The sequence below is a fragment of the Microbacterium abyssi genome (assembly GCF_015277895.1).
In the GTDB taxonomy this organism is placed as follows: Bacteria; Actinomycetota; Actinomycetes; order Actinomycetales; family Microbacteriaceae; genus Microbacterium; species Microbacterium abyssi.
On sequence record NZ_CP063815.1, the window covers coordinates 1862076 to 1975825 of the forward strand.

General features: G+C 67.9%; 109 protein-coding genes and 2 tRNA genes (2 of these 111 cut by a window edge). 37 read left to right on the forward strand and 74 right to left on the reverse strand.

The genetic code is table 11. The annotated features are described in order from the left end of the window. The 7 genes in view from IM776_RS09040 to sufB are tightly spaced (at most 9 nt apart) and all read right to left on the reverse strand, a layout consistent with a single transcriptional unit that may run on beyond the window. Positions 1 to 839, reverse strand: partial view of an MFS transporter gene (locus IM776_RS09040; protein ID WP_194419753.1) — the 5' portion only. The gene continues 523 nt to the left of window position 1, outside the view; 839 of the gene's 1362 nt are visible here — the first part of the coding sequence; its start codon is at positions 837 to 839; its stop codon lies beyond the left edge, outside the window. Next, positions 836 to 2008, reverse strand: coding sequence for a MalY/PatB family protein (locus IM776_RS09045; protein ID WP_194419754.1), 1173 nt, complete (start codon positions 2006 to 2008; stop codon positions 836 to 838). Before IM776_RS09045 ends, IM776_RS09040 begins: the two co-directional genes overlap by 4 nt. Before the next feature lie 7 nt (positions 2009 to 2015). Beyond that, positions 2016 to 2345, reverse strand: a complete 330-nt coding sequence (locus tag IM776_RS09050) for a metal-sulfur cluster assembly factor (protein ID WP_194419755.1) — start codon at positions 2343 to 2345, stop codon at positions 2016 to 2018. Positions 2346 to 2354: 9 nt separating this feature from the next. After that, positions 2355 to 3125 carry a Fe-S cluster assembly ATPase SufC gene (gene sufC, locus IM776_RS09055; RefSeq protein WP_194419756.1) on the reverse strand — a complete coding sequence of 257 codons (771 nt, stop codon included), beginning with the start codon at positions 3123 to 3125 and terminating at the stop codon, positions 2355 to 2357. 1 nt (position 3126) lies between these two features. Then, the gene (locus IM776_RS09060; protein WP_194419757.1) at positions 3127 to 3453 is read right to left on the reverse strand and encodes a non-heme iron oxygenase ferredoxin subunit; all 327 of its coding nucleotides are present in this window, start codon (positions 3451 to 3453) and stop codon (positions 3127 to 3129) included. Continuing rightward, positions 3450 to 4604 carry a Fe-S cluster assembly protein SufD gene (gene sufD / locus IM776_RS09065; protein ID WP_194419758.1) on the reverse strand — a complete coding sequence of 385 codons (1155 nt, stop codon included), beginning with the start codon at positions 4602 to 4604 and terminating at the stop codon, positions 3450 to 3452. The genes IM776_RS09060 and sufD overlap by 4 nt, the downstream gene beginning before the upstream one ends. Positions 4605 to 4606: 2 nt before the next feature. Continuing rightward, complete coding sequence (gene sufB, locus IM776_RS09070; RefSeq protein ID WP_194419759.1) at positions 4607 to 6025, reverse strand: Fe-S cluster assembly protein SufB; 1419 nt, start codon at positions 6023 to 6025, stop codon at positions 4607 to 4609. A 231-nt stretch (positions 6026 to 6256) separates the two neighbouring features. Between sufB and IM776_RS09075 the strand changes: the two genes are divergently transcribed. Both IM776_RS09075 and IM776_RS09080 read left to right on the forward strand, forming a co-directional pair. Beyond that, positions 6257 to 7393 carry a COX15/CtaA family protein gene (locus tag IM776_RS09075; protein ID WP_194419760.1) on the forward strand — a complete coding sequence of 379 codons (1137 nt, stop codon included), beginning with the start codon at positions 6257 to 6259 and terminating at the stop codon, positions 7391 to 7393. Positions 7394 to 7438: 45 nt separating this feature from the next. Then, the gene (locus IM776_RS09080) at positions 7439 to 7897 is read left to right on the forward strand and encodes a hypothetical protein (protein ID WP_194419761.1); all 459 of its coding nucleotides are present in this window, start codon (positions 7439 to 7441) and stop codon (positions 7895 to 7897) included. Here IM776_RS09080 and IM776_RS09085 read toward each other — a convergent pair. Next, positions 7843 to 8748 (reverse strand): heme o synthase, encoded by a 906-nt coding sequence (locus IM776_RS09085; RefSeq protein ID WP_194419762.1) that lies wholly within the window; start codon positions 8746 to 8748, stop codon positions 7843 to 7845. The two genes, IM776_RS09080 and IM776_RS09085, sit on opposite strands and share 55 nt — an antisense overlap. Before the next feature lie 224 nt (positions 8749 to 8972). On the opposite strand from IM776_RS09085, the gene tkt reads away from it, so the two are divergent. The 6 genes from tkt to pgl are packed head-to-tail and all read left to right on the forward strand — an operon-like array spanning position 8973 to position 17102. Then, positions 8973 to 11075, forward strand: coding sequence for a transketolase (tkt, locus tag IM776_RS09090; RefSeq protein ID WP_422730906.1), 2103 nt, complete (start codon positions 8973 to 8975; stop codon positions 11073 to 11075). Continuing rightward, the gene (gene tal / locus IM776_RS09095) at positions 11072 to 12184 is read left to right on the forward strand and encodes a transaldolase (protein WP_194419763.1); all 1113 of its coding nucleotides are present in this window, start codon (positions 11072 to 11074) and stop codon (positions 12182 to 12184) included. Before tkt ends, tal begins: the two co-directional genes overlap by 4 nt. Then, positions 12181 to 13788 carry a glucose-6-phosphate isomerase gene (locus IM776_RS09100; RefSeq protein ID WP_194419764.1) on the forward strand — a complete coding sequence of 536 codons (1608 nt, stop codon included), beginning with the start codon at positions 12181 to 12183 and terminating at the stop codon, positions 13786 to 13788. The genes tal and IM776_RS09100 overlap by 4 nt, the downstream gene beginning before the upstream one ends. Before the next feature lie 49 nt (positions 13789 to 13837). Continuing rightward, entirely contained in the window at positions 13838 to 15385 is a 1548-nt protein-coding gene (gene zwf, locus IM776_RS09105; RefSeq protein WP_194419765.1) for a glucose-6-phosphate dehydrogenase, read from the forward strand. After that, a complete protein-coding gene (locus IM776_RS09110) occupies positions 15382 to 16317 on the forward strand; it encodes a glucose-6-phosphate dehydrogenase assembly protein OpcA (RefSeq protein ID WP_194419766.1) in 936 nt (311 codons plus the stop codon). Before zwf ends, IM776_RS09110 begins: the two co-directional genes overlap by 4 nt. Positions 16318 to 16322: 5 nt before the next feature. Continuing rightward, positions 16323 to 17102, forward strand: coding sequence for a 6-phosphogluconolactonase (gene pgl / locus IM776_RS09115; RefSeq protein WP_194419767.1), 780 nt, complete (start codon positions 16323 to 16325; stop codon positions 17100 to 17102). Here the strand turns inward: pgl and IM776_RS09120 are convergent. Further along, the gene (locus IM776_RS09120) at positions 17096 to 18130 is read right to left on the reverse strand and encodes a DMT family transporter (RefSeq protein ID WP_194419768.1); all 1035 of its coding nucleotides are present in this window, start codon (positions 18128 to 18130) and stop codon (positions 17096 to 17098) included. The genes pgl and IM776_RS09120 overlap by 7 nt on opposite strands. Positions 18131 to 18191: 61 nt before the next feature. Between IM776_RS09120 and def the strand changes: the two genes are divergently transcribed. Together def and IM776_RS09130 are read left to right on the forward strand one after the other, a co-directional pair. Further along, on the forward strand, positions 18192 to 18758 hold the full coding sequence (def, locus tag IM776_RS09125; protein ID WP_194419769.1) for a peptide deformylase: 567 nt from the start codon (positions 18192 to 18194) through the stop codon (positions 18756 to 18758). A 66-nt stretch (positions 18759 to 18824) separates the two neighbouring features. Further along, on the forward strand, positions 18825 to 19355 hold the full coding sequence (locus IM776_RS09130) for a septum formation family protein (RefSeq protein ID WP_228479688.1): 531 nt from the start codon (positions 18825 to 18827) through the stop codon (positions 19353 to 19355). 118 nt (positions 19356 to 19473) lie between these two features. Here the strand turns inward: IM776_RS09130 and IM776_RS09135 are convergent. The 5 genes from IM776_RS09135 to dusB form a co-directional block, all read right to left on the reverse strand. Next, a tRNA-Asn gene (locus IM776_RS09135) sits at positions 19474 to 19549 on the reverse strand. A gap of 95 nt (positions 19550 to 19644) precedes the next feature. Beyond that, positions 19645 to 20421: an ATP-binding cassette domain-containing protein gene (locus IM776_RS09140; RefSeq protein ID WP_194419771.1), complete on the reverse strand. Its 777-nt coding sequence runs from the start codon at positions 20419 to 20421 to the stop codon at positions 19645 to 19647. Between the two features lie 37 nt (positions 20422 to 20458). Then, positions 20459 to 22318, reverse strand: a complete 1860-nt coding sequence (gene dnaG / locus IM776_RS09145; protein WP_194419772.1) for a DNA primase — start codon at positions 22316 to 22318, stop codon at positions 20459 to 20461. Then, the gene (locus tag IM776_RS09150; protein ID WP_194419773.1) at positions 22318 to 23694 is read right to left on the reverse strand and encodes a deoxyguanosinetriphosphate triphosphohydrolase; all 1377 of its coding nucleotides are present in this window, start codon (positions 23692 to 23694) and stop codon (positions 22318 to 22320) included. Before IM776_RS09150 ends, dnaG begins: the two co-directional genes overlap by 1 nt. After that, positions 23684 to 24838: a tRNA dihydrouridine synthase DusB gene (gene dusB / locus IM776_RS09155; protein ID WP_194419774.1), complete on the reverse strand. Its 1155-nt coding sequence runs from the start codon at positions 24836 to 24838 to the stop codon at positions 23684 to 23686. Before dusB ends, IM776_RS09150 begins: the two co-directional genes overlap by 11 nt. 62 nt (positions 24839 to 24900) lie before the next feature. On the opposite strand from dusB, the gene IM776_RS09160 reads away from it, so the two are divergent. Continuing rightward, entirely contained in the window at positions 24901 to 25410 is a 510-nt protein-coding gene (locus IM776_RS09160; protein WP_194419775.1) for a glutathione peroxidase, read from the forward strand. A gap of 171 nt (positions 25411 to 25581) precedes the next feature. Here the strand turns inward: IM776_RS09160 and IM776_RS09165 are convergent, their stop codons facing one another. Continuing rightward, positions 25582 to 26268, reverse strand: a complete 687-nt coding sequence (locus IM776_RS09165) for a DsbA family oxidoreductase (RefSeq protein WP_194419776.1) — start codon at positions 26266 to 26268, stop codon at positions 25582 to 25584. 53 nt (positions 26269 to 26321) lie between these two features. On the opposite strand from IM776_RS09165, the gene IM776_RS09170 reads away from it, so the two are divergent. After that, entirely contained in the window at positions 26322 to 26780 is a 459-nt protein-coding gene (locus tag IM776_RS09170; RefSeq protein ID WP_194419777.1) for an AAA family ATPase, read from the forward strand. A 127-nt stretch (positions 26781 to 26907) separates the two neighbouring features. Here the strand turns inward: IM776_RS09170 and IM776_RS09175 are convergent, their stop codons facing one another. Genes IM776_RS09175 through leuA form a run of 3 tightly spaced genes read right to left on the reverse strand, consistent with a single transcriptional unit; the run spans position 26908 to position 30236 of the window. Continuing rightward, positions 26908 to 27708 carry an isoprenyl transferase gene (locus tag IM776_RS09175; protein ID WP_194419778.1) on the reverse strand — a complete coding sequence of 267 codons (801 nt, stop codon included), beginning with the start codon at positions 27706 to 27708 and terminating at the stop codon, positions 26908 to 26910. Next, the gene (gene recO, locus IM776_RS09180; protein WP_194419779.1) at positions 27705 to 28445 is read right to left on the reverse strand and encodes a DNA repair protein RecO; all 741 of its coding nucleotides are present in this window, start codon (positions 28443 to 28445) and stop codon (positions 27705 to 27707) included. Before recO ends, IM776_RS09175 begins: the two co-directional genes overlap by 4 nt. A gap of 36 nt (positions 28446 to 28481) precedes the next feature. Further along, entirely contained in the window at positions 28482 to 30236 is a 1755-nt protein-coding gene (gene leuA, locus IM776_RS09185) for a 2-isopropylmalate synthase (RefSeq protein ID WP_194419780.1), read from the reverse strand. Between the two features lie 207 nt (positions 30237 to 30443). Between leuA and IM776_RS09190 the strand changes: the two genes are divergently transcribed. Next, positions 30444 to 31097, forward strand: a complete 654-nt coding sequence (locus IM776_RS09190) for a hypothetical protein (RefSeq protein WP_228479689.1) — start codon at positions 30444 to 30446, stop codon at positions 31095 to 31097. On the opposite strand, the gene IM776_RS09195 is transcribed toward IM776_RS09190, so the two are convergent. From IM776_RS09195 to IM776_RS09220, 6 genes are read right to left on the reverse strand one after another with little or no spacing between them, the layout of a single operon-like run. Beyond that, positions 31098 to 32033, reverse strand: coding sequence for an NADP-dependent oxidoreductase (locus tag IM776_RS09195; protein ID WP_194419781.1), 936 nt, complete (start codon positions 32031 to 32033; stop codon positions 31098 to 31100). A 17-nt stretch (positions 32034 to 32050) separates the two neighbouring features. Beyond that, entirely contained in the window at positions 32051 to 32947 is an 897-nt protein-coding gene (gene era, locus IM776_RS09200) for a GTPase Era (protein WP_194419782.1), read from the reverse strand. After that, positions 32940 to 34217, reverse strand: coding sequence for a hemolysin family protein (locus tag IM776_RS09205; RefSeq protein ID WP_194419783.1), 1278 nt, complete (start codon positions 34215 to 34217; stop codon positions 32940 to 32942). The genes era and IM776_RS09205 overlap by 8 nt, the downstream gene beginning before the upstream one ends. Then, on the reverse strand, positions 34214 to 34672 hold the full coding sequence (gene ybeY / locus IM776_RS09210) for an rRNA maturation RNase YbeY (protein WP_194419784.1): 459 nt from the start codon (positions 34670 to 34672) through the stop codon (positions 34214 to 34216). The genes IM776_RS09205 and ybeY overlap by 4 nt, the downstream gene beginning before the upstream one ends. Continuing rightward, positions 34669 to 35697 carry a PhoH family protein gene (locus IM776_RS09215; protein ID WP_228479978.1) on the reverse strand — a complete coding sequence of 343 codons (1029 nt, stop codon included), beginning with the start codon at positions 35695 to 35697 and terminating at the stop codon, positions 34669 to 34671. The genes ybeY and IM776_RS09215 overlap by 4 nt, the downstream gene beginning before the upstream one ends. 52 nt (positions 35698 to 35749) lie before the next feature. Then, positions 35750 to 36097, reverse strand: coding sequence for an HIT domain-containing protein (locus tag IM776_RS09220; protein ID WP_194419786.1), 348 nt, complete (start codon positions 36095 to 36097; stop codon positions 35750 to 35752). Between the two features lie 181 nt (positions 36098 to 36278). Between IM776_RS09220 and IM776_RS09225 the strand changes: the two genes are divergently transcribed. Continuing rightward, the gene (locus IM776_RS09225) at positions 36279 to 36575 is read left to right on the forward strand and encodes a GIY-YIG nuclease family protein (RefSeq protein WP_194419787.1); all 297 of its coding nucleotides are present in this window, start codon (positions 36279 to 36281) and stop codon (positions 36573 to 36575) included. A gap of 103 nt (positions 36576 to 36678) precedes the next feature. Here IM776_RS09225 and IM776_RS09230 read toward each other — a convergent pair whose 3' ends face one another. The 6 genes from IM776_RS09230 to lepA are packed head-to-tail and all read right to left on the reverse strand — an operon-like array spanning position 36679 to position 43435. After that, positions 36679 to 37416 (reverse strand): 16S rRNA (uracil(1498)-N(3))-methyltransferase, encoded by a 738-nt coding sequence (locus IM776_RS09230; protein WP_194419788.1) that lies wholly within the window; start codon positions 37414 to 37416, stop codon positions 36679 to 36681. Position 37417: 1 nt separating this feature from the next. After that, a complete protein-coding gene (gene dnaJ, locus IM776_RS09235; RefSeq protein WP_194419789.1) occupies positions 37418 to 38530 on the reverse strand; it encodes a molecular chaperone DnaJ in 1113 nt (370 codons plus the stop codon). Positions 38531 to 38570: 40 nt separating this feature from the next. Beyond that, the gene (gene hrcA, locus IM776_RS09240; RefSeq protein ID WP_194419790.1) at positions 38571 to 39605 is read right to left on the reverse strand and encodes a heat-inducible transcriptional repressor HrcA; all 1035 of its coding nucleotides are present in this window, start codon (positions 39603 to 39605) and stop codon (positions 38571 to 38573) included. 57 nt (positions 39606 to 39662) lie between these two features. Next, on the reverse strand, positions 39663 to 40880 hold the full coding sequence (gene hemW, locus IM776_RS09245) for a radical SAM family heme chaperone HemW (RefSeq protein WP_194419791.1): 1218 nt from the start codon (positions 40878 to 40880) through the stop codon (positions 39663 to 39665). Beyond that, positions 40880 to 41533 carry a DUF1990 family protein gene (locus IM776_RS09250; RefSeq protein WP_194419792.1) on the reverse strand — a complete coding sequence of 218 codons (654 nt, stop codon included), beginning with the start codon at positions 41531 to 41533 and terminating at the stop codon, positions 40880 to 40882. The genes hemW and IM776_RS09250 overlap by 1 nt, the downstream gene beginning before the upstream one ends. 51 nt (positions 41534 to 41584) lie before the next feature. Further along, positions 41585 to 43435, reverse strand: a complete 1851-nt coding sequence (lepA, locus tag IM776_RS09255) for a translation elongation factor 4 (RefSeq protein WP_194419793.1) — start codon at positions 43433 to 43435, stop codon at positions 41585 to 41587. Positions 43436 to 43667: 232 nt separating this feature from the next. Between lepA and IM776_RS09260 the strand changes: the two genes are divergently transcribed. The 5 genes from IM776_RS09260 (at position 43668) to IM776_RS09280 (ending at position 50174) form a co-directional block, all read left to right on the forward strand. Continuing rightward, positions 43668 to 44651, forward strand: coding sequence for an ABC transporter permease (locus IM776_RS09260; RefSeq protein WP_194419794.1), 984 nt, complete (start codon positions 43668 to 43670; stop codon positions 44649 to 44651). 11 nt (positions 44652 to 44662) lie between these two features. Beyond that, positions 44663 to 45583 (forward strand): ABC transporter permease, encoded by a 921-nt coding sequence (locus IM776_RS09265; protein WP_228479690.1) that lies wholly within the window; start codon positions 44663 to 44665, stop codon positions 45581 to 45583. Next, positions 45580 to 47508 carry an ABC transporter ATP-binding protein gene (locus IM776_RS09270; protein WP_194419796.1) on the forward strand — a complete coding sequence of 643 codons (1929 nt, stop codon included), beginning with the start codon at positions 45580 to 45582 and terminating at the stop codon, positions 47506 to 47508. The genes IM776_RS09265 and IM776_RS09270 overlap by 4 nt, the downstream gene beginning before the upstream one ends. 131 nt (positions 47509 to 47639) lie before the next feature. After that, a complete protein-coding gene (locus IM776_RS09275) occupies positions 47640 to 49343 on the forward strand; it encodes an ABC transporter family substrate-binding protein (protein ID WP_194419797.1) in 1704 nt (567 codons plus the stop codon). Positions 49344 to 49424: 81 nt separating this feature from the next. Beyond that, positions 49425 to 50174, forward strand: a complete 750-nt coding sequence (locus IM776_RS09280) for an alpha/beta fold hydrolase (protein WP_194419798.1) — start codon at positions 49425 to 49427, stop codon at positions 50172 to 50174. On the opposite strand, the gene IM776_RS09285 is transcribed toward IM776_RS09280, so the two are convergent. Both IM776_RS09285 and IM776_RS09290 read right to left on the reverse strand, forming a co-directional pair. After that, positions 50098 to 51390 carry an MFS transporter gene (locus IM776_RS09285; RefSeq protein ID WP_228479691.1) on the reverse strand — a complete coding sequence of 431 codons (1293 nt, stop codon included), beginning with the start codon at positions 51388 to 51390 and terminating at the stop codon, positions 50098 to 50100. The two genes, IM776_RS09280 and IM776_RS09285, sit on opposite strands and share 77 nt — an antisense overlap. After that, entirely contained in the window at positions 51387 to 52736 is a 1350-nt protein-coding gene (locus IM776_RS09290; protein ID WP_194419799.1) for a GH1 family beta-glucosidase, read from the reverse strand. Before IM776_RS09290 ends, IM776_RS09285 begins: the two co-directional genes overlap by 4 nt. A 199-nt stretch (positions 52737 to 52935) precedes the next feature. Here IM776_RS09290 and rpsT point away from each other — a divergent pair, with 199 nt between their 5' ends. After that, positions 52936 to 53196: a 30S ribosomal protein S20 gene (rpsT, locus tag IM776_RS09295; protein ID WP_194419800.1), complete on the forward strand. Its 261-nt coding sequence runs from the start codon at positions 52936 to 52938 to the stop codon at positions 53194 to 53196. Between the two features lie 256 nt (positions 53197 to 53452). Here the strand turns inward: rpsT and IM776_RS09300 are convergent, their stop codons facing one another. The 6 genes from IM776_RS09300 to IM776_RS09325 form a co-directional block, all read right to left on the reverse strand. After that, positions 53453 to 54142 (reverse strand): histidine phosphatase family protein, encoded by a 690-nt coding sequence (locus IM776_RS09300; protein ID WP_194419801.1) that lies wholly within the window; start codon positions 54140 to 54142, stop codon positions 53453 to 53455. 28 nt (positions 54143 to 54170) lie between these two features. Then, positions 54171 to 55208 carry a DNA polymerase III subunit delta gene (gene holA, locus IM776_RS09305; RefSeq protein WP_194419802.1) on the reverse strand — a complete coding sequence of 346 codons (1038 nt, stop codon included), beginning with the start codon at positions 55206 to 55208 and terminating at the stop codon, positions 54171 to 54173. Between the two features lie 10 nt (positions 55209 to 55218). Then, a complete protein-coding gene (locus IM776_RS09310; protein ID WP_194419803.1) occupies positions 55219 to 57564 on the reverse strand; it encodes a ComEC/Rec2 family competence protein in 2346 nt (781 codons plus the stop codon). Continuing rightward, positions 57561 to 58163 (reverse strand): ComEA family DNA-binding protein, encoded by a 603-nt coding sequence (locus IM776_RS09315; protein WP_228479692.1) that lies wholly within the window; start codon positions 58161 to 58163, stop codon positions 57561 to 57563. The genes IM776_RS09310 and IM776_RS09315 overlap by 4 nt, the downstream gene beginning before the upstream one ends. A 126-nt stretch (positions 58164 to 58289) precedes the next feature. Further along, entirely contained in the window at positions 58290 to 60869 is a 2580-nt protein-coding gene (gene leuS / locus IM776_RS09320; RefSeq protein WP_194419804.1) for a leucine--tRNA ligase, read from the reverse strand. A 96-nt stretch (positions 60870 to 60965) separates the two neighbouring features. After that, positions 60966 to 62255 (reverse strand): anthranilate synthase component I family protein, encoded by a 1290-nt coding sequence (locus IM776_RS09325; RefSeq protein ID WP_422730907.1) that lies wholly within the window; start codon positions 62253 to 62255, stop codon positions 60966 to 60968. 31 nt (positions 62256 to 62286) lie between these two features. Between IM776_RS09325 and IM776_RS09330 the strand changes: the two genes are divergently transcribed. The 3 genes from IM776_RS09330 to IM776_RS09340 are packed head-to-tail and all read left to right on the forward strand — an operon-like array spanning position 62287 to position 64885. Continuing rightward, positions 62287 to 62964 carry a DedA family protein gene (locus IM776_RS09330; RefSeq protein ID WP_194419806.1) on the forward strand — a complete coding sequence of 226 codons (678 nt, stop codon included), beginning with the start codon at positions 62287 to 62289 and terminating at the stop codon, positions 62962 to 62964. Positions 62965 to 62969: 5 nt separating this feature from the next. Continuing rightward, positions 62970 to 63995, forward strand: a complete 1026-nt coding sequence (locus IM776_RS09335; protein ID WP_194419807.1) for an App1 family protein — start codon at positions 62970 to 62972, stop codon at positions 63993 to 63995. Between the two features lie 11 nt (positions 63996 to 64006). Beyond that, entirely contained in the window at positions 64007 to 64885 is an 879-nt protein-coding gene (locus IM776_RS09340) for a 3-methyladenine DNA glycosylase (protein WP_228479693.1), read from the forward strand. 59 nt (positions 64886 to 64944) lie between these two features. Here IM776_RS09340 and IM776_RS09345 read toward each other — a convergent pair whose 3' ends face one another. After that, a complete protein-coding gene (locus IM776_RS09345; protein ID WP_228479694.1) occupies positions 64945 to 66129 on the reverse strand; it encodes a glycoside hydrolase family 3 N-terminal domain-containing protein in 1185 nt (394 codons plus the stop codon). Positions 66130 to 66133: 4 nt separating this feature from the next. After that, on the reverse strand, positions 66134 to 66790 hold the full coding sequence (locus IM776_RS09350) for an SDR family oxidoreductase (protein WP_194419808.1): 657 nt from the start codon (positions 66788 to 66790) through the stop codon (positions 66134 to 66136). A gap of 103 nt (positions 66791 to 66893) precedes the next feature. Here IM776_RS09350 and IM776_RS09355 point away from each other — a divergent pair, with 103 nt between their 5' ends. The 3 genes from IM776_RS09355 to IM776_RS09365 are packed head-to-tail and all read left to right on the forward strand — an operon-like array spanning position 66894 to position 71048. Further along, positions 66894 to 68249, forward strand: coding sequence for an MFS transporter (locus tag IM776_RS09355; protein ID WP_228479695.1), 1356 nt, complete (start codon positions 66894 to 66896; stop codon positions 68247 to 68249). Next, positions 68246 to 70051 carry a glycoside hydrolase family 2 protein gene (locus IM776_RS09360; protein ID WP_228479696.1) on the forward strand — a complete coding sequence of 602 codons (1806 nt, stop codon included), beginning with the start codon at positions 68246 to 68248 and terminating at the stop codon, positions 70049 to 70051. The genes IM776_RS09355 and IM776_RS09360 overlap by 4 nt, the downstream gene beginning before the upstream one ends. Next, on the forward strand, positions 70038 to 71048 hold the full coding sequence (locus tag IM776_RS09365; protein WP_194419810.1) for a DUF2804 domain-containing protein: 1011 nt from the start codon (positions 70038 to 70040) through the stop codon (positions 71046 to 71048). The genes IM776_RS09360 and IM776_RS09365 overlap by 14 nt, the downstream gene beginning before the upstream one ends. Here IM776_RS09365 and IM776_RS09370 read toward each other — a convergent pair. Continuing rightward, positions 71035 to 72096, reverse strand: coding sequence for an NAD(P)-binding domain-containing protein (locus IM776_RS09370; RefSeq protein WP_194419811.1), 1062 nt, complete (start codon positions 72094 to 72096; stop codon positions 71035 to 71037). The genes IM776_RS09365 and IM776_RS09370 overlap by 14 nt on opposite strands. A 126-nt stretch (positions 72097 to 72222) precedes the next feature. On the opposite strand from IM776_RS09370, the gene IM776_RS09375 reads away from it, so the two are divergent. Then, a tRNA-Ala gene (locus tag IM776_RS09375) sits at positions 72223 to 72298 on the forward strand. A 24-nt stretch (positions 72299 to 72322) separates the two neighbouring features. Here IM776_RS09375 and IM776_RS09380 read toward each other — a convergent pair. The 7 genes from IM776_RS09380 to IM776_RS09410 are packed head-to-tail and all read right to left on the reverse strand — an operon-like array spanning position 72323 to position 80180. Then, the gene (locus tag IM776_RS09380; RefSeq protein WP_194419812.1) at positions 72323 to 73339 is read right to left on the reverse strand and encodes an Lrp/AsnC family transcriptional regulator; all 1017 of its coding nucleotides are present in this window, start codon (positions 73337 to 73339) and stop codon (positions 72323 to 72325) included. Beyond that, a complete protein-coding gene (locus tag IM776_RS09385) occupies positions 73336 to 74241 on the reverse strand; it encodes an alpha/beta fold hydrolase (RefSeq protein ID WP_194419813.1) in 906 nt (301 codons plus the stop codon). The genes IM776_RS09380 and IM776_RS09385 overlap by 4 nt, the downstream gene beginning before the upstream one ends. 32 nt (positions 74242 to 74273) lie before the next feature. Further along, positions 74274 to 75455, reverse strand: a complete 1182-nt coding sequence (locus IM776_RS09390) for a M24 family metallopeptidase (RefSeq protein ID WP_194419814.1) — start codon at positions 75453 to 75455, stop codon at positions 74274 to 74276. Between the two features lie 12 nt (positions 75456 to 75467). Continuing rightward, the gene (locus IM776_RS09395) at positions 75468 to 76364 is read right to left on the reverse strand and encodes an ABC transporter permease (RefSeq protein ID WP_194419815.1); all 897 of its coding nucleotides are present in this window, start codon (positions 76362 to 76364) and stop codon (positions 75468 to 75470) included. Next, on the reverse strand, positions 76361 to 77323 hold the full coding sequence (locus IM776_RS09400; protein ID WP_194419816.1) for an ABC transporter permease: 963 nt from the start codon (positions 77321 to 77323) through the stop codon (positions 76361 to 76363). The genes IM776_RS09395 and IM776_RS09400 overlap by 4 nt, the downstream gene beginning before the upstream one ends. Positions 77324 to 77352: 29 nt before the next feature. Next, positions 77353 to 78972, reverse strand: a complete 1620-nt coding sequence (locus IM776_RS09405) for an ABC transporter substrate-binding protein (RefSeq protein WP_194419817.1) — start codon at positions 78970 to 78972, stop codon at positions 77353 to 77355. Then, complete coding sequence (locus IM776_RS09410; protein WP_194419818.1) at positions 78972 to 80180, reverse strand: dipeptidase; 1209 nt, start codon at positions 80178 to 80180, stop codon at positions 78972 to 78974. The genes IM776_RS09405 and IM776_RS09410 overlap by 1 nt, the downstream gene beginning before the upstream one ends. A gap of 171 nt (positions 80181 to 80351) precedes the next feature. Between IM776_RS09410 and IM776_RS09415 the strand changes: the two genes are divergently transcribed. The 5 genes from IM776_RS09415 to IM776_RS09430 all read left to right on the forward strand — a co-directional run bounded on the left by IM776_RS09415 (position 80352) and on the right by IM776_RS09430 (position 85927). Continuing rightward, positions 80352 to 82010 (forward strand): dipeptide ABC transporter ATP-binding protein, encoded by a 1659-nt coding sequence (locus IM776_RS09415; RefSeq protein WP_194419819.1) that lies wholly within the window; start codon positions 80352 to 80354, stop codon positions 82008 to 82010. A 73-nt stretch (positions 82011 to 82083) separates the two neighbouring features. Beyond that, positions 82084 to 83238, forward strand: coding sequence for a calcium:cation antiporter (locus tag IM776_RS09420; protein ID WP_194419820.1), 1155 nt, complete (start codon positions 82084 to 82086; stop codon positions 83236 to 83238). Between the two features lie 425 nt (positions 83239 to 83663). Further along, positions 83664 to 85340: a sodium:solute symporter family protein gene (locus IM776_RS09425; RefSeq protein WP_194422584.1), complete on the forward strand. Its 1677-nt coding sequence runs from the start codon at positions 83664 to 83666 to the stop codon at positions 85338 to 85340. Continuing rightward, positions 85340 to 85471, forward strand: a complete 132-nt coding sequence (locus IM776_RS15870; RefSeq protein WP_228479697.1) for a putative transporter small subunit — start codon at positions 85340 to 85342, stop codon at positions 85469 to 85471. The genes IM776_RS09425 and IM776_RS15870 overlap by 1 nt, the downstream gene beginning before the upstream one ends. Positions 85472 to 85579: 108 nt before the next feature. Next, a complete protein-coding gene (locus IM776_RS09430; protein WP_228479698.1) occupies positions 85580 to 85927 on the forward strand; it encodes a cupin domain-containing protein in 348 nt (115 codons plus the stop codon). Positions 85928 to 85931: 4 nt separating this feature from the next. Here the strand turns inward: IM776_RS09430 and IM776_RS09435 are convergent, their stop codons facing one another. The 3 genes from IM776_RS09435 to IM776_RS09445 are packed head-to-tail and all read right to left on the reverse strand — an operon-like array spanning position 85932 to position 89072. Continuing rightward, complete coding sequence (locus IM776_RS09435; RefSeq protein ID WP_194419821.1) at positions 85932 to 87509, reverse strand: tripartite tricarboxylate transporter permease; 1578 nt, start codon at positions 87507 to 87509, stop codon at positions 85932 to 85934. Further along, complete coding sequence (locus IM776_RS09440) at positions 87502 to 88047, reverse strand: tripartite tricarboxylate transporter TctB family protein (RefSeq protein ID WP_194419822.1); 546 nt, start codon at positions 88045 to 88047, stop codon at positions 87502 to 87504. The genes IM776_RS09435 and IM776_RS09440 overlap by 8 nt, the downstream gene beginning before the upstream one ends. Then, positions 88044 to 89072, reverse strand: a complete 1029-nt coding sequence (locus IM776_RS09445) for a Bug family tripartite tricarboxylate transporter substrate binding protein (RefSeq protein ID WP_194419823.1) — start codon at positions 89070 to 89072, stop codon at positions 88044 to 88046. The genes IM776_RS09440 and IM776_RS09445 overlap by 4 nt, the downstream gene beginning before the upstream one ends. Positions 89073 to 89228: 156 nt before the next feature. On the opposite strand from IM776_RS09445, the gene IM776_RS09450 reads away from it, so the two are divergent. Both IM776_RS09450 and IM776_RS09455 read left to right on the forward strand, forming a co-directional pair. Continuing rightward, positions 89229 to 90821: an ATP-binding protein gene (locus IM776_RS09450; RefSeq protein WP_228479700.1), complete on the forward strand. Its 1593-nt coding sequence runs from the start codon at positions 89229 to 89231 to the stop codon at positions 90819 to 90821. Then, positions 90818 to 91501, forward strand: a complete 684-nt coding sequence (locus tag IM776_RS09455; protein WP_194419824.1) for a response regulator — start codon at positions 90818 to 90820, stop codon at positions 91499 to 91501. Before IM776_RS09450 ends, IM776_RS09455 begins: the two co-directional genes overlap by 4 nt. Positions 91502 to 91535: 34 nt before the next feature. On the opposite strand, the gene IM776_RS09460 is transcribed toward IM776_RS09455, so the two are convergent. The 12 genes from IM776_RS09460 to rplU form a co-directional block, all read right to left on the reverse strand. After that, entirely contained in the window at positions 91536 to 91835 is a 300-nt protein-coding gene (locus tag IM776_RS09460) for a DUF2188 domain-containing protein (protein ID WP_194419825.1), read from the reverse strand. Next, on the reverse strand, positions 91828 to 92001 hold the full coding sequence (locus tag IM776_RS09465; protein WP_194422694.1) for a hypothetical protein: 174 nt from the start codon (positions 91999 to 92001) through the stop codon (positions 91828 to 91830). Before IM776_RS09465 ends, IM776_RS09460 begins: the two co-directional genes overlap by 8 nt. A gap of 97 nt (positions 92002 to 92098) precedes the next feature. Further along, a complete protein-coding gene (locus tag IM776_RS09470) occupies positions 92099 to 92788 on the reverse strand; it encodes an SDR family oxidoreductase (RefSeq protein ID WP_194419826.1) in 690 nt (229 codons plus the stop codon). A 1-nt stretch (position 92789) separates the two neighbouring features. After that, positions 92790 to 93173 carry a ribosome silencing factor gene (rsfS, locus tag IM776_RS09475; RefSeq protein ID WP_194419827.1) on the reverse strand — a complete coding sequence of 128 codons (384 nt, stop codon included), beginning with the start codon at positions 93171 to 93173 and terminating at the stop codon, positions 92790 to 92792. After that, on the reverse strand, positions 93173 to 94234 hold the full coding sequence (locus tag IM776_RS09480) for a prolipoprotein diacylglyceryl transferase (RefSeq protein WP_194419828.1): 1062 nt from the start codon (positions 94232 to 94234) through the stop codon (positions 93173 to 93175). Before IM776_RS09480 ends, rsfS begins: the two co-directional genes overlap by 1 nt. After that, positions 94231 to 94833, reverse strand: a complete 603-nt coding sequence (gene nadD / locus IM776_RS09485) for a nicotinate-nucleotide adenylyltransferase (protein ID WP_194419829.1) — start codon at positions 94831 to 94833, stop codon at positions 94231 to 94233. Before nadD ends, IM776_RS09480 begins: the two co-directional genes overlap by 4 nt. A gap of 5 nt (positions 94834 to 94838) precedes the next feature. Next, on the reverse strand, positions 94839 to 95063 hold the full coding sequence (locus IM776_RS09490; protein WP_144796506.1) for a hypothetical protein: 225 nt from the start codon (positions 95061 to 95063) through the stop codon (positions 94839 to 94841). Between the two features lie 52 nt (positions 95064 to 95115). Continuing rightward, on the reverse strand, positions 95116 to 96369 hold the full coding sequence (locus IM776_RS09495) for a glutamate-5-semialdehyde dehydrogenase (protein ID WP_194419830.1): 1254 nt from the start codon (positions 96367 to 96369) through the stop codon (positions 95116 to 95118). A 30-nt stretch (positions 96370 to 96399) separates the two neighbouring features. Beyond that, complete coding sequence (gene proB / locus IM776_RS09500; RefSeq protein WP_194419831.1) at positions 96400 to 97188, reverse strand: glutamate 5-kinase; 789 nt, start codon at positions 97186 to 97188, stop codon at positions 96400 to 96402. Continuing rightward, positions 97185 to 98696 (reverse strand): GTPase ObgE, encoded by a 1512-nt coding sequence (obgE, locus tag IM776_RS09505; RefSeq protein ID WP_194419832.1) that lies wholly within the window; start codon positions 98694 to 98696, stop codon positions 97185 to 97187. Before obgE ends, proB begins: the two co-directional genes overlap by 4 nt. Positions 98697 to 98765: 69 nt before the next feature. Continuing rightward, complete coding sequence (gene rpmA, locus IM776_RS09510; RefSeq protein ID WP_147039363.1) at positions 98766 to 99023, reverse strand: 50S ribosomal protein L27; 258 nt, start codon at positions 99021 to 99023, stop codon at positions 98766 to 98768. 18 nt (positions 99024 to 99041) lie between these two features. Next, on the reverse strand, positions 99042 to 99350 hold the full coding sequence (gene rplU, locus IM776_RS09515) for a 50S ribosomal protein L21 (protein WP_194419833.1): 309 nt from the start codon (positions 99348 to 99350) through the stop codon (positions 99042 to 99044). Between the two features lie 216 nt (positions 99351 to 99566). Between rplU and IM776_RS09520 the strand changes: the two genes are divergently transcribed. After that, positions 99567 to 99836, forward strand: a complete 270-nt coding sequence (locus tag IM776_RS09520; protein ID WP_194419834.1) for a DUF4031 domain-containing protein — start codon at positions 99567 to 99569, stop codon at positions 99834 to 99836. Here the strand turns inward: IM776_RS09520 and IM776_RS09525 are convergent. Beyond that, positions 99798 to 102242: an Rne/Rng family ribonuclease gene (locus tag IM776_RS09525; RefSeq protein ID WP_228479701.1), complete on the reverse strand. Its 2445-nt coding sequence runs from the start codon at positions 102240 to 102242 to the stop codon at positions 99798 to 99800. The genes IM776_RS09520 and IM776_RS09525 overlap by 39 nt on opposite strands. 280 nt (positions 102243 to 102522) lie before the next feature. On the opposite strand from IM776_RS09525, the gene IM776_RS09530 reads away from it, so the two are divergent. Then, positions 102523 to 103140 (forward strand): vitamin K epoxide reductase family protein, encoded by a 618-nt coding sequence (locus IM776_RS09530; protein ID WP_194419835.1) that lies wholly within the window; start codon positions 102523 to 102525, stop codon positions 103138 to 103140. Between the two features lie 169 nt (positions 103141 to 103309). On the opposite strand, the gene ndk is transcribed toward IM776_RS09530, so the two are convergent. From ndk to IM776_RS09565, 7 genes are all read right to left on the reverse strand, one after another. Beyond that, positions 103310 to 103726 carry a nucleoside-diphosphate kinase gene (gene ndk / locus IM776_RS09535; protein ID WP_194419836.1) on the reverse strand — a complete coding sequence of 139 codons (417 nt, stop codon included), beginning with the start codon at positions 103724 to 103726 and terminating at the stop codon, positions 103310 to 103312. 1 nt (position 103727) lies between these two features. After that, positions 103728 to 104126 (reverse strand): DUF4233 domain-containing protein, encoded by a 399-nt coding sequence (locus IM776_RS09540; protein ID WP_194419837.1) that lies wholly within the window; start codon positions 104124 to 104126, stop codon positions 103728 to 103730. Then, complete coding sequence (locus IM776_RS09545; protein ID WP_194419838.1) at positions 104123 to 105475, reverse strand: bifunctional folylpolyglutamate synthase/dihydrofolate synthase; 1353 nt, start codon at positions 105473 to 105475, stop codon at positions 104123 to 104125. The genes IM776_RS09540 and IM776_RS09545 overlap by 4 nt, the downstream gene beginning before the upstream one ends. After that, positions 105468 to 108881 (reverse strand): isoleucine--tRNA ligase, encoded by a 3414-nt coding sequence (gene ileS, locus IM776_RS09550; RefSeq protein WP_194419839.1) that lies wholly within the window; start codon positions 108879 to 108881, stop codon positions 105468 to 105470. Before ileS ends, IM776_RS09545 begins: the two co-directional genes overlap by 8 nt. Positions 108882 to 109232: 351 nt before the next feature. Further along, positions 109233 to 110087, reverse strand: a complete 855-nt coding sequence (locus tag IM776_RS09555) for an endonuclease domain-containing protein (protein WP_194419840.1) — start codon at positions 110085 to 110087, stop codon at positions 109233 to 109235. A gap of 196 nt (positions 110088 to 110283) precedes the next feature. Next, positions 110284 to 110976, reverse strand: a complete 693-nt coding sequence (locus IM776_RS09560) for a VOC family protein (protein WP_194419841.1) — start codon at positions 110974 to 110976, stop codon at positions 110284 to 110286. Then, the gene (locus tag IM776_RS09565; RefSeq protein ID WP_194419842.1) at positions 110973 to 111131 is read right to left on the reverse strand and encodes a ribbon-helix-helix domain-containing protein; all 159 of its coding nucleotides are present in this window, start codon (positions 111129 to 111131) and stop codon (positions 110973 to 110975) included. Before IM776_RS09565 ends, IM776_RS09560 begins: the two co-directional genes overlap by 4 nt. 39 nt (positions 111132 to 111170) lie before the next feature. Here IM776_RS09565 and IM776_RS09570 point away from each other — a divergent pair, with 39 nt between their 5' ends. Beyond that, positions 111171 to 111821 (forward strand): pentapeptide repeat-containing protein, encoded by a 651-nt coding sequence (locus tag IM776_RS09570; RefSeq protein ID WP_194419843.1) that lies wholly within the window; start codon positions 111171 to 111173, stop codon positions 111819 to 111821. On the opposite strand, the gene IM776_RS09575 is transcribed toward IM776_RS09570, so the two are convergent. The 3 genes in view from IM776_RS09575 to IM776_RS09585 are tightly spaced (at most 6 nt apart) and all read right to left on the reverse strand, a layout consistent with a single transcriptional unit that may run on beyond the window. After that, a complete protein-coding gene (locus IM776_RS09575; RefSeq protein WP_323740940.1) occupies positions 111812 to 112843 on the reverse strand; it encodes an ArsA family ATPase in 1032 nt (343 codons plus the stop codon). The genes IM776_RS09570 and IM776_RS09575 overlap by 10 nt on opposite strands. Next, the gene (locus IM776_RS09580; RefSeq protein WP_194422589.1) at positions 112786 to 113067 is read right to left on the reverse strand and encodes a cory-CC-star protein; all 282 of its coding nucleotides are present in this window, start codon (positions 113065 to 113067) and stop codon (positions 112786 to 112788) included. Before IM776_RS09580 ends, IM776_RS09575 begins: the two co-directional genes overlap by 58 nt. A 6-nt stretch (positions 113068 to 113073) precedes the next feature. Beyond that, positions 113074 to 113750, reverse strand: the end of a protein-coding gene (locus tag IM776_RS09585) for a carbon starvation CstA family protein (RefSeq protein WP_194419844.1). 1051 nt of this gene lie beyond the right edge of the window; the window shows 677 of its 1728 coding nt (coding positions 1052–1728); the start codon falls outside the window, past its right edge — the gene reads right to left on this strand; its stop codon occupies positions 113074 to 113076.

Genomic DNA, 113750 nt, shown 5'->3' on the forward strand with positions numbered 1-113750 from the left:
GCGAAGAACGCGCCGGCGACGAGCCCGCGCACGAGCACCACGCTCGGCAGGCCGCGCGCCGACCGGAGCGTTCCCTTCGGCAGGAGCGGCACGACCGAGAAGCCGATGATCACCAGCGCGATCAGGGCCAGTGGCCAGCCGAGCGCCGGCGGAGCGTCGGCGGACAGCCCGACCGCGACGGCTGCGACCGCGACAACGACGGCCAGCAGCAGGCGCCTGCCGAGTCCCGCGATGCCAGCGCTGTCGCCACCGCCGAGGTCGAGGGCACGCAGGCGCACGGCGATCATCAGGAAGGCGATGGCCGTGAGCACAGCGACGCCGAGGAAGGCCCAGCGCCAATCTAGGAATTCCGCGACGGCTCCGGCGAGAAACGGTCCGATCATGGCGGGCACGACCCAGGCCGCGGCGAAGGCCGCGAAGATCCGCCCGTGCAGGTGCGGCGGATAGAGCCGCGCGACGACCACGTACAGCGCCACGGTCTGCCCGCCTGCACCGAGGCCCTGCACGAGCCGGCCGATGAGGAACTGCTCCATCGTGAACGCGAAGCCCGAGATCAGCAGCCCTGCGATGAACAGCGACACCGCCGCGTACAGCGCACCGCGCGGACCGCGCGCATCCGACCACGCACCGCATGCGACCATGCCGATGACACTCGTGGCAAGCGTCCCCGCGAATGCGACCGCGTACAGCGCCTGTCCGTCGAGGGCCGCGCTCACGACCGGCATCACCGTGGTGACCGCGAGGGCTTCGATCGCGCCGAGGAAGATCAGGGCGATCGCGCCAGCCGTGACCCAGATGCGTTCTCGGTCCCAGATCGACGCAGCGGCCGGGACGCTCATGCGTCGTGCGGCTCGCGCGCCTGCAGTGCGCCGATGCGGGCGATGGCCTCGGCGATGATCTCCGGGCTCGTGCCGAAGTTCAGCCGCACGTGACCGGCTCCCTCGGCCCCGAAGGCGGGTCCGAAGTGCAGCGCGACCTTGGCCTCACGGAGGATCCGCTTGGAGGGATTCGCACCCCAGCCGAGGCCGGTGAGATCGATCCAGGCGAGATAGCCGGCGTCCGGCATCCGATAGCGGGCGTCGGGGAGATGCTCTGCGAGCAGGTCGGCGACGAGGCGACGGTTCTCGTCCAGCGTCGCGAGCAGGCCGTCCAGCCATTCGTCGCTCTCCTCCGAGAACGCCGCGACGGCCGCGAGCATGCCGAACTGCCCCGTGCGCCACTCGACCTCGATCGGCAGAGACTTCACGACACGCGTCGGGCCGTCGGATGCCGTGGCCATGAGCGCGCACTTGAGCCCCGCGAGATTGAACGCCTTGCTCGCGCTGACCACGGCGTAGCCGATCTCGCGCGCGGCATCCGACACCGCGAGGAATGGCGTGAACCCCGCGTCCGGCTGCGCCAGAGGCGCGTGGATCTCGTCGGAGACGACCGCCGCATCGTGAGCGGTGGCGAGTTCGGCGAGTGCCGCGAGGGAGGCTGCCGAATGCACGGTGCCGGTCGGATTGTGCGGGCTGCAGAGCAGGATGGCCCGTGCACCGTCTTCGAGGGCCGAGCGGATGCCGTCGAGATCGATCTCCCAGGCCGTCCCGGTGTCGCACAGCGGCACGCGCTCGACGACCGCGCCGGCTTCTTCGACGAGTTCGTAGAAAGGCGGGTAGACGGGCGGCATCACGATGACGCGTTCGCCCGGTGAGGTCACGCGGCGCAGGATCTCCACGATGCCCATGCTGACGTCGGCCGTCGAGCGCATTCGTGCGGGATCGGGCGCCCAGCCGAACCGGCGCTCTGCGAACTCCGCATAGGCTGCGGCGAGCGGCGTGCGGGAGGCGACGTAGCCGGTGTCGCCGGTGCGCACGGCGCGCTCGAGCGCACGCGTGATCGCCGGGGCGAGCGGGAAGTCGGTCTCGGCGACGAACAGCGGCAGGACGTCTGCGGGGTACTCCCGCCACTTCTCGCTGGTGCGCTCGCGGAGCTGCTCGAGCGCGAGCGCGCGAACCGGCGTGCTCACGGCACTGCTAGATGGCGAAGCCGAGGGCGCGCATCATGTCACGCCCGTCGTCGGTGATCCGCTCGGGGCCCCACGGCGGCATCCACACCCAGTTGATGCGGAACCGGTCGACGACGGCATCCAGCGCCTGCGCGGTCTGCTCTTCGAGCACGTCCGTGAGCGGGCAGCCGGCGCTGGTGAGCGTCATGTGGATCACCAGGGCGTCGTTCTCGTCGTCCCAGGCGAGGTCGTAGATGAGTCCGAGGTCGACGACGTTGATCCCGAGCTCGGGATCCATCACGTCCTTGAGAGCTTCGGTGACCTCGTCGAACTTCTCAGGGGCAAGAGTCGCGGTCATGCCATCAGCCTACGCCTCGATGGGGGCGCTGGGGTCGAGGAAGCGGTCGTAGCCCTCTTCCTCGAGACGGTCGGCCAGCTCGGGGCCGCCCTCTTCGACGATCTTGCCCGCGACGACGACGTGGACGTAGTCGGGGCGGATGTAGCGGAGGATGCGCGTGTAGTGCGTGATGAGCAGCACGCCGAGGCCGGTGGCCTCCTTGGCGCGGTTCACGCCCTCGGACACGATCTTCAGCGCGTCGACGTCGAGGCCGGAGTCGGTCTCGTCGAGGATGGCGAACTTCGGTGCGAGCACTTCGAGCTGCAGGATCTCGTGACGCTTCTTCTCACCGCCGGAGAAGCCCTCGTTGACGTTGCGCTGCGCGAACTTCGGGTCCATGCGCAGGTTCGTCATGGCCGACTTGACGTCCTTCGTCCAGGAGCGGATCGAGGGAGCCTCGCAGTCCAGGGCCGTCTTCGCGGTGCGCAGGAAGTTCGTCACCGTGACACCGGGGATCTCGACCGGGTACTGCATCGCGAGGAAGAGCCCTGCGCGGGCGCGCTCGTCGACGGACATCGCCAGGACGTCCTCACCGTCGAACGTGATAGAGCCGCCGGTGACGGTGTACTTCGGGTGGCCGGCGATCGTGTACGCGAGTGTGGACTTGCCGGAGCCGTTGGGGCCCATGATGGCGTGCGTCTCACCGGTCTTCATCGTGAGGTTGATTCCATTGAGGATCGGGTTCGCCCCGGCCTCGGTCTCGACCGAGACATGCAGGTCGCGGATCTCAAGAACAGACATTTCAGACTTCCTTCGTGACGGTCGGGTCGATGAGCACGTCGTCGCCGTCGATCTCGACGACATAGACCGGGACGGGCTCGAAAGCGGGGAGGTTGAGGGGCTTGCCGGTGCACAGCGAGAAGGCCGAGCCGTGCGCCCAGCATTCCAGCGTCTTGCCTTCGACGAAGCCCTCGGACAGCGAGATGTCGCCGTGGGTGCAGGTGTCTCCGATGGCGTGGATGTCACCCTCGGAGTCGAGGACGAGCGCGATCGGCACGCCGTCGAGCTCCACGCGCAGCGGTGTGTCCTGTTCGAGGTCGCTCACACCGCATGCGCGCTGTGCGCTCACGCGTTCACCGCCGCGAGCTCGATCTCGATGGCGGCGAGCAGTTCCTCCTCGATGGCGGGGATGCCCAGCCGCTGCACGATGTCGCTGAGGAATCCGAGCACGACCAGTCGTCGTGCCTCCTCCTCGTCGATGCCGCGTGCCTGCAGATAGAACAGCTGCTCGTCGTCGAAGCGACCGGTGGCGCTGGCGTGCCCTGCGCCCTGGATGTCGCCGGTTTGGATCTCGAGGTTCGGGATCGAGTCGGCGCGCGCGCCCTCGGTGAGGACCAGGTTGCGGTTGGCCTCATAGGAGTCGGTGCCGGTGGCGTCCGGTCCGATCAGCACGTCGCCGATCCAGACGCTGTGCGCGCTCTCGCCCTGCAGCGCGCCCTTGTACAGGACGTCGCCGGTGGTGTGCGCGCCCTTGTGGTGCAGGTAGACCTGGCTCTCCAGGTGCTGACCGGCATCCGCGTAGGACAGACCGTACAGGCGACCCTCGGAGCCGGTTCCGGAGAGTTCGACGGTGGGGTTCACACGCACGATGCCGCCGCCGAAGCTGATCACGAAGTGCTTCAGGACGGCATCCTTGTCGACTCGGGCCTGGTGGGATGCCGCGTGGACCGCGTCGTCCTCCCAGCGCTGCACCGTGATGACCGTGAGGCGGGAGCCCGGCCGTGCGATGATCTCGACGTTCTGCGCGTACTGCGCGGAACCGCGGTGACGGAGGACCACCGTCGCTGCGCTGTTCTCGAGCGCCTCGATCACGATGTGGGCATCGGCGCGCTTGTCGGCGCCCTGGCCGGTGATCGTCACGAGGATGGGCTCGGCGACCTCCTCATCGCGGGGGATGCGCACGTGCATGCCCTCATCCGTGCCCTGCCAGGCAGCGGCGGCCACGATGTCTTCCGGAACGAAGAACTCGCCGCGCGGAGTGCTGCCTGCCGCGAGCGGCGCAGAGACGAACTGCGCGCCCGTCTCGACCTCGTACACGACGCCGTCGCCTGCCACGGCGGGCGCGAACATGCCGGCGAGGCGTGCGATGGGAGTGTGCTTCCAGTTGACCTCGCGGCCGTTCGGCGTGCCGAAGTCCTCGGGGTCGAACGAGCGGGGGCGCTCTGATCGGGTCTGAACCGGTACGAAGGCAGGCTCGACCTCGGTGTATGCCGTCGTCATTCTCAGCCGACCGATCCTTCCATGCCCATCTCGATGAGCTTGTTGAGCTCCATCGCGTACTCCATCGGCAGCTCCCGGGCGATCGGCTCGATGAAGCCGCGCACGATCATCGACATCGCCTCGGTCTCTTCCATACCGCGGCTCATCAGGTAGAACAGCTGCTCTTCACTGACCTTCGACACCGTCGCCTCGTGACCGAGCTTCACGTCGTCGACGCGGATGTCGATCGACGGATAGGTGTCGGACCGCGACTGCGTGTCGACGAGCAGAGCGTCGCAGACCACGGAGTTGGCGGAGTGGTGAGCTGCGGGATCCACCCGCACCTCGCCGCGGTACCCGGCGCGTCCTCCGCCGCGGGCGATCGACTTTGAGACGATCGACGACTGCGTGTACGGCGCCATGTGGACCATCTTGGCGCCGGCATCCTGATGCTGGCCGGGCCCGGCGAAGGCGACGGAGAGGGTCTCGCCCTTGGCGTGCTCACCCATCAGATAGATCGACGGGTACTTCATCGTCACCTTGGAGCCGATGTTCCCGTCGACCCACTCCATGGTCGCGCCCTCGTGCGCCACGGCGCGCTTGGTGACCAGGTTGTAGACGTTGTTCGACCAGTTCTGGATCGTCGTGTAGCGCACACGGGCGTTCTTCTTCACGATGATCTCGACGACGGCCGAGTGCAGCGAGTCCGACTTGTAGATCGGGGCGGTGCAGCCCTCGATGTAGTGGACGTAGCTGTCCTCGTCGGCGATGATCAGGGTCCGCTCGAACTGGCCCATGTTCTCGGTGTTGATGCGGAAGTACGCCTGCAGCGGGATCTCCACGTGCACGCCCTTCGGGACGTACACGAAGGATCCGCCGGACCAGACGGCGGTGTTCAGCGCCGCGAACTTGTTGTCGCCGGCGGGGATGACGGTGCCGAAGTACTCCTCGAAGAACTCGGGGTGCTCGCGCAGCGCGGTGTCGGTGTCCATGAAGATGACGCCCTGCTCCTCCAGGTCCTCGCGGATCTGGTGGTAGACGACCTCGGACTCGTACTGCGCGGCGACGCCGGCGACCAGGCGCTGACGCTCGGCCTCGGGGATGCCGAGACGCTCGTAGGTCTCGCGGATCTCGGCGGGAAGGTCTTCCCACGACTGCGCCTGCTTCTCTGTGGAGCGGACGAAGTACTTGATGTTGTCGAAGTCGATCTCGCTGAGGTCGGCACCCCAGGTGGGCATCGGCTTGCGACCGAACAGCGACAGACCCTTCAGACGGGTCTTCAGCATCCATTCGGGTTCGTCCTTGAGCGCGGAGATCCCGCGGACGACGTCCTCTGAGAGACCGCGCTTGGCGATCGCACCGGCTGCGTCTTCATCGTGCCAGCCGAACTCGTACACCCCCAGACCATCGAGCTCTGGGCGGTCGATCAGCACATCCGACATCACACTCTCCTTGTTGGGCCTCAACGGTGTCATCCGCCCCGGCATGCCGAACCCCATCGGTTGCAATGGGAATCGGTGCCGCTGGTGGGCCTCATCACGGACGCATTCTTCGCGCCTAAACTGTTAGCGGTGCTCCTCGCATAATGCGCGTGCATCGTAACAATCCGATTCTACAGGTTCCCCCTGACAACCGGGCCGTGCCCGCGTGCTCAGGCGCGGGCCGGAGGACACATGCCCGACACCATCGCTCCCGCCGTCCCGTCGATGCGGAACGGCCGGCAGACCGGAACCATCGGCCAGCCGCTGCGCGTACTGGCCTGGCTGTCGTTCCTCGCGGAGGTCATCATCATCGGCACGGGCGGGGCCGTGCGCCTGACCGGTTCCGGCCTCGGATGCTCGGACTGGCCGCTGTGCACGCCGGAGTCGCTCGTGCCGATCTACGAGGTGCAGGGGATCCACGGCATCATCGAGTTCGGCAACCGCACCATGACCGGGGTCGTCGGCCTGCTGGCGATCGCCGTGCTCCTGCTCACCCTTCACGCGGTCGGCGGCCGGCGCTCACTGGTCGCCGCGCTGTGGTTCGCGCTGGGCGGCATCGTCACCGGCGTGATCTGCTTCGGCATCGCCGCACTGCTCGTCGACGAGCCGTTCGCCTTCTTCGCCGTGGGACTCATCCTCGCCACCGTGGTCGGCGCCGTGCACTCGCTGCGGATCACCTCGGAGCGGCGAGACCTCGCCGCCCTCGCCTGGCTCACGCTGATCGGCGTCGTGGCACAGGCCTTCGTCGGGGGCATCACGGTGCTCACGGGCCTCAATCCGTTCATCGTCGGCTTCCATTACGCCTCATCGCTCGTCCTGGTGTGCGTCACCGCGGCGTTCCTCGTCCGCATGAAGGAGCCGGCCGGCGTGCGCATGAGCGTCGTCCCGCGCTGGTTCGCGATCCTGTCGCACGTGACGGGGCTCGCCCTCGCCATGACGATCTTCTTCGGCGTGCTGACGACCGGCTCCGGCCCTCATTCGGGCGACGCGAACGTCGTGCGCGACGGCTTCGATGCCACCGTCCTCGCCCACGTGCACTCCTGGCCCGGCTACATCCTCGCCGCGCTCGTGGCCGCGCTCGCGATCTCCGCCTGGATTCTGCGCCTGGAGCCCCGTCGCTGGCTGCTCGTGCTCGTCGTCGCGATCCTCGTCCAGGTCGGCGTGGGCGTCTGGCAGGCACGCGAAGGCCTGCCGGAGCTCCTCGTCGGAATCCACATGGTGCTCGCGGCGCTGAGCGCCGCGGCCTACACCGTCTCCGTGCTGAAGATGAAGCGATCGGTCGCCGCCGCGGAGCCTGTTCCGGGCGCGACGCACTCAGCCCACGCATAGCGCGCTCATCGGGCCCGCATCAGGACGTTCTGGATGCTGGCCGACATGAACAAGACGACATCACTCACACGCAGCATCTCGTACTGGCTGCTCCTGGTCCTGTCCCTCGCATCGGTCGCCGTCGGCGGCTGGCTCGTCTACGACCAGACCACGACCATGGCCACGGCCCTGGTCACCGGCACGGCGACGGGCGTCGAGGTCTACGTCGGACAGCCCCTGATCGTCGTCGGGGCCGTCGTCCTCGGCGCGGGTGTCATCGGCATCCTGATCGCCCTCGGCCTCACGGCAGCGAAGGCACTCATGCCTGCGCAGGCACCTGTGGCCGTGGAGCCGATCGACTGGACGTCGGAACCCCAGCCGGCCCCCCAGGTTGCGGAGATCGACCAGCCCGAAACCGCGCAGACCGCCGGCACGGACGACGGCTCAGATGCCGATGAGGAGCGCGACGCTCAGAACGGCAGCAGCGGGTCGACCGCGACGGCGACGAAGATCAGCGTCAAGTAGGTGATCGATGCGTGGAACACACGCATCGGCCGCGGATTCGAGCCTCGCACCGCCTGGTCATACAGGCGGTGCGACTCGTATACGAACCATCCGCCGAAGACGAGAGCGGATGCCGTGTACACCAGGCCCATTCCCGCGACGGGGATCAACAGCAGGGAGCAGGCCACCGTGGCCCATGCGTAAAGGATCACCTGCAGCCCGACCTGCGAGGCATTGCGCGTGACGCCGAGCATGGGTACGTCCGCACCCTCGTAGTCGTCGCGGTACTTCATCGACAGCGGCCAGTAGTGCGCCGGCGTCCACAGGAAGACCAGGGCGAACAGCACGATCGCCGGCCATGCCACGTCGCCGGTGACGGCCGACCAGCCGATGACGACGGGGAAGCAGCCCGCGATGCCGCCCCAGATGATGTTCTGCTCGGTGCGGCGCTTGAGGATCATCGTGTAGATCACGACGTAGAAGAAGATGGCGGACACCGACAGGACGGCGGTCAGCCAGTTGGTCGTCGCCAGCAGCCAGATCGTGGAGGCCACGGCCAGCGTCCACGAGAAGATCAGCGCGGAGCGCGGCGCGATCTGGCCGGTCACGATCGGACGGTTCTCGGTGCGGTGCATGTGCGCGTCCATGTCCCTGTCCAGGTACATGTTGAACGACGCCGCGGATCCTGCGCTCATCGACCCGCCGATGACCGTGGCCAGCACCAGCCAGAGGTTCGGCATGCCGCCCTCGGCCAGGAACATGACCGGCACCGTGGAGACGAGGAGGAGTTCCAGGACACGAGGCTTGGTCAACGCGACATAGCCCTTGATCGTCTGACCGATCGGCCGCTTCACCGCCGTCGCCTGCGACATGGTCGAGATATCGATCGCCTCCTCCGCGCACACTCCGACAACCCCATCCAGTCTAGTCCAGCCGCCGCCGTCTCCCTCCCGTGGCAACGGAGCGAAATGTCACTTCTCCGGTACCGGCTCGACGCTAAGCTGAAACTCACTCGCGCGCCCGGCGCTGTGCACCTGTCCGTGACGATGCGGATGCGCCAGGGAATCGGGCGCCCTCGTAAGTTGTTGGAAAGGGCATGACCGTGACCGAACTGCAGTGGGCTGAGATCGATCGACGCGCGGTGGACACCGCGCGGATTCTCGCGGCGGATGCCGTGGAGAAGGTCGGCAACGGTCACCCCGGAACCGCGATGAGCCTGGCTCCCGCCGCGTACCTCCTGTACCAGCGCGTGCTGCGCCACGACCCGAACGATGTCGACTGGCTTGGCCGCGACCGCTTCATCCTCTCCGCGGGCCACTCCTCGCTCACCCAGTACGTGCAGTTGTACCTCGGCGGGTTCGGTCTCGAACTCGACGACCTCAAGTCGTTGCGCACGTGGGGCTCGAAGACCCCAGGCCACCCGGAGTACGGCCACACCAAGGGCGTGGAGATCACTACGGGCCCGCTGGGCCAGGGACTGGCATCCGCCGTGGGGTTCGCCTACGCCGCCCGCTACGAGCGCGGTCTGTTCGACCCGGACGCCGCCGCCGGCACGAGCCCGTTCGACCACTTCGTGTATGTGATCGCCGGAGACGGCGACCTGCAGGAGGGCGTCACCAGTGAAGCCGGCTCGCTCGCCGGACACCAGCAGCTTGGCAACCTGATCGCGTTCTACGACTCGAACCAGATCTCCATCGAGGACGACACGAACGTCGCCTTCACCGAGGACGTCGCGAAGCGCTACGAGGCGTACGGCTGGCACGTGCAGACGGTGGACTGGAAGAAGACCGGCGAGTACGTCGAGGACGTCGCCGAGCTGTTCGCGGCCGTCGAGGCTGCGAAGGGCGAGACGGACAAGCCCTCGCTGATCATCCTCAAGACGATCATCGGCTGGCCCTCCCCCGGCAAGCAGAACACCGGAAAGATCCACGGCTCGGCGCTCGGGGCCGATGAGCTCGCCGCCACCAAGCAGGTCCTCGGGTTCGACCCGGAGCAGACCTTCGTCGTCGCGGACGACATCATCGCCCACACCCGTCAGCTCGCCGATCGCGCCGCGGACGAGCGTGCCGAGTGGCAGAAGTCGTTCGACGCGTGGGCTCAGGCGAACCCGGAGCGCAAGGCGCTGCTCGACCGCGTCGAGGCGAAGGAGCTGCCCGAGGACATCGCCTCGGCGCTCCCCGTCTTCGAGTCGGGCAAGGACGTCTCGACCCGCGCCGCGTCCGGCCAGGTCATCAACGCCCTCGCCGCCGAGCTCCCCGAGCTCTGGGGCGGGTCGGCCGACCTCGCCGAGTCGAACCTGACCACCATCAAGGATGCCGCGTCGTTCATCCCCTCCGAGTGGTCGACGCACGAGTGGTCGGGCAACCCGTATGGCCGGGTGCTGCACTTCGGCATCCGCGAGCACGCCATGGGCGCGATCGTCAACGGCATCGTCCTGCACGGTCCGACCCGCGCGTTCGGCGGCACGTTCCTCATCTTCAGCGACTACATGCGCCCCGCGGTGCGCCTGGCAGCCCTGATGGGCATCCCGAGCATCTACGTCTGGACGCACGACTCCGTCGCGCTGGGCGAGGACGGTCCGACCCACCAGCCTGTGGAGCAACTCGCCACGCTCCGCGCAATCCCGAACTTCACGGTCGTGCGCCCCGCCGACGCGAACGAGACCTCGGTCGTCTGGCTCGAGCTGCTGCGCCGCCACGCCGGGCCCGCAGGCCTCGCCCTGACGCGCCAGAACATCTCGGTGTTCGAGCGCGGTGAGGGCGCGGCATCCGGCGATTCCTTCGCGTCCGCGCAGAACGCCTCCAAGGGCGCCTACGTGCTCGCCGAAGCGCCGAACGGCACCCCGGACGTCATCCTCATCGCCACCGGCTCCGAGGTGCAGCTCGCGGTCGCCGCCCGCGAGACGCTCGCGGGCGAGGGCGTGAACGCCCGCGTCGTGTCCGCCCCGTCGCTGGAGTGGTTCGACGAGCAGGACGCCGCGTACCGCGAATCCGTGCTGCCGGCGGCCGTGACCGCCCGTGTCTCGGTCGAGGCGGGCTCCGCCCTCACCTGGCGCGGCATCGTCGGCGACAAGGGCCGCTCGGTCGCGATCGACCACTTCGGCGCCTCCGCCGATTACAAGACCCTGTTCCAGAAGTTCGGCATCACCGCCGAGGCCGTCGTCGAGGCGGCTCGCGAGACCATCAAGGAGAACGCATGAGCACCCCCACCTCCGCCCTTCACGACGCCGGCGTCAGCATCTGGCTGGACGACCTCTCCCGCACACGCATCGACTCCGGCAACCTCGCCGAGCTGATCGAGTCCCGCAACATCACGGGCGTCACGACCAACCCGACGATCTTCGCGAACGCGATCACCGACAAGAACAACACCTCCTACGACGCGCAGGTCGCAGAGCTCGCGGCATCCGGCGCCTCGGCCGAAGAGGCGGTCTTCGCGGCCACCACGCAGGACGTCACCTCGGCCCTCGACATCTTCCGCCCGGTGTGGGAGGCGTCCGGCCGCGTCGACGGCCGCGTCTCGATCGAGGTCTCCCCCGACCTCGCGCACGACACCGACGGCACTGTGGCGCAGGCAAAGCAGCTGTGGGCGAAGATCGATCGTCCGAACCTGCTGGTGAAGATCCCCGCGACCAAGGCGGGCCTGCCGGCCATCGCACAGGCGATCGGCGCGGGGATCAGCGTCAACGTCACCCTGATCTTCAGCCTGGAGCGCTACGCCGACGTCATCGACGCGTACCTGACCGGTCTCGAGACCGCCAAGGCCGCCGGCATCGACCTGTCGACGATCCAGTCCGTCGCGTCGTTCTTCGTCTCGCGTGTCGACACGGAGACCGACAAGCGCCTGACGGCCATCGGCACCGACGAGGCCCTGGCGCTCAAGAGCAAGGCCGGCCTGGCCAACGCCCGTCTCGCCTACGAGCTGTTCGAGAAGACGTTCGCGGGCGACCGCGCCAAGGCCTTGCTGGACGCCGGCGCCAACCTGCAGCGTCCGCTCTGGGCATCGACAGGCGTCAAGGACCCGGCTCTCCCCGACACGCTGTACGTGACCGAGTTGGTCGCGCAGGGCGTCGTCAACACCATGCCCGAGAAGACGCTCGAGGCCACCTTCGACCACGGTGTCATCTCCGGTGACACGATCACCGGCGGCTACGACGAGGCCCGCGAGGTCTTCGCCGGACTCGAGGAGGTCGGTGTCGACTTCGACGACGTGACCCAGGTGCTCGAGGACGAGGGCGTGGCGAAGTTCATCGACTCCTGGCACGATCTGCTCACCCAGGTCGCCGAGGGGCTCGAGGCCCAGCGATGACGTTCTCGATCCACGCCACGGGTGCGGCGAAGGCCGCGATCGACGAGGTCGTGCCGCGGCTGGTCGGCGACCTGGTCGCCTCGCGCATCACGGCGTTCGACTCGACCCTGTGGGGTGACGCCGCCGAAGAGGAGGCCTCCAAGCGCCTGGGCTGGGTCGAGGCCGTCTCGGTCTCGCGTCCGCTCGTGTCCGAGATCGTCGCCCTGCGCGACGAGCTGCGCGCCCAGGGCGTGCACCGGGTCGTACTCGCAGGAATGGGCGGGTCCTCGCTCGCGCCTGAGGTCATCGCGCAGACCGCCGGCGTGCCACTGACGATCCTCGACTCCACGGCACCCGGTCAGGTGCTCGCAGCGCTCGACGACGACCTGGCGGCATCCGTGCTCGTCGTGTCGTCGAAGTCCGGCTCCACGGTCGAGACCGACTCGCAGCGCCGCACCTTCGAGGCCGCGTTCCGCGACATCGGGATCGACCCGACCTCCCGCATCGTCGTCGTCACCGACCCGGGATCGCCGCTGGACTCCTCGGCCCGCGAGGCCGGCTACCGGGTCTTCAACGCCGACCCGAACGTCGGGGGCCGCTATTCGGCGCTCACGGCATTCGGCCTGGTGCCGTCGGGACTCGCCGGTGTCGACATCGCCGAGCTGCTGGATGAGGCGGAGGCGACCTTGCTGCAGGTCGCCGTCGATCAGGCGGACAATCCGGCGCTGCGCCTCGGCGCGGCGATCGCCGCCACCAGCCCCCGCCGCGACAAACTCGGCCTCGTCACCGACGGCACGCACATCGTCGGGTTGCCGGACTGGATCGAGCAGCTGATCGCCGAGTCCACCGGCAAGGAGGGCACCGGCATCCTGCCCGTCGTCCTGCTGCCCGTCTCCCCCGAGCTCGAGTCCCTGCCCGCGGATCTGCAGATCACGCGCCTGGTCGACGATGCGAACGAGTTCCACCTGCACGAGCGCCACCAGGGCGAGATCCTGGTCAGCGGCTCGCTGGGCGCGAACTTCATCGTGTGGGAGTACGCCACAGCGATCGCCGGCCACCTGCTCGGCATCAACCCGTTCGACCAGCCCGACGTCGAATCCGCGAAGATCGCCGCACGCGGCCTGCTCGACGCCCGTCCTGAGCCCACCGCCCCGGCGTTCGTCCAGCGCGGCATCGAGGTACGGGTCTCCGACCCGACGCTGGCCGAGTCCGGCGACATCGAAGCGGTGATGGATGCTCTGTGGGCACGCCTGCCCGAGGACGGCTACGTGTCGATACAGGCATACGTGAACCGTCTCGAGCTGTCTCAGCTGCAGGGGCTCCGCGAGCTCGTCGCCGCCGACTCCGGCCGACCGACCACGTTCGGCTGGGGACCGCGATTCCTGCATTCGACCGGTCAGTACCACAAGGGCGGTCCCGCGCAGGGCGTCTACCTGCAGATCCTGGAGCGCACGGACGTGGATCTCGAGATCCCCGACCGCCCGTTCACCTTCGGACAGCTCATCCAGGCCCAGGCCGCCGGTGACGCCGGGGTGCTCGCCGAGCACGGCCGCCCGGTCGTCTCGCTCACGATCACCGACGACTCGGCTGACGTGCTCGCGCTGTTCGAAGCCGCTCAGAAGTAGTCCGAAGCCGTCTGAACGCAAGCCACCCCAACTGGAGTACATCTCACCGATGACCGTTCCCGTATCACGCGGCCACAACCCGCTGCGCGACCCCGATGACCGTCGCCTCAACCGAATCGCAGGTCCCAGCGCTCTGGTGATCTTCGGCGTGACCGGCGACCTCTCGCGCAAGAAGCTCATGCCGGCGGTGTACGACCTCGCGAATCGGGGGCTCCTGCCCCCGGGCTTCGCGCTGGTCGGCTTCGCGCGTCGTGACTGGGAGGACCAGGACTTCGCGCAGGTCGTGTACGAGGCGGTCAAGGAGCACGCCCGCACGGAGTTCCGCGAGGAAACCTGGAAGCAGCTGCTGCAGGGCATCCGCTTCGTCTCCGGCGAGTTCGACAACCCGGAGTCGTTCGCGAAGCTCCGCGAGACCGTCGAGAAGCTCGACGTCGAGCGCGGCACGATGGGCAATCATGCCTACTACCTGTCGATTCCGCCGAAGGCGTTCCCGCTCGTCGCCAAGCAGCTCAAGGAATCCGGACTCGTCGGCGAGGATCGCGGCGACGATCAGTGGCGTCGTGTCGTGATCGAGAAGCCGTTCGGCCATGATCTCGATTCGGCACGTGCCCTGAACAAAGCGCTCGAGGTGGCGTTCCCGGCGGACTCGATCTTCCGGATCGACCACTATCTCGGCAAGGAGACCGTCCAGAACATCCTGGCGCTGCGGTTCGCGAATGCCCTGTACGAGCCCATCTGGAACCGCAACTACGTCGACCACGTGCAGATCACGATGGCCGAGGACATCGGCGTCGGCGGTCGCGCCGGCTACTACGACGGCATCGGAGCTGCGCGCGACGTCATCCAGAACCACCTGCTCCAGCTGCTGGCTCTCACCGCGATGGAGGAGCCCATCAGCCTCTCCGCCGAGAACCTGCGCGCCGAGAAGGAGAAGGTGCTGGCGGCGGTCACACTGCCCGACGACCTCTCCCTCGCTACGGCTCGTGGGCAGTACGCCGGCGGGTGGCAGGGCGGCAAAGAGGTCTGCGGCTTCCTCGAGGAGGACGGGATGAACCCCGACTCCAGCACCGAGACGTACGCTGCGATCAAGCTCGAGATCGCCAACCGGCGCTGGGCCGGCGTACCGTTCTACCTGCGCAGCGGCAAGCGTCTCGGCCGCCGCGTGACCGAGATCGCCGTGGTGTTCAACCGTGCGCCCGAGCACCTGTTCGGCCGCGGCAACGCCTCCGAGCTCGGTCAGAACGCGCTGGTCATCCGCGTCCAGCCCGACGAGGGCGTCACCATCCGCTTCGGATCGAAGGTGCCCGGCACCGGCACGAACGTGCGCGACGTGACGATGGACTTCGGCTACGGCCACGCCTTCACCGAGGCGAGCCCCGAGGCGTATGAGCGGCTCATCCTCGACGTCCTGCTCGGCGACCCGCCGCTGTTCCCCCGTCACGAGGAGGTGGAGCTGAGCTGGAAGATCCTCGACCCGGTCGAGAAGTACTGGGCCGCGCAGGGCGCTCCGCTCGAGCAGTACGCCCCCGGCTCCTGGGGTCCGGCATCCGCCGATGCACTCCTTGCCCGCGACGGACGAGTCTGGAGACGACCGTGATCATCGACCTTCCCGATACGACCGTCAGCCAGGTCGCCAAGCAGCTGGTGAAGGAACGCGAAGAGGGCGGTGCCGTCGCCCTCGGACGCGTACTGACGCTGGTCATCTCGGCGCGCAACGGCGTCGCCGAGGCCGCCATCGATGCCGCCAACGACGCCTCCCGCGAGCACCCGATGCGCGTCATCGTGCTGACCACAGGCGAGGGCGAGGCGCACCTCGACGCACAGATCCGCATCGGCGGGGATGCCGGGGCGAGCGAAGTCATCGTGCTTCAGGCCTACGGCGCCGCCGCGAGCAACGAGGAAAGCCTCATCACGGGTCTGCTGCTTCCGGATGCCCCCGTGGTCGCCTGGTGGCCCGGTGAGGCGCCTTCGGATCCGGCTTCCTCCCCACTCGGCCGCATCGCACAGCGCCGGATCACGGATGCCGCGACCACGCCCGATGTGCGCGACCGCCTCTCGCTCCGCGGCAGGACGCACGCGCCAGGCGACACCGATCTCGCCTGGACCCGGCTGACGCACTGGCGCGAGCAGCTCGCCGCCGTCCTCGACCAGCCGCCGTTCGAGCCCGTCGACGCCGTCGAGGTGCGGGGTGCCGCCGGGTCTCCGTCCACAGCCCTGCTTGCCGCATGGCTGCAGCTCGCTCTGCAGGTTCCTGTGCGCTGGTCGTACGAAGACCCGGCGCACTGGTCGGACGGCATCAAATCGGTGCGTCTGACTCGCGTCAGCGGCGACATCCTGCTGGAGCGCCCGGAGCCCGGCGTGGCGGTGCTCACGCAGCCCGATCAGCCCGACCACGATCTCGTGCTTCCGCGGCGCACGTTGCGCGAATGCCTGGCGGAGGAGCTGCGGCGCCTGGACCCTGATGTTCTCTACGGTCGTGTCATCACCGATGGTTGGGAGCAGCTCGGGCCGCCTGAGGCGGTAGCGTAAGGCGCATGGAACCAGCTCCCGCCGACAAGGTCGTCGTCATCGATCCGAGCCCGGCGGCCGTCGCGGAACGCGTGGCCGACCGATTCCTCGCCCGTGTCAGGGCCAGGACCCGCAACGGCAGGATCGCGCACATCGCCCTGACCGGCGGCTCCACCGGAGGTGTCGTGCTGCAGGCGGTGGCTCAGCACCCCAGGGCCTCGCAGATCGACTGGTCGCTGGTGCACTTCTGGTGGGGCGACGAGCGCTTCGTCGCGCACGACGACGCCGATCGCAACGCCGCGCAGTCACGCAACGCCCTGCTGGACCACATCTCCGTGCCTGCCGAAAATGTGCACGAGGTCGCCGCCGCCGACAGCGGGCTCTCCCTCGATGAGGCCGTCGCCGCCTACGCCGCCGAGCTCGCCCGCTTCGGGGCGGATGGCGAGGCGTGGCCGTCGTTCGCCGTCTGCTTCCTCGGCGTGGGGGCGGACGGGCACGTCGCCTCGCTGTTCCCCGATCGCCCCGAGGTCACGGTGACGGATGCCGCGGCCGTCGCCGTGCGCGACTCCCCCAAGCCGCCGCCGGAGCGCGTGACTCTGACACGGCCGGTCATCAACTCTTCCAAGCGCGTGTGGCTGGTGCTCACCGGGGCCGACAAGGCCTCAGCGCTCGGGCTCGCCCTAGCCGGTGCGAGCTATACGAATGTGCCAGCAGCGGGCGCCAAGGGCCGCAAGCGCACCGTGTTCTTCGTCGACGAGGCCGCAGCCTCGGAGGTGCCTGAGGACCTCATCGATCAGAACTACTGATCGATCGCCGAGCCGTCACCCGTTCCCCGGCCGTTCCCGGTCTCTGAGCCGTTCGACGGGCTCTGTCGTGGGGCATCGCTGCCGCGGGTGATCCTGAGCTCCTGGCTCTCGCTCAGTACCTGCGGGTGATGCCTGGCCAGACCCACGACGCCCCACACTGCGACGGCGCCGATGACGACGAACGCGACGAGCGCCCAGACGGGAGCCGCCGAGGCCTCCTCCAGAACGACGATGCCGATGACGACCGCGACGATGGGATCGACCACAGTGAGCCCGGCGATCACGAGGTCCGGCGGCCCGGAGCTGTACGCGGTCTGCACGAAGTACGCGCCCACGGCGGCCGCCGCGATCAGGGCGATGACGCAGACCAGCGTGAGCCAGTCGAAGTTCTCCGCCTTGAGGCGCTCGATGATCACCTTGGCGAGCGTCGCGACGAACCCGTACAGGATGCCGGCGCCGATGACGTAGAACAGCGCGCGCATGCGGTGCCGCAGGATGAGCCAGCATGCCCCGAGGATGATGATCACGACGAGCAGGCAGGTCAGGATGATGAACAGCTTCTCGGTGGTGACCTCTTCCTCAGTGGCGAAGATGGCGGCGAGGAACACGAACAGGAAGATGCCGCCGACGCAGGCGATGATCGACGTGATCGACCTCCTCGTGGGCGCATGGCCCGACACGTGGGCGTTCAGCAGCGTCGTGATCACCAGCGCGATCGCGCCGAGCGGCTGGACGACGATGAGCGGGGCGATGGCGAGAGCAGCGAGCTGGCAGACGATCGCGAGCCCGAGCATGAGCGTTCCGAGCAGCCACGAAGGACGCGTCAGCAGGGCCTTGACCTGGTGCATGCTCAGGCCTGTGGCACCCTTGGCGCCGCTGAGGCGTTCGACCTTGGTCACGCCGCGATGCTGGTACTGCGCTCCGAAGGACATGAACACGGCGCCGGCGAGGGCGAGGGGGATGCCCAGCAGCAGGGCCGGGTTCTGGAATGCCCCGACCAGCTGATCACTGACCTCGTCAACAGACATCCATACCCCGGAGTTCACAGTAGAACCTTACCCGCCGATGTGCGGCCAGTATGGTTGTGGCGTGGCTGTTCTTCCGATTCGCATCATGGGCGATCCCGTCCTGCACTCCCCCGCCTCCCCGGTCGACGAGATCACGGATGAGGTCCGCGAACTCGTCGCCGACATGTTCGAGACGATGGATGCCGCGCCCGGAGTGGGTCTCGCCGCACCCCAGGTCGGGGAGCCGCTGCGCATCTACACCTACTCGTATGTCGACGACGACGAGAATCCTTGGCGCGGCGTGATCATCAACCCCGTGCTGTGGATGTCACCTCCTGAGCCCGGCTCCCCCGACCCGGACGAGGAGTCGGAGGGGTGCCTGTCGTTCCCCGGCGAGCGGTTCGCGCTGCGGCGCGCTGACCGCGTGCTCGTCACCGGCCTCGGCCTGGACGGCACGGATGTCCGCATAGAGGTGGACGGCTGGCGCGCGCGCATCATGCAGCATGAGTTCGATCACCTCGACGGCATCCTGTACATCGACCGTCTCTCCGACAGCGACTGGAAGACGGTTCAGAAGATCGCCAAGAAGCGCGGATGGGGGCGCCCTGGGGCGAGTTGGACGCCGGGCGTGGACGACCTCGAAGGATAGGATTTCCATAGCAGGATCATTGGTCCCGCTATCACCATTCCTGAGGAGAGACACACGATGATGAAGATGCGCACGAAGCGCGCGCTGGCGGTGGCCGGCTCAGCACTGGCTCTGAGTATCGCGCTCAGCGGATGTGGCGCACTGAGCGGCATCCTGGGCGGCGGCGACGCGCAGCGCGATGAGGACGGCAACGTCACGGAGGGCTCGAACATCGACATCTTCTCGCTGAAGGTGGGCGATTGCATGCCGGCATCCGACACCAGCGGAGAGATCACGGATGCGGATGTCGTCCCCTGCTCCGAGCCGCACGCCGACGAGGTCTTCTACGAGTTCGAGCTCGAGGGCGACGAACTGCCCAGCGACGACGAGATCATGAGCCAGGTCGAAGCGCAGTGCGTGCCGGCGTTCACCGAATTCGTCGGCCTCGATTACTACGAGTCGACTCTCGACTTCTGGTGGATCACCCCCACCGAACAGACCTGGACTCAGGCTAACGACCGCGTGGTGCAGTGCGTGATCTACAAACCGGACCCGAAGGACTCCACGGGACAGACACAGCTCGAGGTGACCGGCTCGCTCGAAGGCGCGGGCGTCTGATCCGAAGCGGCTGACGAAGAAGAGGCTCCGCCGTATTCGGCGGAGCCTCTTCTTCGTCGCACCGTCTTACGCGGAAAAGGAGAACCCCCGGGGGCTTCGGAGAAGCTCCCGGGGGCATTGGCTCCCCGGCTTGGACTCGAACCAAGAACCTGCCGGTTAACAGCCGGCTGCTCTGCCAATTGAGCTACCGAGGAATGCGCCCCGCTGTGCGAGGCAACCCGACAAGCTTAGCAAACTCCCGAGGGTGAACGTGACATCGGGCCGTGCTCTCGGGCGTGTCCCCGAATACTCACCATCCCGGCGAATCGGCCTCTGCATTCGGCACCCACAGCAGGTCTCGGCCGACACCTCTAGCGACGACGTGACCGCTCTTCAGCATCAGAGTCTCGGCGTTGAGCTCGCGGATGAAGGCAGCATCGTTGGTGACGAGCAGCGCCCCCATCGCCTGCTCCTTCCGGCGGCGTGTGATCGCCTCGAACACGACGTGCCGCACCTCCAGGTCGAGGTTCGCGAGCGGCTCGTCGGCGATGAGCACCTTCGGCTCCAGCACGAACGCGCGGGCGACCGCGACACGCTGCCGCATGCCGGCACTGAGCTCGTACGGGAACTTCGCGGCCGTCCCCAGCGGCAGGTGCATCTCGTCGAGCAGCGTGGCGACGCGAATGGACAGCGCCCTGCTGTTGACCCGCTTGTCACGGATCAGGATCGGCTCGGCGATCACATCCCCGACCGTGAGGGTCGGCGGCAGATCCGCCCCTGCCCCCTGCGGCAGATAGCCGGCGCGATAGGTCAGCTCACGATGACGTCGCCCTGGCCTTCGGACGTTCACACCGCACACCTCGGCGCGTCCTCCGACGATCCGCACCGACGGATCTGTGGACCCCGCCAGCGCCGCGACCAACGTGGATTTGCCGGATCCGGTGGGGCCGGCGACACAGATCAGCTCACCAGGCGGAAGCGCGAACGTCACGCCGTCGACGGCGCGCGTCGGCGCGCTGTGCCCGATCCGGTCGATGACGAGATCCGAGCAGTCGATGACGTCCGTGGAGGGCGATCTTCGTGGCATGTCTTCCATCCTCCCCCGGCGCGGGAGGCTGGAGGCGTTACGACTCGGCGAAGCGCTGACGCTCGGCGTCGATGTCGCGCAGGCGCATCCGCAGTGCGCGTCCGCCGTCGGAATCCGCGGGAACCCGCTGGATCGCTCCCAGCAGCTCCTGCTTCTCCCGTTCAAGACCGCGCACGATCATGCGCCGGGCGAGGTCGGCTGTCGAGGCGACAGCCCCCGCCTCGTCCTTCGCGGGGAACGGGCTCATCAGCAGTTCCCCCGCCAGCGTTCGGTACGGCTCGCGCACCGCGCCCACGGCATCCATCGCCCAACCCGCTCGCGTGCGATCGGGCACTGCGGCGATGGTCGCGCGGATCGCCTCGAGCGCAGGATGCCGGAACGGAGCGTTCAGCGCACGGGACAGCATCGCCTGATCGACCTGGTGTCCGTACTGGAGGGCGCCCATGATCATGCCGCGCTCGGCTGCGACATCCGCCGTCCGCGGCAGGCTCGCCAGGGTCACCGCGGGAACGGCAGCAGGTCCCTGGGCCGCCTGTGCCTGCGGAGCCTGCTCCTGCTTCGGCTTGGCGGCCGCTGCGCCGCGCGCGGCGCGCTCGACCTCGGCGTGCACCTCCGTCGGGTCCATGCCCAGGCGCCGGGCCAGCACCCTCTCGTATCCAGGGCGCAGCAGCCGGTCACGGATCTCGGCCACGATCGGAGCTGCGGCGCGCAGCGCGCCGACCTGCCCCTCGACCGTGGCGAGGTCGTAGCCGGCGAGCTTGCGATCGATCGCGAACTCGAACATCGGCACCTTGGCGTCCATGAGGCCGCGCACGGCGGCATCTCCGCGCTGCAGCCGCAGATCGCACGGGTCGAGGCCGTTAGGGGCGACTGCGACGAAGGTCTGAGCGTTGAAACGATCGTCTTCGCTGAACGCGCGCAGCGCCGCCTTCTGCCCCGCCTCGTCGCCGTCGAACGTGAAGACGACCTCGCCCGAGCTGGAGTCGTCGCCCATGACCCGGCGCAGGACCTTGATGTGCTCGGCGCCGAACGCCGTTCCGCAGGTGGCGATCGCGGTGGTGACACCGGCGAGGTGGCAGGCCATGACGTCGGTGTAGCCTTCCACGACCACGACCCGGCGCGGTTCACCGCGGGAGATGTCGCGCTTGGCGAGGTCGAGTCCGTAGAGCACCTGGTTCTTCTTGTAGATGATCGTCTCAGGAGTGTTGAGGTACTTGGGGCCCTGGTCGTCGTCGTAGAGCTTGCGCGCGCCGAATCCGATGGTCTGTCCCGTCACATCGCGGATCGGCCACACCAGCCGTCCGCGGAACCGGTCGTAGACGCCTCGCTGTCCCTGTGAGACCAGTCCCGCCGCGAGCAGTTCGTCACGGGTGAATCCCTGCGCACTGAGCGCCTTCAGCATCCCGTCCCAGCCGCGCGGTGCATACCCGACGCCGAAATGGGCCGCCGCGCCGGCATCGAAGCCGCGCTCGCCGAGGAACCGCCTGCCGGTCTCAGCCTCGGCGGTCAGCAGCTGTCCGCGGAAGAACTCCCCCGCAGCGGCGTTCGCGGCGTACAGCCGGCTGCGGCCGCTGGTCTCCGGCGCCGCTCCGCCGTCCTCATAGTGCAGCGTGTAACCGAGACGACCGGCGAGGCGCTCGACGGCCTCGGTGAAACTGACATGGTCGATCGCGCGCAGGAACGAGTAGACGTCGCCGGATTCGCCGCAGCCGAAGCAGTGGTAGAAGCCCACCTGCGGCCGCACGTGGAAGCTGGGGCTCTTCTCGTCGTGGAACGGACACAGACCCTTGAGCGATCCCACGCCGGCGGACTTCAGCGCGACGCGCTCCCCGACGATGTCGGCGATGTTCGTGCGGGATTTGACCTCGTCGACGTCCGCCTGCCGGATTCGGGGCATCAGACCGCCCCTTCGGGCATCCGCACCGTTGCGTGCGCGTGCGGCCTGGCGCCCGCACGTGCCGTGCGCGGCGTCCAGATTCCCACTTCGGCAGGATCGATGTCGCCGACCAGGCGACTGTGCCAGTCCAGCGCCGTCTGATCCGTGAGGCTTGCGATCTGATCGACGACGACCCTGGCGCGCTCGGCATCCGATTCGGCTGCCTGGAAGTCGGCGGCGAAGGCGGGCTCGAGCACGTCGGCGCCTGCGTTCCACAGCGCGTCCGTCGACCACAGCGCGTCCGCCAGACGCCGCAGCACCCGCCGCTGCTCCTTGTACACGCCCTTGCGTGCGTCGATCGTGACGATCGCCTGACCCATGATGCCCTTCAGCACGGCGATCTCGGCCTCGACGACGCGAGGCACGACGACATGCGCGTTGTACCGCACCAGCGAGGGGCCGGCGTAGGCCTCGCGGGTCGCGGTGACCGCGGCTCGTGCGAAGCGCCCGATGAGGTCGCTGGTGAGGTTCTTCAGCCGAGCGAGATCCTTCCGCGAACGGTCGAAGGATTTCAGCCACATCGGCTGACGCGTGAGGCGGTACAGCCCGTCGGCGAGCTCCTCGCGGGTGAAGTCGTAGCCGACCCACTGCTGCACACGACTGACGAGCGCGTGATGCTCGGCAGGGTCCGACAGGTGCGCGACATCGAGATAGCCGTTGACGATCGCGTCCTCGAAGTCGTGCACCGAGTAGCCGATGTCGTCGGAGAGATCCATGATCTCCGCCTCGATGCAGCGCAGGCGTCCGGGCGCTCCCTCGCGCATCCAACGGAACACCGCTTCGTCTTCGGGGTAGACGCCGAACTTCAGCCGCCCGCCCGGGTCCGGCACCGGGCTGTCGACCGTCCACGGGTACTTGCAGGTCGCGTCCAGGCTCGCGCGAGTGAGGTTGAGTCCGACCGAATGTCCGTCGGCATCGAGGACCTTCGCCTCGAGGCGGGTGAGGATGCGCAGCGACTGCGCGTTCCCCTCGAACCCGCCGATGGGTTCCGCCCACTCGTTCAGCGCGCGCTCGCCGTTGTGGCCGAACGGCGGGTGACCGAGGTCGTGGCTCAGGCATGCGGTGTCGACGACATCGGCGGAAACGCCGAGAGCCACGGCGAGCTCACGACCGACCTGCGCGACCTCGAGCGAATGCGTGAGGCGGTTGCGGGCGAAGTCGGCGGTGCTGGCGGGGCTCAGCACCTGCGTCTTCGCGGCGAGGCGGCGCAGCGCCGCGGAGTGCAGCACGCGCGCACGGTCGCGCGCGAAATCATCTCGTTCGGAGCGGTGGGCCTGGGTGAAGAAGCGCTCGGCATCGCGCGGCTCGTAGCCGTCGGCGCGCACCTCAGCCGCCACTGTTCTCGATCTCCGCGCCACGCAGCATCTCACCGGTCTCCGCGGCCACTTCGCGCGATTCCAGCCACTTGTCCGGCAGGGCTGGGCGCTTCGGGCGCCCGGCGCGACCGCGCTGCCCCTCGGCGTCCGCGCCCGGGTACGGGGCGTCGTGGTCGAGCTGGCCGAGCAGCTCGTCGATGTGGGCGAGGCTCTGCGCGGTGGCGAGTCCGGTGCGGATGTCGCTTCCGACCGGGTAGCCCTTGAAGTACCAGGCGACGTGCTTGCGGATGTCGCGGCATCCGTGGTCCTCGTCGTCGAAGAAGTCGACGAGCAGCTCCGCGTGCCGGCGGAAAGCGTTCGCGACGAACCCGAGCGTGGCGTCGACGGGTCGCGACTCGGCGCCGAAGGCCGCGGCGAGGTCGCCGAACAGCCAGGGCCGGCCGAGGCATCCGCGGCCGACGACGACGCCGTCGCAGTCGGTCTCGGCCATCATGCGCACAGCGTCATCAGCCGACCAGATGTCACCGTTCCCGAGCACCGGGATGCTCGTGACGGCCTGCTTCAACTCGCCGATCGCGCTCCAGTCGGCATGGCCGGAGTAGAACTCGCTGGCTGTGCGGGCATGAAGGGCGACAGCTGCGGCCCCGGCATCCTCGGCCGCGCGGCCGGCGTCGAGGAAGGTGAGGTGATCGGGGTCGATTCCCTTGCGCATCTTCACCGTCAGCGGAAGGGCTCCAGCGGCCTTCACGGCCTGATCGACGATGTCGGCGAACAGGGACGTCTTCCACGGCAGCGCCGCTCCCCCTCCCTTGCGGGTGACCTTGGGCACGGGGCATCCGAAGTTCAGGTCGATGTGGTCGGCGTGGTCCTCGGCGACGATGATGCGCACCGCCTCGGCGATGGTCTTCGGGTCGACGCCGTAGAGCTGGATCGAACGGGGTGTCTCCGATTCGTGATGGCGGATCAGCCGCATCGTCGTGTCGTTGTGCTCGACGAGGGCGCGCGAGGTGATCATCTCACTGACGTAGAGCCCTGCGCCGTATTCACGGCACAGGCGGCGGAAGGCCGTGTTCGTGATGCCGGCCATGGGCGCGAGGACCACGGGCACGTCGAGGTCGATCGGGCCGATGCGCAGAGCGCGGGCGGGAGCGGGGGCGATAGTCATTTCCGTACCATTCTCCCATCCCGGGCGCGCCTGGCGCCTCATCGCCGTCGTAGGGTGTGGATATGACCGAATCCCCTGTTTCTGATGGCAACGTGCGCCAGATCCCGTTCACGGACGCGGACGGAACTCAGAAGACCCTCGATGACCTCGGCGCGGATGTCGTGCTCGTGGTCAATGTCGCCTCGAAGTGCGGTCTGACGCCGCAGTACGAGCAGCTCGAGCAGCTGCAGCGCACGTACGGCGAACGAGGGTTCAGCGTGGTCGGGTTCCCGTGCAACCAGTTCATGGGCCAGGAGCCCGGTTCGCTGGAGCAGATCCAGGAGTTCTGCTCGACCACCTACGGGGTCACGTTCCCCGTGAACGAGAAGGTCAAGGTCAACGGCCGGAACGCGGACGAACTGTACAAATCGCTCAAGCAGACACCGGATGCCGGCGGCAAGGCAGGTCGCGTGGAGTGGAACTTCGAGAAGTTCCTCGTGCTGCCGGGCGGTGAGGTCAAGCGCTTCCGTCCGAAGCAGAAGCCGGATGCCCCGGAGATCGTCGCCGCGATCGAGGGCGCCCTGGTCCGCTAGATCGGGGCCGCGCGGTCCCGCCCCGGCTCCGCGCTCCGTGTCGCAGAAGTGGTGAGCCGTGCCTGCTCGACCTCACCGCTTCTGTGACCAGCCGGGCCGCCCTGTCACGCGTCAGGCGGCTGGATGCCGGTCCCACCCGCCGCACGTGTGACACGCACCCTCGGATCGGCCTCAGACCGCGGCGGGGCTTTCTTCGGACTCGCCGCGCTTGGCCCAGAGGTCGCGCAGGACGTTCGTGAACGCCTCCGGCGGCTGCGCACCCGAAATGCCGTACTGACCGTCGACGACGAAGAACGGCACGCCCTGGATGCCGTAGGCACGCGCCTGTGCCTGATCCTGGCGGACGGCCGGCAGGTACCTGTCGTTGTTCAGTGCGTCACGGGTGGCGTCGGCATCCATCCCCACCTCGGCGGCGAGCTCGACTAGGTCGTCGATGCGGCCGACGTGCTTGCCCTCGGTGAAGTACGCGGACATCAGCCGCTCCTCCATCTCGTGCTGCAGACCCTGCGCCTTGGCATGGTGCAGGAGCTCGTGCGCCTTGACCGTGTTGGTGTGCTTGAGCAGATCGAAGCGGTACTCCAGGCCGGCGTTCCTGGCGACGTTCGTGACGTTGTCGAGCATCTGCGCGACCTGCTCGCGCGGCATGCCCTTATGCCCCGCGAGGAAGTCGATCTCGTCGCCGTCGAAGTCGACCGGAGTGTCGGGCGAGAGCTCGAATGAGTGGAAAGTGATGTCGACTTTCGGGGCGTCCTCATCGGATGCCACGGCTGCCAGGCCCGCTTCGAGGTTGCGCTTGCCGATGTAGCACCACGGGCAGGCGATGTCGGACCAGATGTCGATGGTTATGGGTTCGCTCACGTCATGTGCAACGCTCGCCAGGGTCCGGTGTATTCCGTTGGTAGCATCTTCGGGTGCTCTCCGCCGATGATCCGCTGCCGTTCCGGCCGGAGCACCACGGCCCGAACTGGACGCCGCGACCGGAGTTCCTCGACGACGTCCGCGCCTTCGCCGAAACCTCCCGCTGGGTCACCGAATGGCAGTACACCAGCAAGGGCACTGATGAGATTCTGCCCGTGCGCGCCGACCTGGCCGTGTGGCTGGACTATCCGTACCCCCTGGTTCGCCGGCGGCTCCTTCGCCGCACCATGATGCGCAGGGTCTTTCGCACTCGTCTGTGGAACGGCAATGTGGAGCCACCGCTGTGGAGTCGCGACGCCTGGGCCGGTGAGAACGACATCCTGCGCTGGCAGAAGCACACCCGCTGCAAGTGGAACGAGCGGATGCCGGAGAAACAGGCGGAGTTCCCCGATCTGATGATCGTGCGGCTCAGCCACCCTCATGAAACGGAGCGGTGGCTGCGGGCGAACTGAGATTTCGACTCCTCGCTGCGCTCGTCGCTCAATCCGTTTCGTCTCCGGCGCTTCGCGCCTGCGCTCAACGACCCGCGCCAGCCGCCACACAGGTCGTTGAGCGAGCGAAGCGAGTCGAAACCGATTGTCAGTCGGAATCAGGGGCGTCGACCGCACCGCCGAAGCGGCGATCGCGCGACAGGTAGATCTCGATGGCGCGCCACAGCTCCTCACGCGAGAAGTCGGGCCAGAGCGTGTCGAGGAACACCATCTCGGCGTACGCCGACTGCCAGAGCAGGAAGTTCGAAGTGCGCTGCTCTCCAGAGCTGCGCAGGAACAGGTCGACGTCGGGCATGTCCGGCACGTAGAGATTCCGGCGGATCATCTTCTCGCTGATCGCGTTCGGCTTCAGTCGCCCGGCGGCGACCTCGCGGGCGAGGGAGCGCACGGCATCCACGAGTTCGACGCGTCCGCCGTAGTTCACGCACATCGTCAGCGTGAGGGTGTCGTTGCCCTCGGTGAGCTTCTCGGCGTACTGGAGCTCCTTGATGACCGAACCCCACAGGCGCGGCTTCCGGCCGGCCCACCGCACCCGCACGCCCCACTCGTTGAGCTGATCGCGACGGCGGTGCAACACGTCGCGGTTGTAGCCCATGAGAAACCGGACCTCCTCGGGCGAGCGCGCCCAGTTCTCGGTCGAGAACGCGTACACCGACAGGTGCTTTACACCGGCTTGAATGGCACCGGCGACGACGTCGAGCAGCACCTCCTCGCCGGCCTTGTGCCCTTGAATGCGCGTGAGACCCCGGCGGTTCGCCCAGCGCCCGTTGCCGTCCATGACGATCGCGACGTGCTCCGGCACCTTCGGGAAGACCGGCGGGTGGACGCCGGTCCAGTCGAGCGGACGGTATGCCACGGCATCCTTGTGCGTGTACGGCTTCGGGCTCAACGGGGTCCTTCCCGATCGGGGCCGACCTGGGCGAGCGAGCGGATGCCGCGCTCGAGGTGGAACTGGGTATACGCCGACACGAGCCCGGACGCCGCGGCCGAATCCGAGCCGGGTGCGGCGTCGACGGCATCCCACTCACCGCGGATCAGCGAGCGCAGCAGCTCGAGCGTCGACTCGGCCACGCGCGGGCTGCCGGCTGGAGCGCAGTTCACGCACACGAGCCCGCCGAGCTGCACGACGAAGTTCCGGTGCGGTCCCGGCGCGCCGCACCGGGCGCAGTCGCTCAGCGACGGCGCCCAGCCCGACAGCGCCATGGCCCGCAGCAAGTAGGAGTCGAGGATGCTGCGCGGAGCGTGCTCGCCGCGGGACAGCGCGCGCAGGCCGCCGACGAGGAGCAGGTACTGCTCGGGCGTCGCCTCCGAGTCGTTCAGACGGTCCGCCGTCTCCACCATGGCGCTCGCGGAGGTGAACCGCTCGTAGTGCGCGGCGATCTCACTGCCGTACGCACCGAGCGACTCCGCCTGCTGCACGATGTCGAGAGAGCGCCCCTGGTACAGCTGTACGTCGGCGACCATGAACGGCTCGAGCCGCGACCCGAACTTCGACGAAGTGCGCCGCACACCCTTCGCGACCGCACGGATCTTGCCGTTGCGGCGCGAGAGCATGGTGACAATGCGATCCGCCTCACCGAGCTTGTGGGTGCGCAGGATCACCGCTTCATCTCGATAGGTGGGCACCCTACGATTATCCTCCGCTCGGGGGCGAACCGGCGATCACACGGCCGCGAGCTGCGGCTCCCGCGTGCGAATGGCGCGGTTCACGCCAGACACGATCGCCTTCAGGCTCGCGGTCGAGATGTCCCCGTCGATGCCGACACCCCACAGGCGCTGGTCGTCGACCTGCAGCTCGACGTACGCCGCTGCCTGCGCGTCGCCGCCGGCGCTGAGAGCGTGCTCGACGTAGTCGTAGACGGTGATGTCGAAGCCCTGACCGCGCAGCACCTCCACGAATGCGGCGACGGGCCCGTTGCCCTGGCCGGTGACGGCGTGCTGGGTCTCGCCGTCGCGCACCGTGACGTCGAGCACGACCTCGCCGGACATGTCGCTGCGGGTCTGCGTGGCGAGCAGCTCGAACCGGCCCCACTTCGCGTCGGAGTCGTCGGCGGGCAGGTACTCGTCGTGGAAGATCGACCAGATCTGGTCGCTGGTGACCTCGCCGCCCTCGCTGTCGGTCTTGGACTGCACGACGCCGGAGAACTCGATCTGGAGCTTCCGCGGCAGGTCGATCGAGTGGTCCGTCTTCAGCAGATACGCGACGCCGCCCTTGCCGGACTGCGAATTGACGCGGATGACGGCCTCGTAAGAGCGGCCGAGGTCCTTCGGGTCGATGGGCAGGTACGGCACGGCCCACTCGATCTCGTCCACGGTGCTGCCCTCGGCAGCCGCGCGGGTCTCCATCGCCTCGAAGCCCTTCTTGATGGCGTCCTGATGCGATCCGCTGAACGCGGTGAAGACCAGGTCGCCCGCCCACGGGCTGCGCTCCGGGACGGGCAGCTGGTTGCAGTACTCGACCGTGCGCTTGACCTGGTCGATGTCGCTGAAGTCGATCTGCGGGTCGATGCCCTGCGTGAACATGTTGATGCCCAGCGCCACCAGGTCGACGTTGCCGGTGCGCTCACCGTTGCCGAACAGGCATCCCTCGATGCGGTCGGCGCCGGCCATGTAGCCGAGCTCCGCTGCGGCTACGGCGGTGCCGCGGTCGTTGTGGGGGTGCAGCGACAGGATGATGTTCTCGCGGTGATTCAGGTGGCGGCTCATCCACTCGATCGAGTCGGCGTACACATTCGGCGACGCCATCTCGACCGTGGCGGGCAGGTTGATGATGACCTTGCGGTCCGGCGCCGGCTCGAAGATCTCGATCACCTGGTTGCAGATGTCGAGCGCGAACTCCAGCTCGGTGCCCGTGTAGCTCTCCGGCGAGTACTCGTAGTACACAGTCGTTCCGGGCACGGTCTTCTCGTACTCGCGGCACAGCCGCGCGCCCTCGAGCGCGATGTCGATGATGCCTTGCTTGTCGGTGCGGAAAACGACGTCGCGCTGCAGGATGCTGGTCGAGTTGTACAGGTGCACGATGGCCTGCTTGGCACCGGCTATCGACTCGTAGGTGCGCTCGATCAGGTGCTCGCGCGCCTGCGTCAGCACCTGGATCGTGACATCGTCGGGGATGAGGTCCTCTTCGATCAGCTGGCGCACGAAGTCGAAGTCGGTCTGGCTCGCTGAGGGGAAGCCGACCTCGATCTCCTTGTATCCCATGCTGACGAGCAGCTCGAACATGACGCGTTTGCGCTCGGGGGACATCGGATCGATGAGGGCCTGGTTGCCGTCGCGCAAGTCGACCGCGCACCAGCGGGGCGCCTCGGTGATGCGCTGCGACGGCCAGGTGCGGTCGGGGAGGTCGACCTTGATCTGCTCGTGGAACGGCCGGTACTTGTGGATCGGCATTGCGGACGGGCGCTGGGAGTTCTGCATGATGGGCTTCTTCTCTTCGTCTACTGATCGGGTCAGAATGATCGGGCCAACACGAGCGCCGCGACGAGAGGGCCCCTGCTTATCAGGACTCGTCGCGGCAGCTAAGAAGAAGCAGACCGCCGAAAGGCATGCACTGATCGTAACAGGATCGGATGCCGGCGCGCACACGGTTCTGAGACACTCGTCCCGTGCCGGACACTGTTCAGTATGAGCACAATGCGCCTTCTCGCCGCCGGCGCCGCGGCATCCCTTGCCGGATTGCTCGCCCTGAGTTCGTGCGCGGCCATGCCCGACGCTCCCCCGCCTGCCAGTTCCGACGCTCCGTCGGGCGAGAGCCTCGGGTCAATGGCGCCGGCACCGCCTGAGGGCGAGGTGGTCGGTACCGGCACCGTCATGGACGTCGACGGTGCACCGGAGCTGTGCATGGGGGCGGTCGCCGAGTCGTTCCCGCCGCAGTGCTCGGGCATTCCGCTCGAGGGCTGGTCGTGGGACGGAGTCGACGGCTCGGAGACCAGCGGCACCACGCGCTGGGGTGCATATGCGGTCACCGGCACCTACGACGGCGCCGTCTTCGCCGTGTCCGGCGCACCGCTGCCGCTGGCGCTGTACGACCCGATGGCGCCGGACGATCCGACCGGGGGCGAGCCGGGCACCGCCACAGAGGCCGAACTGATCGCTGTCCAGGACGAACTGACCGATCGATTCCGCGACACCGCCACCTATCTCGGCTCGTACCCTGACAGCGGGTATCTCTGGGTGGACGTCGTGTGGGACGACGGGACTCTGCAGCAGGCGGCCGACGACGACTTCGGCGAGGGCGTCGTGCTCATCCGCTCCGCCCTGCGCGCCGTCGAAGGCTGATCACGGTACGAGCGCGATCTTGCCGCCGGGATGACCGGTGGCGAGGAAGCGCAGCGCTTCCTGCGCCTGCGCGAGCGGATACGTGCGCGCCACGGGCACGACGAGCAGACCGCGTGCGGCGAGGTCGATGAGGCCTGCGCGCACCTCATCGCGGAATCGCGTGCTCTCCGGCTGCGAGCCGACGACCCATTGGAAGCCCTCCGCCTGAGCGCGCGCGGCTGCGACGATCGTGACGATGCGGGACCGGTCGGCGACGAGCTCGAGCGAGACGTCGACGGCCTCGTCGGTGCCGACGGCATCCAGGGCTGCGGCGATCGGTCCGTCGGCGACCTCGCGGACCCGCTCGGCGAGTCCGTCGCCGTACTCGATCGGCTCGCCGCCGAAGCGCCGCACCTCGTCGAAGCGGGCCCGGCTCGCGGTGCCGATCACGCGGATGCCGCGCAGCGCGGCCTGCTGCAGAACGCTGACGCCGACGGCCCCTGACGCGCCGTGCAGCAGTACCGTCTCGTGAGTCTCAGCGCCCGTGACCGCCAGCATCTGCGTCGCGGTCGTACCGGCCAGCAGCAGGTTCGCCGCCTCAGGATGCGACAGCGCGCCGGGCTTGTGGAACGTCTTCTCGGCGGGGATGGTCACTTCTTCGGCGTACCCGCCGCGGATGCGGAAAGCCAGTACCTCGTCCCCGACCTCCACCGGCCCCGAGCCGATCACGGTGTCGGGCCCGACGGCGGTGATGACACCGGAGATCTCGTACCCGATCGGGACCGGGAGCTGGACTCCGTCGCGTGGACCGGCGACGTGTTTGGCATCGGCGGGATTCACTCCGACGGCCCGGACGCGGACGGTCACCTCGCCGGGACCGGGCGACGGCGGCTCATGATCGACGAACTCCCAGCCGTCGGGACTCCCCCACGATGTCGCGATCCAGTGCTTCGCCATGCCAGACCTCCTGCGTCTCAGAACCCGAGGCGCCCGAGCTGCTTCGGGTCGCGCTGCCATTCCTTGGCGACCTTGACGTGCAGGCCGAGGAACACCCGGGTGCCCAGCAGCTCCTCGATCCCGACCCTGGCGCGCTTGCCGACGTCGGCGAGACGCGAGCCCTTGCGGCCGATGATGATCGCCTTCTGGCTGTCGCGCTCGACGACGATCGACGCGTGCACGTCGGTGAGATCGCTGTTCTCGCGCGGCGCGATGTCGTCGACGACCACGGCGATCGAGTGCGGCAGTTCGTCCCGCACACCGTCGAGAGCAGCCTCGCGGATCATCTCGGCGATGCGGTCCGAGGTCGACTCATCGGTGATGACGCCCTCCGGGTACAACGCCGGCCCCTCGGGCATCAGCGCCAGCATCTCGTCGGTGAGCACGTCGAGCTGCTCTCGTGTCAGCGCGGACAGCGGGATCACGGCGGCCCAGTCCTCGCGAAGCGCGTCGACCTCGATGAGGCGCTCGGTGATCTGGTCGCGCTCGGCGGCATCGGTCTTGGTGACGATCGCGATCTTCTTCGCGCGCGGGTAGCCGTCCAGCGACGCGGCGATGCGCCGGTCGCCGGGGCCGATCTTCTCGGTCGCGGGAACGCAGAATCCGATCACGTCGACGTCGCCGAGCACCTGCTCCACGAGGTCGTTGAGCCGCTCGCCGAGGAGCGTGCGGGGCTTGTGAATGCCCGGCGTATCGACGATCACGAGCTGTCCGCTGGGCCGGTTCAGAATGCCGCGGATCGCACGCCTGGTCGTCTGCGGCTTCTCGCTCGTGATGGCGATCTTCTCTCCGACGAGCGCGTTGGTCAGGGTCGACTTTCCGACGTTCGGGCGCCCCACGAAGGTCACGAATCCGCTGTGCGTGATGTCAGTCATCCTCTGTCTCCTCTGCCGCTCCGGCGGCTCGTTCGACGAACACCGTGGCGATGCCGCGTCCTCGACCGCGCGACGCGCCGCCGGTCAGCACCAGCCCGTCGATCGTCGCCGTAACGCCGGGCTGCGGGATCTGGTCGACCGCCTTGCCGAGCAGTCCGCCGATCGAATCGACGTCCTCGTCCTCCAGTTCGATGCCGAACAGGTCGCCGACATCGTCCAGGGAGAGGCGCGCGCTGACGCGATACCGTCCGTCGCCGAGCTCCACGACCTCGGCCGCGGCATGGTCGTACTCGTCCGAGATCTCTCCGACGAGCTCTTCGATGAGGTCTTCGAGCGTCACGAGCCCGGAGATGCCGCCGTGCTCGTCGATGACGAGGCAGACGTGCACGGCATCCCGCTTCATCTGCTGCAGAAGGGTCTCGGCCCGCATCGATTCCGGCACGAACGTCGCCGGGCGTGCGATCGGGCGGATGGACGCCGTACGCCACGACAGCTCGTCGCGGTACGCGAACTGCACCAGATCCTTGAGGTACAGCACTCCGACCACGTCGTCCGCCTCGCCGTCGACGACCGGCACGCGGGAGACTCCGCGGTTCAGGAACAGTGACATCGCCTGATCGGTCGTGGCGTCAGCATCCACCGTCACCATCTCGGTGCGCGGCACCATGACCGCCCGGACGAACTGGTCGGTGAAGTCGAACACGGAGTGGATGAGGTCGCGGTCGTCCTCCTCGATGAGGTCGTGTGACGCCGCCTCGTCGACCATGCTGAGCAACTGGTCCTCGGTCGCGAAAGAACTGCGTCCGGTGCCCGGCGTCACCCTGTTGCCGATCACGACCAGACCCTGTGCGACAGGGCCGAGGATGACGCGCAGGCCGCGCACGATCGACGCGGTGCTGCGGATCATGCTCTCGGAGCGCTGCCGCCCGAAGGTGCGTGGGCTCGCACCCACGAGCACGAAGGTGATGCCGGTCATCAGGACCGCCGCCGCCAGCATCGCCCACCAGATGTTCTCGAACATGATGGTGAACGCCGCTGTGACGAGCACGGCGGCCGTGACCTCGACGAGGACGCGGATGAACGCGATGGCGTTGACGTGGGCATCCAAGTCGTCGGCGATGCGCCCGAGCGCGGTGGCTCTGCGCCCCTCGAGCGCCATGTCTGCGAGGTCGGCGCGTGAGGTGACCCCGTAGGCGGCGTCGATCGCCGCCGTGAGACCACCGAATGCGACCAGGAGGACCGCGAGTATCAGCAGGAGAATCTCGGTCATCGGCTGCGTTCAGCGCGCGCGAAGGCGGTGATCAACTCCTTCTGCAGCCCGAACATCTCACGCTCCTCTTCGGGTTCGGCGTGGTCGAAGCCGAGCAGGTGCAGCAGTCCGTGGGTGGTGAGCAGGATGAGCTCGTCCATGAGAGTGTGGCCGGCGGCCTGGGCCTGAGTCTCTGCGACCTGGGGGCACAGCACGATGTCGCCGAGGAGTCCTGGCGGGGTGGGCCGATCCTCGGTGCCGGGGCGCAGCTCGTCCATGGGGAAGCTGAGCACGTCGGTGGGTCCGGGCTCGTCCATCCACTGGACGTGGAGAGCCTCCATGGCACCTTCATCGACGAGGACGATCGCGACCTCGGCATCCGCGCTGACGTGCAGCTGGGCGAGGTTGAAGTCGGTGAGTCGCTGCAGCACAGTCTCGTCGACGGCGATGGTGGACTCGTTGTTGATCTCGATCATGAAGAGTGTCCTCGTCTGGGCATTCGATCGCGGGGGCCGGGACGCTGATTTCCGCGGCGTTCGGCACGATTGGCGAACTCAGCGGCTTGCTCGCGCTCGTGACGTGCTGCTGTGCGCTGCTCGTCGTATTCGCTGTAGGCGTCGACGATGCGGCCGACCAGCGAGTGTCGCACGACGTCGTCGCTGGTGAGACGCGTGAAGTGGATGTCGTCTATGTCATCGAGCACGCGAGTCACGAGCCGAAGCCCGGATGCGCCTTGCGGCAGGTCGACCTGGGTGATATCGCCGGTGACGACCATCTTCGTACCGAAGCCGAGGCGGGTGAGGAACATCTTCATCTGCTCGGGCGTGGTGTTCTGCGCCTCGTCGAGCACGACGAACGAGTCGTTGAGGGTGCGTCCGCGCATGTACGCGAGGGGCGCGACCTCGATGGTTCCCGTAGCCATCAGCCGCGGGACGATCTCCGGATCCATCATCTCGTTGAGCGCGTCGTACAGAGGGCGAAGGTACGGGTCGATCTTGTCGTTCAGCGTGCCGGGCAGGAACCCCAGGCGCTCACCTGCCTCGACGGCAGGGCGCGTGAGGATGATGCGGTTGACCTCCTTGCGCTGCAGCGCCTGCACGGCCTTCGCCATCGCGAGGTAGGTCTTGCCTGTGCCTGCCGGGCCGATGCCGAACACGATCGTGTTCTCCTCGATCGCGTCGACGTACTCCTTCTGACCCGGCGTCTTGGGCCGGATGACCCTGCCGCGCGTGGAAAGGATCGCCTCGCCGAGCACCTCACTCGGTCGCGGTCCGCCCTCGTGGCGCAGCATCCGTGCCGAGGTGGCGACGTCGGCGGGCGCGAGATCGGCGCCTTCGCGCGTGATCGTGATCAGCTCCTCCACCAGTGCCTTCGCCTCGGCGACCAGGGTCGCCTCGCCGCTGAGCGTGATCTCGTTGCCGCGGACGAGCACCTCGACGTCGGGATGCTGTTTCTCGAGCATGCGCAGCAGGCGGTCCTGCGGACCGAGCAGCTGCACCATGGCGACACCGTCCGCGTAGATGCGCTCCGTCACGGACGGGGTATTGGAATGGTCAGAAGCCAACGAGCTTGTTCTCCTCGAGGTTGCCGAGCACGTGTGCGTGCACGTGGAAGACGGACTGCGCGACGCTCGGTCCGGTGTTGAAGATCAGACGATACTCTCCGTTGGCGTGCTCATCGGCGATCTGCTTGGCAACTGCGACGATCTCGGCGAGCAGCGCGGGGTCGCCCGCGGCGAGTTCGGTGACGTCACGGTACTGCTCGGTCTTGGGGATGACGAGCATGTGCAGCGGTGCCTGTGGATTGATGTCGCGGATCGCGAAGACCGTTCCTGTGTCGACCACGATCTCGCCGGGGATGTCTCCGCTGAGGATGCGGGTGAAGATCGACGGTTCGGTCATGTGCCCATTCTATGTGCGGGGACGCCGTCGGTCACTGGCGGGTCGTTGAGCGAGCGGAACACCAATCGCGGGTCGTTGAGCGAGCGGAGCGAGACGAAACGGGCTGAGCGAGGAGCGCAGCGACGAGTCGAAGCCGCCTGCCGAGAGCCGGAACGTCGGATGCCACGACTACCGTCCAGGCATGGCACGCGTGTACATGCTTCGCTGCTCCGACGGCACGCTGTACGTCGGCAGCACCATCAATCTCGACGACCGCCTGGCCGCGCACAAGGCTGGAATGGGTGCCGAGTACACCAAGCGCCGGCTGCCCGTCGAGCTGCTCTGGTGCGGAGCGTTCGACAGCATCGACGAGTCCTTCGCGTGGGAAAAGCGCCTGCAGGGCTGGAGCCACGCCAAGAGAGTGGCCTTCGCGGAAGGCGGGTTGGACGCCGTCATCGGATGGCAGAGTCGACAGCGCAAGGCGAAGACTCGTCGGTGAAGGGTCAGGCTTCGACTCGCTTCGCTCGCTCAGCCCGTTTCGTCTTCGGGGCTGCGCCCCTCCGCTCAACGACCCGCGGAGACACTGATCGCGGGCGCCGCGGCTACCAGCGGCCGAGGGCGACGGAGAGCACCGCGATCGCGGCGGGACCCGCCGTCGAGGTGCGCAGCACCGTGTCGCCGAGGCGCACGCGCTCGGCCCCTGCAGCGTCGAACTTCTCGAGCTCCTCGGGGGTGATCCCGCCCTCCGGCCCGACGACGAGCATGAGATCGGCGGCAGCTCCGGGCTCCACAGTGATCTCCGAGAGCCTCACCGACGCGGTCGGATCGAGCACCAGCATCCGCGCACCCTCGGCACGGGAGACCAGCTGCGCGGTCGTCACCGGCTCCGAGACCTCGGGAACCCACGAGCGATGCGCCTGCTTCGCAGCCTCCCGCACGATCGTCGCCCACCGTTCACGACCCTTGACAGCCTTAGGACCTTCCCAGCGCGACACGCTCCGTGACGCCTGCCAGGGCACCACCTCGTCGACGCCGAGTTCGCACGCGGCCTGCACCGCGAGCTCGTCGCGATCGCCCTTGGCGAGAGCCTGGACCAGCGTGAGGCGAGCCGAGGGCGCATCCACCGCTGAGCGCGCGGTGATCGTCACCTCCACACGCGACGCCGACACGTCCGACACCGAGCCCTCGAGCCAGACGCCGCGTCCGTCGCCGACGGTCACCGTCTCTCCCACGCGCACCCGGCGCACCACCGCCGCATGTTTCGCCTCGGCGCCCGTGAGAGAGACGATGTCGCCGACAGCGACGCCGGAGCATCCTTCGACGAGGAAGTGCAGAGCCACGTCAGTGCCGGAACCGGTCGCGCAGCTTCGAGAACAGTCCCTGCTGGAACTGCGCGAGCTGCGGACCCGGCGCCTTCTGCTTCTTCGCGAAGTCCTCGATCAGCGCACGCTGGGCGGAATCGAGCTTGGTGGGAGTCACCACCTGCACACCTACCCTCAGATCACCGCGCTGATTGCCACGCAGCGGCGTGATTCCCCGGCCCTTGATCGTCAGCACGTCGCCCGATTGCACACCCGGCCGGATCTCCAGATCCACAGTCCCGTCCAGACCGTCGATCGACGTCTCCGTGCCCAGGATCGCGTCTGCCATCGACACCTCGAGCGTGGCCAGCAGATCGTCGCCTTCACGGCTGAACGCGGCATGCGGCGAGACCGTGACCTCGACGTACAGGTCGCCGTTCGGGCCCCCGGCCTGGCCGACCTCGCCGGAGCCGGGCAGCTGCAGACGCAGACCCGTCTCCACGCCTGCCGGAATGTCGAGCGACACGGTGCGGCGCGAGCGCACGCGCCCCTGACCGTTGCACGTGCCGCACGGGTGCGGGATCACGGTGCCGTATCCCTGGCAGGTACCGCACGGCTGCGACGTGACGACGTTGCCGAGCAGGCTGCGCACCTGGCGCTGCACATGGCCCGTGCCACCGCAGATGTCGCAGGTCACCGGCTGCGTGCCGGGCTGTGTGCACGATCCGTGACAGGTCTCGCACAGAACGGCCGTGTCGACCTCGATGTCGCGATGCGCGCCGAAGACGACATCGCCGAGGTCGAGTGTGACGCGCACCAGCGCGTCCTGCCCTCGCTCCTTGCGCGACCGCGGGCGTCCACCGCGGCCGCCGCCCTGCGCGGCGCCGAAGAACGTCTCAAAGATGTCGCCGAAACCGCCGAAGCCCCCGAAGTCGCCTGCGGCGCCGTCTCCGCCGCCCATGTCGTAGCGGCGGCGTGAGTCCTCGTCACTCAGCACGTCATAGGCGTGCGTGACGAGCTTGAACCGCTCGGCAGCGTCCTCCCCCGGGTTCACATCCGGGTGCAGCTGACGCGCAAGCTTGCGATACGCCTTCTTGATCTCGTCCGTCGATGCGTCTCGCGACACCCCGAGGACCTCGTAGTGGTCCGCCACAATCACCTTCCTGCGTGTGCGTGCTGCTGCCGGGAACCGGTCAGCGGCTCGCGTCGTCTTCGTCGAGCAGCCGCGACAGGTAGCGGGCCACAGCCCGTGCCGCCGCAAGATTGCTCGGATAGTCCATTCGGGTCGGCCCCATCACTCCGACGCGTGCGGTGCCGCCCGGTGCGATGTAGTTGCTCGCGACGATGGATGCCTCGGGCAGCCCGAACGCCTCGTTCTCGGCGCCGATGCTCGCCGCCAGTCCGTGCTCGTCCGTCACCATCTCGCTCATCAGCCGCAGCAGTGTCACCTGCTCCTCGATCGCCTCGAGCAGAGGATGGATGCTGCCGCGGAAGTCCTGCTCACGGCGAGCGAGCGTCGCCGCTCCCGCCATCACGAGCCGCTCCTGCCGGAACTCGGCGAGCTCCTCGCCGATGATGCCGGCAAGCAGACGGATGGCCTTGTCGACGCCCGTGCCGTCCGGTCCCTCGATGAGCACCTGCACCCGGTCGGTCGCCTCGCGCACCGTCTGCCCGGTGAGCAGCGCCGACAGCCGCGCACGCAGCACAGCCACGTCGGCGTCATCGATGTCGACCGGCAGCACGGCGATGCGCTGCGACACTCCGCCGGCGTCCGTGACGAGCACGACGAGCAGGCGGTTCGGCGCGAGCGACACCAGCTCGATGTGGGTGAGGTGAGCGCGAGCGAACGAGGGATACTGCGCGAGCGCGACCTGACCGGTCAGCTGCGTCAGCACCCGTACGGTGCGGACCATGAGGTCGTCGAGATCCGCCGGAGCGGTGAGGAACGACTCGATCGCGCTGCGCTGCGCGCCCGAGAGCGGGCGCAGCTGCGCGAGGTGGTTGACGAAGACGCGGTAGCCCTTGTCCGTCGGCACACGGCCGGACGATGTGTGCGGCGCGGCGATGAGCTCTTCGTCCTCGAGCAGCGCCATGTCGTTGCGGATGGTCGCGGCGGAGACGCCGAATGAATGCCGGTCAACGATCGACTTGCTGCCGACGGGCTCATGCGTCTCGACGTAATCCTGCACGATCGCTCGGAGCACCTGCAGCCCGCGTTCGGTGACCATCATGCGCTCCTCTCTGCTGGCACTCTTACGCCTAGAGTGCCAATTCTACCCACTGCGCTAATCGGTCAGCTCGCGCACCACGGCATCCGCCAGAAGACGCCCCCTGAGCGTCAACCGGATCCGACCCTGCAGCGCAGTGGCCGCATCCACCAAGCCGTCCGCGATGAGGCCAGCCACGCGCGTGCGGTTGGCCTCGGGCAGGTCGGCGATCGCCATGCCGTCTGACAGGCGCGTCTCCAGGAGCACGCGCTCCAGCAGATGCGACTCCCGGTCCGGGCGCTCGGTTCCCGCCGCAGGCGATTCGGATGCCGCGAGCCGCTGCGCGTATGCCGCAGGGTGCTTCACGTTCCACCAGCGCAGTCCCGCGACGTGACTGTGCGCGCCGGGACCGAAGCCCCACCAGTCGCTCCCGCGCCAGTACGCCAGGTTGTGGCGCGAGCGCTGCCCGACGCTTCGCGCCCAGTTGCTGACCTCGTACCAGTCGAAACCGGCCTGCGCCAGACACGCGTCGGCGAGCTCGTACATGTCGGCCTGCAGGTCGTCGTCGGGTGCAGGCACCTCGCCGCGGCGGATCTGCCTGGCGAGCTTCGTGCCGTCCTCGATGATCAGCGCGTACGCCGAGACGTGGTCGGAGTCGAGCGCGATCGCGGCATCCAGCGACGCCTCCCAGTCGGCGAGCGACTCGCCGGGAGCGCCGTAGATGAGGTCGACGCTGACGGCGAGTCCCGCGTCCTTCGCGGCGTCCACCGCCGTGCGCACATTGTCCGGGTGGTGCGTGCGGTCGAGCGCCGCCAGAACGTGCGGCACGGCGGACTGCATGCCGACCGACAGCCGCGTCACGCCGGCATCCGCGAGAGTACGCGCCACGTCGGGTGTCACGGTGTCGGGGTTCGCCTCGACCGTAACCTCGGCGCCGTCGGCGATGCCGAACGCGGAGACAGCAGCCTCCAGCATCCGCGCCAGGTCGCCGGGCGGCAGGAGCGTCGGGGTCCCGCCGCCGAAGAAGACCGTCTCCATCGGGCGCAGCGCGCCCGCCTCGCCCAGCACCTGTCGAGCAAGGGCGATCTCGGCACCGAGGGTGTCGGCGTACTCGTCCTGCCGCGCTCCGCGCAGCTCGCCGGAGGTGTACGTATTGAAGTCGCAGTAGCCGCAGCGGACGCGGCAGAACGGCACGTGCAGGTATGCCGAGAACGGCCTCGACGCATCGACGGGCAGATCCGAGGGCAGTCTGCCATCAGCAGGAGCCGGATCCCCGATCGGCAGGGGCCCCGCCATCAGAGCGGCGTCGCGTAGAGCGGTGAGATCGCACGCAGGTATCGGGCGAACAGCTCCTTGCGGCGCCGCTTCACCAACCACGGCAGGGACCGGTACAGAACCGAATTGGGAGCGTCGAAAGCCCGCACCGTGAACCACACCTCGTCGCTGTCCTCACGCCAATCGATCTCGAACAGCTCCTCGCCGCTGACGACCGAACCGCCGACGGTGCCGAGCACCAGGCCCATCCGGCGCGCCTGCTCGGTCACCGAGATCACGCGCAGCTCGGCGTCGGCACGCATCCCGCCTACCCGGCCGCGCAGGCGAAGGGTCATGCCGGGCCCGGCGAACGGTGTCCCCTCGGCGTCGAAGCGCTGCTCCACCTCGCGCGTGCTCGGCGCGATCGGATTGCCCTCGGCGTCGAAGCTGACACCCGCGTATGCCGGGCCGGATGCCGGACGCACATCCTGGACGGCCAGACCGGCCGCGCGCTGCGCGGTCCACGACAGCAGCGCCTCGCCCGCGCTGCGGAACCGCTCCTCGCCGCTGCCCAGCCGCCAGGACTCCTCGGCCGGGATACTGCGCTCCGGCGGGTACTGCATCAGGTCGGGGGCGTGCGTCGCCCCGACCGCCGCATAATCGACCGTGTCGTCTCGGAAAGTCCCGCGCCGCATGAAATCCAGACTACTTCCGTTACCTGAGTGAACACCCCCGCGGGGCAGCCGCTACTTCTTGTCCTTGCCTTCGACGTCGCCGGACAGCGCCGCGATGAACGCCTCCTGGGGGACCTCGACGCGACCGACCATCTTCATGCGCTTCTTGCCCTCCTTCTGCTTCTCGAGCAGCTTGCGCTTGCGGCTGATGTCACCGCCGTAGCACTTGGCGAGCACGTCCTTGCGGAGGGCGCGGATCGTCTCACGGGCGATGATCCGGGCGCCGATGGCCGCCTGGATCGGAACCTCGAAGTTCTGTCGGGGAATGAGCTTGCGCAGCCGCTCCGTCATGAGCGTGCCGTAGGCGTACGCCTTGTCGCGATGCACGATCGCGCTGAACGCATCGACCTTGTCGCCCTGCAGCAGGACGTCGACCTTCACCAGATCCGCCTCCTGCTGGCCGTCCGGCTCGTAGTCGAGGCTGGCGTAACCCTGCGTCTTGGATTTGAGGTGGTCGAAGAAATCGAACACGATCTCGCCGAGCGGCATCCGGTACCGCAGCTCCACGCGCTCCTCGGAGAAGTACTCCATCCCCAGCAGCGACCCGCGGCGGGACTGGCACAGCTCCATGACCGTGCCGACGTAGTCCTTCGGCAGCAGGATCGCGGTCTTCACCATCGGCTCCGCCACAGAGGCGACCCGCCCGTCCGGGTACTCGCTCGGATTGGTCACCGACACGGTGTCCCCCGTGTCGGTGGTGACTTCATAGATCACGCTCGGCGCGGTCGTGATCAGGTCGAGACCGAACTCTCGGCTGAGCCGCTCGGTGATGATCTCGAGGTGCAGCAGGCCGAGGAAGCCGCAGCGGAAGCCGAAGCCGAGGGCCACAGAGGTCTCGGGCTCGTACTGCAGCGAGGCATCGGACAGCTTCAGCTTGTCGAGGGCCTCCCGCAGCTCCGCGTAATCGCTGCCGTCGATCGGGTAGATGCCGGAGAACACCATGGGCTTGGGATCGGTGTATCCGGCCAGAGCCTCGGTCGCCCCGTCTCGGCTCGTCGTGACGGTGTCGCCGACCTTGGACTGGCGCACGTCCTTCACACCCGTGATGAGGTAACCCACCTCGCCGACGCCGAGCCCCTTGGACGGAATCGGCTCAGGACTGGAGACGCCGATCTCGAGCAGCTCGTGGTTCGCGTGCGTCGACATCATCTGGATGCGCTCGCGCGGCGACAGGTCGCCGTCGATCATTCGCACGTAGGTCACGACACCGCGGTAGGCGTCGTAGACGGAGTCGAAGATCATGGCACGGGCCGGAGCATCCGGATCGCCGACGGGCGCTGGGATGTCCTGCACGATGCGGTCGAGCAGCTCCTCCACCCCGACGCCGGTCTTGCCCGACACCCGCAGCACGTCCTCCGGCTTGCCGCCGATGAGGTCGGCGAGCTCCTTGGCGAAGCGGTCGGGGTCGGCTGCCGGCAGGTCGATCTTGTTCAGCACGGGGATGATGTGCAGGTCGTTCTCGAGCGCCAGGTACAGGTTCGCCAGGGTCTGGGCCTCGATGCCCTGCGCGGCGTCGACCAGCAGGATCGCACCTTCGCACGCGGCGAGCGAGCGCGACACTTCATACGTGAAGTCGACGTGCCCCGGCGTATCGATCATGTTCAGCGCGAACGTGTCGCCGTCGGCGGACCACGGCATCCGCACCGCCTGGCTCTTGATGGTGATGCCGCGTTCGCGCTCGATGTCCATGCGGTCGAGGTACTGCGCGCGCATGTCCCGATCCGACACCACGCCGGTGATCTGCAGCATGCGGTCGGCCAGCGTCGACTTGCCGTGATCGATGTGGGCGATGATGCAGAAGTTGCGGATCTGCGAAGGCGGCGTCGCGGCAGGCGAAAGCGGAGTGAGAGCGCGTGGTGACATGTCTCCAGCAGTCTACGGTCAGGCGGCCCTAATGCTCGATTCGCGAAAACCGGTGATAGTCTCGCGAGGTTGCCCTGTACAGATCGATGACCCCGAGTGTCAGTTGCAACCCGACTCCGTACCAGCCGCTGGGCGGATCGGTCGCACAAAAGAGTCTGAGGTGTTTGAATACTTCGGACTCGGCGTTGCGTCGGCCGATCCCGGGCGCGCCTGCAAAGAGAAAGACATCACCTTGATCAAGTATCTCCTGCGCCGGTTCCTCGGCTGGCTGCTGATGATCGTGGTCGCGACCAACATCACGTTCTTCCTGGCTTGGGGATTCCTCAACCCGCGGAACAACTACGTCGGTCGACGCCCGCCGCTCAGCGAAGATCAGATCGTCAACCTGCTCGAGCCGCGCAACCTCAGCGACACCGTCCCGATCTGGGAGCGCTGGTGGAACTGGTTCAGTTCGATCCTGTTCCGCTGGGATTGGGGCGTGAGCCCCACCGGAGGTTCGATCAACGAGCAGATCAGCTACCGCATGTGGGTCAGCGCGGAGCTGGTGCTCGGTGCCACGATCATCATGACGGTGCTCGGCGTCGCTCTCGGCGTCTACACGGCGTCACGCCAGTACAAGCTCGCCGACCGCATCGGTCAGGGCACCTCGATCGTCACGATGAACATCAACGTCATCGTCGCAGCCCTCGGCCTCGTACTGCTGGCCATCGCATTCAACGATCTCGTCGGTATCCGCATCTTCTACGTGACCGGTGCCGCCAGCCAGGGCGTGGAGGGCTTCTTCCCCGTACTGATAGACAAGTTGCAGCACATCACGCTGCCGACGATCGCGCTGGTGATCACGGGCTACGCGGGCACTCACTTCCTGCAGCGGTCTCTGCTGCTGGACAACATCAACGCCGACTACGTCCGAACCGCACGCGCCAAGGGCCTCACCAAGCAGCAGGCGATCCGCAAGCACGCGCTGCGGACATCGCTCATCCCCGTCGCCACGCAGGTCGCCTTCAGCATCCCCGGCATCTTCACCGGCGCGATCCTGACCGAGACCATCTTCGCGTGGAACGGGATGGGCAAGTACTTCATCGAGACCATCACGAAGAGCGACATCAACGGCGTCGTGGCCGTCGCCGCATTCAGTGCCGTCATGGTCGCGATCGGCGCGATCCTGTCCGACATCATCGTCGTGGTACTCGACCCGCGAGTGAGGGTGAGCTGAGCATGAGTGAAATGATCGACCCCACCGTCGCCGTTGCCGAGGACGACAGCTCGCAGGCGGCGTCCGGCGGCAAGCCGCTGTCGAAGTGGACCCTGTACACCCGCCGCTTCATGCGCAACAAGCCGGCCGTGGCCGGCATCATCATCTTCCTGGCGCTCGTGCTGTTCGCGATCATCGGGCCGCTGGTCGCGAAGTACGACCACATCGAGCTGGACTTCCTCAACCTCGGCACTCCGCCTTCGCCGGAGCACTGGTTCGGGACGACCGCATCGGGGAACGACACGTTCGCCCAGGTCGCGATCGGCCTGCAGCGTTCGCTCATGATCGCCGTGTCGGTGTCGCTCGGCACGACCATCCTCTCCGCCATCATCGGCACCGCCGCCGCCTACTTCGGCGGACGCACCGAGAAGGTCACGCTCCTGGTGATCCACTTCATGATGGTGGTCCCCAGCTTCCTCATCCTGTCGCTCCTGTCGAACCGGTCCGGTGGCGACTGGCGAGTGATCGCGCTGATCATGATCTTCGTGACGGGCTGGTACTTCCCCGCCCGCGTGGTGTGGACCACCGCTCTCTCGCTGCGTGAGCGCGAGTACGTGCACGCCGCACGCTACATGGGCGTCGGCGGATTCCGGATCGTCCTGCGTCACCTCATCCCCAACATCGGATCGCTGCTGGTGATCAACTTCACCCTCGGCATCGTCAACGCCGTGATGGCGGAGACCGGCCTGTCGTTCATCGGCTTCGGCGTGAAGATCCCCGACGTGTCGCTCGGCTCGCTCATCGGGTCCGGCGCGAACACGATCACCAGCGCACCATGGCTGTTCTATTTCCCGGCCGCGGCGCTGACGCTGCTCACCGTCTCGATGGCTCTGGTCTCTGACGGTCTACGCGATGCCCTCGATCCGACTTCGGCGGCAGGAGGCCGCGCATGAGCGCCATCATCTCGGTTCGCGACCTCAAGGTCAGCTTCGCCTCGGAGGCGGGGCGCGTGGATGCCGTGCGCGGCGTCTCGTTCGACCTCGAGGAGGGGAAGACCCTCGGCATCGTCGGCGAGTCCGGCTCGGGGAAGTCGGTCACGTCGCTGGCGATCATGGGACTGCTCGACGAGAACGCCAAGGTCACCGGGTCGATCGTCTACGACGGGCAGGAACTGCTCGGCAAGACCGACAAGCAGATGTCGGTGATCCGCGGCAACGGGCTCGCGATGATCTTCCAAGACCCGCTGACCTCGCTCACCCCGGTGTTCACGATCGGCGACCAGCTGATCGAGGCGCTCACGGTGCACCGCGGGCTCACCAAGAAGGACGCCTGGGACCGCGCGATCGAGCTGCTGCGCCTGGTCGGCATCCCGCAGCCCGAGAAGCGTATGAAGGGCTTCCCGCACGAGTTCTCCGGTGGCATGCGCCAGCGCGTCGTGATCGCGATCGCTATGGCGAACAACCCGAAGCTCATCATCGCCGACGAACCGACGACTGCCCTGGACGTTACGATCCAGGCGCAGATCCTCGACCTGATCGAGAAGGCGCAGCAGGAGACCGGAGCTGCGACCATCATGATCACGCACGACATGGGCGTGGTGGCCCGCATGGCGGACGACGTCATGGTCATGTATGCGGGCAAGCCGATCGAGCATGCCCCGGTCGGCGAGCTCTTCCACCACACTCGGATGCCGTACTCGATCGGTCTGCTCGGCGCCATCCCCCGAGTCGACAAGGCCGAGAAGGAGCCGCTGGTTCCCATCAAGGGCAACCCTCCGCTGCTCATCGACCTCCCTGACGCCTGCCCGTTCGCTGACCGGTGCCCCATCGCGATCGCCGCCTGCCGCGACGGAGAGCCTGCCCTCCTCCCGGTCCAGACCGGCACCGGCGCATCGCACGACGTGGCCTGCATCCGCGCCCACGAGATCGAGGACGGCGGCCTGATCGGCGGGCTTCCGGTCTACCCGGTCCACGAGGTTCCCGAGAGCGCACTCACGCTCACGCCGCGCGAGCAGCGCCCGATCACCCTCGACGTGCGCAACCTGAACAAGTCTTTCCCGCTCATGAAGGGCGCTTTCCTCAAGCGCAAGGTCGGCGAGGTGCACGCCGTCAAGAACGTCACCTTCGACGTCCGCGAGGGCGAGACTATGGCGATCGTCGGCGAGTCGGGGTCGGGCAAGACCACGACACTGCTCCAGATCATGGACCTCGTCAAGCAACACGACGGTGACATCGTCATCAACGGCACCAGTGTCAACGACATCACCCGCCGCAAGGTCGAGCGTCAGGTCCGCCGCGACATCCAGATCGTCTTCCAGGACCCGATGGGGGCCCTGGATCCGCGCATGACCGTCGCCGATGTCATCGCCGAGCCGCTGCGTGCGATCGGCACGCCGAAGGACGAGGTGCACCGCCGCGTTCAAGAGCTCATGGATCTGGTCGGACTCAACCCTGCCCACATCGACCGATTCCCCGGCGCGTTCTCGGGGGGCCAGCGCCAGCGCATCGGCATCGCCCGCGCCCTTTCGACGAACCCGAAGATCATCGTGCTCGACGAGCCGGTCTCGGCGCTGGACGTGTCGATCCAGGCTGGCGTCATCAACCTGCTCGACGAGCTGAAGGTGAAGCTCGGGTTGTCCTACCTGTTCGTGGCGCACGATCTGTCGGTGATCCGGCACATCGCTGATCGCGTGGCAGTGATGTATCTCGGCGACTTCGTCGAGCACGGCGACGTGGAGGAGATCTTCGAGAATCCGAAGCATCCGTACACGAAGGCTCTGCTCTCGGCCATCCCGGTGCCCGATCCTGACATCGAACGCAGTCGCGAACGCCTGATCTTCAACCCCGACACGATGCAGGCCGAGCCCATCGTCCGCTGAGCCTGCGGACGGAGTGCAACGCTCGGTTACCGTCCGATAACAGTTAGGCGCCATTCACTCTGCCCGGGAGAATTCCGCCACCGTGCGAACTATTCTCGCCTTATGACACGCCGAAAGGCGAAAGGAGCACCATGAAGCAGCACAAGCTGATGGGGGCGCTCGCGTTCAGCGGAGCCCTCGCACTCGCCCTCGCGGGCTGTGCGGCCGACACCGGCGACAACGGTGACGGTGGCAACGAGCCCGTCGAGACCAAGGCATCGGACTACAACCCGCAGCCGCGCGAGAACCTGGCAGTGGGCGGCGAAGCCCGCTTCCCGATCAACGAGATTCCGGAGCAGCTGAACTCGTTCAACGGAGACGGTTCCGCGGACACCGCGCGCATAGCTGCGTGGTACATGCCCCAGATCCTCCTGCAGAAGGACGACGGCACGCCGTACAAGCACGACGCCTACCTCGACGAGTGGAACATCGAAACCGTCGACGGCAACACCCAGATCACCTTCACCTTCACGGATGAGGCGCACTGGAACGACGGAACCGACATGGACTGGACCGCCATCGAGGCCACCTGGAAGGCGAACAGCGGCGAGAACGAAGAGTTCAACCCGAACGCGACCGACGGTTACAAGCAGATCGCCTCGGTCGAGCAGGGCGACACCCCGAAGACCGCGATCGTCACGTTCGACGGCGAGTTCGCATGGCCGGAGATGCCGTTCCTGACGGGCATCATCCACCCCGCGCTGGCTGACCCGGCGACCTTCAACGAGGCCATGATCGGAGACCCGCACGCCGAGTGGGGTGCAGGTCCCTACACGATCGACGAGTTCGACTCGAACGCCGGCTACGTGTCCTTCGTGCCGAACCCCGAGTGGTGGGGCGACGAGCCCCTTCTCGAGCAGGTCTCCTTCCAGGCCATGGACGCCGCAGCATCGATCAACGCCTTCAAGGCAGACGAGATCGACACTGTCGAGGTCACGAGCAAGGACCGCCTCGAGCAGGTCAAGGACATGGACGACATCTCGATCTACCGTGCCACGCAGACCGCGAGCACGCTGATCCAGGTCGACGCCGACAAGCCGCAGTTCGAGGACGTCAAGGTCCGCGAGGCGTTCTTCAAGGCGATCAACATCGACCAGCAGAAGGAGATCGCCTGGAACGGTCTGGACTACGAGGAGGAGCCGGCCGGCTCGCTCACGCTGTTCCCGTTCCAGCCGGGCTACTCCAACGCGCTGGCCGAGGCCGGCTGGGAGTACAACCCTGACGACTCGAAGGCACTCCTGGACGAGGCCGGCTGGACCGAGGGCGAAGACGGCATCCGCGAGAAGGACGGCGAGAAGCTGTCGGTCGTCTACCCCGTCTGGAGCGACAGCCCGACGAACGAGGCTCTCGCCAAGGCGCTGCAGCAGCAGATGAAGGAGGTCGGCATCGACCTTCAGGTCGACATCCGCCCGTCTACCGACTTCTCGAACGACTACACGTCGAAGAACTGGGACGTCTCGTCGCTGCGCTTCACCTCGTCCGACCCGTTCGGTGCTGCCTGGTTCTGCCAGCTGTACTGCATGGACATGGGCCTGAACCTCTCGGGTGTTCAGAACGAGGAGACCGACCAGCGCATCCACGAAGAGGTCGAGTCGCTTCCGACCGCTGAGGAGCAGACGGCCGCGGCCATGAAGCTCGAGGCAGAGATCTTCCAGGAGTGGGGCCTCATCCCGCTCTACAACGGTCCGATCATCTCGGCAACGAAGACCGGTCTCGCGAACCTCACCCCTGAGCCCTACGTGGGCCTGGACGGCTTCGGCGTCCAGCCGGTGGAGAACGTGGGCTGGGAGAAGTAAGCACTTCTGACAGTCGAGGCGGGGTCGGTGGTTCATCCACCGGCCCCGCTTCTTCGTCGTCCGCGCTTCTATGCTGGAACCGTGAACGTCCAGGTGGTCCTCGTGCACGGCATCCGCACGTCCCGCACGATGTGGCGTTCCCAGCTCGCGCACCTCGCCGAGCGCGATGTACAGACCGTCGCGGTCGACCTTCCCGGACACGGATCGCGCATGGCCGAGACATTCACTCTGGGTGCCGCGTTCGCGGCGATCGACGATGCTGTACAGGATGCCGCGACAAGAGGTCCCGTGCTCCTCGTCGGCCATTCGATGGGCGGTCTGCTCTCGATCGCCTACGCAGGAGCATCCTCCGCTCCCCCGGTCTCCGCGTTCATCGGCGCCTCCTGCACGGCGTTCCCGCGCGGAGTCGGCCTCGCGACATATCGTGCGCTGGCCCGTACCTTCAACTCGCTTCCGGACCGGGGCATGTGGCTCACGAACCGAATGCTCGCCGCCACGATCCCCGAGGAGACCCGTTCGGATTTCGCCGCCGGCGGCTATGCACTCGACATGCAGGACGTCGCGTTGGCGACCCTGGGCCGGTTGGATCTCGCCGCCGACCTGCGCCGGCTGCGCATGCCGGTGTGGTGGATCAACGGTCAGTTCGACCAGCTGCGCATGCAGGAGCGACTCTTCCAGCGGATCACCCCGCACTCCGAGCTCATCGTCGTGCCCCGCACGTCGCATCTCGTCACGGCGATGCGGCCGCGGGTGTTCAATGCGCTGCTGGATGTGGCGATCGCGACGACGAATCGGGGCGCACTGGAACATGATGCACCGCGATCGTCATGATCCCTCCGAGGACGGACAGGATGCCGGCGGCGAGGAACAGCAGCCAGAATCCGCCGACGAGCGCGACGAGCCCCGCACCGAGCAGCGGTCCCAGCAGTTGACCGAGGCTCGCTGAGACGTTCACCACGCCGAGATCCCGGGCGTGATGCTCGGGGCGCGGCAGCAGGTCTGTGGCGAGGGCGAGGCTGACCGCCATGTACGCACCGTACCCGGCGCCCATCACACCTGCGGCGATCGCGGTGCCGATGAATGTGGGTGAGATGAGGATCATCACAGCGGACGCCGCCTGCACGAGCGCGGCGATGATGACGATCGGCTTCCGCGTGCCGGTGCGGTCCGAGATGGAGCCTGCGATCAGGGATGCCGCGACCACGAAGATCGTGTAGATGACGATGAGCACCAGCAGGTCGTCCTCGGCGGTGGCTGCGGGCGACCCGACGCCGTACAGCAGGAAGAACAGCAGTAGCGCCGTCCCGAGCGCGTTGCCGAGGTTCACGGTGAGACGGCTCGCGAGCACCCATCCGAAGTTGCGATCCTGCAGGGCGCCGAGTCGGTCACGCCAGGGCCCCCGCACTCGTGCACGGGGGCGCGCGTGCACGATGTCCGTCGGCAGCGGGTCAGGAAGGAGCAGCGCCGTGCCGAGGCCCACGATGAGGATGAACCCCGCGAGCATCACGTAGCCGGCGCCGATGCCGAGACCGAGCAGCACGACGGCGCCCACGCCGACGACGATGCCCACGGCCTGCGCAGAGCTCACCAGCGCGGATGCCGTGCCCCGCTGTGCGAAGACCTGGTCGGCGATCATCGCCGTGAGTGCGGCCGAGATCACGGCGATGCCGACGGACACGCCCACCCAGGCGGCGCCGACCGTCACGGGCTCGGTGGCGACGCCGGCGAGCAGCAGGGATCCGGCGGTCAGCAGCGTGCCGCCGATCGCCCAAGGGCGTCGTCTTCCGAATCGCGATCTCGTGCGATCGGACAGCATCCCGGCCAGTGGCCCGGCGACGACGCCCGCCAGTCCGCCGATCGAAAGGATGAGTCCCGACCATACGACTCCGGTGATCCAGTCCTGCGGCCCGCCCGGGGTGTCCAGCTGCTGCGGCAGCAGCAACTGGACCGGAGTGAGCTGCACGGTCCACACCGCGAGCCAGGCGACGCCGAACAGCGTCAGCCAAGCCCCGCCGACACGTCCGCCCCGTGGCGCCAGGCCGTTCACCGGGCGCCTGCGATCAGGCCGCGGTACCAGTCGAACGACGCCTTCGGCGTACGGCGCGACGTCTCCTGGTCGACGTGCACGAGACCGAAGCGCTGGGTGAAGCCGTCCGCCCATTCGAAGTTGTCCAGGAGGCTCCAGACCGTGTACTCCTCGACGTCGACGCCCTGGGCGATGGCATCCGCCACCGCGCTGACATGCCCGGCGAGATACTCGATGCGCTGCCGGTCGTCGAGAGGCCCGTCGACACGGTCCGGCTCGGGGAAGGAGGCGCCGTTCTCGCCGATGATGATCGGCGGCAGGTCGTCGCCGTATCGCTGCTTCGCGTCGACGAGGAATGCCGTCAGGGCTGCCGGATCGATCGGCCACAGCTCCCCGAAGCCGGTGTGCTCCGCGCCGGCGGTCGGCACGGGCACAAACGGCACAGGCGCACCTTCCGGCGCCGCGGCGATCGTGGTCGGGTTGTAGTAGTTGACCCCGTAGAAGTCGGATGCCGACGCGATGACGTGCAGGTCGTCACCCTGCACCGGCATCTCGGCGCCGAGCGGCGCGAGGTCGGGGTACCTGCCGGTCAGCACCGGGTCAGCGAACAGCCGGTTGTGCACGAGGTCGTAGAGCTGCGCGGCCGTCCGGTCGGTTTCGGAATCGGATGCCGGACGCACCCAGGTGTGGTTGTTCACGATGCCGACGGCATCCGCTCCATGCGCGCGCAGCACGGCCGCCGCGCGGCCATGTGCAAGCAGCTGATGGTGCACGGTCGGCAGCGATTCGAACAGCAGCTGCCGCCCCGGCGCCAGCTCGCCGATCGCGTACCCCTGCAGCGAGGTCGAGACCGGCTCGTTGATCGTGTACCAGTGCCGGACACGGTCGCCGAGCGCCGTGGCGACAAGGTCGGCGTACGCGGCGAATCGCTCAGTGGTGTCGCGTGAGAGCCATCCGCCATCGGCTTCGAGTTCGCCCGGGAGATCCCAGTGGTACAGGGTCGGGAACGGCGTGATGCCTGCGGCGAGCAGGTCGTCGACGAGACGGTCGTAGTACGACAGCCCGGTGGACGACGCAGGTCCCCTCCCATCGGGCTGCACGCGCACCCAGGAGATCGAGAACCGGTATCGATCGACGCCGAGGTCTCGCAGGAGGTCGACGTCCTCACGACTGCGGTGATAGCTGTCCGGTCCCGGCTCCGCCGTCGAGCCGTCGCGGACGCGGCCGGTCGTGTCGACGAAGTCGTCCCAGATCGAGCGGCCACGGCCATCGGCGGTGCGGGCGCCCTCCACCTGGAAGGCCGCGGTCGCAGCGGACCATCGCAGGCCTTCCGGCGCGCGCGGGGACAGGGTCGGTGCATCCGCCATACGGAGCTCCTTCGCTCGGGTACGCTCAGCTTGCCGCATCCGAAACGTCCAGCGCGAGCGACGCGCAAGGGAAGGTCCGCAGACCTGGTAGACTCGATTCTTGGCTTGCGTGTGGGTTTATCCCTCACGACCGTCGGACGGCAGCCCTCTTCCTGCCCACGACAACATCCCATCCATCCCTGAACGAAAGTTTCCACGCGTGGCAAACATCAAGTCGCAGATCAAGCGCAACAAGACCAACGAGAAGGCTCGCGCCCGCAACAAGGCCGTGAAGTCCGAGCTCAAGACCGCCGTCCGCACCACTCGCGAGGCCATCGCCAAGGGCGACAAGGCCACTGCCGAGTCTTCGCTCAAGGTGACCTCGAAGAAGCTCGACAAGGCCGTCAGCAAGGGCGTCATCCACGAGAACCAGGCTGCGAACCGCAAGTCGTCGATCGCCAAGCAGGTCGCGGCTCTCTGAGCTGAGCCTTTTTTCGAAGGCCCGTCCCGTTTCGCGGGGCGGGCCTTCGGCGTCCCCGGCGTACCACGACGACGGCACGGCTGCAGGGAGTTTCGCACGGATGCAGGGCGACACGCCGTGGTTTCAGCATGCATCCGTGAATCGGCCCTGCATCCGTGCGGGCGGATGCCGTTCAGCGGAGGCGTGCGGGATGGATGCCGTTGCGTGCAGGGTGGCGGATGGATGACGTTGCCTGCAGGCGAGCGGGCGGGTGCCGTTATGCGGAGGCGTCCTCGGCGATGACGGCGCGGGCCTCTTCGGGCTCACCGGTGACGTCGCGGGCCAGACGATCCTCGAGGTCGATGCCCCCGAGCGGCTCCTCATGCCACCGCTGAAGAACCCAGCCGCTGTCGGGGTCGCCGTCGAGCACGCACATGCCGGTGTTCTGCAGCCGTCGCTGCACGGCGGTCTCGGACGCCACGTTCGCGGCGCGGGACGACGCCCATACGCGGATGGCTGCACCGTGGCTCACCACAGCAGCCGCGGCATGGTCCTGGGCGATCCCGGCGATGGCGGCATCGAAGCGGTCGAAGAAGTCGTGGCCGCTCTCGCCGTCCGGGATGGCGTGCGCGAGATCGCCGTTCGCCCAGCGCCATCCGCCCTCGATGTACTCCTGTACGGCATCGCCGTCATTGCGCATCTCGAGGTGCCCCGCGGAGATCTCCTCGAGCCCCTCACGCACCCGGATGCCGAGCCCGCGCGCGAGGGCGAAGGGCTGGCCCGTGAGCTGTGTGCGGGTGAGCACCGAGGCGTACACCCCATCGACCTGCTCGCTCTCGAGCACCTGCGGGATCGCCGCGGCCTGTGCGAAGCCCAGCGCCGTCAGCGCGGCGCCGGGACGCGCGGTGTCGAGTGCGCCTGCGACGTTGCTCGGGGTCTGACCGTGTCGGATGAGGAGGAGTCGCATGCCTCCACCCTACGCATCGGCTCGGTGCCTAATCGCCGAACGGAGCGCGGGTGGCGATGACCGTGACCATGCGCTCGAGCGCGAAGATCGGGTCGCGTGCGGCGCCCTTGACCTCGGCGTCAGCGCGGGCGGTGGCCTGGATCGCCAGGCCCAGCGACCGTTCGTTCCACCCGCTCAGATCGCGTCGGGCGCGATCGACCTGCCAGTCCTTCATACCCAGACGCTGCGCAAGGCTTCGGCTGGGTTCACGGTGCCCGGCGACACGCGCCATGGTGCGCAGCTTCATGGCGAACGCGGCGACCATCGGCACCGGATCGGCGCCCGAGTCGAGCGCGTGCCGCAGCGCGACCAGCGCTTCTCCGTACCGGCCGGCGATCGCCGTGTCGGCGACCACGAACGCCGACACCTCGACCCGCCCGCCGTAGTACTTCGTGACCGTCTCTTCGGTGATGTCTTCCTCGACGTCGCGGATCAGCTGCTGGCAGGCTGCGGCGAGCTCGGTGAGGTCGTCGGCGAACGCTGACACGAGTGCGCGCAGCGCGTTCGGGGCGATCCTCCGGCGCGCGGCCTTGAACTCCCCGGCGGCGAAGTCGACCCGGTCGCCGTCGCGCTTGATGGTGGGGCAGGCGATTTCGATGCCGCCGCCCGTGCCGGCGCGCAGTGCATCGAGGAGCTTCTTGCCGCGCACGCTCGCACCTGTGTGGCGGAGCAGCACCGTCGCGCCCTCCTGCGGGTGGTCGAGATACGCGACGGCCTCCTGCAGGAACGCGTCCGTGCAGCGCTCGACACCTGAGACGCGGACGAGCCGCGGCTCCCCGAACAGCGACGGAGAGGTGAGCGACAGCAGCGTCCCCGGCGCGTAGTCGTCGGCGCGCACATCGCTGACCTCGAGCGCCGGATCCTCGGCACGCAGATAGTCACGGATGCCGGCGATCGCCCGCTCGGCGCAGACCTCTTCCGGGCCGGACACGAGCACGACGGGTGCGGGCCGCGGATCCCGCCAGGAGACCTGCTGCACCTTGGTCGCCTTCGCGCTGCCGCGGGCGGAGGAACGAGGAGCACCCATGGATACGAGCCTACTCGGGGTCATCGACACCGGCGGCGTCGACGGCGCTGTCCGTCCTCTCCGTCCACACCGTCAGAGCCTCCTCCTCGAGAGCGACGAGGATTCGGCCCTGCAGGTCCGTGCGCAGCGTCAGGGCGCCGGCCGCCTCAGTGGTCGCGATGGTCTCCGCCCGCGGATGACCGTAGTCGTTGTCCACTCCCGCGCTGAAGATCGCGACGGATGGCTGCACCTGCGCGTACAGTTCGGGATCCTGGTCGGCGCTGCCGTGGTGCGCGACCTTCACCACGGGGTAGGTCCCGTGCAGCTGCGGCGCCAGCATCCGCTGCGGGACGGCGGAGAGATCGCCGAGGAACAGCGATCGCGGCACACCTCCGCCGTCTATCTCCAGCACGATGCTGGCGTCGTTCCCCGCGGGGAAGGCTGCGGAGTTCTTCCGCGGCCAGAGGACGCGCCACTGCGCGCCGCCGAGGGTGCCTTGCATGCCTGCGGATGCCGATACGATCTCGGCGCCGCCTTCGCGAAGCGTGGCGAGCAGTCGACGCTCGTCGTCGGATTCGACAGGACCGTGCAGCACCGTCCCCACCCGCCCCGTCACGGTGTCGGCGGCGCCGACGTGATCGGCGTCGAAGTGCGTGAGCACGAGCAGGTCGATCCGATCGATGCCGAGCGCGCTCAGGCACGTCGTGAGCGGCTCGGACTCCATCCCGGCGTCGATCAGCGCGATCCGCTCCTCCGACCGGACGACGAGCGCATCGCCCTGGCCGACATCGCATGCGGCGATCGCCCACTCGTCCGGCACCGTCGTACCCACGAGCGGCCCGGTCAGCAGCATCCGCGCACCGAGCAGAGCACCCGCTACCACGAGCACCCCGGCCGACGCGATCCGTGACCACTGCGCCGCCCGTCCGCGGAACGGGGACGCGCCGGCCAGCAGGATCCCGATCGCGGCACTCAGCACCGCGACGAGCAGGGCCGCGCCGATTCCGGGCACCACCAGCGCGGTACCGCCGGGCACCGACGCGGAGACGGTAGCGGTCGTCGCGATCCATGCCGCAGGCAGCCAGGCGGATGCCGCGAGCAGATCCGCCAGCGGCGGGACGGGCGCGGCGAGACAGGCGAGGAGCCCCACGACCGTGGCGATGGGTGCTGCCGGGTCGGCGAGCATGTTCGCCGGGATGCCGATGAGCGATTGCTGCTCCGCGAACAGGGCGATGATCGGTCCGCATGCCAGCTGCGCGGCGACGGGGATGCCGATCGCTAGGGACAGGGGCTGCGGCATCCATCTCGACAGGCCGCGCGACAGCGGCGGGGCGAGCACGATGAGGGCCGCCGTCGCCGCGGCGGAGAGCGCGAACCCTGGCGTCGCCGCGAGCCACGGATCCGAGATCAGGATGCCGGTCACGGCGAGGCACAGCACCCCGATGCCCGCGCTCGGACGACCACACAGCAGCGTCAGCATCGCGATCCCCGCCATGACCGAAGCGCGTATCACGCTGGGTTCGGGGGTCACGAGAACGACGAAAGCCGCCAGGGCGGTGAGCGCCGTCACGATCCGCAGCCGCCGGCCTCCGCCGCAGAGCCCGACGAGCCAGAAGACGGCGCCGACGACGATCGCGCAGTTCGCCCCGCTGACCGCGGTCAGGTGGCTGAGGCCGCTCGTGAGCATCGCTGCGTCGAGCTCCTCGGACACCGCTCTGGTGTCACCCACGGCGAGACCGGGCAACAGGCCGGCTCCCGGTTCAGGTAGTCGGATCGCCCGTTCCACGAAGTCCTCCCGCACCTGCGCGGCGATGCCGAACGCACCCTGCGCCGGCTGCACGACCTCGATCCGCATCCCGAACACCACGGTCGCGGCGCGCTCCCCCGGGTCGGTTGCCATCGCGTCGCCGCTGACGCGGATGACGGCGCCGAGGTCCAGCCCGGCCCCGGGATCCACGCCCACGCGCATCGGTGCGACGAGCGGCTCCGGCGACCCGAGTGTCCCCGCGCGGATCGACTGGACGTCGAACCAGATCCTGCCGTCACTCCCCTTCGACGACGAGGACGAGATCTCGCCGACGATCTCGACCACCCGTCCGTCCAGCGATGCCGCGGCATCACGAGCGGGCGCGGCGAGAGCGGCCGTCAGCGCCGCAGCTGCGGCAGCGAGGGCGAGAAGCACGACCAGCCCGCCCCGCGGGCGCGGTTCCTCACGCCGCCACGACATTCGCCACAGCATCCCGAGCCCGCCGATGCCGGCGAGGCCGACGCCCCACCAGGCAGCATCCGGGATGAACACGCACACCAGGGATACGACCCAGACGAGCCCGGCCAGCGGCACCAGTCGCAGGTCACGCACCCGCGTGACGCCGGTCATACCCGTACCAGCTCGCGGAGACCGGCGAGGAGCTTCTCGCCGATGCCCGGCACCGCGAGCAGGTCATCCACCGAGCCGAACCGTCCGTTCGTCTCGCGCCAGTCGATGATTCGCTGCGCGAGCGCGGGCCCGATACGCGGCAGCGTCTCCAGTGCGGCCAGATCGGCGTTGTTGAGGTCGATCAGGCCGTCTCCCACGGGAGCGGACGCACCGCTGTCCGGCGCGGGTCCCGACGTCGGCACGACCAGCTGCTCTCCGTCGCTCAACAGGCGCGCCAGATTCACCGCCTGCAGGTCGGCATCCTCGAGCGTGCCGCCCGCCGCTGCCAGCGCGTCCACCACACGCGCGTCCGGCTCCAGCACGTACAGGCCCGGCTCGTCCACCTGCCCCAGCACGTGGACGTAGAGTTCGCCGCCGACCGCGACGTCGTCCTCGGATGCATCGATCTGCACCGTCTGCGTCGGCTCCGCCTGTCCGCGCATGATGCCGAGCCCCACCGCCGCCGACAGCACGACGAGGCCGAGCACGACGGCCGCGCCGATGCTCAGTCGCAGGCGCGAACGCGCCGTCGGAGCGGACGCGGATTCACTCGCTGGCACCCCGCCACGCTAGGTCCGCGCACCGGTCGCAGGATGCCGGGATCACGGCATCCGTGGAGAATCCGCTGATGCCGCTGGATGTGCAGAGCCGGTCGGGCCGGAGTCCGGCTTCGACTCGCCTGCGGCTCAGCCCTTGACGGCGAAGTTCACCAGCTTCGGCGCGCGGACGATCACCTTGACGATCTCCTTGTCGCCGATCGCGCGGATCACGCGCTCGTCGCCGCGAGCCAGCGCCTCCAGCTCATCCGCCGTGATCTTCGCGGGAACCTCGAGCTGCGCGCGCACCTTGCCGTTCACCTGCGCGACTGCCGTGATCGTGTCTTCGACGAGCAGCGCAGGATCCGCCTGACGCCACGTGACCAGGCCCACCGACGGCTCGTGTCCGAGCGTCTCCCACATCTCCTCCGCGGTGTGCGGAGCGATGAGGTCGAGCATCACGGCGACCGTCTCGACGGCTTCGCGCACGGCGGGATCGCCGGCTCCGGCGCTGGAGTCCACCGTCTTGCGGGTTAGGTTGACCAGCTCCATCAGGCGCGCCACGAGCACGTTGAACTTCGTCTGCTCCACCAGCGCCGGAGCATCCGCCAGCAGCTTGTGCGTGCCACGGCGCAGGGCAGCGTCACCGTCCTTGAACAGCACGTCGACCGGGCTCGACACTTCGTGGCTCAGACGCAGCGCACGCGCCAGGAACTTCTGCGCGCCCGTGGTGGAGACGTCGGCCCAGTCCTTGTCGTCCTCCACCGGCCCGGCGAAGGCGAGTCCGACCCGCAGCGCGTCGGCGCCGTGCTTGTCGAGCTCTTCCTGGAAGAGCACCAGGTTGCCCTTGCTCTTGGACATCTTGGCGCCGTTCAGGATCACCATCCCCTGGTTGATCAAACTGGAGAACGGCTCGGTGAAGTCGATCAGCCCCATGTCGAACAGCACCTTGGTGATGAATCGCGCATACAGCAGGTGCAGGATCGCGTGCTCGACACCGCCGATGTAGCTGTCGACCGGCGCCCAGCGGGACGCCTCGGCCGGGTCGAACGCGAACTGGTCGCTGTTCGGCGACAGGAAGCGCAGGAAGTACCACGAGCTGTCCACGAAGGTGTCCATGGTGTCGGGATCGCGCAGCACCGGCTCGCCGGACGCGGGATCGACGGTGCGCACCCACGACTCAGCGGCGCCCAGCGGGGAGGAGCCCTTCGGCGACAGGTCGAGGCCCTCAACGCTCGGCAGGCGGACGGGCAGCTGATCGACGCCGACAGGAGTCACTTCGCCGTCGTCGTGGTGCAGCATCGGGATCGGCGTGCCCCAGAAGCGCTGGCGCGAGATCAGCCAGTCGCGCAGCCGGTAGTTCTTCGCCGCGCGCCCGGTGCCTGCGGCCGTGAGCTGGTCGATCGCACGCGCGACGGCGTTGCGCTTGGACAGCCCGTTGAGGTCGCCGGAGTTGATCATCCGCCCCTCACCCGCCAGCGCGACACCCGTGACCGAGGGATGCCGATCGTCGAGACCCTCGGCGGGCTCGATCGGCACGCCGTCCTCGTCGACATCGATGACGGGCATGGCTCCGGTGATGGGAGCCGTGGTGTCGACGACGACCTTGACGGGCAGGTCGAAGGCGCGGGCGAAGTCGAGGTCGCGCTGATCGTGCGCGGGCACGGCCATGACGGCACCGTGCCCGTAGTCTGCCAGCACATAGTCGGCGGCCCAGATCGGCAGTCTCTCGCCGTTGACCGGGTTCACCGCGAATCGCTCCATGAACACGCCGGTCTTAGGGCGGTCTGTCGACTGGCGGTCGATGTCGGTGGTCTTCTGCACCCGCTCCAGGTACTCCTGGAACGCCGTGCGCACCTCGGCCGGCGCATCCGCGGCGAGTTCCGCGGCCAGATCGGAGTCGGGAGCGACGACGAAGAAGGTCGCACCGTGCAGGGTGTCGGGCCGCGTCGTGAACACCGTGACGGGTTCTTCGCGGCCCTCGATGCGGAAGTCGACGTCGGCGCCGACCGAGCGGCCGATCCAGTTGCGCTGCATCTGCAGCACCTTGTGCGGCCAGCGCCCCTCCAGCTGATTCAGGTCATCGAGCAGCCGGTCGGCGTAGTCGGTGATCTTGAAGTACCACTGGGTCAGCTTCTTCTTGATGACCTCGGCGCCGCAGCGCTCGCAGCGACCGTCGACGACCTGCTCGTTCGCGAGCACCGTCTGGTCGTTCGGGCACCAGTTCACGGGGCTCTTCTTGCGATACGCCAGGCCGCGCTCGTGCAGCTGCAGGAACAGCCACTGGTTCCAGTGGTAGTACTCGGGGTCGGAGGTGTGCAGCTCGCGCGACCAGTCGAACGAGACGCCGTACGCCTTGAAGCCCACCTTCTGCTGGTCGATGTTCTGGTACGTCCACTCGCGCGGGTCGGCACCGCGACGGATCGCCGCGTTCTCTGCCGGCAGTCCGAAGGAGTCCCACCCGATCGGGTTCAGGACGTTGTGTCCGCGGTGACGCCAGAAGCGCGCCACGATGTCCGAGTACAGGTAGTTCTCCGCGTGTCCCATGTGCAGGTCGCCGGAAGGGTACGGGAACATCGCCAGCACGAACTTGCGAGGGCGGTTGTCCTCCGCGCCGCCGGCGAGGAAGGTCTCGTTGTCGGCCCAGTACTTCTGCCACTTGGCTTGGATGGCGTGCGCCGACGTGGACTCGTCGACGGACTCAGCGGAGGCGGTGGAGAATTCAGACAACGAACGGCCAATCTCAGGGAGTGGACTGCGCAGAGTCACTCGAACTGCGCAAAGTCAGGAACTTTCAGGATATCGGATCGCCGTCGCGTCCAGGCCTCAGAGCGAAGTGCGCCAGGCCGCGGGGAGCTCGGCTCCCAGGGCCGCCAGCGGTGCCCTGGCCTTGGTCGCAACCTCATCGACCTCGGCGGCGGGCTCCGACCCCCAGGTGATCCCTCCCCCGGCACCGACGACCGCACGCGCGCCGTCGATGAGGATGCTGCGGATCACCATCGCCAGATCCACTGCGCCGTCCACTCCCACGTAGCCGAAGCAGCCGCTGTAGACCCCGCGCGGTGTGCCGGCTTCGAGGTCGTGCAGCACCGTCATGGCGGACAGCTTCGGGGCGCCGGTCATGCTGCCGGCCGGGAACGCGGCATCCCACAGCCCTCGCACGGTGAGACCCTCGGCGGCAAGCCCGCTGACCGTGCTCACGAGCTGGTGCACGGCCGGGTACGCCTCCACCTCCCAGAGTCCCTCGACACGGATCGATCCCGGCTCGCACACCCGCGAGAGGTCGTTGCGCATGAGATCGACGATCATGACGTTCTCGGCGCGCTCCTTCGGGCTCGCCTTGAGTTCGGCGGCGAGCGCCGCATCGGATGCCGCATCCGCTCCCCGAGGACGTGTGCCCTTGATCGGGCGGGTACGGATGCGCCCGCCCGTCGCGTGCAGGAACGTTTCGGGGCTCGCGCTGAGCAGAGCGCGATCGCCGATCCGCACGAAGCCCCCGTGGTGTGCGGGAGTCGCGGTCCGCAATCGCAGATAGGTCTCGACGGGGTCGTGAGGTCCGGGGACCGTGAACCTCGTCGTGAGGCACAGCTGGTAGGCGTCCCCGGCACGGATCGCGTCGCGGCAGCGTTCGATCAGGGCGGCGTACTCGTCGGGGGTGTGGCGGGCGGATGCTGCGGCCGGGGTCGACGTTTCGACTCGCGGAGACCCGCGCTGAGCGAGCGCAGCGAGTCGAAGCCGCCCACCCATCTCCCACACACTCCCGGTGGCATGATCCACGGCCACCGCGGCCGTCACGCGCAGCCATGCCGGTCCTCCCTCCGGCTCGGCGGCAGGAGCGCCCGCGCGCCGCGCGCCGCTCTCGTAATCCAGCCAGCCGATCCAGCCGCCCCGGAAGGGCGGCAGCCCGCCCGCCCCGGCATCCACGTCCAGTCGCACCTCGCCGGGGCCCGCGGCATCCGGCTCACCGATGCCGATGATGCTCCATCCCTCGGCGGCTCCAGCACCGGCATCCAGCCAGAACAGGTCGGCGTGCACGGCGGCGAGTGCGCGGAAGAGCTGCGGCAGGTCGACGCCGGCGTCTAGACGGCGCACATCGAGCAGCGGATCACTGGGCACGATCACAGCGTAAGGTGCGTATTCTCGTTGCGTGGACGACTTCCTGCTGTGGCTCCTGGATGCCGTGCAGGCTGTCGACCCGGTCGCCCGCACTCTCATCGCCGGACTGGCAGTGATGCTCGAGACGAGCATCCTCATCGGCCTCATAGTGCCGGGCGACACGATCGTCATCATCGCCTCCATGGGCGTCGATGGCCCGGTGGAGGTCGTCGCGATGGTCGTCACCGTCGTGATCGGGGCGCTCATCGGCGAGAGCATCGGCTTCTGGCTGGGACGCTGGCTCGGCCCGCGCATCAGAGCCTCCTGGATCGGTCGCAGGATCGGCGCACACCACTGGGACCGCGCCGAGCGCTACCTGGCGCGCCGAGGGGGCGTAGCGATCTTCCTGTCGCGTTTCCTCCCTGTGCTGCACTCGCTCGTCCCGCTCACCGTCGGGATGAGCACCTACTCGTACCGCCGATTCCTCGCCTGGACGGCCCCGGCCTGCCTGATCTGGGCCGCCGCGTACGTGAGCGTCACCTCGCTCGCCGCCGGTGGGTTCCGCGAGCTCGTAGACCGGGTGCACTTCGCCGGTTACGTCTTCGTCGGCGTGATCGTACTGTTCCTGCTGCTGGTGTTCCTGGGGAAGAAGGCGCTCACGCGATGGGAGTCGCGGCATATGCACGTCACTGATCCTGACGAGAGCACCGGTCACGACGTGAAAGACTGAAGACGATGTCCGAAGACAGCGCCAAGAAACCCAGGATCCACTGGTTCGCGCGACTCGAGCACCGTCTGCACGTCTGGCGGGAGAGCCGGGCGCGTCGTCGTGGACGCACGGCGACCATCCTGCCGTTCGCCGGCTACGGCGGCACCGGCTGGGTGCGCGTCGTGGGGCGCGTTCTGATCGTCCCCCCGCCTCGTCGGGGCGCCGACGGCGAATACGAGTCGGTGCGCGGCTGGCGCAGCTTCGTCGGCATCCCGGTCGGGTTCTCGAAGGCCCGCATCACGATCGCCGGGCAGACCCGCGAGGTCATCGCCGACCGAGGAGGCGTGATCGACACCACCCTCGATGTCGACCTCGACCCCGGGTGGCAGACCTTCACCATGTCGGTCGAGGGTCAGGAGCCTGTCGAGGGCAGCGCTTTCATCGTCGGCGACGACGTCGACTTCGGGATCCTGTCCGACATCGATGACACCGTCATGGTCACCGCTCTCCCCCGCCCGTTCATCGCCGCGTGGAACTCCTTCGTCGTCGACGAGCACGCCAGGATCCCGGTCCCCGGCATGGCTGTGCTCATCGAGCAGCTGGTGCGCGAGCATCCCGGCTCCCCGATGATCTACCTGTCCACCGGCGCGTGGAACGTCGCGCCGACGCTCAGCCGGTTCATGAACCGGCACCTCTTCCCGCCTGGGTCGATGCTGCTCACCGACTGGGGCCCGACGCACGACCGCTGGTTCCGAAGCGGCCGCGAGCACAAGCTGCGCAACCTGCGCCGTCTCGCCGAGGAGTTCCCGCGCATCAAGTGGCTGCTGATCGGCGATGACGGGCAGCACGACGAGGCGATCTACACCGAGTTCATGATCGACCACCCCGATTCGGTGGCAGGAGTCGCGATCCGGCAGCTGTCCACGACCGAGGCGATGCTGGCCGGCGGCCGCGCGGCTTCGGACGACCACCCTCACGCCGCGCCGTGGGTCGCCGCCTCGGATGGCGCGGGGCTGCGCGAGAAGCTCACAGACGTCGGCATCCTGCGCTGAGCGAGGTCATCGTGTCCGACGGTTCACTCGATCGCAGCACGTGGCAGGCGCGCGAGCACGCGCACCAGGCCCGTGCCGATGCGCTGACCTCCGCGCACCGCGAGCGCGCATCGCGCGGCGAGAAGCATCCCGTCTGGGACTTCCTGTTCACCTACTACTCCTACTCGCCGTCACAGTTGCGGCGCTGGCATCCCGGGGCCGGCATCGAGCTGCGGAGCGCACCCGAGCGCGCGGGCTGGCGCTGGTACGCGGCCGGCTCTGCGCCGGAAGCCGTCTTCCCCGACGCCGCCGCCTTCGCGCTGGAGAAGGGTCCGCTGGCGCAGCTCGTCGAGCGGATGCTGCGCCGCACCGCCGCGCGCCCCGGGCAGTTCGGCTGCTTCGGTCTGCACGAATGGGCGATGGTGTACCGCGAGGACGAGCACCGGCATCCCGCGCCCCTTCGGCTCGGACAGGCCGGCACCGACGCGGTCGTCGAGGCGCATGACCTGCGCTGCACGCACTTCGACGCGTTCCGGTTCTTCACCCCGGAGGCCGCGCCCCGCAACCGCACCGCGCTGACCCGCGAGGATCAGCCCGTGCTCGAGCAGCCCGGCTGCCTGCACGCCGGCATGGACCTGTACAAGTGGGCGATGAAGCTCGGTCCGCTCATCCCGGGCGAGCTGCTGCTGGACACGTTCGAGCTGGCCCGCGACATCCGGCTGCTCGACATGGAGGCCGCGCCCTACGACCTGTCCGGATGGGGCGTCGTGCCCGTGCAGATCGAGACCGCGGAGGGCAAGGCCGAGTACGTGCGCCGGCAGCGTGAGTTCGCCGAGCGCGGCAACGCGCTGCGCCGCCGGATGCTGGATGCCTGGCTGGGCTCCCGGCAGAACGCCCTCACGGGTCGTTGAGCGCAGGAGCCGCCGCAGACGGGACGGGCTGAGCGGGCGAAGCGAGTTGAAGCCGCAGCTCAGGGCACCGGCGCGCACTCCGCGCAGGGACCCCAGACGGCGCCGGATGCCGCGCGCTCGAGCCGCAGCTTCATGACGCGCTCCGCCGCCTCCTGAAGACGCTCGGCCGGCAGGGTGCCGTCTTCGACGGCCGCCGCGATCCCCGCGATGAGCTGCCCCGCCGTGTCCGGCGTCGAGTGGGCGATCATGAGCACCAGGTCGCTGCCCGCTGTGACGGCCGACACGGCGTTGGCCACAGGATCGTCGTACTCCGGAATGCCGGTGGAGATCAGCATCCCGAGGTCGTCCGTGACGATCACCCCGTCGAAGCCGAGGCCGTCCCTGGCGATGTCGTGCCACCGGGGCGACAGCGAAGCCGGGGCGTCGTCGACGGCGGTGTACGCGAGATGTCCGAACATCAGCACGGACGCGCCCGCATCGATCCCCGCGATGAACGGGAGCGCGTCGCTGCTCCCCCACTGGTCCAGGGTCTTCGCGGTGGCCGGGATCAGCGCGTGCGAGTCGCCTGGTGGGGCGCCGTGCCCCGGGAAGTGCTTGAGAGTCGAGGCGACGAACGGCTCCTCGGCATCGACAGCGGCGGCGACCCGGTCCGCTGCGGCCGAAGGGTCGGCGCCCAGAGAACGTGCGTGGATGAACGACGCCGCGTCAGGTGTCGTGTCGGCGACGACGCCGAAGTTCACGTTCGCGCCGGCACGGGCGACGAGCGCCGCGCGTGCCGCGAAGGCCGCACCGGTCGCGGCGGCAGGACTGTCCTTCAGGGTGCGGGAGGCGGGGAATTCGTCCCACGGCAGGCGCGAGACGTCGCCGCCCTCCTGGTCGATCGCGATCAGCGGCGGCACGTCCGCATCGCCGGTGACAGCTGCTGTCCTCTCCCGCAGCGCGGCTTCACTGCCGGGCACGTTCGCGCCCATCAGGATGAAGCCGCCGATGGCCGTGCTCTGCATGTAGTCGGCGAGCGCCGCGGGGTCGCTCGTCGGGATGTGCCCCATGACGATGCTCGCAGCCTGCTCGGTCGTGGTCATCTCCGCGACACGGCGCGCTGCATCGGCGGCCGGACCGCCGGGGGCGGCGGATTTCAAGGTGTCGGTTCGCGCGGATCCGGACGCTGTCGTGAGCGGAGCCCCCGCACCCAGCACTGCGACGGTGATCACCGCCGCAGCACCGAGCATCGAGACTCGGCGCACGGGGTCAGCGCTTCAGCGCGGCATCGATCGGCTCCGATGACGCCGGCGTACCGTTCCCGAATCGGATCGTCCGGCCGATCGTCAGCGGCTCCGCCAGAGAGGCTGCGATGACAGCCGCGACATCGGCGCGGGCGACGCGACCCCGTTCGGGAGCCTCGAGGTCGATGCGACCGGTCGGCTCGTCGAGGGTGAGCGTGCCCGGTCCGAGGATCGTGCCGTCGAGATCGGTACCGCGCAGGTGCTCGTCCGCTGTCCATTTCGCATCGGCGTACGGGAAGAACGAGTCGCCCTCCGGCACGCCGTGGTCGGCCGTGGAGCCGAGCCAGGACACCATGACGTACCGCTTCACGTCGGCGGCGGACGCAGCATCCATCGAGCGGATGGCGGCGTCGCGGTCGACCGCGTAGGTGCGTTCGGGATCGCCTCCACCGGCTCCCGCCGACCACACGACGGCGTCGTGCCCTCGGATGAGCTCGGTGATCGCCGCGGTGTCGAGCTGCTCGATATCGGCCACACGTGCGGTGGCGCCGGTCTGCTCGACATCCGACACATGATCAGGATTGCGCATCACCGATGTGACCTCGTCGCCGCGGGCGACGAGCATCGGGGCGAGCAGGAGCGCGATGCGGCCGTGGCCGCCGAAGACGATGACACGAGACATGGCTCCAGGCTAACCGCCCGTCGCGGCGGGAAGGGCGCATACCCGTAGAATCTCGGAAGCGTCCGCTCTGCCCGAGAGCAGACCTTCGCGAGACCGGACGATGATGCCCAACACTCCTTCCGCCGTGCCGCGGCGCACTGCTCGACTCGGCGCCCGCACCTGGCTCACGATCGTGACCGTGGGGCTGACGGGCCAGCTGGCCTGGACCGTCGAGAACATGTACCTGAACCTGTTCCTGTACAACACCGTGACCTCGGACCCGACGGTGCTGGCGACCCTGGTCGCCGCATCCGCCCTCACCGCGACGATCGCGACGCTGCTGCTCGGCACAGCGAGCGACCGGCTGCGGCGCCGTCGGGAGTTCATCGCGGGCGGTTACGTGCTCTGGGGTGCTTCGACAGCCGCGTTCGGACTCGTCGGCGTCGACGGCATCGCCGAGATCGTCGGCGTGACCAGTGCCGTGTCGATCACAGTGCTCGCCATCATCCTGCTGGACTGCGTGATGTCATTCCTCGGCGCCGGCGCCAACGATGCCGCATTCACGGCGTGGGTCACCGACGTCACGACACCGGCCAACCGCGGTCGTGTGGACGGTGTGCTGGCGATCATGCCGCTGCTGGCGATGCTGCTGGTGTTCGGAGCACTGGACGGCCTCACCCAGAGCGGGCAGTGGCCGCTGTTCTTCGGCATCGTCGGCGGGATCACCGTCGTGGTCGGCATCGCCGCATGGTTCCTCGTACGTGACGATCCCGAGCTTCGCTCGCGCGTGCGGGACACGGACCGATACCTGGTGCGGCTGTTCGTCCTCATGCGTCCCGCGGCGATCCAGGCGCACCGCGGCCTCTACACCGCGCTGCTGGTGTGGTGCGTACTGGGCATCAGCACTCAGGTGTTCCTGCCGTACCTGATCATCTACATCCAGCGCTATCTGAAGATCGACGGCTACGCGATCGTTCTCGCCGCCGTCCTCGTAACGGCATCCGTCATCAGCGTGGTGGGCGGACGCGTGATCGACCGGGTCGGCAAGCTGCGTGCTCTCGTCCCCGCAGTCCTCCTTCTCGCAGCGGGCCTGGTGGCGATGTTCTTCGTGCGCGGCATGGTGCCGGTCATCCTCGCCGGCATCGTCATGATGTCTGGATTCATGCTCTCGACCGCCGCGATCTCGGCAATCGTGCGCGACCGGACGCCGGCTGATCGCGCAGGCTCCGTGCAGGGGTTGCGCATGATCGCCGTCGTGCTGGTGCCGATGGTGGTCGGCCCGTTCCTCGGAGCCGCCGTGATCACGGGTGCGGCGGAGACGTACATCGATCTCGGTCAGGTCAAGCAGGTGCCGACACCGTGGATCTTCGTCGCGGCCGCCGTCGTTGCGCTGATCGCACTGGTGCCGGTGAGGATGCTGCGACGGCTTCCCTCAGCTTCGTTCGAGGCGGCCGCCGCCACTGAGGAGCCGGCCCGGTGACGGCGCTCCTGACGGAGTGGGGCGAGGCACTCGATCCCGACGCAGTGCTGCCCGAGTACCCGCGTCCGCAGATGGTCCGCGACAGCCACCTGTCCCTGAACGGACGATGGGACTACGCGATCGTCCCCTCGTCCTCATGGCCGGGGAACGCGCCGGAGGCGTGGGACGGCGAGATCATCGTGCCCTTCTCCCCGGAGACCCCGCTTTCCGGAGTGGAGCGGCAGCTGCAGCCGTCCGAGACCCTGTGGTACCGCCGCACGGTCGTGATGGCTCCGGGATTCCGCTCGGACCGGCTGGTGCTGCATTTCGGCGCTGTCGATCAGAGCTGCGTCGTCTTCGTCGACGGCGTCGAGGTCGCTTCGCACGTCGGAGGGTTCACGGCGTTCAGCGCGGTGATCTCGCCCGAGCGCGACGAGTTCGAACTCGTCGTCGCCGTGCAGGATCTGACTGACACTTCGCATCATTCACGCGGGAAGCAGCGCGTCAAGCGCGGCGGGATCTGGTACTCGCCGCAGTCGGGCATCTGGCAGACCGTCTGGCTCGAGTCGATGCCGGAGGTTGCGGTGCAGCACATCGAACTCACTCCCCGGCTCCGGTTCGACGACACCGGGTCCGTCGTCGAGGCGGCGCTCGAGGTGACCGTGCGTGCGTGGGACGATGTTGCGGCCGAAGCATCCGTCGTCATCTCAGCTGGCGGCGTGGCCGTCGCCCAGACGACCATGACCACCGGCGTCACGACGCGCGTCGATGTTCCCGATGCGCGTCTGTGGTCACCGGAGGACCCATACCTCTACGACCTGTCGATCGCACTCGCCCACGATCGGATCACGTCGTATGCGGGCCTCCGCTCTCTCGGCGTCGGAAAGGACGCGGCCGGTCACCCCCGCCTGCTGCTCAACGGCGCGCCCTACTTCGCCGCAGGTCTGCTCGATCAGGGCTATTGGTCCGACGGGTGGCTGACCGCTCCGAGCGACGCGGCGTTCGTGCGCGACATCGAACTGGCGAGATCGCTGGGATTCACGATGCTGCGCAAGCACATCAAGCTCGAACCGCTCCGCTGGTACCACCACTGCGATCGGCTGGGGATGCTCGTGTGGCAGGACATGGTCAACGGCGGTGAGACGTACCGGCCCCGGGTGATCACCGCGCCCGTACTCACTCCTGTGCGGCTTAGGGATGACCGCCACCGGCTGTTCGGACGCGCGGACGCGGCCGGACGAGCGCAGTTCCTGCGTGAGCTCGACGAGACCATCGCCCAGCTGCGCAACCAGCCGAGCATCGTGTGCTGGGTGCCGTTCAATGAGGGGTGGGGGCAGTTCGACGCCGCAGCGGTCGCCGATCGAGTGCGCGGCCTCGATGACTCGCGCGTGATCGATCACGCGTCCGGTTGGCACGACCAAGGCGGCGGAGACGTAAGAAGTCTGCACGTCTACTTCCGACGTCTGCGGATGCGGGCCGCCTGGTCTGATGGAAGACGACCGATCGTCCTGTCCGAGTACGGCGGCTACAGCCTGCGGGTCGACGGTCATGTGAGCACCGACAAGAGGTTCGGCTATCGCCGATTCGGCGATCCTGCCGCACTGACCGCCGCCTTCGCAGCGCTCCACCGCGACGAGATCCTGCCCGCACTGCCCCAGGGGCTCTCCGCCACCGTGTACACCCAGCTGAGCGATGTCGAAGACGAGGACAACGGGCTGATCACCTACGATCGGCGCGTCGTGAAGATCGACGAGGAGGCCGTGCGCGCACAGATCGGCGCGCTGCGGCTGGAGACGAACAGGAGCATCGATGACCGAGCGTGAGATCACCGAGCGCGTTTCGCTCACAGACCCGCGAGGCGGGCTGAACCCGGCCGCACTCGGCTGGACGCGCACTCCGCTTCACGACACCTCCGGCATCCCCTCCAGTCGTCACTGGGGCCGCAACAAGCGATGGGAGTACTGGGGCATCATGACCCCGACGCACATCATCGCACTCACCGTCTCGTGCATCGATTACCTGTCGCTCCATTCGGTCTGGGTTCTGGATCGCGCGACCGGACAGGAGATCGAGACCACCGTGCTGTCCCCCGGCGGTCGCAGTGCGACGCTTCCGGCGTCGCTCGGCGAGGGCCCGGCGCGTGCGCGGACCTCGAAGGTCAGGCTCGACATCGAAGAGATCGAGGATGCGACGAGGCTGCGTGGCAGCGCGCCTCGGGTGTCGTTCGATATCGCGGCCGAGCGGCCGGCCGGACACGAGGCGCTGGGCGTCGTGGTGCCATGGCGCCGCGGCGAGCGCGTCCGCCGTTTCCAGTACACGGTGAAGGATGTCGCGCGGCCCGCCCGCGGCACCCTGACTATCGACGGGACGCGATTCGACGTGCCGGAGGGAAGCTGGGCGGTGCTCGATCACGGCCGCGGCCTCTGGCCGTATCAGGTCTGGTGGAACTGGGCGGCCGGGAGCGGGATCGTCGACGGACGGGTGATCGGACTGCAGCTGGGGTCGAAGTGGACAGACGGTTCCGGTGCCACCGAGAACGCCCTCTTCGTCGACGGGCACCTGTCGAAGGTCAGCGAGGAGCTGATCTGGGACTACGACTCCGTCGACTGGATGCAGCCGTGGCACATCCACGGCGAGAGCGCCGACCTGACGTTCACGCCCTTCCACAACAAGCACTCGCGCACCCAGGCCGTGCTGATCTCCACGCGCACGGACCAGCTCTTCGGGACGTGGTCCGGATGGGTGCTGGACGACGCGGGACGCCGAGTCGTAGTGGACGGCATCGAGGGCTGGGCCGAGGACGTGCTCAACCGCTGGTGACGAGCGCCGACAGCGCACGCTGCACGCCCTTCGCTGCGGCCCGCCCTGCACGGTTGGCACCGATCGTGCTGGCTGACGGGCCGTAGCCGACGAACTGGACACGCGGATCCTTCACCGCCGTCGTGCCCCGGCCCTTCCGGTCGAGCTGGATACCGCCGGCCTCACTGCGCAGGTGCAGCGGGCCGAGGTGCCCGATGGCGGGGCGGAATCCGGTGGCCCACAAGATCACGTCGACGCGCTCGAAGGAGCCGTCGGCCCACCGCACACCGTCCGGTTCGATGCGCTGGAACATGGGCCGCCGATCAGCGTAGGCGCCCAGGCGGAAGGCCTCGCGTTCCTGCGGACGCAACATGAGCCCTGTGACCCCGACGACGCTCTGCGGCGGGAGACCCTGAGCGACGCGCTGCTCGACGAGGGCGACGGCCGCGGCCCCGGCTTCCGGAGTGAAATCGTCGTCACGCCAGACCGGCTCGCGGCGGGTGGCCCAGAGCGTGTCCGTGATCGGGGCGAGCGCACCGAGGAACTGCACGGCGGACGCGCCGCCCCCGACGACGAGCACGCGCTTGCCGCGGAAGTGCTCGGGCCCGGGGTAGTCGACGGTGTGCAGCTGTTCGCCGACGAACGTCTCCATGCCCGGGTAGTGCGGCAGGAACGGCTGACTCCACGTGCCCGTCGCGTTCACGAGCGTACGTGTTCGCCACTCACGCTCCCCTGCGTGCACGACGAGGACACCGTCGTCGTCGGTGACGCGATCGACGTGAACCGGCCGAAGAACCGGGAGGGCGTGGTCGCGTTCATATCCGGCGAAGGATGCCGGCACGACGGCGTTCGCACGCTGGTCGTCGCGCGCGGGCGCTGCGGCGCCGGGCAGTTCGGCGACTCCGTGCACGTCGTTCATCGTCAACGCGTCCCACCGGTGCCGCCAGGCGCCGCCCGGAGCGTCGTTCGCGTCCAGGACGAGGTGATCGATTGCCAGCCGCCCCAGGTGGAAAGAGGTCGAGAGGCCCGCCTGGCCTGCGCCGATGACGATGCTCTCGAGGATCTCCATATCTATGACAACGCATGCATCTGCGGCTGTGTTCCCGCAGACCCGCCCGGCATCGCCCCGATTGGCACCAACGCCTGCGCTTGTTGTATTCTTTTCAAGTTGCCCCGGTTCACGGGGAGACGAGATGGGCCTGTGGCGCAGCTGGTAGCGCACCTGCATGGCATGCAGGGGGTCAGGGGTTCGAGTCCCCTCAGGTCCACCATTCTCTCACCACGCACGCGGACTTTCACGCCGACGTCGTCACCTGCGACTTCCACCACGGTGTCTCTATGAAGCCGCGCTTCATGAAGACGAGCTCCATCGACGCGCTCCAACCGCGGACGCCCTTCAGGTGGGCGATCGTGCCGGTCATGAAGTCGTGAAGGGTCTCGGTCGTCGGCAGGATGATCTCGCAGTAGAGCGAGTTCTCTTCGAGCGAGGACGCGAGGAATCGCACGGAGACGTGCTGCGAGAGAGTCTGCGCCACCGAGTCGATCCGGGACGGCTCCACTCGCACCATCAGCAACGTCTCAGCGCTCATACCGAGCGCTGAGGCCGGGATCATCGTCACGGTGGTCAGACATCCGGCGGTGCGCATCCTCTCGTAGCGTCGGCGGACGCTGCTCTCATTGACACCGAGCCTCGACGCCAGGGAGAGGAACGAGGCGCGGCCGTTCTCACGCAGCTCCGCCACGATCGCGCGGTCCGTGGCGTCAAAATGCGTCGGATCGCAAGTGTTCGGTGCAGGCATGTAGGCCTGGGGATCGCTTGCGGCCGTCGCATGGGAGTCGTACAGCTGACGCCCCCAGTCGAAGCTCACCTTGTAGGTGTGCATGATCAGGTCGCTGCGCCAGCGCTCCACGCCGGGGATCGCCTGCAGCCCGGTGAGCACCCGGGTGAAGTTGGCGGAATCCCCGGGGATGACGACTTCGGCGAAGATGTCGAACTTGCCGGTGACCAGGGTGACGAAGCGGACGTACTGCGATTCGACCAGCTTCTCGGCCACGTCGACCTGCGAGCCGGGCGTGCAGTTGATGCGTATCAAGAACGACTCAACATGCCCCTCACTGCCCAGCGTCGGCACGATGCCGACGCGAACGACGCCCTCGGCCAGCAGCTGCTGACCACGGCGTGTCACCGTTGAGACGGATGCTCCGGCGAACTCAGCGATCGATGTCCAGCTCGCTCGCCCGTCCTGCTGCAGCGCGACCATGATGCGCCGGTCGAGATCACTGACCTCTCGTCCGAGGTCGATCGAACTCATGAGAGCGTCAGTGGAGGGTGCACGCGGTGCAGAAACTCCCTCACCGTCCTGGTCCACGCATCTGCCTCCTCGATCTGCGGAGAATGTCCCGACTTCTCGAACACGACCAGCTCGGAACCCGGGATGAGATCGGCAATGGTCTGGCTACACGATACTGGGGTGATCCAGTCCGTTCGCCCCACAGTGATGAGTGTCGGCACCGCGATCTCGTGCAGTCGTGGCTTGAGATCGTAGTCGGGCAGGTTCACCGAGAACGCGTAGTTGTGCGCTTCGTACCGGTACGGCGTCGCCTCGACCTTGCGCTCGACCGCCTCCGGGTCGTAGACGAAGTCGTAGAGCGGGAGGATCTCACGCCAGCACTCCTTCAGATCGGCGTTGTCGTAGACCTTGCCGACGTCGATCCGATCGAACTTCTCCATGTCGATGCTCACCCGGTCGGACGCCAGCGCATTCTCCCGAGCGAGATGGGCGTTCGAGTTGTCCGGAGAGGTGTCCCGCAGCACCAGGGCCGCGACCCGATCCGGATACCGCAGGGCGTACTCCATCGTCATGAAGCCGCCGTAGGAACCGCCGGCCATCACGATCCGCTCCGCGCCGAGCCACTCGCGGAGCGCATCGATGTCCGCCGCCCACTGCTCGTGGCTGAACGTGCCGTTGCCCTCGCTCTGTCCGCTGCCGCGCGCATCGAACACCACGACGCGGTATTCATCGCTCAAGCGACCGAAGCTCGAGCGTGGTTCCGCCCGAGAGCCGAGGCCGGGAGCGCCATGATGCGTCATGATCACGGGCGCATCCTTCGGACCGAGAACCTCGACGGCCAGACGGTTGCCGTTGATCTCGACCCATTCGTGGTCGGTGGTGGCAGCGGCGAACTCGGGCGAAACCGACGGATTGGTGGTCATGTCGTCCTCTTCTCTCAGATGGGTCAGCGCGCTCAGAGCGCGATCGTGCAGTCGTCCAGGGTGCGCGGATACGTCGTCAACGACTCGGCCCCGTCCGCGGTCACCAGCATGCTGTCGCTGATGCGATATCCGGCGTGACCCGGCACGTAGACGCCGGGCTCGTTGGAGACGATCATCCCCGGCTCCAGCCGCGTCGAATCACCGTCCTCCAGCCACGGCGGCTCGTGCATTCCGAGTCCGATTCCGTGGCCCTGCCGATGCCGGATGTACTCCCCGAGGCCTGCTTCGCGGATCACATCGAGACAGAGCCGGTTCGCTTCTCGGCACTCGAGACCGGCACGGATCGTCTCACGACCGACGCGCTGGGCGCGATGGATCGTGTCATGGAACCGGCGCTGATCGGGCGTCGCTTCCCCGAGGACGAAGGTCCGTTCGCCCTCTACGAAACGGCCCCCGACAGCACATCCCAGGGAGAGCATGAACGTGTCGCCTGCGCGCAGACGATTCACCGACGGCAATCCGTGCGGAAAGGCGGAGTTGGCTCCGGAATACACCAGTCCCCCGGCGAGCAGCGAAGCGATCACCACATTGCGATGCTCCGCGTACATGATCCTCGTCCCGGTGGCGGTGACATGGCGTTCCAACTCGGCCTCGGTCGGCAGTTCCGCGCCGTCGGAGAGCGCCTCCGCAACCAGGGCGACTCCGGCCTCCAGCATCCGATCGGTGATCCTCGCCGCCTCCCTGTGCAGCGCGACTTCCTCCGGGAACTTCACGAAGCGACAGCGCGTGAGCAGGTCTGAGGGGATGAACTCGACCCCAGGCAGCGACTCGCGTGCCGCGGAGAGTCTCGCGTACGGCATCGTCATGGCGAATCCGACCCGCCTGCCGCCGTTTCCCACCGCGCGGGCGAGCGCAGCGAACGGCGAGACGACTCCCGGGTACTCCGGGAATGCCACCAGTTCGGCATGCGCGGACTGCGATTCGGCATACTCGCGTTCCAGTTCCGGGAGCAGCAGCACGGCGCGTCCATCGGAGTCGATCCAGATGGCTGCAGGCCGCTCGGACGGATGGTGGAAGAATCCGGTGAGATAGGCGATGTCCTCAGGATGATCGGAGAGGAAAGCGTCGAGCCCCTGGTGCGCCAGCTGATCACGAACACGCCGTTGCACCCGTTCGAAGAAGTCCGGCGCGAGCCGCTGGTCGAGTTCGGTCATGAGGTCCTTTCGTCACCGCGTGAGGTGGCGCGGGTTGCGCGCATCGTTGTACGAGATCGACAGCAGGGTGGCCGACAGCACCAGGATCAGGATTGCGATGGACGGGAACAACGTCAGCCACCACGCGCTGACCATCGCGCCCGCCTGCTGCGCTTCGAAGAGGATCCTTCCCCACGACCACGTCGTCGGGTCCCCGAGGCCGAGGAACGCGAGTCCCGCTGCCGAGAGCACCGCCCGAGACGCGGTCACGACAACGGAGACCACCACGACCGGAGTCACGGCGGGCAACAGGTGCCGGGAGATGATCCACCACGGTGACGTCGTCATCAACCGCGACGCGTCGACGTAGGGCAGGCCGACGATGGTGAGCGCCTGGGAGCGCACGAGCCTGGTGACCTCGGGCCAGGAGAAGGCCGCCACGACGAGGATGATCGTCGTGGTGCTCGGTCCGACCAGCGCCGCGACGAGGATCATCAACGGCAGTACGGGCAATGACAGCGTCATGTCGACGATGATGCTGATGAGTCCGTCGAGGCGACGGAAGTAGGCTCCGGCGACCGCGATGACTGTGCCGAAGACGATGGCGATCACCGATGCCGCGACCGCGACCAGCACGCTCTGCTGAGTTCCCCAGATGACCTCGGAATAGACGTCGCGACCGAGCGCATCGGTACCGAACCAGTGCTCTCCGCTGGGCGGACGCAGGACATCCGGTCCATAACTGGCGGGGTACGGGGCCAGAAGGGGCGCCGCCAGCGCGACGACGACGAGGAGCAGCAGAAGTCCGAGCGAGATCATCCCCAGCGGATCGCGGCGGAACGCACGCCAGGTGTGTGCGCTCGCACGCTCGCTTCCCGTCGCGGCGGGCTCGGTGGCCGATGTGATCTCGGAGGGCAGCGGCGCGGTCATGACGTCTTCACTCTCGGGTCGAGGTAGCCGTAGACGATATCGGTGATCGTGTTCGCGACCACCACGGTGATCGCCAGCATCAGGAATGCGCCCTGCAGCACAGGGAAGTCGAGTTGGGTCACCGCTTCGAAGATCCCGCGGCCGATACCCGGGTAGGCGAACACCGTCTCGGTGAGTACAGCACCTCCCACCAGGAAGCCGAGCTGCAGCCCGATCAGCGTCGTCGTGGGCAACAGGGCGTTGCGCAGAGCGTGCTTCCAGAGGATGCGCCTTCCGCGCAGACCGTTCGCCTTGGCGAGAAGGATGTAGTCCTCTCCCAGCGTCTCGATGAGGGTGGATCGCATCGTGAGCACGTAGGAACCGACCTGGACGAGCATGAGCGAGACGGCCGGCAGCGCCAGGTGCCGTGCGACACTCACGTACCAGTCGAAACCGTACGTTCCGTTCGAGTACGCGCCGCCGATCGGAAACCAGCCCAGGTTGAGGCCGAAGACGAACAGAAGGAGGATCGCCACGCTCGGCACGAAGAGCGACTGACCGGTGACGCCGAGGATCTGGACGCCGCGGTCCACGAAGCGTCCTCTGTGCGAGGCGGCTGCAACCCCGAGCGGAATCCCGATGACGATCGTCAGCGCGAGAGCGGTGAGAGTCAGCAGCAGCGTCCACGGCAGTCGCTGCATGAGGACATCGGTCACGGGGATCGATTGTGTGAATGAGATGCCCAGATTGCCCTGGACGAGCTGCCACATGTAGAGGCCGTACTGGACCAGTAGCGGCTGGTCCAGGCCGTATTGCGCGAGGATGGTCGCCCGAATCTCGTCGGTCATGTTCGGACTGGCCAATGCCAGCGCCGGGTCGCCGGGGAGCAGACGCAGGAGCAAGAACGTCACGGTCACGGCGAACCAGATCGTGAGGAGTCCTCTCCCCGCGCGACGCAGAATGAACGATGCTCGGGACACCCGGGCGACCTTCCTCGAGATTCAGTGGATTATTCGACCGGGTGGGCGCTCGCGAGCGAGAGCGGATTCACAATCGAGAGCAGCTCGCTCGGCTTCGAGATGAACCCGGCCCATTCGTCACTGGCGGCGAAGAACAGGTTCTGCGTGTACATGATGTTGTCGTACACCTGCTCATGGACGATCTTGTTCGCCTCCTGCATGATGGCGATCTTCTCGTCCTCGTCGAAGGTGATCATGCCCTCCTCGATCAGCGCATTCAGCTCGGGGTCATCGACGTGGGTGTAGTTGATCGCTCCGCCGGGCAGGTAGGACAGTGCGAAGTTGGTGACCGGATCATCCATGATCGCGAAGTTCCCCGCGTAGATGTCGTAGTCGCCCTCCTGGGTCATCGACAGGTATGTGTTTCGCTCGGTGCCTTGCAGTTCGACGACGATCCCGGCCTCCGCCGCGCTGTCCTGCACCATCTGGGCCCACTGGCTGGTCACGCTGTCCTGCAGCGAGTAGATCAGACGGAAGGAGACCGGGAAGACACCGTCGGAATCAGCCGTGTACCCGGCCTCTTCCATGAGTGAACGCGACTTCTCCGGATCGAACTCGTACTCGGTCACTGAGTCGTCGTGATACTTCGCCAGCACCGGCATCAGCGCACTCGAGCCTGTCGAGACCGCTTGGCCCTGCAGCACGACGTTGCGGATCGCCTCGTAGTCCGTCGCGTGTGCGAGCGCCTGACGGACGAGCACATCGCCGAGCTCGGGATTGTCCATGTTGTAGACCAGGTGCGCGTAACCGAGGCCCGCGGCCTCGATCACCTGCAGACCATCGGTGTTGCTCAGTTGCTCGACCTGCGCCGGCGGCAACGCGTTGGCGATCACGTCGATCTCGCCGCTCTGCAGCGCGAGGATCTCGGTGTTCACATCGGGGTACACGCGGTAGACCACCTCGGCGGGGCCGGGGACGCCGCCTTCGACGAGCGGATAATCTTCGACGCGCGTGAGCGTGTAGTGCTGGCCGACCTGGAACTCATCGAGCACGAACGGCCCCATGCCGACCCAGCCGCCGTCGGTGCCGTCGTTGGCGAACTCCGCGATCGATCCCTGCGGTTCGAACACGTGCTGGGGCACGACGACCCCCCAGAAGCCGATCTCCTCGATGATCGAAGAGTCCGGTTGCGTCAGCGCGAGCTCCACTCTCGTGTCCGAGACGGCTGTCGCGGACTCCAGATTCCCGAGCTGTCCGAAGAACGTGCCAGGAGCCTCATCGCGCTTGACCGCATTGAGCGTCCACGCCACGTCTTCGGCGGTCAACGGCTCGCCGTCGCTCCACGTCAGATCGTCGCGGATCTCGTAGAAGCCTGTCGTGTCGTCGACATACCCCCATTCCGTGGCGACGTGCGCTTCCTTACTGCCGTCGTCGCTGATGCTCAGCAGATGCGGATACATCAGATTGGTGACCCAGGAATCCGTGCGGCTGTTGCCGAGCACGGGGTTGAAGTTCACGACATCCGTCGTCGTGCCGATGCTGAGCGTCTCGTCGCTCGGACCGGTGCTTCCTCCTGATCCCCCCTGCTCCGGCGCGCTGGGCGCACAGGCCGCAAGGCCGGTGGCCAGCAGCGCGGCAGCGCCGAGGGCGAGGAACTTGCTGTGTTTCATCAGACCCAAACCTCCTCGAGTACGCGCAGGGTGTTGCCACCGACGACGGCGCGAATCTCATCGTCGGAGTAGTTGTGCTTCACGAGCCAGCCGATGATGTTGTAGAACGCCTCGGCCGGGTTCTCGATCCCGTCGACATAAGGCTGCTTCTCGTACTCGACGTTGGCGTGCGCCTGACCGAGAGAGAGGTTCGAAGCGAACGCGTCGTGCAGGCCCACGTGGTCGCCGAAAAGAGTGTCCGGTCCGAAGCTGACGTGCTCGAGGCCGACCAGGTCGACGCAGTACTGGAAGTGATCCATCACCGACTCCAGCGAGTGCTTCGGATGCTGCGGCGAGATGGTGGTGTGCGGTGCCGCCTCGATGCCGATCACACCGCCGCGCTTCGCGCATTCGATGATCGTCTCATCGGTCTTCATGCGATTGGTCGGCCACAGCCCGCGCGCTCCCGCGTGTGTGATGAACACCGGCTTCGCGGAGTGGCGGATCACGTCGAGGCAGGTCTGGTCCCCGGAATGCGAGATGTCGATGGCGATGCCGAGCTTGTTCATCCGCTCCACGGCACGCTCGCCGAAGTACGTCAGCCCGCCGTCGCCGCGCTCCTTAAGGCCGCCGCCGAGCATGTTGGCCTCTGAGTAGGCGATACCCATCTGCCGCACGCCGAAACCGTAGAGCACATCGAGCCGGTCGACCTCGTTCTCGATCATCGTGGAGGCCTCGAGCGCGAAGATGTGCGCCACCCGGCCGGTGTCCGCCGCGTAGCGGATGTCCTTGATCGATTCAGCCTTGATGACGAAGTCCTGATGGGCGAGGTCGGCCATGCGCACTCCGAGATCGAACAGCACGTCCTGATACTTCCAGCCGGCATCGCTGGAGATGCAGCAGGTGCCGTCCATGCCGTTGTCGAAGACTGCGGTGAGCCCGGACCGCGCAAGTCCCTCGTAGCCGGTGGGTTCGCGCCCCTGACGGATGTGATCGCGCAACTCGCCCATGTCCTCGGGGAACACCTGCACGTGTTCGTGGAGCGAGATGACCGTCTCCTCGCGGAGCAGGCGCGCGGTGCGCTCCTTCTCGGAGTCGCTCAGTGCCAGGCCCTCGTACGGCGACACTCGCCCGACCTGTTTGGCGTAGCGGAACTGGCGATAGTCCTTGCCCGCTTCGAGATAGTCGTAGGCGGTGTAGCCGTCATATCGGTCTGCTGGTTCGAGCACGCGTGCATTCCTTCGTTCGATGATGCGGATGAGTCCCTGCGCCGTCATTCACGAGAGCGACACCATCGAATGTCGCCGATTTCGGCGCGCATGTCAATTGATTTGCGGAATTTCGGCGCAAACATTCCCAGTTCGGCACAATTCAGCAGTGATTGCTGGCATGATGGCTTCATGGATACCGCATCCGCGATCGACGACCTCGTCCTTGATGTTCAAGACCTCACCGTCACGCTCTCGAGCGGCGGGCGCTCGTCCCGCGTCGTCGACGGCATCGACATCTCCGTTCGACGCGGGGAAGTGGTCGCCCTCCTGGGAGAATCCGGGTCGGGCAAGTCGATGACTGCGCGGGCGATCATGGGGCTCATCGACGAGGGTGAGGTGCGCGCGTCGGTGATGAACCTGAAGGACACGGATCTGACGTCGATCACTGCGGAGCAGCACCGCAGACTCCGCGGCGCGAATGTCAGCATGGTCCTGCAGGACGCGCTGTCAGCGCTCAACCCCGTGCTCAGCATCGGCGATCAGATCGTCGACCTGATCCGCGCGCATCGAACGATGAGCCGGCGAGAAGCGCTCGATCGCGCCGTCGAACTCCTGACTCTCGTGGGAATCCCTGTCCCGGAGAAGCGGGTGCACGACTATTCTCACCAGTTCTCCGGCGGGCAGCGCCAGCGCATCCTGATGGCAATGGCCATCGCTCTGGATCCCGACCTCATCATCGCGGACGAACCGACGACCGCACTGGATGTGACCGTCCAGGCACAGATCCTCGAGCTGCTGCTCTCGTTGCGCGATCGCCTGGGAATGGGTGTCCTGATCATCACTCACGATCTCGGTGTGGTCATGGAGGTCGCCGACAGAGTCGCCGTCATGCGTTCGGGTCGGATCGTCGAGTCAGGCAGCGCGGACGAGGTCCTGACCGCACCGCAGCATCCATACACCCGCCAGCTGCTGAACTCGATGCCCAAGGACGTCGCCGCGGCTGCGCCGGTCGACGGATCAGTCGCGCCCATCCTGGAAGGCAGCCATCTGAAACGGACGTTCCGTTCCGGACACGGCCGCCGCGCGCACCGCGTCGCGGCCGTCGACGACGTCGGTCTCAGCCTGCATAGCGGGGAGATCCTCGCGATCGTCGGTGAGTCCGGTAGCGGTAAATCGACCCTGGCGCGGATGCTGGTCGGGCTCGACTCCCCGGACTCGGGCACGCTCCACTATCGCGAGCACGACGTGACGCGCGGCCGACTGCGCGACCGCAAGGTCCTTCGTCGCGGCGTTCAGATGGTCTTTCAGGATCCGTACACGTCCCTCAACCCTCGCATGACCGTCCAGCAGATCATCGCCGAGCCCCTCGCGGCGACGCGGACGGGCACTGCGGCCACGCGGCAGACACGCGTCGCAGAACTGCTCGAGCTGGTCGGGCTCGATCCCGATATGGGATCCCGGTTCCCGCATCAGTTCTCCGGAGGCCAACGGCAGCGCGTCGGGATCGCTCGGGCTCTTGCACTGGATCCCGACGTACTGGTGTGCGATGAGCCCGTTTCGGCGCTCGACGTCTCCATACGCGCGCAGATCATCGACCTTCTGTGCGAACTGCGCGAGCGACTCGGCATGTCGATCGTCTTCATCGCTCACGATCTGTCCCTCGTGCGCCACATCGCCGACCGCGTGGCGGTGATGTACCTCGGGAACATGGTCGAGATCGGCGAAACCGACGAGATCTATCACCATCCGAAACATCCCTACACCCAGGCGCTGCTCTCGGCGATCCCGCCGCAGACGCGCGCCGAGCGCGGAATGCTGGCTCGGCGCACGACGTTCTCCGTGGATTGATAGGCTGAACCCGCGCAGGACGGCCCGCGCCGACGCCATCATCAGGGGACGGCCCCGTCAAGGAGTCCCGGCCATGTCCTCCACCACTCGCAGCCTGAAACAACTGGTCGCGGCATCCGATGTCGTAAGGATCGCACTCGGCTGGGGCGCGTTCGGCGCACTACTGCTTGCCCACCCTCTGCTCGCAGCCCCCGTCCCCGCACCACTGCTGGTCGTGGCGCTCGCCATCATCGTCGCCGTGATCCTCTTGTGCGCCTTCGGGGTGGTCAAGCAGGCCGAAGCGCTCGCCCACCGCCTCGGAGACCCATACGGCTCGCTGGTGCTGACCCTGTCGATCGTGCTGATCGAGGTGATCCTCATCTCGGCCGTCATGCTCGGGCCCGGCGAGCATGCCACGATCGCCCGCGACTCCGTCATGGCCGTGTCGATGATAATCCTGAACCTCGTGATCGGGCTCGCGCTGCTGCTGGGCGGAACCCGGCATCGCGGCATGGCGCACAACCGCACCGGCACTTCGGCGTATCTCGCGATGCTCGTGGTCCTCGTCTCCCTCGCCTTCGGCCTGCCCGCGCTTGTCGGGCAGGACGGCGCGTACACGTTCGCACAGGCGATCCCCGTGGTCGTCCTCACTGTGCTGCTGTACGGATTCTTCCTGTTCCGTCAGATGGGCGCGCAGGCGGGTGACTTCACCGAGGTGGAGGAGGGCGTGACGCGCCGCGCGTCGACGCCGACGGATGCCGGGGCGCCCAGCATCCGTGACACCCTCCGCGTGCACCGCACCGAGGTGATCGTGCGCCTCACGGTGCTCGTCGTCACCGTCATCCCCATCGTGCTGCTCTCGCACGACATGGCGGCCCTCCTCGACGACGGCCTCGGCCGCCTCGGCGCCCCCGCCGCCCTCGCCGGCGTGCTCATCGCCGCGATCGTGTTCCTGCCCGAATCGATCACGGCACTCCGGGCCGCGCTCGGCGGCGAGATCCAGCGGGTGATCAATCTCTGCCACGGCGCTCTCGTCTCGACTGTGGGCCTGACTATCCCAGCTGTCCTCGTCATCGGCATGCTCACGGATCAGACCGTGATCCTCGCCGAGACATCGGCCGATCTGCTGCTACTCGGCGTGACGCTCCTGCTCTCGGCGACCACCTTCGCGGCGAAACGCGTGACGGCGATGCACGGTGCCGCGCACCTGGTGCTGTTCGCCGTGTACGTGCTCGTCCTGTTCAGCTAAAATCGGGGTTGGTCGGGACTTCCCTGAGAGCTTGCTATGGTGGAAAGGATGCTCGTGCATGCATGAGCAGGGGGCGCACTGTGCGCTCTCACGCGACGCGCGCCTGACTGCGCGCTCACCGCAATCACTCGAATCCCGCTGGGGATGCACCGACGTTCGGTGCGCCCGGAACGCGGACGACCGGAAAGGAGCCGCACCCCGGACCTCTCGTCTGTGCGCTGCCATGCGCCTCAGTGGTCCAGGTTCGTTCGCCATGCTGACAGCTTCAGATCTCTCGATGTCCACCCGCCCCTGCACCTCCCTCTGCCCCACTTAGCGAGCACTTTCTCCTTCGACCGGCGGCCTCTGCCGCATCAAGACGAGAAAGTGAGAACAATCCGGTGGGCGACCTCCAAACACTCTCAGGACCTGTGACGGTCCTGCTCATGCTGCTGTTCTTCGGCGGCAGCCTGTACATGTCGATCCGCATCTCCCGCAAGAAGGAGAACGCCGACGGCTACATGACCGCCGGCGGCAAGATCGGCTTCGGCATCTCCGCAGCATCCATGACCGCCACCTGGATCTGGGCATCCTCGATGTACGCCTCCGCGACGTCCGGCTACACGTACGGCATCTCCGGCCCCATCCACTACGGACTCTGGGGCGCGCTGATGATCCTGCTCATCTACCCGTTCGGGCGCCGCATCCGCAAGGTCGCGCCCAAGGCGCACACGATCGCCGAGGTGATGTTCGCCCGGCACGGACGCTCCAGCCAGCTCATGCTCGCCGGATCCAACGTGCTCGGCAGCCTCATCAGTCTGACCTCGAACCTCATCGCCGGTGGTGCGCTGATCTCGATGCTGTCGCCGTTCACGTTCACGCAGGGCATCGTCGCGATCGCCGTCGGTGTGCTCGCGTACACCCTGTGGTCGGGGTTCCGCGCCTCGGTGCTGACCGACTTCGCCCAGGTGCTGGCCATGCTCGGCGCGGTGGCGATCATCATCCCGGTGATCTTCTTCGCCGCCGGCGGCCCCGACCTGTTCGTTGAGGGCGCGAAGAACCTCACCCCGCAGCAGGGCGACTTCTTCTCCTCTGACGCGTTCTTCAACCAGGGCGCGCCGTACATCGCGGCCGTGCTCGCGTACGCGATCGGCAACCAGACCATCGCACAGCGTCTGTTCGCTGTCCGCGAGGACCTGATCAAGAAGACGTTCATCACCGCGACGGTCGGCTACGGCGCGACCATCATCGGTGTGGGGATGCTGGGCGTCATCGCCCTGTACGCGGGCATCGAGCCGATGGGCGGCGATGTCAACAATCTCATCCCGCAGATGGCGGCGACCTACCTCAGCCCGATCCTGATCTGCGTCTTCTTCGTCATGATCATCGGCTCGCTGTCGTCGACGGCCGATGCCGACATGACGGCACTGTCGTCGATCATGATGGCCGACATCTACGGTCAGAACATCGCCGGCAAGAAGAACGCCAATCCGAAGACGATGCTGCTGGTGGGGCGTCTGACCATGGTCGGCGCGACAGCCGCCGCACTCGGGTTCGCGTCGATGCAGTTCAACATCCTCGACCTGCTGGTGTTCGTCGGGGCGATGTGGGGCGCTCTGGTGTTCCCGGTGATCGCGAGCTTCTACTGGAACCGCGTCACCAACGTGGCCTTCAGCGTCGCCGTCGTCGCCGCCCTCGCAGCGTTCCTGCCGGTGCGCTTCGAGTGGGTCGACCTGTCCGGCGGTCTCGGGATCGCCAGTGACGTGCTTTCGGTGATCGGCATCGGCGTCGTGCTCGGGCTGATGTCGTTCGGCTTCTTCGGCCTGCGCGTCGCCGTCATCGTCGGCGCCGTCGCGACCGTGGCATCCGCACCGTTCGCGATCGGTTTCCTGCACACCTACCCGGTGCTGTCAGGGTCACTGGTGGCCTACGCGGTCAGCACGGTCGTCTGCGCCGCGATCACGATGCTGAACAAGGACAAGCGGTTCGACTTCTCGGTAATCCGGCACCGCACCGGCGACTTCGACACCGCCGAGACAGAGATCATCGGCGAAGCGGAGAGTGTCGTGCAGGGCGCCGACGCCGACTACAACGCCACAACGTCCACCGGAAAGGAGCAGTGATGGACCCGCTCATGCTGACCCTCTATGTGCTCATCTGGCCCGTGATCGTCATCGGCGCCCTCGCCGTGATCATCCGAGCGTTCGTGAAGGACGCCCGCCAGGCCAAGAAGGAGGGCCGCCAGATCATCTGACGGCCCGCGCGGGTGGCGGCGGCCGGTTCATTCCGGCTGCCGCCACCTTGCGTTCGGCGCGTTCGATGCGAGGATGGCAGAGATGTCGCTCGCCGAAAGGAGCAGGTCATGACCGGATCCCCGCTGACGCACACGAACCTCACCGAGCTCGAGGAGACGCTGCTCGAACAGGCGCGCCAGTCGAGCTCCCGCCGGGCGGCGGAGACGCTGCACGGCGGACACGAGGCGGTGCTTCGGCAGACCGCCATCGCCCTGCTCGACGAAGCCGAGCTCCTCGAGCACGACAGCCCGCCCGAGGCGATCGTGCAGGTGCTCAGCGGTCACCTGCGGCTGACCGGCCAGGGTCGTTCCTGGGAGCTCAGCGCCGGCGACATCATGCCCGTCCCCCCGGAGCGGCACAGCGTCCTCGCGCGGGAAGACAGCTTCTTCCTGCTGACGGTGCGCCGCTCCGTGTGAGGCCTCAGCGCTCGCGCAACTGATCGGCGATCTCCTCGTCCACCGTGCGGATCGTCGCGGTGTCGACGTCGGCCAGCGCGGCTTCGAACCGCGCCTGACGGCGCTTGAGCCAGACGCCGAGGATGATGATCACGATCATGACCGAGTAGATCACGATCGACACGGGGCTCTGCACGAGGTACAGCGGGTCTCCCTGGCTGATCGCCATGGCCTTGCGCAGCTGCTCCTCCGCCATCGGGCCGAGGATGGCGCCGACGACCATCGGGGACACCGGGTAGCCGTGCCTGCGCATGAAGAACCCGATGATCCCGAGCAGCAGCAGCACGCCGATATCGAACACAGTGAAGTTCGCCGCGTACGCGCCGAGCCCGGCGAAGACCAGGATGCCGGAGTACAGATACGGCCGCGGGATCTGCAGCACCTTCGCCCACATGCCCACAAGCGGCAGGTTGAGGATGATGAGCACGACGTTGCCGAGGTACAGGCTCGCGATCAGCGCCCACACCAGTGCCGGCTGGCTGTCGAACAGCAGGGGCCCGGGGCGGATGCCGTAGGTCTGGAACGCCGAGATGATGATCGCGGCGGTCGCCGTCGTCGGCAGTCCCAGGGTCAGCAGCGGCACGAGCACGCCGGCCGCTGCGGCGTTGTTGGCCGCCTCGGGACCTGCGACGCCCTCGATGGCCCCTTTGCCGAACTGCTTGCGGTACGGATCCTTCGCGAGGCGCTTCTCGGTCGCGTACGACAGGAACGTCGCGACGTCAGCGCCGCCGGCCGGGATCGACCCGATCGGGAACCCGATCGCGGTGCCGCGCAGCCACGGCTTCCACGAGCGCTTCCAGTCGCTCTTCTTCATCCATGAGCGCCAGCTGCCGGACACCGGGATGATCGGCAGCGCGCCGCTGCGCAAGCGCGAGCCCACGTAGAGCGCCTCGCCGACCGCGAACAGTCCGACGGCGACGATCACGACGTCGATGCCGTCGCCGAGGTTCGGGATGCTGAAGGTGAAGCGCGCCTGGCCGGTGAGGGTGTCGGTGCCGACGAGCCCCAGGAACAGGCCGATCGCCAGCGACACGATGCCCCGGATCGGGCTCGAGCCGAGCAGGGCGCCGACGGTGAGGAACGCGACGATCATCAGGGCGAAGTAGTCGCCCGGCCCCAGCGTGACCGCGAAGTCGGCGATGAACGGCGCGAACAGCGTGAGCAGCCCTGTCGCGATGGTGCCGGCGATGAACGACCCGATCGCCGCTGTGGCGAGAGCGGACGTGGCGCGCCCCATGCGCGCCATCTTGTTGCCCTCCAGCGCCGTGACGATCGAGGCCGACTCCCCCGGCGTGTTCAGCAGGATCGATGTCGTGGACCCGCCGTACATGCCTCCGTAGTAGATGCCGGCGAACATGATGATCGCGCTGGTGACGTCGAGCGTGTACGTCAACGGCAGCAGCAGTGCCACCGTCATCGCCGGACCGATGCCGGGGAGCACGCCGACGGCGGTGCCCAGCAGCACCCCGACGAACGCGAACAGCAGATACTGCGGCTGCAGCGCCGTCGCGAAGCCGTCCATGAGAAGTTGCAGGCTATCCACCGAACACCCCCGGGAGGATCGAGCCGAACGGCGGCAGGGAGAGCCCGAGCAGAGTGCCGAACAGCAACTGCGTGAGAACACCGAGGCCGATGCCGATGACCACGGTCCGCCACCAGCTCGCAGCGCCCAGAGCGAGCGACGCGCCGGTGAACAGCACGACGACCGCCACCGGCCAGCCGGCGACCGGGATGGTGACCATGAGCGAGGCGAACGCCAGGGCGAGCAGCACGACGGTCTTCCACGACGTGCGCGCCTCGGTGTCGACATCCTCGCCCTCGTCAGGCGCGCCGACGTCGCCGCGGAGGACCGCGATGAACGCCGCGAGGGACGACAGCAGCATCAGCCCGGTCACGGCGTACGGGACCACGCGCGCGCCGAGCACGTTCGACGATCCCATCGGCTCGCGGATGAACCCGGTCATCACCAGCGCGACGACGGAGAACACCAGGATCACGCCGATGAACGCGAGCTCGCCGAGTTTGCGCGACCGCGGGGCGCCGGCTGCAGCCGACGCCCCGGGAATGACGGAATCCGTCATTCGATGAGTCCGATCGTCTTCAGCGTCTCCTGCGTGGTGGCGATGTCGCCCTCCAGGAAGCCGGCGAACTCCTCGCCGGTCAGGAACGCGTCGGTCCATCCGTTCGTCTCGAGGATGCCTGCCCACGACTCGCTGTCGTGCGCCGAGGTGACGAGATCCTCGAGCTCCGTCTTCTCGTCGTCGGAGATGCCACCGGGAGCGATGAGCCCGCGCCAGTTCGTGACGACGAGGTCGATGCCCTCATCGGTCAGCGTCGGGACGTCGGGAAGCAGCTCGGCGGGCTCCTCGGAGGAGACGGCGAGAGCCTTGAGCTCCCCGGCCTCCACCTGCTGCGCGAACTCGCCGACGCCGGAGATCCCGGCCTGCACCTGACCGCCCAGCAGCAGCGTGAGCGCTTCGCCGCCACCGGAGTTGGCGATGTAGTTGAGCGTGTCGGGGACCTCTGCGGCGTCCACCCCGGCGCCGATCAGCAGCTGAGCGGCGAGGATGTGGTCGATACCGCCGGCTGATCCGCCTGTGACCGCCATCCCGGCGCCGTCCTCGGCCCAGGCGTCGACGAAGTCCTCGATGGTGTCGTACGGGCTGTCCTTCGGCACCACGACGACGAGGGGTTCCTCTGTCAGCTTCGCGATCGGCGTCATCTCCTCGATGCGCACGTCCGAGGCATTGGTCTCGACGGCCCCGACCATCACACTGCCGGTGATCATGAGGGTGTTGGGGTCGGTCTCGGTCGCGAGCGATGCGAGCCCGACGGTGCCGCCGGCACCGCCGATGTTCGTGACGGGCGCGGACGACACGAGCGACTCATCGCTCAGGGTCTGTGCGAAGGCGCGAGCGGTCTGGTCCCACCCGCCGCCGGGATCGGCAGGGGCGATCACCGCGGCGCTGTCGATCGTGACCTCGCCGCCACCGCCGTCCGCGCTGCCGCCGGGAGATGATCCGGTGCACGCGGCCAGGGTCACGGCCGCGACGCCGAGAACGGCCACTGCGGCCAGGCGGGTGCGAATGCGGATGTGCTGTGTCATGAACTCCTCCTCGAGTCCTCTCCGGCGTCGATGCCGGGTGCGGGTTCGGCGAGCCTATGACGCGCGCAGGGCCGGCCTCAGGTTGTGTTCAGCACCAGAGGTTTTGGTCGTTTCGTACCCACCGGTGCCGAGCGGCCGCTCGAATAGCATGGGGAGGTGGTGAAGGCGATGACGCTCCGCACGCAGCTCGTGCTGCTGCAGGTGTTCATCGTGCTCGCCATCGTGCTCACCGTCGGTCTCGCCGCCATGCTCATGCAGGAGCGGCAGATCCGCGAGGCGTCGCAGGAGCGCATGATCGCTGTCGCGCAGTCGGTCGCGCAGCTGCCCACGATCGTCGAGGCGTACGACGACGCTGATCCTGCAGCGGTCATCCAGCCCATCGCCGAGCTCATCCGCGACTCCTCGAACGTCGCCTACGTCGTCGTGACGGATGACGAGGGCATCCGGTTCTCGCATCCGAACCCTGATCGCATCGGCGAGCGCGTCTCCACCGACCCGAGCGTCGCGCTGTCCGGCGCCATGTACGTCGGCACTCAGACCGGCACGCTCGGCGAATCGTGGCGCGTGAAGGTGCCGGTCTTCGACGCCGACGGCGAAGTGATGGGACAGGTCTCGGTCGGCATCCTGGAATCCGACCTGCGCGAGGACTTCTTCGGAGACATCACCGGCTTCCTGCTCGCGCTGGGAGCGGCGACCGTGGTCGGCGTCGTCGCCGCGACCGGCGTCGCGCGCATCGTGCGTCGCCGGATCTACGGCTTGGAGCCCGACGAGATCCGCGGGCTCCTCGAGACGCGCGAGGCTACGCTGCATGGCATCCGCGAAGGCATGCTCGCTCTCGACGAGCGCGGCGACGTCTCGCTGTGCAACGACTCGGCGGCGCGCCTGCTGGGCCTCGGTTCGCCGGCTGAGGCGATCGGCCGGCCGGCATCCGAGCTGCTCGACGATCTGGCCGCGCTCATCGCGGATTCGAACGCCGACGACTCCACTCCGCAGCGCCTGGTGCTCTCCGGAGAGCGCGTGCTGGTCGCGCGAGCCGCCGCGGTGCGCGTGCAGGAGCGGCGCGTGGGCACCGTCGTCACGCTGATGGACCGCACCGAGCTGGATCAGGCTCTGCGCGACCTCGCCGGCGCGCAGAGCCTCGCGGAGGGCCTGCGCGCACAGCAGCACGAGTTCTCGAACACCCTGCACACGATCGGCGGGCTGATCGAGCTCGGCGAGTTCGATGCCGCCAGCCGCGTCATCGAGCGTGCGGGCGACGGGGGTGCGCTGAGTCACCTCGATGCGCCGGACGGCGTGCAGGACATCGAGCTCGCCGCGATCCTCCTGGCCAAGCGCGCACGCGCCCGCGAGCTCGGCGTCGACCTCGCCGTCTCGGATGCCAGCCGTCTGCCATCCGGACCTGCGGACGGCGATCTGAGCACGGTGGTCGCCAACCTGATCGACAACGCCCTGGATGCCGCCGGCCGCGGCGGGCACGTCAGCCTGGCGATCGAACGGGATGCCGGCGGTGGCACGGTCATCCGGGTGGAGGACGACGGTCCCGGGGTGCCGATCGAGCATCGCGGCGACGTCTTCCGCCTCGGCTACTCGACCAAGAGCGACGACCGCCAGCGCGGGTACGGACTCACCCTGGTGGCGCGGATCGTCGAACGGCGCGGCGGAGCAGTGGAGCTCTCCCCCGCGACGACCGGCGGCGCGCGCTTCTCCGTACGACTGCCCGCCACGGAGCATGCCGGGGTGCCGATGTGAAGCGGCTGCGGACCCTGATCGTCGAGGACGACTTCGCCGTCGCGCACGTCACCAGGGGCTTCGTGGAACGGCATCCGCACTACGAGGTCGTGGGCGTCGCGCCGACGGGCGCCGAAGCCCTGCGCGCCCTGAGCGAGCTGCAGCCCGATGTCATGCTGCTGGACGTGTACCTGCCCGACATGTCCGGCATCGACGTACTCCGCAGGCTGCGGGCGGGCGGCGGTCACGTCGAGGTGATCGCCGTCACGGCCGCACGCGATCTCGAGACCGTCCGCCGCGCCCGCGCGCACGGCGTGCATCACTATGTCGTCAAGCCGTTCCCTATGCAGACGCTGCACGAGCGACTGGACGATGTCCGCCGCGCTCTTGCACGCGACGCCGAACTGGACGACACCGGCGAGCTGGATCAGGTGACCGTCGATGCCGTGATGCGGCGGGATGCGATCGCCCTCGCCGGGCAGCGCAAGGGCGTGTCCCGAGTCACGCTGCAGCGTGTCGCCGAGACCATGGAGCGCCAGGGGCAACCCGTCTCCGCGAGCGAACTCGCCGAGACACTGGGGATGTCCAGGGTCAGCGCGCGACGCTACCTTGAGCGGCTCGTGGAATCAGGCCTCGCCGCGAGCACTCCCACGTACGGCGGCGTCGGCAGGCCGGAGTTGCGCTACCGGCTGCGCGCCTGATCAGCCGGACGGCCTGATCAGCCGGACGGCCTGATCAGCCGGACGGATTGTCCAGCGGCATCCCGTTCTCGTCGGTCGTGTCCGGAAGCGGGCTGTCCGCCTCCTTCTCTCCCACGACCGCTGGGGCGTCGTCCTCATCGCCGCCATCGCCGATGCCGCCGGTCGGCTCAGACTCCTCGACGGTGTGCCGCGTACCGCGCTCCGAGGCGAAGCTCGCCCCGGCGATCACGGCCTCCTCGCGGCTGCTGAAGCTCAGGGAGTTCTCCGGTTCCCCTTCGACATGGTTGATCCACTGGCCGTTCTTCGAACGTGTGAACACATCACCGTCAGTCATCGGCTTCCTCCGTCGTGTCTTCGCCTTCTGCCTGTGAGGGATGCCCGTCGAGCGCCGGGTCGGGGTGCTGTTCTGCGCGCGCCGGATCCTCGCCCTCGGCCTGCGAGGGGTGTCCGCCGTCCACGCCGGGTGTCTCGTGCGGACGGTGCTCGTCCATCTCATCCATGGTTCAGCCTCCTCTGTCGACTGCTCCCACGGTAGGTCGCAGCTCGCAGCCCTTCGAGGGCCTTGCGCGTGTTCCGCCGAAGAGGTAAACCGAGGCGTCAGACGCCCGGGCGCAGCGACAGATCGGTGATCTGCGCGTCGCGCGGCAGATCGAGCGACGTGAGGATGGTCGTCGCCACGGATTCCGGGTCGATGAAGAGATCCGGATCGTATTCGGCGCCCTCCTGCCGATGGACGCGCTCCTGCATCGCCGTCGCCGTTCGTCCGGGGAAGATCGACGTCACGCGGATGCCGTTCTCGGCCTCCTCCGCGCGCAACGCGTCTGCGAGGGCCTTCAGACCGTGCTTGGAGGCCGCATACGCCGCCCATTCCGCGTTGGCGCGCAGCCCCGCTCCGGAGTTCACGAACAGCACCTGCCCGCGGGAGACCCGCAGCATCGGCAGCACGAGTCTGGTGAGCTCGGCGGGTGCGAGCAGGTTGACGGCCAACTGCCGCTCCCACAGTGCCAGCGGAAGATCGCCTACCGGGCCGAGGTCCACGACGCCGGCGATGTGCACGAGCGTGTCGATGCGATCCGGAAGATGCTGCTTCGAGAAGGCCCACGAGAGCCGGCCTGGCTGCGCCAGATCTCCGACCAGCGTCGAGGCACCCGGGAACCGCGCCGCGATCTCACGCGCGCGTCCGGCGTCACGGGCCAGCAGCACGAGCTCATCCCCGCGCTCATGGAGGCGACGCGCCACCGCGGCGCCGATGCCGGCACCCGCACCGGTGATCAGGTGCACGGTCATCTCAGGAAGACGACTCCGTCGCGGCCTCGCTCAGCTCGATCGGGATGACCGGGCAGTCCTTCCAGAGGCGCTCGAGCCCGTAGTAGACCCGCTCCTCACCGTGGAAGACGTGCACGATCAGGTCGCCGAAGTCCAGCAGCACCCAGCGGGCTTCCGTGCGGCCCTCACGGCGCACGCGCTTGTGACCGGCTTCGATCATCCGATCCTCGACCTCGTCGGCGATCGCGGCGACGTTGCGCTCGCTGTTGCCGGTGACGAGCAGGAAGATGTCGACCAGCGGCAGCGGCTCCGAGACGTTCAGCGCGACGAGATCCTCACCGCCCTTGGAAGCGGCGGCATCGGCGGCGATCTTGAGCATCGCCTCGGCATTCTCAGGTGATTGCATCATCCCAGCACATTCGTTGTAAATGCGACGATGAGCGCCGCGGCGACGAGCAGAGCGAGCCCGCCCGCCGTGATCGCCAAGGTCAGCATGAGCTTGTTGCCCTTGTCGGGCGCCGGTGGTCGGATGACCTCGCCGGCAGGCTTGATGGTGCTGACCGCGGAGCTGGCCGCGATCGGCGTGGGCGAGGATGCCGGCGGCAGCTCGCCGTCGATGAGGACGGAGTCGATGTCCTTGCCGTCGGTCGTCCCGTGCGCGTGGCCCTGCGACCCCATGCCCCGCGGCAGATCGTAGCTGCCGGTGATGAGCACCTCACCGGTCGAGGCGACGGGCCCGGACAGCGATCCTTCTCCCGGGTGCGTGAAGATGAGCGTGTTCGGCGCACGGTGCGAGCCGCCGGAGTCCGTCGTGATCAGTTCGTCGAACGAGGGCGTGAACTCCGGGACCTCGGACCGCTCGCCGAGGAGCTGACGTCCGAAACTCGGGCTGACGACAGGGCGCTCACCGGCGGGCACCGGTTCCGCGACCGGGAGTTCGTCCAGGTCCTCGACGGAATCGTTCTCAGGTTCGGCGTCGAATGGGAACTCGTCCTCGGTCGGCGCCGCGGCGTCGTCGGCATCCGTCGTCGCGGCGTCGGAGGTCTCATCCTCCGGCGCCTCCGGAGCTTCCGAGGCGTCCTCGGCCGGCGCCTCTGCGGGAACCGGTGCGAAGACCGGCACGCCGGAGACCACGTCGTCGGAACGCTCGCCGTTCTCCTCCTGCTCCGCATCGGCCGACTCGACCGGTTCGACCAGCGGAACGGATGCCGTGCGGATGCGCTCCTGTGCGCGGGCCTGGCGACGCGTCAACGGGGCGGAGGCGTCATCGACGTCTGCAGGCGCGGGCGGTACGTCTGCAGGCTCGGCGGCGCGCGGCAGTGGCGCGGCCGGGGGCTGCTCGGCTGCCGCTTTCGCAGCGGCTGCGGCTTCTTCCTCTCCGATGACCGGCGTGGCGCCGGTGAGGCGGATCTCCCGCAGCTGCTTGCGGGTCAGCGGCTGGTTGCCCTGCTGATCCGATGTGCTCATGCCTTGCTCCGATACAGATGATGCTTCGCGATGTACTGAACGACTCCGTCGGGAACGAGGTACCAGACCGGCTGATCGTCGCTCACACGCTCACGGCATGCCGTCGACGAGATCGACAGGGCCGGCACCTCGAGCTGGCTGACGTTGTCGCTCGGGAGGCCATCCGTGCTCAGAACGTGTCCTGGACGGGAGACCGCGACGAAGTGGGCCAGCTCCCACAGTTCATCATGGTCCCTCCAACTGAGAATTTGCGCCACGGCGTCCGCACCGCTGATGAAGAACAGCTCGGCATCCGGACGCTGCTCCTTCAGATCACGCAGCGTGTCGATGGTGTAGGTGGGACCTTCGCGGTCGATGTCGACGCGACTCACGGTGAACTGCGGGTTGGATGCCGTGGCGACCACCGTCATCAGATAGCGATGCTCGCTCGGCGTGACGTTCGGCTTCTGCCAGGGGTGGCCGGTCGGGACGAACACGACCTCATCGAGGTCGAAGGAATGCGCGACCTCGCTCGCCGCGACCAGGTGCCCGTGGTGGATCGGATCGAACGTCCCGCCCATCACTCCGATCCGGGGGGCACGCGTGGCCGTCGTCTCCATACGCCTTAGTGGCCGTGCCCCGCCCCATGGCCGTCGGCACCGTGCTTCTGCGCCCAGGCTTCAGCCTTGGCGGAGTGACGGTTGGCGACGTGACGGTACGAGAACGTGACGAGTCCCAGCACTGCGAACAGAGCTGCGGCGATCAGCCCGAAGATGAGTGTCTCCAGCGCGACGTTTCCGTGGTGCTCTGTTTCAGCGGCTGCCATCGCAATCTGTGCGACGAGGTTCATCCTGACTCCGTTTCGTGACCGGGTGCGAGTAGACGCGAACCCATCCTATCGCTCAGCCGCGTATCTGACCCGACCCACGCGCCAGCCACTTCGTACTGGTCAGCTCCGAAAGCCCCATCGGGCCTCGGGCGTGGAGCTTCTGCGTCGAGATGCCGACTTCGGCGCCGAAGCCGAACTCACTGCCGTCCGTGAAGCGCGTGGACGCATTGGCCATGACGACGGCGGAATCGACCTCGGCCAGGAACCGCTCGGCGTTGCGGGAATCGGTCGTCACGATCGACTCGGTGTGGCCGGTGCTGTACTTGCGGATGTGCGTGAGCGCGTCATCGAGCGTGTCGACGACCTTCATCGCGATGTCGAGGCTGAGGTACTCGGTAGCCCAGTCCTCCTCGGTCGCGGGGATGACGTTGCTCATCAGGCCCACGACCATGTCGTCACCGTGCACCGCCACCCCCTCGCTCTGCAGGGCGCTGGCCACCAGCGGAACCAGCCGCGGTGCCGCCTGGCGGAGGACCAGCACGGTCTCCACGGCGTTGCAGACGCTCGGTCGCTGCACCTTCGCGTTGACCACGATGTCACGCGCCCAGTCGTCCGGGGCGGACTCGTCGAGCACGATGTGCACGTTGCCCGCGCCGGTCTCGATGACGGGGACGGTCGATTCGGTGACGACGGTCTCGATGAGTGCGGCGCTGCCACGGGGCACCAGGACGTCGATGAACCCGCGGCCGTGCATGAGCGCCTTGGCGCCATCGCGCCCGAAGTCGTCCACGGTCTGCACCGCCTCCGGCGTGATGCCGGCGATCTCGAGCGCGTCCCGCATGATCTGCACGAGCACCGTGTTCGATTCGCGGGCCGCGCTGCCGCCGCGCAGCACGCTCGCGTTGCCGGAGCGCAGCGCGAGCGCCGCGATGTCGATCGTGACGTTCGGACGCGCCTCGTAGATGGCTCCGACGACGCCGAAGGGCACGCGCACCTGCTCGAGGTTCACTCCGTTCGGCATCCGGTGCCCACCGACGACCTGCCCGACCGGGTCAGGCAGCGCGGCGATCTCCCGGACTGCGGATGCCAGCGCGGAGACGCGCTTGTCGTCCAGCCGAAGCCGGTCGATCAGAGCATCCCCGATGCCGTTCTGACGACCGTTCTCGATGTCGCGGGCGTTCGCGGCGATGATCGCGACCGCGTTCTGCTCGAGCGCCTCGGCAATGCCTTCGAGTGCGCGACCCTTCTCGTCGCTGGTCAGGCGAGCAGTGACTCTCGACGCCTCCTTGGCGCGCGCGAGCCGGTCCTGCGGAGATTCGGTGGTCATCCGCTCAGCTTACGAGATGCGCCTGCCCTGTTACGCGGTGACGACCGGTTCGAACCAGGTGCCGATCTCCTCGCCCTTCAGCGCCCGGTCCACCAGATCCGCACTCGTCACGAGCGCTCCGATCCCGGATGCCGCGGCAAGGCGCGCAGCGGACGCCTTCGTGGCCGCTCCACCCGTGCCGACGCTGTTGACGACCGTCGCGCCGAACTCGAGACCGGCGAGATCGGCGTCGGCCTTGATAACGTCGATCGGCTCGGCCGTCGGATCCGTCGGCGGCTTCGTGTACAGGCAGTCGACGTCGCTGAGCAGCACCAGGCCGTCGGCCTGTATCAGCTGGGCGACCAGGGCCGCGAGGCGGTCGTTGTCTCCGAAGCGGATCTCCTGCGTGGCGACGGTGTCGTTCTCGTTCACGATCGGCAGGATGCGCAGCCCGAGCAGGCGCTCCATCGCGCGGCGCGCGTTGCTGCGCGAGGTCGGGTTCTCAAGGTCACCTGTGGTGAGCAGCACCTGTCCCGCGACGATCCGGAACGGCCGCAGCGCCTCCTGATACCGGTAGACGAGCACGTTCTGCCCCACTGCGGCGGCAGCCTGCTGTGTCGCGAGGTCGGTGGGCCTGGCATCCAGGTCGAGGAACGGGATGCCGGTGGCGATCGCACCCGAGGAGACCAGGACGATCTCGCATCCGCGCGCGTGCGCGCTCGAAAGGGCGTGAACGATCATCGGGATCCGCCACGAGGACTCGCCGCTGATCGACGACGAGCCGACCTTCACGACGATACGGGCGGCGCCGGCCAGGTCGGCACGGGTCCGCGCCGTCACGCGTCGTCCCCGTCGAAGTCCTGCCCCGCCGTTGCACGGCGTTTCTCGTCCTGCTCGGCACGGAAGGCTGCCCTGGCATCCATCCGCTCGTAGTACTGCTCGCGGCGCTCGCCTGTCGTCCTGCGCGAGTTCGGCGCGAGACGCGGGTCGGTGCCGCGCGGCGCGGTCGCGAGCTCGGCAGCCGATCGCATGGACGGCTCCCAGTCGAAGATGAGTCCCTCGCCCTCGCCGATGACCACGGTCGCACCCGGTGTCGCCCCGACGCGGAACAGCTCATCCTCGACGCCGAGGCGCTCGAGACGGTCGGCGAGGTAGCCGACGGCCTCTTCGTTCTGGAAGTCGGTCTGCTGCACCCAGCGCACCGGCTTCTCGCCGAGGATGCGGTAGTACGTGCCGTACGAGCCGCCCTCGACACGGATCGTGAACGGCTTCTCGGCTCCCCTGGGGCGGATGACGACGCGCTCCGCGGGCGCCTCGACGGCGGTCTCGGCGCGGTGCTTCTCGACGATCTCACCGAGCGCGAAAGTGAGCGGGCGGAGTCCCTCGTGCGAGACCGTGGAGATGTCGAACACGCGGAAGCCGCGCGCCTCGAGCTCCGGGCGGACCAGGTCGGCGAGGTCGCGCGCCTCGGGGACGTCGATCTTGTTCAGGGCGACGAGCTGCGGACGCTCCAGCAGGGGCGTCTGCCCCTCCGGCACCTCGTAGGCGGCGAGTTCGGCGAGGATGACGTCGAGGTCGGAGATCGGGTCGCGATCGGGCTCGAGCGTGGCGCAGTCGAGCACGTGCAGGAGCGCGGAGCACCGCTCCACGTGGCGCAGGAACTCCAGCCCGAGGCCGCGCCCCTCACTGGCGCCCTCGATCAGGCCGGGCACATCGGCGACCGTGTAGCGGGCGTCGCCGGCCTGCACGACGCCGAGATTCGGGTGCAGCGTGGTGAACGGGTAGTCGGCGATCTTCGGACGGGCTGCCGAGATCGCCGCGATCAGGCTGGACTTCCCCGCGGACGGATAGCCGACCAGGGCGACGTCTGCGACGGTCTTGAGCTCGAGGACGATATCGCCCTCGAAACCGGGGGTGCCCAGCAGAGCGAAACCGGGAGCCTTGCGCTTGGGGCTGGCGAGGGCCGCGTTGCCGAGGCCGCCTCGTCCGCCTTGGGCGACGACGAACCTGTCGCCCGGAGTGACCATGTCGATCAGGACGTCGCCGTCGGTGCTCTTGACGACCGTGCCGACCGGTACGGGAAGCTCGAGCGTCTCGCCCTCGTAGCCGGAGCGATGATCTCCCATGCCGAATCCGCCGTTGCCGGAGGATCGGTGCGGCGAGTGGTGGTACGAGAGCAGGGTGCCGGTCTGCGTGTCGGCGACGAGGACGATGTCGCCGCCGTCACCGCCGTTGCCGCCGTCAGGCCCGCCGAGCGGCTTGAACTTCTCGCGGTGCACCGAGACACAGCCGTTGCCGCCCTTGCCGGCGCGCAGATGCAGCGTCACCGTGTCGACGAACGTGACCATGTGGAACTCCCTGGATACGCGGACGGGGCGAGCCGAAGCCCGCCCCGAACCGGATGTCTTGTGCTGCGATTACTGCGCAGCGGCGACGATGTTGACGACCTTGCGGCCGCCCTTCGCGCCGAACTCGACCGCGCCCGCTTCGAGAGCGAACAGCGTGTCGTCGCCACCGCGGCCGACGTTCACGCCGGGGTGGAAGTGGGTGCCGCGCTGACGGACGATGATCTCGCCTGCGCTGACCTGCTGACCGCCGAAGCGCTTCACGCCAAGTCGCTGGGCGTTGGAGTCACGACCGTTACGGGTGGAGCTTGCGCCCTTTTTGTGTGCCATGTCCTGAGCCTCTTCTGCTTACTTGATGCCGGTGATCTTGACGCGCGTGAGCTCCTGGCGGTGGCCCTGACGCTTCTTGTAGCCGGTCTTGTTCTTGTACTTCTGGATGATGATCTTCGGGCCGCGGAGGTTGCCGATGACCTCGGCGGTCACCTTGACCTTGGCCAGCTTGTCGGCGTCGGTGGTCACCGTGGCGCCGTCGACGAGGAGCACTGCGGGCAGCTCGATCTTCTCGCCCTGGGCCGCCTGAACACGATCGAGCTGAACGATCGTGCCGACCTCGACCTTCTCCTGCCGTCCACCGGCGCGCACTACTGCGTAAACCACTTGATACCTGTTTCGTTGGGGAGCGGGAAGCTCCGGAAATCTCACGGGAAGACTGTGCCTGCGTTCGTCGCAGGTCCGACGGGTGCGAGCACAAGGCTGCAGCGCGTCGCCCTGTGGGGACGACTCAGCTCACGCACCAAGGGACTACTTTACCGGATCGGGGACACTCTCGCAAAGCGAGGGCGACCCGTGTCGCCCCGGTCGTAGGATCTCCGAGTGAGCGTACTGATCGATGACCCCATCTGGCCCGCGCACGGACGGCTGTGGGCCCATCTGGTCAGTGACAGCAGTCTGGACGAGCTGCACGCCTTCGCGCGCGCCAACCAGGTTCCGCCGCGATCCTTCGATCGCGACCACTACGACGTCCCCGAGGAGGCGCTCCCCCGGCTCCTCGCCGCCGGCGCTGAGCACGTCGGAGGCAAGGAGCTGGTTCGGCGGCTGATCGCCTCAGGACTCCGTGTCACCGCTCGCGAGCGGCGCGGTTGACGACGTCACGGTCACCGGGGTGCCGGTGAGCGCCGCGGTCGTCACGCGACGGCGGTTGCGTCCCTGACCGGGGGCCTTGGGCTCCGGAAGCGCGTCCAGCACCGAGTCGAGCAGCTGCTCCGCCTCGGTCTTGGGTGCGCTGCTGCGGTCCGAGCCGCGCTTGCGGCGCGGCTTCTTGGGGCGCTCCTGGGCGGGAGGCTGCTCAGGCTCCGCGGCAGGGGCCACGTCGATGATCGGCTCGACGCTCGGCGCGAGCGTGGATGCCGCGATCTGCGCGAGTGCGGACTTCGCCCCCTCGGGGATGCCGTGCGCGACGGAACTGCTCTGCTGCGCGTTCTGGTTCTGCTGGCCGTTCCCGCCGCGCTGGCGACGGCCTGCCGACTGCCCTCCGCCGGTGTTCGAGCGGTGTTTGACGACAGGGTCGTGGTGCACGATGACACCGCGTCCGGCGCAGACCTCACAGGCCTCGCTGAAGGTCTCCAGCAGCCCGAGGCCCAGCTTCTTGCGGGTCATCTGGACGAGCCCGAGCGAGGTGACCTCCGCGACCTGGTGCTTGGTGCGGTCGCGGCTCAGGCACTCCACGAGGCGCCGCAGCACGAGGTCGCGGTTGGACTCGAGAACCATGTCGATGAAGTCGACGACGATGATGCCGCCGATGTCGCGCAGCCGCAGCTGACGGACGATCTCCTCCGCCGCCTCGAGGTTGTTCTTCGTGACGGTCTCCTCGAGGTTTCCGCCGGAGCCGACGAACTTGCCGGTGTTGACGTCGACGACCGTCATGGCCTCGGTGCGGTCGATCACGAGCGATCCGCCGGAGGGCAGCCAGACCTTGCGGTCGAGCGCCTTCTCGATCTGCTCGGTGATGCGGAACGCGTCGAACGGGTCGACCTCGTCCTCGTAGGATTCGACGCGCTCGAGCAGGTCGGGGGCGACGCTCTCGAGGTAGGCGCGGATCGTTCGCTGGGACTCCTCGCCCTGGATGAGCATTTTCGTGAAGTCCTCGTTGAAGACGTCACGGACGATCTTGACCAGCAGGTCGGGCTCGGCGTGCAGCAGCGCGGGCGCCTGCTGGTTCTCGACCTGCTTCTGAATGTGCTCCCACTGCGAGGTGAGGCGCTGCACATCGCGGGTCAGCTGATCCTCGGTGGCGCCCTCGGCGGCCGTGCGGACGATCACGCCGCTGGACTCGGGCAGCACCTCCTTGAGGATGCGCTTCAGACGCGCGCGCTCGTTGTCGGGCAGCTTGCGGCTGATGCCGTTCATCGATCCGCCGGGCACGTACACGAGGTAGCGGCCGGGGAGGGAGATCTGGCTGGTGAGGCGCGCGCCCTTGTGGCCGACCGGGTCCTTCGTGACCTGGACGAGCACGCGGTCGCCGGGCTTGAGCGCGAGCTCGATTCGGCGGGGCTGGTTGCCGGTCTCGACGCCATCCCAGTCCACTTCGCCGGAGTACAGCACGGCATTGCGGCCTCGGCCGATATCGACGAACGCGGCCTCCATGCTCGGCAGCACGTTCTGCACGCGCCCGAGGTAGACGTTGCCGATGAGCGATGCGTCCTGGTTGCGGGCCACGTAGTGCTCGACGAGCACAGCGTCCTCGAGGACGCCGATCTGCGTGCGCCCGTTCTTGGAGCGGACGACCATCTTGCGGTCGACGGACTCGCGACGGGCGAGGAACTCCGCCTCGGTCACGACGGGGCGGCGGCGACCGGCGTCACGGCCGTCGCGACGGCGCTGCTTCTTGGCCTCGAGGCGCGTCGAGCCCTTGATCGCCTTCGGCTCGGTGATGTACTCGACGGCGCGCTGACGCTGCCGCGGCTCGTCCCGCTGCTCGTCTCCGTCGCCACTGCCGCCGCGACGGCGGCGTCCGCGGCGACCGGAGGGCGCGTCATCCTGATCGATGTCGCGCGAGCTGTCGCGCTCCCGGCCCGGACGGGCAGGGAGCGGCATGATCTCCGGCGCGTAGAAATGCAGCTGCGTGGAGACCCGCGAGACGAACACCTCGGGGATCAGGCCGAGCGAAACGGCGGTCAGCGGCTCTGGTTCGGCCGGCTTCGCCGGCTTCTTCTCGGCCTTCGACTCCGTCGACGGCCTGTCAGTGGGCTCGTCGGCGGCGGCAGACGCTTCGACAGGCTCGACGTCGGCGGCCGGAGCGGCGACGGCTGCGGTCTCAGCCTCAGCGGCCGGCTCGGCGTCGGCGGGCTCGTCCGCCCCTTCGGACTCCGCGGGCACCTCGGCCTGCGCAGCCTCGGGCTCGGCGGGCGACTCGGCCTCGGCCGACTCGGTCTCGGCGCCAGTCGAGGAATCCGACTGCGTGTCCGCGACTTCCGGAGCGTCCGGTGTTACCGGAGTCGCTTCGTTCTCGTCGAGGGTAGGGGCGTTGTTGTCATTCGTCTCATCGGCCATCTCTGGCGTACTCCCTGCGCGGGCACTGGGTGCCGCGAAATCTCGTGCGGCACCCGCGGGTGCCGCGAACTCACTCGGTTTGCGACCGGCTCATGGCTCTGATCGCGAGGGGCATTGGACCCCGAAGTCTGCGTCGATGCGTAGAACGGCGGCGCCGCACGGTGCATCACACGCCATTATCGCACCATGTCGGCCAGTTCGCGGCATCCGGGGCCCATCGTTCTGTTTTGGCCGGCTCGCCTCACGCCCCATCCATAGCGGACGCTGAGATAATCCCGATATGAGCGAGCAGCGCACCCGCCCCGTGTTCTACGCCGTCTGGCTGATCGTCGCCGGCGTCGTCGGCTGGTGGGCGGCGTTCCAGCTGACGCTCGACAAGTTCATCCAGCTCGCGAATCCGGATGCCGACCTCAGCTGCAATGTCAGCGTGATGATCCAGTGTGGGAAGAACCTGGGTTCCTGGCAGGGCGAGGTGTTCGGCTTCCCGAATCCGATCATCGGGCTCACGGGGTGGATGGCGCCCATTGTCGTGGGCGTAGCCGTGCTCGCCGGCGCACGCTTCCCCCGCTGGTTCTGGGCGACGTTCGGCGCCGGCATCCTGTTCGCCTTCGGCCTCGTGTGCTGGCTCATCGGCCAGAGCCTGTACGCGCCGAACCTCGGCGTTCTGTGCCCGTGGTGCATGCTGACCTGGGCCGTGACCATCCCGACGTTCTTCGCGACCGTCGTGCATCTGTTCCGCAACGGCACCTTCAGCAGGTCGGAGAAGGTGCAGGAGCGCGCGGGTCGCCTCATGGCGTGGGTGCCGCTCGCGACGATCGTCGCTTATGCGGTCATCGTCCTGCTGGCGCAGCTGCGCGGCCTCGACCTCCTCGGCGAGGTCGTCGGGATGCTGTTCTGAATCCTGGCCGGTCTCGACTCGCCTGCGGCTCGCTCAACCCGTTTCGTCTCGCTCCGCTAGCTCCACGACCAGCGCAATGCTCTGCGGGCCGTTGAGCGGAGCGGCCGCAGGCAGCGCAGACGAAACGGGCTGAGCGCAGCCGCTCAGCGACGAAGTGGAAGCCTGTGCCTCAGGAGAACCAGATACCCAGTTCCCGGGCGGCGGACTCGAGGCTGTCCGAGCCGTGAACGAGGTTCTGCTGCACGGCGAGGCCCCAGTCGCGGCCGAAGTCGCCGCGGATCGTGCCGGGGGCTGCCGTGGTCGGGTCGGTGGTGCCCGCCAGCGAGCGGAAGCCTTCGATGACGCGGTTTCCGGCGAGCCGGATCGCCACCGACGGCCCGGACATCATGAACTCGAGCAGCGGCTCGTAGAACGGCTTGCCCTCGTGTTCGGCGTAGTGGGCGGCGAGACGGTCGCGGTCGGGCTCGACCAGGCGGATGTCGACGAGCGCATAGCCCTTGGCCTCGATGCGGGCCAGGATCGAGCCGGTGAGGCCGCGGGCGACGCCGTCGGGCTTGACGAGGACGAGGGTTTCTTCGGTGGCCATGTCAGTCGCTCTCTGTGTGAGTGTCGGTTTCGGACGTGTTCTGATTCGCGTCGGCGGGACGTCGTGCATCCAACCGGGCCCCCATGATCGTCGCATACGCCCACATGCCTCCGAAAACCAGCACCACGAGGAGGATGGCGGGGACGAAGATCGCGGACAGTGCCACGATCCCCTGCAGCACCCACCCGGCGGCGATGGCCCAGGGCTTGGTGATCATTCCGGCGAGGGCGATCATCGCGACGGCGACGACGAGGCCGCCGACGACCGCCCACCACTGCGGGATTCCGGCGGGAAGCGTCTTCAGGCCGAAGATGGTGAGGCCGACCAGCACCACGACGATCGCCTCGAATCCGAGCACGATCGGTGCGAGCTTCTGCACCAGGGTGCGCTGGGCCCTCATGCGCGCCACCCCGACTTCCAGTCCTCGTCCTCGGCGAGGGCGATGGCCTCGCCTGCGAGCACGACCGATCCTGCGATCACGACGGCGCGGCGGTCGGACGACGCCGCCCATTCGCGCGCGGCGTCGGCGGCATCGGCCAGTGAAGGATGAACGGTCGCCCGATACCCAGCGTTCTCGACCAGGTCGGCGAGGGAATCCGCGTCGCTGGCGCGATCGGACTCCGGTGCGGTGGTGAACACGTGAGCTGCCGCGGGCGCGAGCCGGGCGATGATGCCGGCGGCGTCCTTGTCGGCGAGGACGCCGAGCACCAGGCCCCACTCGTCGAAGTCGAAGCTGTCGCCCAGCGATTGCGCGAGCGCCTCGGCGCCGTGCGGATTGTGTGCGGCGTCGACGATCACGGTCGGCGCGATGCCGAGCAGCTGCAGGCGCCCGGGCGAGGTCGCGCCCTGCAGCCCGTCGGTGATGATGTCCTCGGCGATGCGCTGCGAGCCCGCGCCGATCAGCGACTCCACCGCGGCCACGGCGAGGCCCGCGTTGTGTCCCTGATGCGCGCCGTACAGAGGCAGGTACTCCTCGACGTACGCCCCGGCGAGGCCACGGATCGTCAGCAGCTGTCCGCCGACGGCGAGCTTCTGCTCGGTGAGCCCGAACTCCTCGCCGTCGAACGCGATCGTGGCGTTCTTCTCGGCGGCGACGCGGCGCAGCACCTCGGCCGCCTCGGCGGGCTGCTGGGCCGAAACGACCGCCGCGCCCTCCTTGATGATGCCGGCCTTGACCTCGGCGATCCTGGCGATCGTGTCGCCCAGGCGGTCGGCGTGGTCGAGGGCGATCGGGGCGAACACGGCGACGTCGCCGTCGGCGGTGTTCGTGGAGTCCCAGGAGCCGCCCATGCCCACTTCGAGTACGAGCACGTCGACAGGGGCGTCGGAGGCAGCGACGAACGCAAGCACCGTGAGCAGTTCGAAGAACGTCAGCGGTGCGTCGCCTGCGGCCTCCAGCTCGGCATCAACGATCTGCGCGAAGGGCTCGATCTCGTCCCAGGCGTCGGCGATCGCGGCATCCGCGATGGGTTCGCCGTCGATCATGATGCGCTCGGTGAACCGCTCCAGGTGCGGGCTCGTGAACATGCCTGTGCGCAGGCCGTGCGCGCGCAGCAGGCTCTCGATGATGCGGGCTGTCGAGGTCTTGCCGTTCGTGCCCGTTATGTGCACCACGCGGTACGTCTTCTGCGGATCGTCGAGCAGCTCGAGGATGCGGGCGGTGCGCTCCTTGCGGGGCTGCACCCACCGCTCCCCTGCCCGGGCGAGCAGTGCCTCGTAGACGGCGTCGGCGCGGTCGCGGTCAGACATTCGTCGCTCCTCCTGCTTCGGGATCGTTCCTCGTGTCGGTGTCGATCGTCACGATGATGGGAGCCTTGGTCGAGCCGAGCGCTGTCGCACCGCTGCGGAACACGCCGTCACCGGGGCTGGTGACGTTCTTGACGAGCTCGTCCATCTCCTCAGTCGCCTGAACGGCGAACGCGACAGCGAGGGTCTCCCCCGCGATGAGCTCGGCGTGCGCCTGCAGCGCCTCCGCGTTCTCGGGTGAGACGTTCAGCGCCAGCACGATCCGGTCACTGACGTCGAGGCCTGCGTTCTTGCGCGCTTCCTGGACGACGCGGATCGCGTCGCGCGCCATTCCCTCGGCCTCGAGCTCCGGGGTCGTCTGCGTGTCGAGCAGTACGAATCCTCCACCGGGCACGACAGCGAGCGCTTCGCCCTCAGGACGCCCGGCCGTCTCGAGCACGAGCTCGTACTCCTGGGGCTCCAGCGCGATGCCGTCGACGACCACTACGCCGTTCTGCTCCTCCCAGACACCGGCCCTGGCGCCGGCGATGACGTGCTGCACCTGCTTGCCCAGGCGCGGACCCGCGGCGCGGGCGTTGACGCTGAGGCGGTGGCTGATGCCGTACTCGGCGGCAGCCGTGTCGGTGAGTTGGACGAGCTCGACGGCCTTCACGTTGAGCTCATCACGCAGGATGTCCTCGAATTGCCCGAGCTGATCGGCCACCGGCGAGACGACGGTGAAACGTGCGAGCGGCAGGCGCACGCGCAGCTTCTCCTTCTTGCGCAGGGCGTTGCCGACGCTGGACAGCTCGCGCACGGCATCCATCGCTTCGCGGATGTCGTCGGCTGCGGGGAACGCATCGGCGTCCGGCCAATCGGTCAGGTGCACGCTGCGTCCGCCCGTGAGCCCCTGCCAGATGCGCTCGCTCACGAGCGGCACGAGGGGCGCGGCGACCCGCGTCAGCGTCTCGAGAACGGTGTACAGCGTGTCGAAGGCGTCGGTCGCGCCCTCGGCGGATGAGTCGGCGCCGACCCAGAAGCGGTCGCGCGAGCGGCGGATGTACCAGTTCGTCAGCACCTCGGCGAAATCGCGCAGGCGTGCGGATGCCGTCGTCGAGTCGAGTCCTTCGAGGTCGGATGCCACGTCGCGCACGAGTTCACCGAGGCGGGACAGGATGTACCGGTCGAGCACGTCCGTGGAGTCCGTGCGCCACGTCGCCTGGTAGCCGTCGCCGGAGGCGTTGGCGTAGGTCGCGAAGAAGTACCACGAACTCCACAGCGGCAGCAGGAACTCGCGGACGCCGGCGCGGATGCCCTCCTCGGTGACGGCGAGGTTGCCGCCGCGCAGCACCGAACTGGACATGAGGAACCAGCGCATGGCGTCCGAGCCGTCGCGTTCGAGCACCTCGGAGACGTCCGGGTAGTTGCGCAGCGACTTCGACATCTTGTAGCCGTCGCTGCCGAGCACGATGCCGTGGCAGCTGACGCCCGTGAACGCCGGGCGGTCGAACAGTGCCGTGGAGAGCACGTGCATGACGTAGAACCAGCCGCGGGTCTGGCCGATGTACTCGACGATGAAGTCCGCCGGCGAGTGCGAGTCGAACCATTCGTGGTTCTCGAACGGGTAGTGCACCTGGGCGTAGGGCATGGACCCGGAGTCGAACCACACGTCGAAGACGTCCTCGATGCGGCGCATGGTGCTCTTGCCGGTCGGGTCGTCCGGGTTCGGGCGCGTCAGGTCGTCGATGTACGGGCGGTGCAGGTCGATCTCACCCTGCGGGTTGCATGGCAGAACACCGAAGTCGCGCTCGAGCTCCTCGAGGGATCCGTAGGCGTCGACCCGCGGGTACTCGGGGTCGTCGCTCTTCCAGATCGGGATGGGCGAGCCCCAGTACCGGTTGCGGCTGATCGACCAGTCGCGAGCGCCTTCGAGCCACTTGCCGAACTGGCCCTCCTTGACGTTCTCGGGCACCCAGGTGATCTGCTCGTTGTTCGCGAGCATCTTGTCCTTGATGTCGGTGACGCGGATGAACCAGCTCGACACGGCCTTGTAGATCAGGGGGTTCCGGCAGCGCCAGCAGTGCGGGTAGGAGTGCACGTAGCTCTGCATCCGGAGGAGACGGCCGTTGTCGCGGATGAGACGCACGAGTGCGGAGTTCGCATCCATCCACAACTCGCCTGCGACATCCGTGACGCTCGGGAGGAACCGCCCGCCATCGTCGAGCGAGAGGATCGTCGGGATGCCGGCCTCCCCGGCCACGCGCTGGTCGTCCTCACCATAGGCCGGAGCCTGGTGGACGATGCCGGTGCCGTCGGTGGTCGTGACGTAGTCGTCGACGAGGATCCGCCAGGCGTTCTCCGTGCCGTAGACCTCGGCGTCGGCGTAGTAGTCGAACAGGCGGTCGTAGCCGACGTCCCTCAGCTCTTCACCCTTGAGCGTCGCATGCACGGCGGCGAGAGCATCCTCTGCGCTGCCGTAGCCGAGATCCTTGGCGTAGCCGCCCAGGAGATCACGGGCGAGCAGGTAGCGATGAGCCGACGCTTCGACGGCGATGCGGTCCGCCTCCGGTGCCGCGCGGCTCTGATGCACGTCGGCGGCGCCTTCGGGACCCGCGGGAAGTACGACGTAGTCGATGTCCGGACCCACGGCGAGCGCGAGGTTCGTCGGAAGCGTCCAGGGTGTCGTCGTCCAGGCGAGTGCTCTGACGCCGGTGAGCCCGAGGGACTCGGCCTTGGCGCCGACGAGCGGGAAGGTGACGGTGACGGACGGGTCCTGGCGGTCCTGGTACACGTCGTCGTCCATGCGCAGCTCGTGGGCGCTGAGCGGGGTCTCGTCGCGCCAGCAGTACGGCAGGACGCGGTAGCCCTCGTAGGCGAGGCCCTTGTCGTAGAGGGTCTTGAAGGCCCAGAGCACGCTCTCCATGTAGCCGAGGTCGAGCGTCTTGTAGCCGCGCTCGAAGTCGACCCAGCGGGCCTGGCGGGTGACGTAGTCCTTCCACTCCTCCGTGTAGGCGAGGACGGATTCGCGGGCCTTGCCGTTGAAGACATCGATGCCCATGTCTTCGATCTCGCTCTTCTCGGTGATCCCGAGCTGCTTCATGGCCTCGAGCTCCGCGGGCAGTCCGTGCGTGTCCCAGCCGAAGACACGGTCGACCATCTTGCCGCGCATGGTCTGGAAGCGCGGGAACAGGTCCTTGGCGTAGCCGGTGAGCAGGTGGCCGTAGTGCGGAAGTCCGTTGGCGAACGGAGGGCCGTCGTAGAAGACCCACTCGTCCGCGCCCTGGCGCTGCGCGATCGATGCGCGGAAGGTGTCGTCGCTCTTCCAGAACTCGAGGATCTCGCGCTCGATCTGCGGGAACCGCGGGGATGCTGCGACGGTCGCCGGAGCGTCGGCGGCGGGGCCGAAGGATGAGGTGCGGGGGTAGGTCATGTGTGCTCGCAGTGTCGTGGGTGGATGCTGCTTGCGAGGACGATCCGGGGACCGCGGTACCACCTCGCGTGCCGCGCCTCACGGCGCTGCCACTCTCACTGCGGCGATGACGGGCCTGCCCCGCTCGGTTCTACTGGGCCTTGCGGCTGTTCTTCCGAGAGCTCCCCGGTGATGGCCGGATCGATGCTGGTGCGTCCATTGTACGCGGCATCCGCGCGCCGGCAGGAACTTCGCAGAACAGCATGTATCTCGCAGTCCTGCGCGGAGACTCAGCGAAGAAAGTGCATTGCTGCGAGGTCCTGCGCCCCTGTGAGCGCTTGCGTGACTGCGAGACCTCGCGCCAGTCGTGCCTCACGCGCGTCGAACTGCGAGATGCAGACCCTGAGCGACCGCCCCCATGATCAGATCCTGCACCTGCGGCCACTGGAACATCATCTGCTGATAGCTGATGCGAATGACATGGAAGCCCATGAGCCGAAGCTCGGCGTCGTGCCGGATATCCTCGCTGCGCTGCGCACCGACGTGGTGCTTGCCATCGATCTGAAGCACGAGCCGCTCCCCCAGGAGTGCGTCGACGCGATGTCCCGCGATCCAGGTCTGGATGACGAGAGGGATCTGGAGCCATCGCAGCCGAGGACGCAAGTAGGTCTCCAGACCCGCATCCGCGAACGGCTGGGCTTCGGCGAGCAGACGCCTCGCCGCCGGTCGCAGCGGCAGGTTCGCCATGGCTTCGAGGGTGACCAGCTCTTTGTTGAGCGCGGACTCCCACGTTCCGAGCGCCTGTTCGAACGGCGCGCACTCTGCCACGATCGCCAGCACGTTCTCGATCGGGTCCACGAGCGCATCGGGATGCCGAGGAACGAGCGGCTTCGCCCAATGCACGCGCACGCTCTCCGGCTTCCCTCCCGCGCTGCCGGGTGTGGCGCCGACGTGCACACCCGGGTTCTGCTCGTGCACCCAGATCCCGAGGCGCCGGGCCGCGGTCACGCACGTGAGCACGACACCGTGCTGCGCGGCCGAGACGAGCTGAGGCGAAGCATCCGGCGTCGCCAGCCACCCCTGCCGGATCCGCGTGAGCGCTCTGTGGCGCAAAGCCCGATCGATCTCGGCACGGCGATGTCCCCGGTCGTTCAGCGCGGCGACGCGTGCGACGCCGCCGAGCTCGCTGACGCATTCAGCGACTCCCTGTTCTGATCGTGGATGCATCCGCCGAGAGTGCCACCGAGCACTTCCTGCCGGGTGCCGAGAACACGCGAACGGTGCGAAGCCCGGTACGAGGCCAAGCTGTGCAGGACAGGTCGACAAGGGACGTGAGTACGCAGAACGCCACGAATCTCGCAGACTTCAGCCGGATTCGTGCGAAGTTGCTGTCGTCCTGCGACGATGCTGTCGTGCGGCGAACTCACGACTCCCGGTGGTAGCCGTGCAGGTCGTCCTGGGTGCCGTTGATCCAGACCTCGGCGCCGCCGTCGGGGTCTGGGATGCGGATGGTGCGCGCGAACGCCTCATCGACGACGGATGCCGTGAACCCGGCATCCTGCAGTCGCGAAGCCAGCGCGTCCAGGTCACCGCGAGCCTCGAAGGACAGCCCGATCCGGGGCTCGCCTTCGTGCAGACCGACGGATCCGCCATCGCCCAGCATCTCGACCCACCCGCCGCGGTCGGCCGTAACACCGCCGCGGAATCCGAGCGCCTCGAGCATCGCTCGCGGCTCGGCGAGGTCGGCCTGGAACCAGATCGGCTGCACGGCGACGTCGCCCGCACCGTGCTGCGCAGCGCCCTCGGACACGGAGATCGCGATGCCGGACTCCGCCCGCACGACGAGCATCTCACCCACGCCCTCCATCGTCAGACGCTCGACGGCGAATGACGAGAGAGCGGATGCCGCGGCATCCAGATCCTCGACGACGAGGTGGATGTCGGTCGTGCCGGGACGATGCTCGGCCGTCGCGCCGTGCACGGCGAGCACGCCGTCGGCGTGGAATTCGCCCCAGGCCGCGGTGGGCGGGTAGGGCGCGATGAAGCCCAGCGCCTCGGCGAGCGCCCACCAGCGCTCGGGCTGCTCGGTGTACAGGATCTGCTGAACCACCGTCATGACTGTCCCTCCAGATATCCGCGAAGCGCCTTCTCCACGAGCGCCGACAGGCTCGTCGCCTCATCGATCGCCTGATGCTTCACGCCGCGCACGAGATCCGGCGGCAGATAGACGTTGAACTGCACCTTTGCGGCAGGCTGTTCATTTGCTTGCATGCTAGTAATATAGCACGTGCCGCAGAATAGACTCAACGGATGCCCCGCCTCCCCGATTCCCCCGCACCCCCTCGCGTCTCCGCACCCGACCTGCCCGAAGTGTTGTCGCCCGGAGTGCCCTCCCGCGCAGGCGACTTCCTCGCCACGCGATTCGCACTGACTGGCGAGGTCGATCTTGCCCACTCGAGTCTCGAGCAGTGCGTCCTCACGGCCGACGCCGACACCGTCGACCTGACCGGGGCGACGATCCTCGACGTCGACGCGACCGACCTGCGCGTCGCCTCGCTGACGCTGAAGGATGCCGGCATCCGGCGTCTGCGCATCACCGGAGGGCGCATCGGCACCCTGGACCTCACCACGGCGCGCATCGACGAGCTCGAGCTTCAGGGCGTCCGCGTCGACTACCTGACCCTCGGCGGGGCGAAGGGCGCCGACCTGCTGTTCAGCGGCTGCACCATCCGCACGCTCGACCTGCCTCAGGCCCAGCTCGTGCGCGTCCTGTTCGAGGACTGTCGCAGCGACGAGGTCGACCCGCGCGGACTGCGCGCCAAGGACGTGGACCTGCGCGGGCTGGATGCCATGGCGTACGTCGACACCAACGGTCTGAAGGGCGTCACCCTCACGAGTTACCAGGTGCAGCTGCTCGCGCCCGCTCTCGCCGCGGGCGTCGGCATCCGCGTTCAGGACTGAACGGTCCCCGGCTGGACGAGGAGCTCGGCGAGCGCCCCCAGCGCCTCGACGCCGGTGATCTCCCCTGCCACGAGCGGCACCTCGATCACGGGGATCTCCGGGAGAGCCGCATGCACCACTCCCAGATGCCGTTCCTCCACGTCGCGGCGCGCGCGCAGGAGTTCGCCGGCATCCGCAGGTGACCGCCGATTCGCGATCAGCGCGGCGATGTCGACGTGCATGCCGTTCAGCGAATCGACCACCTCGAGCGTCTCGGCCACCGGCAGCGCCTCGGCGGTGAACACCACCACGAAGCCGCAGGTCTCGGCATCCGTGATCGTGCGCTGGAGGTTCTCGAAGCGCGCACGGCGCCGCTGCAGGGTGCGCCGCAGTTCCGCCTCGCTCGAGGGGGCCTGCTCGGCCCTGCCGGTCAGCCCGCGCATCGCGGCCGAGAAGCGTTCCGAGCGATCGCGATTGCGCAGCAGCGTGTCCGTCCAGCCCGCCAGCTGCCCCGGCAGCGCCAGCAGCCTGAGCGTGTGGCCTGACGGCGCGGTGTCGAAGATGACGAGGTCGTAGTCGCCGTCGGCCAGTTCCGCGGCCTCGGCGATCCTCTCCAGCACCGCCGATTCGTGGCTGCCCGGCGCGTGCCGTGCGCGCTCGAGATGCTCCCGCGCCTGGGCGTGCTGGCGTTCGGGCAGCATCCGGATCATGGTCTGCTCGACCGCGGCCAGGTGCCGCGTGATCGTCCGCTCGGGATCGATCTCCATCCCGTCGACGCAGCCGCCGCCGGTCCCTTCGGCGAGCCGCACCGGCTCGTCCCCGACCTCGCGCTGCCAGAGATGCCCGAGGTTGTGCGCGGGATCCGTCGACACGACCAGCACGCGCGCACCGCGCCGCGCCCGCGCGAGTCCGATCGCCGATGCGAGCGACGTCTTGCCGACGCCGCCCTTGCCGCCCACGAAGAGGATGCGTCGGCGCTCGTCCATCAGCAGCATGACATCTGATCCAGCGGTGAGCGCGGCATACCCATCCGCCGATGCCACGCGTGGAAGTCCTCCGCGAGCATGGGCATCAGCTCCGCGCTGTAGTACGCGGCAGGATCCGGCACGCCGAGCGCCTCACCGAGCACGACGAGAGTGAACAGGTCGTCCTCATCGCGCCTCTCGCGGGCGAGCGTCTGCCGGTAGGGACCGGCGTAGTACTCGGTCAGGCCCGCCCGGAAGGCGGCCCAGCGCTCCGAGAAGCGCCGGGCCGCCGTGCGGTGCATCACGGATCAGACCTCCTCGCGCACCGCCTGGATGCTGGCATCCTCATCCTCCGGTTCCGGCGGATCCGCGGCCGCCTTGCGCATGGCGATGACCGCCTCGATGGCTACCCAGATGCTCGCCACGATGATGATCACGTCGAGTACGAACAGCAGCCAGTCCGGCTGCTCCGGGTTCGCGAACGAGGCCAGCTGCTCGATCGCCGCCCAGAACGACATGACGAAAACGAAGATCAGCGGCAGCAGCGCGGGCAGCGCATTGCGCCGCTTGCGGATCAGCATCACCGCGAGTATCGACAGCGTCAGGGCCGCCATCAGCTGGTTCGTCGTACCGAACAGCGGCCAGATCCGCAGGCCCCCGTCTCCGCCGAGACCCTGCGAGAAGGTCAGGCCGAGACCGACGACCACGACGACCAGGGTCGCCGGGAACTTCGTGATCCTGATATGCATCGCGTCGCCGATCTCCTGCACGACGAACCGCAGCAATCGCATGCCGGTGTCCATCGTCGTCGCCGCGAACAGCACCGCCATGGTCGCCAGGACCGTGGCGCTGAGAGACGCCGGGAGCCCGAGTCCGGTCTGCATCAGGGCCCCGCCGCCCTCGACGAATGCCCCGACACCGCCGGCGCCGAACGAGCTGTAGACCTCTTCCCACTCGGCGACCGTGCGGAAGCCGCCGATCACGG

What these genes read in the sequence shown, in the direction of transcription:
- IM776_RS09050 (WP_194419755.1), bottom strand. Translation starts at nt 2,345, where the DNA reads ATGACCGCGACTCTTGCCCCTGAGAAGTTCGACGAGGTCACCGAAGCT.
- sufC (WP_194419756.1), bottom strand. Translation starts at nt 3,125, where the DNA reads ATGTCTGTTCTTGAGATCCGCGACCTGCATGTCTCGGTCGAGACCGAG.
- sufD (WP_194419758.1), bottom strand. Translation starts at nt 4,604, where the DNA reads ATGACGACGGCATACACCGAGGTCGAGCCTGCCTTCGTACCGGTTCAG.
- sufB (WP_194419759.1), bottom strand. Translation starts at nt 6,025, where the DNA reads ATGTCGGATGTGCTGATCGACCGCCCAGAGCTCGATGGTCTGGGGGTG.
- IM776_RS09075 (WP_194419760.1), top strand. Translation starts at nt 6,257, where the DNA reads ATGCCCGACACCATCGCTCCCGCCGTCCCGTCGATGCGGAACGGCCGG.
- IM776_RS09080 (WP_194419761.1), top strand. Translation starts at nt 7,439, where the DNA reads ATGAACAAGACGACATCACTCACACGCAGCATCTCGTACTGGCTGCTC.
- IM776_RS09085 (WP_194419762.1), bottom strand. Translation starts at nt 8,748, where the DNA reads ATGTCGCAGGCGACGGCGGTGAAGCGGCCGATCGGTCAGACGATCAAG.
- tkt (WP_422730906.1), top strand. Translation starts at nt 8,973, where the DNA reads ATGACCGTGACCGAACTGCAGTGGGCTGAGATCGATCGACGCGCGGTG.
- tal (WP_194419763.1), top strand. Translation starts at nt 11,072, where the DNA reads ATGAGCACCCCCACCTCCGCCCTTCACGACGCCGGCGTCAGCATCTGG.
- IM776_RS09100 (WP_194419764.1), top strand. Translation starts at nt 12,181, where the DNA reads ATGACGTTCTCGATCCACGCCACGGGTGCGGCGAAGGCCGCGATCGAC.
- zwf (WP_194419765.1), top strand. Translation starts at nt 13,838, where the DNA reads ATGACCGTTCCCGTATCACGCGGCCACAACCCGCTGCGCGACCCCGAT.
- pgl (WP_194419767.1), top strand. Translation starts at nt 16,323, where the DNA reads ATGGAACCAGCTCCCGCCGACAAGGTCGTCGTCATCGATCCGAGCCCG.
- IM776_RS09120 (WP_194419768.1), bottom strand. Translation starts at nt 18,130, where the DNA reads ATGTCTGTTGACGAGGTCAGTGATCAGCTGGTCGGGGCATTCCAGAAC.
- IM776_RS09130 (WP_228479688.1), top strand. Translation starts at nt 18,825, where the DNA reads ATGCGCACGAAGCGCGCGCTGGCGGTGGCCGGCTCAGCACTGGCTCTG.
- IM776_RS09140 (WP_194419771.1), bottom strand. Translation starts at nt 20,421, where the DNA reads ATGCCACGAAGATCGCCCTCCACGGACGTCATCGACTGCTCGGATCTC.
- dnaG (WP_194419772.1), bottom strand. Translation starts at nt 22,318, where the DNA reads ATGCCCCGAATCCGGCAGGCGGACGTCGACGAGGTCAAATCCCGCACG.
- dusB (WP_194419774.1), bottom strand. Translation starts at nt 24,838, where the DNA reads ATGACTATCGCCCCCGCTCCCGCCCGCGCTCTGCGCATCGGCCCGATC.
- IM776_RS09160 (WP_194419775.1), top strand. Translation starts at nt 24,901, where the DNA reads ATGACCGAATCCCCTGTTTCTGATGGCAACGTGCGCCAGATCCCGTTC.
- leuA (WP_194419780.1), bottom strand. Translation starts at nt 30,236, where the DNA reads ATGCAGAACTCCCAGCGCCCGTCCGCAATGCCGATCCACAAGTACCGG.
- IM776_RS09190 (WP_228479689.1), top strand. Translation starts at nt 30,444, where the DNA reads ATGAGCACAATGCGCCTTCTCGCCGCCGGCGCCGCGGCATCCCTTGCC.
- IM776_RS09195 (WP_194419781.1), bottom strand. Translation starts at nt 32,033, where the DNA reads ATGGCGAAGCACTGGATCGCGACATCGTGGGGGAGTCCCGACGGCTGG.
- era (WP_194419782.1), bottom strand. Translation starts at nt 32,947, where the DNA reads ATGACTGACATCACGCACAGCGGATTCGTGACCTTCGTGGGGCGCCCG.
- IM776_RS09205 (WP_194419783.1), bottom strand. Translation starts at nt 34,217, where the DNA reads ATGACCGAGATTCTCCTGCTGATACTCGCGGTCCTCCTGGTCGCATTC.
- ybeY (WP_194419784.1), bottom strand. Translation starts at nt 34,672, where the DNA reads ATGATCGAGATCAACAACGAGTCCACCATCGCCGTCGACGAGACTGTG.
- IM776_RS09215 (WP_228479978.1), bottom strand. Translation starts at nt 35,697, where the DNA reads ATGGTGCAGCTGCTCGGTCCGCAGGACCGCCTGCTGCGCATGCTCGAG.
- IM776_RS09220 (WP_194419786.1), bottom strand. Translation starts at nt 36,097, where the DNA reads ATGACCGAACCGTCGATCTTCACCCGCATCCTCAGCGGAGACATCCCC.
- IM776_RS09225 (WP_194419787.1), top strand. Translation starts at nt 36,279, where the DNA reads ATGGCACGCGTGTACATGCTTCGCTGCTCCGACGGCACGCTGTACGTC.
- hrcA (WP_194419790.1), bottom strand. Translation starts at nt 39,605, where the DNA reads ATGGTCACCGAACGCGGGCTGCAGGTGCTCCGAGCGATCGTGCAGGAT.
- hemW (WP_194419791.1), bottom strand. Translation starts at nt 40,880, where the DNA reads ATGGCGGGGCCCCTGCCGATCGGGGATCCGGCTCCTGCTGATGGCAGA.
- IM776_RS09250 (WP_194419792.1), bottom strand. Translation starts at nt 41,533, where the DNA reads ATGCGGCGCGGGACTTTCCGAGACGACACGGTCGATTATGCGGCGGTC.
- lepA (WP_194419793.1), bottom strand. Translation starts at nt 43,435, where the DNA reads ATGTCACCACGCGCTCTCACTCCGCTTTCGCCTGCCGCGACGCCGCCT.
- IM776_RS09265 (WP_228479690.1), top strand. Translation starts at nt 44,663, where the DNA reads ATGATCGACCCCACCGTCGCCGTTGCCGAGGACGACAGCTCGCAGGCG.
- IM776_RS09270 (WP_194419796.1), top strand. Translation starts at nt 45,580, where the DNA reads ATGAGCGCCATCATCTCGGTTCGCGACCTCAAGGTCAGCTTCGCCTCG.
- IM776_RS09275 (WP_194419797.1), top strand. Translation starts at nt 47,640, where the DNA reads ATGAAGCAGCACAAGCTGATGGGGGCGCTCGCGTTCAGCGGAGCCCTC.
- IM776_RS09290 (WP_194419799.1), bottom strand. Translation starts at nt 52,736, where the DNA reads ATGGCGGATGCACCGACCCTGTCCCCGCGCGCGCCGGAAGGCCTGCGA.
- IM776_RS09300 (WP_194419801.1), bottom strand. Translation starts at nt 54,142, where the DNA reads ATGCGACTCCTCCTCATCCGACACGGTCAGACCCCGAGCAACGTCGCA.
- holA (WP_194419802.1), bottom strand. Translation starts at nt 55,208, where the DNA reads ATGGGTGCTCCTCGTTCCTCCGCCCGCGGCAGCGCGAAGGCGACCAAG.
- IM776_RS09310 (WP_194419803.1), bottom strand. Translation starts at nt 57,564, where the DNA reads ATGACCGGCGTCACGCGGGTGCGTGACCTGCGACTGGTGCCGCTGGCC.
- IM776_RS09335 (WP_194419807.1), top strand. Translation starts at nt 62,970, where the DNA reads ATGTCCGAAGACAGCGCCAAGAAACCCAGGATCCACTGGTTCGCGCGA.
- IM776_RS09350 (WP_194419808.1), bottom strand. Translation starts at nt 66,790, where the DNA reads ATGTCTCGTGTCATCGTCTTCGGCGGCCACGGCCGCATCGCGCTCCTG.
- IM776_RS09355 (WP_228479695.1), top strand. Translation starts at nt 66,894, where the DNA reads ATGCCCAACACTCCTTCCGCCGTGCCGCGGCGCACTGCTCGACTCGGC.
- IM776_RS09365 (WP_194419810.1), top strand. Translation starts at nt 70,038, where the DNA reads ATGACCGAGCGTGAGATCACCGAGCGCGTTTCGCTCACAGACCCGCGA.
- IM776_RS09370 (WP_194419811.1), bottom strand. Translation starts at nt 72,096, where the DNA reads ATGGAGATCCTCGAGAGCATCGTCATCGGCGCAGGCCAGGCGGGCCTC.
- IM776_RS09380 (WP_194419812.1), bottom strand. Translation starts at nt 73,339, where the DNA reads ATGAGTTCGATCGACCTCGGACGAGAGGTCAGTGATCTCGACCGGCGC.
- IM776_RS09385 (WP_194419813.1), bottom strand. Translation starts at nt 74,241, where the DNA reads ATGACCACCAATCCGTCGGTTTCGCCCGAGTTCGCCGCTGCCACCACC.
- IM776_RS09390 (WP_194419814.1), bottom strand. Translation starts at nt 75,455, where the DNA reads ATGACCGAACTCGACCAGCGGCTCGCGCCGGACTTCTTCGAACGGGTG.
- IM776_RS09395 (WP_194419815.1), bottom strand. Translation starts at nt 76,364, where the DNA reads ATGACCGCGCCGCTGCCCTCCGAGATCACATCGGCCACCGAGCCCGCC.
- IM776_RS09405 (WP_194419817.1), bottom strand. Translation starts at nt 78,972, where the DNA reads ATGAAACACAGCAAGTTCCTCGCCCTCGGCGCTGCCGCGCTGCTGGCC.
- IM776_RS09415 (WP_194419819.1), top strand. Translation starts at nt 80,352, where the DNA reads ATGGATACCGCATCCGCGATCGACGACCTCGTCCTTGATGTTCAAGAC.
- IM776_RS09420 (WP_194419820.1), top strand. Translation starts at nt 82,084, where the DNA reads ATGTCCTCCACCACTCGCAGCCTGAAACAACTGGTCGCGGCATCCGAT.
- IM776_RS09425 (WP_194422584.1), top strand. Translation starts at nt 83,664, where the DNA reads ATGCTGCTGTTCTTCGGCGGCAGCCTGTACATGTCGATCCGCATCTCC.
- IM776_RS15870 (WP_228479697.1), top strand. Translation starts at nt 85,340, where the DNA reads ATGGACCCGCTCATGCTGACCCTCTATGTGCTCATCTGGCCCGTGATC.
- IM776_RS09430 (WP_228479698.1), top strand. Translation starts at nt 85,580, where the DNA reads ATGACCGGATCCCCGCTGACGCACACGAACCTCACCGAGCTCGAGGAG.
- IM776_RS09440 (WP_194419822.1), bottom strand. Translation starts at nt 88,047, where the DNA reads ATGACGGATTCCGTCATTCCCGGGGCGTCGGCTGCAGCCGGCGCCCCG.
- IM776_RS09445 (WP_194419823.1), bottom strand. Translation starts at nt 89,072, where the DNA reads ATGACACAGCACATCCGCATTCGCACCCGCCTGGCCGCAGTGGCCGTT.
- IM776_RS09460 (WP_194419825.1), bottom strand. Translation starts at nt 91,835, where the DNA reads ATGACTGACGGTGATGTGTTCACACGTTCGAAGAACGGCCAGTGGATC.
- IM776_RS09465 (WP_194422694.1), bottom strand. Translation starts at nt 92,001, where the DNA reads ATGGATGAGATGGACGAGCACCGTCCGCACGAGACACCCGGCGTGGAC.
- IM776_RS09470 (WP_194419826.1), bottom strand. Translation starts at nt 92,788, where the DNA reads ATGACCGTGCACCTGATCACCGGTGCGGGTGCCGGCATCGGCGCCGCG.
- rsfS (WP_194419827.1), bottom strand. Translation starts at nt 93,173, where the DNA reads ATGCAATCACCTGAGAATGCCGAGGCGATGCTCAAGATCGCCGCCGAT.
- IM776_RS09480 (WP_194419828.1), bottom strand. Translation starts at nt 94,234, where the DNA reads ATGAGCACATCGGATCAGCAGGGCAACCAGCCGCTGACCCGCAAGCAG.
- nadD (WP_194419829.1), bottom strand. Translation starts at nt 94,833, where the DNA reads ATGGAGACGACGGCCACGCGTGCCCCCCGGATCGGAGTGATGGGCGGG.
- IM776_RS09490 (WP_144796506.1), bottom strand. Translation starts at nt 95,063, where the DNA reads ATGAACCTCGTCGCACAGATTGCGATGGCAGCCGCTGAAACAGAGCAC.
- IM776_RS09495 (WP_194419830.1), bottom strand. Translation starts at nt 96,369, where the DNA reads ATGACCACCGAATCTCCGCAGGACCGGCTCGCGCGCGCCAAGGAGGCG.
- obgE (WP_194419832.1), bottom strand. Translation starts at nt 98,696, where the DNA reads ATGGTCACGTTCGTCGACACGGTGACGCTGCATCTGCGCGCCGGCAAG.
- rpmA (WP_147039363.1), bottom strand. Translation starts at nt 99,023, where the DNA reads ATGGCACACAAAAAGGGCGCAAGCTCCACCCGTAACGGTCGTGACTCC.
- IM776_RS09525 (WP_228479701.1), bottom strand. Translation starts at nt 102,242, where the DNA reads ATGGCCGATGAGACGAATGACAACAACGCCCCTACCCTCGACGAGAAC.
- IM776_RS09530 (WP_194419835.1), top strand. Translation starts at nt 102,523, where the DNA reads ATGAGCGAGCAGCGCACCCGCCCCGTGTTCTACGCCGTCTGGCTGATC.
- ndk (WP_194419836.1), bottom strand. Translation starts at nt 103,726, where the DNA reads ATGGCCACCGAAGAAACCCTCGTCCTCGTCAAGCCCGACGGCGTCGCC.
- IM776_RS09540 (WP_194419837.1), bottom strand. Translation starts at nt 104,126, where the DNA reads ATGAGGGCCCAGCGCACCCTGGTGCAGAAGCTCGCACCGATCGTGCTC.
- IM776_RS09545 (WP_194419838.1), bottom strand. Translation starts at nt 105,475, where the DNA reads ATGTCTGACCGCGACCGCGCCGACGCCGTCTACGAGGCACTGCTCGCC.
- ileS (WP_194419839.1), bottom strand. Translation starts at nt 108,881, where the DNA reads ATGACCTACCCCCGCACCTCATCCTTCGGCCCCGCCGCCGACGCTCCG.
- IM776_RS09555 (WP_194419840.1), bottom strand. Translation starts at nt 110,087, where the DNA reads ATGCATCCACGATCAGAACAGGGAGTCGCTGAATGCGTCAGCGAGCTC.
- IM776_RS09560 (WP_194419841.1), bottom strand. Translation starts at nt 110,976, where the DNA reads ATGACGGTGGTTCAGCAGATCCTGTACACCGAGCAGCCCGAGCGCTGG.
- IM776_RS09565 (WP_194419842.1), bottom strand. Translation starts at nt 111,131, where the DNA reads ATGCAAGCAAATGAACAGCCTGCCGCAAAGGTGCAGTTCAACGTCTAT.
- IM776_RS09570 (WP_194419843.1), top strand. Translation starts at nt 111,171, where the DNA reads ATGCCCCGCCTCCCCGATTCCCCCGCACCCCCTCGCGTCTCCGCACCC.
- IM776_RS09580 (WP_194422589.1), bottom strand. Translation starts at nt 113,067, where the DNA reads ATGCACCGCACGGCGGCCCGGCGCTTCTCGGAGCGCTGGGCCGCCTTC.